The following is a 104,130-nucleotide window of genomic DNA, read 5'->3' as shown; positions in this document are numbered from 1 at the left end:
ACAAAAGGACGCTTTTAGTCCTTGAAGGCGGTTCTGAAGTTGTCGAGGAGCTGGCGTTCGCAGCTAGACATCAAGAAAAGCGGAGAACGCCCGTTAGCTCCGACAACAAGTAAACGTACGAAAAACTTCTTAATAAAGTTTTCCGTACGTTTGTTTTTTATTGTATTATATCATCATCGTTCTCATCTAAAAGGTGGGAATATTTTGGATTACGTCCTGCGAATTCATGGATCTTATCCCCGTAACTTGCAATCCACTGGCGGATAATTTTTTCTGTATATTCTCCGCCACGATAATCATATCCTGCCTTTGCATAAGTTGATTCAAAGTCGGACCAGAGTAGTTCAATCCAAGTTCGTGCCTTATTCACAGAAAGATATGGGTTTTTTTCACTTAATTCTTGTGTTAGTTTATCAATAAATGTATTTGTATTCATGTTATTTCCCTACTTTCATTGGGGAAAGCATTGAAATTGGCAATGCTTCTTCATGCTGTTCTCCGCCTAATCGATAGCCCCAAGCAAAACGGCCTTTTAAGTAATCTACTTTGAAAAATTCACCTGGTGCTCCTTCAATTCGGTACATTTCTCCCGGAATAATTGACTCTGGATCAACTAAATATGCAGAAGCCATAATAACTTTTCGTTCATAGACAGCAAATTCATTTACGATTCCAAGCTGTTCTGCTTTTCTTGCTTTTTCTTTTAATTTGCCAATTTCTTCTCTAAGCTCGTGTTCTGTCATTTGTGCATATGATTTTTCATTCATAATTCGTCATGCTCCCTTTCATCCATAAAGCGATTAATGATTTCTATCGGAAAACCTTTTTGATATAAGGCTTGTTTTACTCTCATTTTCAAATCGCTGCCTGTGTATTTACTAGCATATTTATTCCAGATTTTCATTCCTTGAAGTTCAATCATTCCTTGCCATTCATCATCTTCTCGCTCCAAATTAATTTGGTCAAGTATATCATTTATAATGGCAAAGGAGTAACCCTTCCGTGCTAGGAGATCTTGGATTTTCTGTTTAACCTGTGATGGTGTTTTATTTGCATTGGAACGTACCGCTTTTTCGGCAAGCCCCATAGCAACTTTTAATTGTTCATCATATGTAAACGTTTCAAGCACTTTTTCTTGGGTGCTTTTATCGATTCCCTTTTTTATTAAATCTTGCCTAATGGCACGAGGGCCTTTTTTGGCTGTCTTCTTCCTAGTTTCAAGCAGTGCCTTGGAGTAAGTTTCATCATTTAAAAAACCAAGCTTTTCAAGTTTTCGAATAGCTTCAAGAGAAACCGCCTCGCCGAAACCACTATCTAACAGTTTCTTCTTCACCTCATACTCGCTACGCATTTGGAAGCTTAAGTAGTTCAGTGCCCGATTAAATGCTTTAGCTATCTCATCCTCATAGGTAATTTCATCAATCTCAAATTGATCTAGTACCTTGCCTTTTGTCAAACCGAACTTGATTAAAGTCGATTCATCTACAGCAAAGGCGTACTCCTCGTTTATATATATATTATAGCGTTCAGCATTATTTTTTTGACGACTTATTTTTGAAATGACTTGCATACGGAACACTCCTTCGCTATTAGTATACATGTTTTTTTAACTTCATTCAGCAAATCCCTTCTGCGACGAGTAACCACAGAGCATATAAAAAAGCGCCAAACCCCATTTGGTGAAAAGGGTTTGACTGCCTTCTTAGTTACTAGTTCTCGGATATAACCTTTTTTCCCTCCGTTGTTGTTGCAAAATTTTTAATAATAGCTGTTGGACAATCTTGGAATTAGCTGTCGCATATTTTGGATGGGCAAGGTTATTCTGTTCCAATGGATCTTTACTAAGATTATACAATTCAAATTGTTCCGATACGGGTTCTGTTTTGGTAGTGGAAACAGATAAGGTTGCATTTAACTGATCAGATAAAGAAGTAGTTAATTTTCGAATGGCTTCAGAATCTTCATTATTAGGATTACTCCAGAATTGGGGATTATCAAAATATCTTGTGAATTTCCAAGTTTCCATCGCTTTATCTTCGCCTGTTGCTAACTTAACAATAACACTTTCAAGATGATTTGGTTGAATAACTGAAGTATAGGGCTCCCCTTGGAAAGTAAACTGGTTTAATCCCTTTGTTACTTCGTCATCTGTCATAAAGTAGAGTGGTTCATTTGCTCGTGGGAAATCATTTTTACCCTGAAGTAAAGGGGTAAGATCTTTACCAACAAACGGGTGAACCTCTGAATGTGTTTTACGAAGTTTTTCCTGCAAGTTTTTAGCATCAATATTCGCGAGGCTAAGCAAAGTAGGAATAATATCTAAATGGCTCGTTAACATATCGGTTATCTTTGGTTCGTGGAATAATTTAGGACTATGGATAATTAGTGGAACATGAAGGGCTTCTTCATAGGCATTATGCCACTTTTGAAACAGTCCACCGTGGGCACCTAATAGAGAGCCGTGATCTGATGTAAAAACAATGATTGTATTTTCATAGAACTTAGACTTTAAAAGAGCACTATATATTTTATATAATTCTTGATCGACTTTTTTGTGTAAGGAATAGTAGAGTTGTCTGTAATGCGTTGTATTAAAAGTTGGTTGAAAAGCGTGTTGATAAGCTTTACGATAACTATCTTGAGCAAGTGGTTTTGTTTCTAAGTTCTCATTTGCTGTAGGTGCAGAGGGGATATCTGGAACAGAAGGGTCAATATCAAAATTATAATTCGGACTCATTTGAGATAATTGGCCAAAAAGTGTAATATCGTGTGGATTCACTAACGATGAAACGATTAGCCACGGCTGCTGATTAGACTCCTTTTCAAGAGATTGAATTAATTCCACTGCTTGAGCAGCATAAATTTCATCACGACCACTTAAGCCTACTGCAGCAGAAGAGCCGGAATTACGCGGATCCGCTCCATGGGGTTCTGGTCCAATCCAACCATCAAAACCATAGGCATTTAAACGATTAGCATCCTCATAGAGTTTCTCATATTTTCGTTCAGGTACACCGTTTTTTGTATTATAACTCGGCAATGCTTCATGAGTTCCCGGAATTAGAATATCTTCATCAGATAGATGCCATTTCCCTTTCCAAAATGTACGATAACCTGCAGCTCGAAAGTAATTTCCTAAAGTAGGGACCGTATTGTGATCCAGCCAATATACATTTGCATCGAAAGCACCTTTTGCAGCGCCTGTCGTTTGAGTAACCCCATGAAGCGAAGGATATTGCCCTGTGAATAAGGTAGTTCGACTAGGAGAGCATGCAGTACTACCTATATAATGATTTAAAAATGTCATACCTTGTTCTTTTAATGCTTCTTGAGTAATTAGATTTTCTTTACGCCATCGTTTTAATGCTTCCGTTTCATAGACAGTAGGGAAACGCTGTTCATCCACAATGATAAAAAGGATATTTGGACGTTGTGGCGATGATTTTTTTCCGCCTGGAACAGTCACTTTTTAGCTCCTTTCAAAAAGAATGTACAGTTTATCTTATGTATTTTTATTAAGGATAATAGTTCAAACAGTTAATATTTACTGTTAAATAAGTTTAGAAGTTAATTCCTTTTTCCTCCAGAAATTACTTACTAGTGCATAGTTAATTATTTAGTTTCCATTATTATCCCCTTTTGATATTAAATATTCCGCATAATGCCTATTAATTCGAACAACATAAGTCTTAAAGGAGGATTATTCTATGTGGAAACATCACATTTTAGGATTCATGCTATGTACCATCGTCATGATCGTAGCGATTCTAACTCTTCAACCTAATTATGCAGCTGCAGAGCAACATAGCTGGGGCTTTACTCGGTCAAAAGATGGTCTAGGTGCGGATGCAGGTGCAAAATTTGAATCAATTTTAGAACGATATGGTGCATTTTATAAAGGAAATCCAAATGAAAAAGTTGTCTATCTTACGTTTGATAATGGCTTTGAAGCTGGATATACAGAAGGGATTCTAGATACTTTACGAAAAGAAAATGTACCAGCCACTTTCTTCTTAGTCGGTCATTATATCGATAGTGCACCTGAGTTAGTAAAGCAAATGGTGAAAGATGGTCATATTATCGGCAATCATTCTTACAAACATCCCAATATGGCAAAATTATCGGATGAAGAAATGGTAGAAGAATGGCGCAAATTCGATGAAGCTCTAAAAGAACTAACTGGAATCGAACGTACTTATTATGCCCGACCACCAGAAGGAGTATTTAGTGAACGAATGTTGGAATTAGGTAATAAAAATGGTTATACACATATGTTCTGGTCTATTGCTTTTAAAGACTGGGATACTGATAAAACACATGGTAAAGAATACGCTTATAATCACTTGATGAATCAGCTTCATCCAGGTGCACTTATTCTGATGCACACTGTATCGAAGCATAACGCAGATGCGTTACCAGATTTTATTAGAGAAGCCAAAAAACAAGGCTATCGCTTTGAATCATTAGATAATTTAGTTATGGATTACCATTTAAATAATTGGAAATGGGATAAATGGAGTTAGTTTTTATTTACATCATGAAAAAAACAGGGCATCTCACATTGAGATGCCCTTCACTATTATTTAAACATTTTTGTAAGATTCGCCATTTCGATTGCAGAAACTGCAGAATCGTAACCTTTATTCCCCGCTTTTGTTCCAGCACGTTCAATTGCTTGTTCAATATTTTCTGTTGTTACAATACCGAAGATGACTGGAACGTTTGAATCTAGAGAAACTTTCGCAATTCCTTTTGCAGCTTCATTATTTACATAGTCATAGTGAGAAGTAGCCCCACGGATTACAGTTCCTAATCCAATAACCGCATCGTAGTTTCCTGTTTCTACCATTTGTTTCGCTAAAAACGGCACTTCAAATGCACCTGGAACCCAAGCGATATCAATATTATCTTCATCCACTCCATGTCTTTTAAGTCCATCAAGTGCACCATCAACTAATTTCGCTGTGATAAACTCATTAAAACGACCTACAACGATTCCAATTTTCAAATCCGTACCTATTAGTTGTGCTTCAAATAATCTTCCCATTCTAATTCTCCTCATTTTTTATATTTATGGCAGTGCCATTGATTAAACTAATTTCTCTTTTTGTGTTCGATAACTAACTAACTCTTCAATAGAAACAATTTTTAATTCGTGTTCTTGTGCAAAATCCAATAACCCATCTAAACGTAACATTGTTCCGTCATTTGCCATAATTTCGCAAATAACCCCTGCAGGAATGCTCCCGCATGCTACAGCCAAATCTACAGCAGCTTCAGTATGTCCTTGTCTTTCAAGGACTCCACCTGGTTTAGCAACTAGCGGAAATACGTGTCCTGGCCGTCTGAAGTCATCAGGTTTTGCATTTTCATCCAACACTTTTTGCATCGTAAATGAACGTTCAAATGCACTAATACCAGTTGTAGTTTCTACATGATCGATACTTACAGTGAAGGCTGTTTGATGATTGTCTGTATTATTTAATACCATCGGATGGAAATTTAATTTTCCAGCTAGCTCCTCCGAAATCGGCGTACATATTAGGCCTCGACCGTATGTTGCCATAAAATTAATATTTTCAGGAGTTGCAAATTCTGCTAGACAAACTAAATCCCCTTCATTTTCTCGATCCTCATCATCTACAACAATAATACACTTACCACTTTTCAAATCCTGTAGAGCTTCTTCAATTGTGTTTAACATGAATACCACTACTTTCTTTTAATCAAATACATTTTCTAAACATCGTTAAAATCCATTTTGTCTTAAAAAATCTAACGTAATGTTAGAACCTTTATCGGCACGTTTTAAATGCTGCAACACATATTTACCTAGTAAATCTGTTTCAATATTGACTTTCTCGCCAACTTTTTTCTGTCCAATAATTGTTTCAGCATAAGTATGTGGGATTAATGAAACCGTAACACTTTGCTCGCTAACATTAAATAAAGTAAGGCTTGTCCCATCAATCGTGATAGACCCTTTTGGGATACAGTTTTCTGTGAGCTCTTTTGGAATGTCAATTTCGATGTAAACCGCATTTGAAACTGGCTTTTTACTTCGAATTGTTCCAACCCCGTCAACATGCCCCGATACTATATGGCCACCAAAACGTCCATTTGCAGACATCGCACGTTCTAAGTTTACATAGTCACCCATTTTTAAAGAATGAATTGTTGTCGCTTTTACCGTCTCAGGCATCACATCAACCGTCATTTCCTCTTGAGTTAAATGTGTAACCGTTAAACAAACACCATTTACCGCTATGCTGTCACCTAAATGTGCGTCTGAAATAATTTTCGGTGAATAAATTGTAATCTCCATACTTTTTTCATCTTTTTGGATCGCGGTTACTTTTCCCTTATCTTCAATAATCCCTGTAAACATACAATCACCTCTTTTTCCACCAACTATTTTGACCAAGTATTTACTGTTTTACTACGAGAATTAGAACTATATAGCTATAGTTTTGCTTTGTCTCACGGCATTGCAGAATTCCTTAATTTGTTTGTACACTTACTAAGTGAAATCACTCGCAGAAAATACTTGCCGAAAAATAAAAAACTCCATAAGCAATTCACCTAAGGAGTTTGGGAGTATGATTAAAAATGACATAGTAAAAAAGAGTATCAAAAATACACCTTTTGGATAAAGTTATCCAAAAATGCCATTACAAATATCCTTCTCCCATCCAGACTATACTGTCGGCTTTGGATTCGCACCAAATCCTGCTCATTACAAGCTCACGGGCTTAGAATTACTTCATCACCGTCGATTGGGAATTTCACCCGACCCCGAAGGACTGACGAAAAGCGAAGAACGCCCGCTTAGCTCTGACAACAACTGGAGGAACCGACAAAAGGGCGCTTTTTGCCCTTGAAGGCGGTTCTGAAGTTGTCGAAGAGCTGGCGTTCGCAGCTAGACATCACGAAAAGCGGAGGAGGCTCGTTCAGGCTCGACACGCACTGGCCGACAAAATCGCCACATCGTGTGGCATTGTCGGCACTCGTACATCCTTGTACTTCGCTTCTTCTGACAAGAGGGCGCTTTTTGCCCTCGCCAGAAGAAGCGAAGTGTCGCGAGAGCCTAGCCTCTGCAGCTAGACATCCCGAAAGCGGAGAACGTTCTTCATGCTTTTCATTAAATATTAAATTGTTACCTAAATAAAAAATCCCGGTCACAATTGAACGGGATGAGAATTGTAAATATGTAAAAAGCATAAAGAAACAAGCCATTAAAAATAACAATTTTAATAGCATTTCACATTTACATCCTTCTCCCATCCAGACTATACTGTCGGCTTTGGATTCGCACCAAATCCTGCTCATTACAAGCTCACGGGCTTAGAATTACTTCATCACCGTCGATTGGGAATTTCACCCGACCCCGAAGGATAGATATATAACAACTTTATCTCCGTTGCTATACATCATTATTATTTAGTTAATAATAAAGATATCACAAACTTAATAATAAATCTATTTGTTTTAAATTACTTTTATAATATTCACAATTATTTAGACAAAACCTTTCTTCCTTTCCATTACATATACCCTTCGTTATAATGATTTAATGAATGAAATAAAGGACGTGAAAATACTCATGCCAGAAAAAGTACAAATGGAAATTGGTCAAAAATTTCCATTAACTATAAAAAGACTTGGAATTAACGGTGAAGGTGTTGGATTTTATAAACGAAATGTTGTATTCGTTAAAGGAGCCCTACCTGGTGAAGAAGTAACCGTTAAAGTTTCAAAATTACAACGTAACTTTGCAGAAGCAGAAATATTAAATGTCCGAAAAAATTCACCTGATCGCCAAGATCCAATTTGTCCAATCTACACTGAATGTGGTGGTTGTCAGTTACAACACTTAACATACTCGGGTCAATTAAAGGAAAAACGGGATATGGTTGTCCAAGCGCTTGAAAAATACGTTAAGTCAATTGCCGAAACTGTAGATGTTTTCCCTACAATTGGAATGGATAACCCGTGGCATTATCGCAATAAAAGTTCATTCCAAGTTCGTAAGGAAGGAAAACGCGTTTATGCTGGGCTTTATGCAGAAGGAACAAATAAATTATTAAATATTAACGATTGCGCAGTACAGCACCCTTTAACATCAAAAATTACGGTTGGTACTCGCAAAATTTTGCAGAAATTAAATATTTCGATTTATGACGGGAAAAATTTAAATGGACTTATACGTACGATTGTTGTTCGAACTGGGATTCAAACTGGAGAAACTCAAGTTTGTCTCGTTACAACTCGAAAAGAAATTCCACATAAAGATGAATTAATCGAAAGAATAAAAAAGATTGATCCAAGTATTGTTTCGATTACACAGAACATCAACAAAGAAAAAACTTCGCTCATTTTCGGTGATGAAACAATTGTTTTAGACGGGAAAGAAACAATTCATGAAAACTTAGGTGAATTAGCATTTGACTTATCATCTCGCGCATTCTTCCAATTGAATCCTGAACAAACTATTTCACTATATGATGAAATCAAAAAAGCTGCTGCCCTTACAGGAAAAGAAACAGTTGTAGATGCATATTGTGGTGTTGGAACAATCGGATTATGGTTAGCACGTGATGCAAAAGAAGTAAGAGGAATGGATGTTGTTCCCGAAAGTATAATCGATGCTAAGAAAAATGCTAAAAACCATAGCTTTAAGCATGTTAGGTATTACACTGGAACAGCAGAGGAATGGCTTGCAAAATGGCGTAAGGAAGGTTTCATCCCTGATGTCATAACTGTTGACCCACCGCGAACTGGTCTTGCACCAAGCTTTATAAAAACTGTTCTAAAAATTAAACCTAAGCGATTTGTTTACACATCTTGTAATCCATCGACCTTTGCTAAAGATCTACAAGAACTAACGAAATTTTATAAAATTGACTACATTCAACCTGTTGACATGTTCCCGCAAACTGCAAGAGTTGAAATCGTTGCAAAAATGACGTTAAAAGCAAAATAACCAAAGTGGCCATCAAGAAAGTTAGGTACTTTCTGATGGCTTTTAATTTTTACAATTAATTTTTTTACCTCTCGAATAAATATACATTTACTCTTTCTCAATAACTATATTTATAGTTTTTCTTCCTCAAAATTATATTACTCAACAATATTCTCTAAAAAAACGTTATCTTTTTCTTAATACCCCATTTTTCTTTTTTAAGTTCCCTGCTCATACTGTACTAATCTACATTAAAACGTTCATATACCCTTATTCAACAATAATTAACAGCACATCAAGATACCTGTTATAACACAGATAAATACTCATTTCTTTCTCTCTCAAGTATTAAAAATTCTATTTCAAGAAAATATTTTTTCAAAAAAACTATTGCAATTCTGTTTTACAAAATGCTATCTTGATATACAAGAAATGTTCACAAAAAATTTGGTTTTAGAAAATAAGGAGTTGAAAGAGAAATTATGAATAAAAACAGATGGTTAATTGCACTTTCTGCAATCGCTATTCATTTATCAATCGGTGGCGCTTATGCATATAGTGTTTATAAAAATCCAATCATGCAAGAAATGGGTTGGAATGCTACAAATGTAACCGTAGCATTTACTATTATGATGGGGCTTGCAGGTTTTGCCGCTGCACTCTTTGGAAGTCTAGTAGAAAAAATGGGACCAAGAAAATCAGCTATGGTTGCTGCATTGTTATTTGGCGCAGGACAAGCTGGTGCTGGACTAGCAATCCTTTCTGATTCAGTTGTACTTTATTGGCTTACATATGGTTTATTAAGCGGATTAGGTATGGGAATTGGTTATATTGCTCCAGTTTCAACACTAGTAAAATGGTTCCCTGATCGTCGTGGTCTTGCAACAGGAATGGCTGTATTAGGTTTCGGTTCAGGTGCTTTACTTACTGCGCCTGTAGCTGCAAAGTTAATGGAAGCTGTTGGAATTTCTAATACGTATTTTATTTTAGGGATTAGTTACTTTATTTTAATGATGCTTGGTGCTCTATACATCGCACCACCTGCAGGCAATGCTTCTGGTGACAAATACGCTACTTCATCAGGCATAAAAGCTCTTGCTCAACTTTCAGCAAAAGAAGCTGTACGCACAAAACATTTCTGGATGCTTTGGTCGATGCACTTAGTTAACGTTACAGCTGGAATTATGATGATTTCGGTTGCATCTCCTATGGCTCAAGAGATTGTTGGACTATCTGTAGCCGGAGCTGCTGCAATGGTTGGATTAATGGGCTTATTTAATGGCGGTGGTCGACTTCTATGGGCTGCTGCATCCGATTACATTGGACGACATAATGTATTTGTTATTTTCTTTATCATCCAATTAATCACTTTCGTTACATTACCATTTACAACAAACCTTATTATTTTCCAACTATTAATCTTCTTAGTAGTTAGTTGTTATGGTGGTGGGTTCTCTAACTTACCAGCATTCGCAAGTGATCTATTCGGAACTAAACAGCTTGGCGTTATTCACGGATATTTACTAACAACATGGTCTTTAGGTGGAGTTTTTGGACCAATTATTGTAACAACTATCCGCAACGCAACAAACAGTTATATTCCAGTATTCTACTTATTCTCATTCTTAATCGGACTTTCATTATGTATCTCATTATGGATTCGATACGATGTGAAGAAATTAAAGAAACAACAAAAAGAAGAAGCCTTAAAGGTTGGAGATGTTTCTACAATTTCATAAACAATAAAAAACTGCCAAGATTGCTCAACAGTCTTGGCAGTTTTCCATTTAGTAAAAAAGTGGAATCATAATTAATTGAAGCGAAATATGTGCAAACATGTGTGATAAGATGGCGTATTCAATTCCCTTTTTCCAAAAGAGATACCCACAGAAGATACCGGCAATTCCATTTAATATAAGACTACGTATCATTAGATCGGTTGTTACCCCACCAAATATTGCGTCAGTTGCAGGTAGGTGTCCAATCGCAAATAATAATGCTGCAATTATAATAGCCATCCAATAAAATAAACTAGGTAACTCAGACTTCCCTCTATAAAATAGAATCTTAACGAGCCAAATTAGTAGTGACATAACAAATAATCTCATCAATAGCTCTTCGAATACACCACCATAAAATACTCCTGCTATTAAACCTATTAGAGAAAACTCGGGTTCAATATCGCTAATACCAGAAATTTTGTTCTGATAATAAAAGCGATCTGCCCCTACAATCACAAATGCGGAAATAGCCCCAAAAATAAAAGCGCGCACTACCCACCTCGTTTCAAACGATACTTTCGTTTTAGTAAAGAGGGCGTCTAGTATATCTAAGGAAAAACCAACTTTTCGTGCAATTTTAATACCTAGAAATGCCACAATAAATGCCATAACAGTTAATTGAATCGCTGTAATTAGTTGAAGCAAAATCATAGGAACCGGCATTGTTTCGATTAGTTGTTCATATTGGTGAGGAAGCGTCTGCTGCATGGCGTCTAATTGATATGGGAGAACTAAAAACCCTCCAATAAAACAAATCACCGCTAATAATATGGAAATCTTCAAATCGTTGCGTTTCATTTTTCCCATTCCTTTGCAGTTTTATTTTATAAAAACGATATTAACAAAATAATTACAAGCGGGATCAACACAATGAAATATCCAATTGGATTTGCCATATTCAACGTCCAACCTACTCCAAAGCGTTTTTCAACAAAAATAGAAGGATCATTTTTATTGAAATAAAACAAGCCGCCTTTCCAATACCGGTCTTCGTCGATATCAGTTATGTTCTCTTCAACTTGAACAGGATCTCCTTTATCGGTTCTCCCTACTTTTAATGCAAATACACTTGTTCCTATTAAGACGAGCACTAAAAATGCAAATGGTATCAAGAATTTCATTCCACTAAATAAATTCGAATGAATCATAGTGAGCTGGAAATAACTAAATAACATCGTTACTAATAAAACAACTACAAAGGTAAACCAGCTTGAATACTTACGTAAGCCTAATTGACGATTACGTGATGCTTGGATATTTGTGGCGCTAAGTTTTATGCCAGATTTCTTCGTGGCTATATGGATGGCTAAAAACATGATTTGCATAATTAGTAGGAATAAGGGCAACTGAATAGCTGTAAAAGGTGTTTTTTTCGTAAATGCGTCTGGTTCTCCACTAGGACCCCAATGTGTTGGAATCTGATTAGGTAAAATATCATATTGAAAGATTGTGTAACATATAACCCCCAATGTGACGATCATTGGTAAAAAGTACACATATGAAGAGAGCATTTCGTCTTGAGAGCGAATTGATAAATCTGTCAATCTTACTTCCTTTAAATTTTCTGTCCATTTGCTCTCTTTTTTCAACTGCTTTGTTTTTGCGTGGAAATATATATATAAAGATAAACTGATGAGAATAACTCCGAATTGCATCATTGTTCCTGCAATAACGATTTGTTCATCATTTCGATTGCTTTCTAACGCCCATACGAGAAAAGCAACCATAATGACGATTGAAATGGCTAGCATACTAATAAAATAACGTTTTTTAAACAATTTCAGATTATCATTATTAATAAATTGCTCTGGTACCGTTACACCAAAAATAACGGTTCTTTTTACTAAATAAGGTACGGCTATTTGTAAGCCTATAATAAAGACAAAGATTGTTAAAATAATTGAAAGTGACATTCATTTTCCCCCTCTTACTTTTTAGTACGATTATTTCGTTTTAATATCACTAATTAATGAAGAAACAAGCTCTAGTAATTTCTCTTTATCCACTCCTAAAACAAGGGCTTCTGCAATATAAGGTCTAAGTTGATCCGAAATTCTGTTCATTGTGCTGTCATCAATACTGTCATAATGTGAGATTACTGCCCCTGACTTTGGAACAATTTGGATAATCCCCTTTTTTTCTAACTCGTGATAACTCTTATTAACCGTGTGCATATTAACACCGAGATCGGCAGCAAAGGCTCTTACAGAAGGAAGGGCATCACCTGACTTTAAACTCCCCTTCGCAATACCTTCTATAATCTGATTGGTTAATTGTGTATAGATTGGGATTTCGGACTCTGTTTCAATTCGTATAAGCATTTCATCACTCCAATCTGTTCTACACTTATTATAACAAAAACTGTTCTATACTTTCTATAACAAAATATATTTCTCCATAAAAAAGCTCCTTATGCGAAAATACATAAGGAGTATGTTTTCTAGGCATTTACCTCAATGCCCCATTTTCAATTCCATTCATATTCTTAAGAATAATTGTTGATAGTAAAAGAGCAATTTCAGTAATGAGTATAATCAGTATAATCCAACCTAATACGTACATTACTTCAGTTTGAAATTTCAGTAAATCTTTACCCATCATGTTCACAAGATTGTAAGTGAAATAATAAAACATCCCAAACGTAAAGTTTCTTGCCCATTGTGAAATATTGTAAGTAAATATTCCCTTTTTCCATCCTAGCTTTTTAATTCTATTTACTCCCCGAATGATTTCTATCATTTCTACTATGACAAATATTGAAAACACTACCCACCAAAAAACAAACAGCACATCGGTCTCAAACTGTCTCGATTGAGTCATTGCAAGCCCTGTAATCGACAATGCACCATGAATAATACAATCAGTATTTTTCCATTCATGAATATCAAACCATTTTGAAGAAAATCGAATACCAATTAAAATAATAGAAAATAAGTAAAAACCTATCCCAATACTTATTAAGTAAAAAATTATGTTAGCTGATAAAGATTCTTGATAGTAATTAATTAAAAGACAAGCAATGGACTGTGTACTAACTGTGGATAATAAAACTAATCCATGCACATCTTTAATAGAACCTATTCCTATGATCTTTTTAAATTGCCAAATACAAAAAAGGATGTAGATGAACCAAAGGAAAACATTCATATATAAAAGAATTGTTAATCCTGTAGTTAATACAGGGAAGTAATGAATCATTATGATCCCTACTACTGATGTTCCAGCAATCCATGTCCCTGCAGCAAAACTTTTAATGGGCGAACTTACTAAGCTATTTTGGTATTCCCTGATAAATAATGAAAAGCAAAATGAAAACAGAAGTAACAACCAAACAATCACTAAGATTGCTGAAAGATAACGTCCAAAATGTTCATCTAGTAATGGAAATTGATGAATTGCACCCAATAAGAAAATGCCAATCGCCATAATAATCGAACCAGCAGCTATGTCAATCGTTTTATATGTAGATACAATTTTTGTTTTAATATTCATAATTGGATTGGTCACCTCTAATTTTCCCTCCATTAAATATTTCCATTATATATGTTTTTATCGTTATATTTTTACAATTTTTATAAGGCTAAAGTATTATCTTCTAAAGATTTATTGATAAAAACGAAGATTTAAAGCTAGATTCTTTATTAGAAAAAAAATAATGATAATAATTTTATTATTTTGGTTTAATCTATTTAACGAGAGCAAAAGGTTAAATGGGATTTTGTAGGATTTTTTTACTTTTTCAACAAATTTTTTGTCGAAAAGTGATTGATAGCTTAAAATTTATTCTGTATAATCTGTTTTATTGTGTAAAAATATTAAAGAAAATATTTTTGCGTTCATCTCAATTATGCTATGGTGTAATTGAATATTAATACTACTATTCCTTTAAGGGGGTTATAAAGAATTGGGTAAAGCATTGATTATTGGAGCTGGCGGAGTTGCTAGTGTAGTGGTACACAAATGTGTACAAAATTCGCAAACGTTCGAAGAGATTATGATCGCTAGTCGAACGAAGTCAAAATGTGACGCTTTAAAAGAAAAATTAGACGGCGGTAAAACAATTATTCATACGGCTCAAGTAGACGCGGATAATGTGGACGAACTTGTTGAATTAATCAATGGATTTAAACCAGATGTGGTAATTAACGTAGCTTTACCATATCAAGATTTAACTATTATGGATGCATGTTTAGCTACAGGTGTACACTACGTTGATACTGCAAACTATGAGCCACCTGAAACAGCTAAGTTTGAATATAAATGGCAATGGGCTTACAAAGAAAAGTTCGAAAAAGCTGGCCTTACAGCTTTATTAGGTAGTGGATTTGACCCAGGTGTAACAGGCGTATTCTCTGCATATGCATTAAAACATTACTTCGATGAAATTCACTATATCGATATTTTAGATGCAAACGCTGGGGACCATGGATATCCATTCGCTACAAACTTCAACCCTGAAATTAACATCCGTGAAATTACAGCAAACGGACGCTACTGGAAACAAGGTGAATGGGTAGAAACAGACCCATTAGAATTCAAAGAAGTTTATAACTTCCCAGAAATCGGACCTAAAGATATGTACCTTCTATATCATGAAGAATTAGAATCTTTAGCGAAAAACATTACAGGAATTAAACAAATTCGTTTCTGGATGACATTCTCTCAAAAATATATCACTCACTTAAATGTTCTTGAAAACGTTGGTATGACATCAATTGAACCGATTGAATTTGAAGGTAAAATGATTCAACCACTTCAATTCTTAAAAGCAGTTTTACCAGATCCAGCTTCACTTGGGCCACGTACTAAAGGTAAAACAAATATCGGTATTATCGCTCGTGGTATTAAAGATGGCGAAGAGAAAACTTACTACGTTTATAACGTATGTGATCATGAAGAATGTTACCGTGAAGTTGGTTCACAAGCGATTTCTTATACAACAGGAGTACCAGCAATGATTGGTGCTATGCTTGTTATGAACGGTACATGGCAAAAACCAGGCGTTTACAACGTAGAAGAATTCGATCCAGATCCATTCATGGAAGCTTTAAATAAATGGGGTCTTCCATGGCAAGAAAGCTTTAATCCTGAACTAATCGACCTTGACTTAAACGACAACAAAGTTGAGGCAAAGTAATATGAAGACAATTGATTGGACAAAAGCTCCATCTCCTAGTTACGTAGTAGATGAGCGTTTATTGCAAAGAAACTTTGAAATCTTAAAATCTGTACAAGACCGTACAGGTTGCGATATTTTACTTGCACTAAAAGGATTTTCGATGTTCTCGACTTTCCCAATGGCTCGTAATTATCTTAAAGGCATTACGGCGAGTTCTCTTTTCGAAGCTCGCTTAGGATACGAGGAATTCGGTAAAGAGGTACATGCCTATGCACCGGCCTACGCTGAACATGAAATTGATGAATATTTAACATATGTTGATCATATTGTGTTCAACTCATTTGACCAACTAAACAAGTACAAAGCGAAAGTACAAAGTTTAGACAAGCACGTTTCAATCGGATTACGTGTAAACCCTGGTTATTCTGAAGTTGAAACACCACTTTATGACCCATGTTATATCAATTCACGTTTAGGAATTCCTGTTGATTCATTCCGTCCTGACGAATTAGACGGAGTCGAAGGGATTCACTTCCATGCGATGTGTGAACAAGGTTCAGATGTATTAGAACGTATTTTAGTTCACTTTGAGGAAAAATATGGTCAATACTTACATCAAATGAAATGGGTTAACTTCGGTGGCGGTCACCATATTACACGTCCGGATTATGACATTGAAAAACTTGTTTCATTAATCAACCACGTGCAAGATACGTATGGTGTAAAAGTCATTTTAGAACCAGGTGAGGCAATTGCTTTAAATACTGGTTACCTAGTTACTACAGTACTTGATATTGTAAAAAATGGAATGGAAATTGCAATTTTAGATACTTCTGCAACATGTCACATGCCAGACGTTTTAGAAATGCCATACCGTCCACAAATTATCGGTGCAAGTACACCAAATGATAAAGCACACACTTACCGTTTAGGTGGAATGACTTGTCTTGCTGGTGACGTAATTGGTGATTATTCATTCGATCAACCATTAAAACCAGGCGATAAAATTGTTTTCACTGACATGGCTCACTATACAATGGTGAAAAACCATATGTTCAATGGTGTAAACTTACCAAGTATTTGCTTATATAATGAACAAGAAGGCGTTAAAGTTATTCGTAAGTTTGGTTATGAAGACTATCGTAATCGTTTATCATAAGCACTCAACAGTTCTAGAAATTCAAGCTGACTCGAACATGATTCGTTCGAGTCAGCTTTTTTTGATTTTGTTTATAAATCCTTTGAATGCGTGCTCAAATATGGGCATCTGGTGCTCATATTTCTTTCTTGGTGCTCATAATGCCTGATTCTACGCTCTTATCTCCAGGTAACCTGCTCATAAAGACTGATGTGCTCATAATGCTGTATTGGGGGCTCATATTTCTTGGTTTAATGCTCATATATGATCCAATAGTGCTCATAAAGCCTGATTCTACGCTCATACTCCCTTGAAACCTACTCATAAAAATAAAGCCCTCTTCAATTCTTAAAACCTTCATGGCAAATAGTAAACTCAAATATAAAAGGTAGGAAGCTATTACTTCCTACCTTACCTGAGCTCTTAACTTCTTTCCGAATAAAAGTACAATCATATATAAAACAAATAAGATCAATGCTATAAATAATAAAAAACTATATACCTCAACCAACTGTAAATATAGTCCGCCAATAAAAGGTCCAGTTAAGCTTCCTATACTAAAGAAGATTCCACACAATAAGTTTCCTGTAGGCAGTAACTCTTTTGGCGTAAGGTCTGCCATATACGTAATCCCTAAAGAGAATAATGAACCCATAAACATTCCTGCTATTAAAAAGACACAAGCAATGAAAATCTCCGAATTCTCGAACTGACTCCCTATTCCAAAAATAACTGCTCCACTAAATAACCCAACGAGTATTACTTTCCTTCTACCAATCTTATCACCTAATACACCGATTGGAATTTGTGTAATAATCCCCCCGACTGAAAAGGCGGCTAATATAATGGAGACTAGCGATACATCAAACTCTTTACGAAGTGCATAAACCGGAAAAAGCGCATTTAAAGATGTTTCTAAAAACCCATAAACAAATGGCGGCAAAAATGCAACCCATGCGTATTTAAATGATAATAAGTAACGACTAAAGCTATTCGTCTCTTGTGCATCACCTTTCAACAGATCCGGATGTTCATTTTTTACAAAAAATATGAGTGACCAAGCTATCAGACAAAGAATTGACGATATGACGAATGGGAACACCTCTGATACTTTAACGAGTGGCACAAATAACGGACCAACTGCAAACCCAACGCCAAAAGACAAGCCGTAGATGGACATACTCTTCCCTAATTTTCCGTGAGGTGTAGAACTAGTAATCCACGTTTGAGTTGCATAATGAAGACAATGATCTCCAATCCCAATTAATAATCGAAGAATAAACCAAAACATTACATGCTTCCAAAGCGGGAATAACATTAGGGCAATAAAGACGATAGCCCCTCCAAAAATGATAATTGGTTTATAGCCAAATTTCCTTAATGGCTGTTCGATAAATGGCGATATTAATAACGTACCTATGTATAAGCCAGTCGCGTTCAATCCATTTAACGTTGAAGAAACACCATCTGTTTCAAAAATAATCGAAATAAGAGGTAATAACATTCCTTGCGAAAAACCGGATATTGAAACAATGATGACTAAAATTAAAAATCTATATTGCTCAAATCTTTGAACTACCATGATGACCTCCGACGTCTTTAACCATAATAACACCGTAATATCTTACCACAGCTACATCTGAATGGCTGTACTTTATATTAAGAAGCGTTTAACTTGGTTTAGGCTACGCGACGCGATGGTGAATCCCATATTACCTATTATTTCCGCAGCATTGATTTCGACAAGAAACTCCCCTACTAGGACTACGTAACACACGTGCAATTTTACTTAAATTCCTGGACATTCATTGTTAAAACTTCGATAATCCAAACTTTCTAACTACAATATAAAAACCCTAGGCGCATCTTTTTTAGATGCACTCTAGGGTGGCTATGTTTCACTATTCTCCATTTTTATTGATTAAACCTTAGTCCGGCAAGATAGCCGAAAAATTGTTTAAACTCCCTCCTTTTCATATTTTGAGTGAGCATATACTTTTCGACCATCTCCTTTCGATTACTTAAATGTAATTTATCACACATTTTAAATATTGTAAATATTCTGAATAACGATTGTTTAAAATTAATCCTAAAGGCCTATCTTAAGAATGGTTAAACAGCCCATCGACAAATATTTGATGATTTCACCATAATTCGATATTATGTTGTTACGAAACGAGGTGTACATGTACAAGATGTCTAATTCAATTTCTGATAAAAATAAACAAGTATCTTATGTAAAAGAACGACTACAAATCTTCCTTGAAGTATTAGATGCTATCGATCCCGAAACTGCTGATGTTGAAGATATCGATAACCTTCTCAAAATCATCGATGATTTAGAAGATAAAATGGATCAATTCCATCATCGAGATAAACTAATTGAAGAATAATGATGCATTTCTGGCATAATCGCAAATAGATTATGTCTTTTTTATTTTTATTACAATAAAATCTACCACTCTCTTTTTTTCTAGAAAAAAGGTATAATAGTCTTCGAGTGAATAATTCATAATTTTCTGGGGGGAACATTATATGTCTCAAGTAGCTACTTCTTATTTACAGACTTTGGAGAAAAGTCTTTATGATTTAGTAAGTGAAACTTCTACGAACTTACCAAAGGATGTTCGTCGTGCTATTAAAAAAGCGAAAGATGCTGAAAATGCGGGAACTCGTGCTGCAATGAGCTTAGACACAATTTCAAACAATATCGTAATGGCAGAAGATAATGTGTCACCAATTTGCCAAGATACAGGTTTACCAACTTTCAAAGTAAAAACTCCGGTTGGTGTAAATCAACTTGAAATTAAAGCAGCGATTAAAAACGCAATTGTACAAGCAACAAAAGACGCTAAATTACGTCCAAATGCTGTTGATTCTTTAACTGGTAAAAACAGTGGAGATAATCTAGGTGACGGTCTACCTGTTATTAAGTTCGAACAATGGGAAAAAGACTACATAGAGGTAAAATTAATTCTTAAAGGTGGCGGTTGTGAAAACAAAAATATCCAATACAGCCTACCTTGTGAATTAGAAGGTCTTGGCCGCGCTGGACGTGACTTAGATGGTATCCGAAAATGTATTTTACACTCTGTATGGCAATCTCAAGGACAAGGCTGTTCTGCAGGTTTCATCGGAGTAGGTATCGGTGGTGACCGTTCTTCTGGTTACGATTTAGCAAAAGAACAATTATTCCGTCATGTTGAAGATACAAATCCAAATCCAGACCTAGCAAAACTTGAAGAGTATATTGTTGAAAAAGCAAATACATTCGGTATTGGAACAATGGGATTCGGCGGTGAAGCAACATTATTAGGTTGTAAAATTGGTGTAATGCACCGTATTCCAGCATCATTCTATGTTTCTGTAGCTTATAACTGCTGGGCATACCGTCGTATGGCGATTGACATCAATCCAACTACTGGCGAAATTACTAATTGGCACTACCAAGAAGGTGAAAAAATCACTTTCCGTGACGAACCAAAAACAGAACAAAAATCAGAAAATAAAGTAGTCGAACTTCAAGCTCCAATCACAGAAGAACAAATTCGTGAGCTAAAAGTTGGTGACGTTGTTAAAATTTCTGGTCGTATGTACACTGGTCGTGACGCAATTCACCATCATTTAATGAGCCATGATGCACCTGTAGATCTTAACGGACATATCATTTATCACTGCGGTCCTGTAATGGCCAAAGACGAAAATGATAATTGGACAGTAAAAGCTGCTGGTCCAACTACTTCAATTCGTGAAGAACCTTATCAAGGCGATATCATGAAAAAATTCGGTATCCGTGCTGTAATCGGTAAAGGTGGTATGGGGCCAAAAACTCTTGCTGCTTTAGAAGAACACGGTGGCGTTTACCTAAATGCAATCGGTGGAGCTGCTCAGTACTATGCTGACTGCATTAAGAGTGTAGACGGGGTTGATCTACAAGAATTCGGTATTCCTGAAGCAATGTGGCACTTAACAGTTGAAGACTTCACTGCAGTTGTTACAATGGACTCTCATGGTAATTCATTACACGCAGACGTTGAAAAATCATCATTAGAAAAACTTTCTCAATACGCTGAACGTGTATTCTAATTATTAAATAGTTTTTCATATTAAATTGAATTAAAGCTCGTAAAGGTACTTACCTTTACGAGCTTTTTTATTATGAGCAAATTTTTTTATCTATAATAAAATACATATTGTATTTGTTTTACAATTGTAGTAGTCTATATTATAATCATTTTAAATAAAGAAGAATTATAATCATTATTTAAGATAAATGAAAAACATTATCATTGACGTAAATTGAGCAACTTGATAGTGATATTCATTATCATAAGGAGGGATAATGTGGACTACTCTAATCGAGAAAACATTAATCTAAATGAGAAAGTAAAAGAACATGCCGAATTAATTGCTGCCCTAATTTCAGGTCTTATTATTTTACTTGCATGGCGTATGGATTCAAACGGTTTAGAAACTGCTTCAATTCTTGCCTATTTATCAGCCTTTATCATTGGAGGATATGCGAAGGCAAAAGAAGGCATTTTAGATACAATTGAAAATCGATCTTTAAATGTTGAAATTTTAATGATTTTAGCTGCCATTGGTTCTGCAATCATAGGTTACTGGACTGAAGGTGCAATTCTTATTTTCATCTTTGCTGTCAGTGGTGCCCTTGAAACATATGCAATGAATAAAAGTCATCGAGAAATTTCTGCATTAATGAATTTACAACCAGAAGAAGCTTGGCTAGTTCGGGGTGCATTTGAACCCATAAAGGTACCAGTCTCTTCCCTAACTGTTGGCGACCATTTACTTATTAAACCAGGTGAACGTATTCCTGTAGATGGGGTAATCTTCAAAGGGACTTCATCCATTGATGAGTCAGCTATTACTGGAGAATCGATGCCTGTAACGAAACAAGTTGAGGAAGAAGTTTTTGCAGGAACTGTGAACTTAAGTAGTACATTAACGATAAATATGACAAAGCCAAATACTGAATCTTTATTTCAAAAAATCATTACACTTGTTCAATCTGCTCAAAGTGAAAAATCACCATCGCAACAATTTATTGAGCGCTTTGAAGGAATATATGTAAAGTTCGTTCTGTTAGCTGTTGTTGTTATGATGTTTCTTCCCCATTACCTTTTAGGGTGGGACTGGACAACAACCTTTTACAGAGCAATGGTATTACTTGTCGTAGCTTCTCCCTGTGCACTTGTTGCTTCAATTATGCCTGCTACACTTGCCGCAATATCAAACGGCGCTCGAAATGGCGTACTTTTTAAAGGTGGGGTTCACTTAGAACATTTAAGTGTTCTAAAATTACTAGCAGTTGATAAAACAGGGACATTAACTGAAGGAGCACCTATTGTTACAGATATTATCGTTCGAGAAGATTTAAATAAGGAAAAAGTCATTTCTATTTTAGCTTCTATAGAATCACAATCTAACCATCCATTAGCACAAGCGATTACGAAATATGCAAAAGAGCATTCCATTGAAATCTTATCTGGCATTGAAATTGAGGACGTTCCAGGTTGGGGGCTAAACGCAACAATAGATGGGAATACCTTTAAAGTTGGAAAGCCTGAATTTGTTGGGCGTGAGGAATCACAAACTTTTGCAAATCAAAGTGCAGAAACACTAGCTGAGGAAGGGAAAACTGTCATCTTTATGAAAGATGGCTCAGGAATAGCTGCCCTTGTAGCATTAAAGGATACAGTTCGAGAAGAAGCAAAACAAGCCGTTACCCTTTTAAAGCAATTAGGCATAAATGTAGCCATGCTAACTGGCGACAATAAAAAAACTGCTCACATCATTGCAAAAGAAGCAGGAGTGCATGACTATATTGCTGAATGTTTACCAGAAACCAAAGTAAATCATATTAAAGGCTATATGGAAGATTATAAGTATGTAGGGATGGTTGGAGATGGAATAAATGATGCACCTGCCCTTGCCACATCAACAGTCGGTATCGCAATGGGTGGAGGTACAGATGTAGCACTCGAAACTGCAGATGTTGTCCTTATGAAAAACGACTTATCAAAAATAGCTTATGCAGTACGTCTATCGAAAAAAATGCAACGAATCGTAAAGCAAAATATCATCTTTTCCATTTCAGTAATTACACTACTTATTATTTCAAACTTTTTGCAAATTGTAGATTTACCTCTTGGTGTAATTGGACACGAAGGTAGTACAATTTTAGTAATTCTAAATGGGCTTAGAATGCTAAATAATAAGATCTAAAATGTCATTGTCGCATTGTTTCTTCAAGGTAAAGAAAGCTTTCGCAAAGTAACATCTGCGAAAGCTTTTTAACTATTAGATATAATGTGGTTGTTTGCTTCCATTTTTTCCAATTTCCTTCTTTGCATGGAGGCGTTAAGTAATCCTCCAAATATTAAAATCATCCCCGTAAAATATAACCACAACATTAAAACAATTACACCAGCAATACTCCCATACGTTGAAGAAAAGTTGCCAAAGTAATCTAAGTAAAACGAGAATCCATATATTAATATTAACCAAGCTAAAGTTGCGAATATGGACCCCGGGATAACACTTGTAACCCGTAAACGGGGATCCGTATTAGGTATCATCCAATACATAAGCATAAGTACTAAAAAAATTAGAATGGGCGGTAAGATAAATTGAGTAGTTGTCCAAAAAGTAGTAAAAGACTGTTGCTCCCCTAAATAAGTGAACAATGAATAACTTAGGTAATGTCCAAAAATAGGGATTACTAGTGCTAATAAAATAACGACAACTAAAGCAACTGTAAATACTAATGACCATAATCGATTAATAAGACTTGACCTTACTTCCGTATCATAAGTTTCATTCAACGCTTTGATGAGTGCATTGACACCTCTAGAAGCTGACCAAATTGTCCCGATAATACTGATGGACAAAAGCCCACCATTATGTTGATTTGTAAGAATTTCAACCAATGTCCCTTGTGTAAGAAGGAACACTTCAGTGGGTACTACTGTACTTAGGAAATCAAAAATATGTTTTTGATTTAAATTAAGAAAAGGTAAAAGTGCAACAATAAAAATTAATAACGGAAAAAAAGATAATAAAAAGAAGTAAGCTAATTGAGCCCCCAATCCTGAAATATCCACATCTCTCATTCTTAGGATCAGATCATGAAAAAATCCCTTAACAGTTGTTACATCAACACTAGAAGAATCTGCTTCTAAATATGTTTGTACAGATGCTAAAAATCCTTTCTGGGATGTTTTTTTCTCTTCAGTCAATTTGCTCACTTCCCTCCGATAAAGAGTCAATGCTCTTAATGAATGATATCTTCTTTTTGACTAAAGGCATTTCGAGTATCTTCAACTAAACTTTGAACAGTGCTTGGCATATCTTTTAATTCCTCAAGGCCACTTGCGATTAAGCTTACATTTTCTGATGTTTTTTCATAAAGCTCTTGTGCTTCCTCCAACTTTTCACTTAATACCTCACGTAGCTCATCGTAGTTTTGGGAATAATATATGATGGAATCTTTCATCTTCTTTGCAGACTCAATTGTATGTTCTCTTGTCTTACGATCTAACATACTTAGTGCAGCTCCTGTAAGTGCACCAATTATAACTGATTTTAATAATTTGCTTTCACTCATTTTCTTTACCTCCATAGACATTTTCTTTATTTTCTTACAACGAGAAACACATCTTGATATCAAACTCCCACGAGATGATGTTTCTTCTTATGCGGATATCTAAGAAATTAAATTCTAATCCGCTACTAAATTTTTCATACTTCCATTTTATAAAAAATTTATTAATTTTTGAAGTCAGCTCCAACTCAAATCATTTATGGTTGACATTGTGCCTTTGAGATGGAATGATTAAATCGTATACTTCGAAAGGCAGGGCAATGACATGGACTTATCAAAGCCATCGCAAGAAAATGTTGTTTATATTATTGAGCAAATGAAAGAAAAACTTCGTATGGTAAATGTGGATGCAATGAGATCTGAACATTTTACAGAAGAACATTATGAGGATCTTTTATACCTATACGAAATGGTAATGAAACGTGACACATTCAGTCCTAGTGAAATGCAAGCAATTGTTACAGAATTAGGTGCATTCAGAAAATAATCACGAATCATATGGTGCAATACATCTTAAAGAAATTATTAAGATGACTAAAAAGAAGTTCTCAAGTCTGTTTTTAATCCATTTTTAGCTTTCGCTAACATTATGGGTTATAAACATTTTGAGAACTTCTTTTTTCATGCATTTTATGAATAATTTTCAACTTCACTCAGTAGAAGTTTTCTACTTCTAGCGAATGAGTTATTACCTCCGTGGACATGCCATTTTCGGAAACATCGGCAATATTTGTTATATATGAGTAGGCTATGACGATAGCGCATCACATAATTACATTACGCCAAGTCGGCAAATTCGATTCGATTATTTATTATTATTTAAGGCAACAGCAATTCCTGCTCCGATTTTAGCATTGTTTTTAACTAGCGCGATATTCGCATCTAAAGATTTACCTTCAGTTAAGTCCTTAACTTTTGCTAATAAGAATGGTGTAACATCCTTTCCTTTAACGCCTTTTTCTTCCGCTTCATTCAATGCTGATCCAATAATCCCCGTGATAAAGTCCTTATCAAGTGCCTGTTCTTCTGGAATTGGGTTAGCAACAACCGCTCCTCCACGAAGTCCTAGGTCCCATTTAGCACGCATCATATCTGCTACTTCTTCTACTGAGTTTGCTTTGAAGTTTACATTGAAATCACTTTCTCTTGTGTAGAAGGCTGGTAAAATATCTGTTCCATATCCAATAACAGGTACACCTTTAGTTTCTAAATACTCAAGTGTTAAGCCAATGTCTAAAATAGATTTAGCTCCTGCACAGACAACAGCTACATTTGTTTGTGCTAATTCTTCTAAGTCTGCTGAAATATCCATCGTCGTTTCAGCACCACGGTGAACACCGCCAATACCACCAGTCACAAACAACTCAATTCCCGCAAGTTCTGCACAAATCATAGTCGCCGCAACAGTTGTCGCACCTAATTTTTTCGTTGCTACTAAGTAACCTAAATCTCTACGTGAAGCTTTTGCAACATCTTTTGCATTTCCAAACATTTCAAGCTCTTCATCAGTTAAACCGATTTTAATTTTCCCATCAATTAATGCAATTGTTGCAGGAACAGCGCCATTATCTCGAATAATTTGCTCTACTTCACGTGCTGTTTTAACATTTTGTGGATACGGCATACCATGTGAAATAATTGTCGATTCAAGCGCTACGACTGGTAGCCCCTTTTCTTTTGCGTCTAATACTTCTTGTGAGTATGATATATATTTTTCCATTAATAATTCCTCCAATTATGTAATTCTTCAGCTGTTAGATCTAATCGTACTGTTTTATCTGATTGCAATGTTTTTGCAGCATTATAAAGGCCGTAATGAACAGATTCCTCTATACTTTCACCATTTAGAGAGCCATGTAAGAAGGCACTGACAAAGGCATCACCTGCACCTGTTACATCTATTACATGATCAACTTTTACTGCTTCAAAGTGATTAATACCTTCATGGTTGCCAACGATGACACCCTCTTCTCCTAATGTTAAAACTACATTTTTTGCACCTTGATCAAGCATTTGTTTCACTGCATTTCTATAATCACTATTTTGATTTAGTGTCATGTTTAAATACGTTTCGGCTTCGTCTTGATTACAAATAAAATATGTAACCCCATCTAAACCTTCTGGCAGATTTTTTATTTTTGGAGATGAGACTGGAATGATTGCTAATGGTACGTTTTTTGTACTTGCAATATTTTTCAAGTATTTAACTGTATCTTTAGGACAGTTTAAATCCACAATGATACACCTTGCATTAAATAAAGTGGCTTCATGTTTCTGCAGTAAACTAGGAAGTAGCTGATCATAAATGTCCATATTTGCCATCGCAATGACGAGCTCACCATTATCTTTCAGGACGGCTGAATAAGAGCCAGAGCTAGAATTCTCTATCTTCTCCACTATGTCCAGGTTAATAAAAGCTTTACTTTCTTCTTTTATCATTTGAGCATCTTGATCTCTTCCGACAGCTGTAATTAGTTTTACTGTATTGCCAAGTCTCCCTAAATTTTCCGCAATGTTTCGAGCAACGCCCCCCACACTCTCACTCATGTGAACAGGGTTAGAGGTTCCTAATTGAACTGAACCTTGAATATAAAATTTACGATCCACATTGGCTCCACCTATTGCAACAATCGAATCCTTTTCTGGCAGAACATAAGCTCTTCCGATAATTTCTCCTTTTTTTATCAACCCAGAAATTATGTTTGCTAAAGCTGGACGAGACATTTGTAATTGCTCGGCCATTTCCTGTTGAGATAAAAAGGCATCTTGCATAATCAAATCAAGAACCATCTTTTCCTTTTCATTCAAGCAATCGTCACCTCCTTAAAACTCACCCATTCATCAATAAACATTTGTTTAAATTATAAACATATGTTTAGTTATAAGTCAAAAAAAAAAAAAAAAACGATGAGCAAACACTCATCGTCTATTTTTTATTCTATTTTTGAGCCGTCCTCATTAACTAACTGCTGTATAAGCACTTCAACACGTCGATTTTGTGCACGTCCTTCAGTCGTATCATTTGATGCTATAGGATTAAATTCTCCATATCCCTTAGCGCTAAAATATTTTGGATTTAAATTAGGATTCGTAGCTACAATAATTTTTAAAAGGTTAACTGCCCTCATTACAGACAATTCCCAGTTTGAGCTAAATTCCACACTGTTTTGAGGTACATTATCTGTATGACCTGTAATAACTACATGACGAGGTGGATCTAATGTTAAAATGGTTGCTAACTCAGCCGCAATCGAACGATAATCTCCTTTTACATCTGCACTACCGGGGTCAAAAAGAATGCTATCCCGTATAGTGATGAGTAATCCTTCATCAGTCATTTCAGTAACAAAGGTTTTTTCTAATTCATTGACCGCAATGAAATTATCTACATCACCCTGTATTTTCTTTAATTCTTTTTGGTCCTCTAAATATGCAGCTTCTTCCTTAGAAATTTGAGGACTTTCTACGACTGCATTATAATCCATAACACCACTACCACTATCAAAGATTCCAGAAAACACTCGGGACATTTTTTCTAACTTTTGTTGATCAACTGAACTTGAAGCAAATAGTACAATAAACAGTGCGAGTAAAAGTGTCAGGAGGTCAGAATAAGGCAAAAGCCACGATTCATTTGGATGCTCATCATGTTTTTTTCGTTTAGTTCTCTTTGCCAAGGCCACCCGCCCCGCTTTCACTCGTTATTCGCACACGGTCTTCTACTGATAAATAAGAAGCAAGCTTTTGCTCAATTACACGAGGGGCTTCACCTTCTAACACCGATAAAATCCCTTCTATCATCATATACTTTTGTTTCACTTCTTCTGCTGATTTTCTTTTTAATTTATTTGCAAATGGATTCCATAAAACATACCCTGTAAAAATCCCAAGTAAAGTTGCAACGAATGCTGCCGAAATTGCATGTCCAAGTTTTTCAATATCATTCATATCTTTTAGAGCTGCAATCAAACCTACTACTGCACCAAGTACCCCTAAAGTTGGTGCATATGTACCAGCTTGTGAAAAAATTTGAGCGCCACTCGTATGACGATCCTCAAGTGCTTCAACTTCCTCTGATAATACATCGCGGATATAATCTGCATTTTGTCCATCAATTGCAAGGGTAAGACCATTTTTTAAAAATGGATCCTCAATTTCTGCAGCTTTAGTTTCTAGTGCTAGTAATCCTTCACGGCGTGCTAAATCTGCCCATTGAGAAAACATTTTAATAATTTCTATATCACTTGTAAGCTTTGTTTCTGTAAATAGAATCTTAAATAACTTTGGGATTCTTTTTAATTCTTTTGTTGGGAACGCAATTGTAACAGATGCAATGGTTCCAACAATAATGATTAAAAAGGCTGCCGGATTAAAAAGCACACTTAAGCTAGCCCCTTTTAGAACCATCCCAACAAATACTGCTACGACCCCAAGTATAATTCCTATGATCGTTGATAAATCCATAAACGTACCTCCAAATTTTCAGCTACTATTTATTTCGACATGCTTTTGATTTTCTTAAGGGGAATCTGGTGAAGTATTATTGTCAATTCTCCAACATATATATTCATTTGATAATTTCAAGTGTTTATCGTTAATATATTATCAGAATTTGGAGTATGATTAAGTATATATAGGGGGAATTCTTATGAGCAATTCATTCGAGGAAAAATTACTAAACTATGCAGAATTAGCGGTAAAAGTTGGCGTAAACATTCAAAAAAATCAATTTCTATATATCGCAGCTTCGATTGATAGTGCACCGCTAGTAAGGTTAATTACGAAATTAGCTTATGAAAATGGAGCCAAACAAGTCTTTGTTGATTATGTAGATGATGAAGTAACACGTTTACGTTATGAGCTTGCCCCAGGAGATTCTTTTGATTTCTTCCCACCGTGGAAATCGCAAGAACGTGAATGGTTGGCTGAACAAGGTGCAGCATTTATAAGTATTATTTCGCAAAGTCCAGACTTGTTAAAAGGAATTGATGCAAAAAGGATTTCCACTTTCCAAAAGGCTTCTGGAAAAGCCTTATCAAAGTACCGTCAATACGTTCAATCCGATAAGATTTCATGGACAGTTATTGCTGCTGCATCACAACACTGGGCTGAAAAGGTATTTCCATCTTTACCAAAAGAACAGCAAGTACCTGCATTATGGGAAGCAATCTTTAAAGCAACCCGTGCTGATTTAGAAAATCCAATTGAAGCATGGAAAACCCATGACGACACCCTTCACGAGAAAGTAGATTATTTAAATAATAAAAAGTATGCGAAATTACATTATACAGCTCCAGGTACTGATTTGGTCATTGAACTTCCAAAAGGCCATTTATGGTGCGGTGCCGGTAGTATAAATGAACAAGGTTATGAATTTATGGCGAATATGCCAACAGAAGAGGTCTTCACTGTCCCATTAAAAACTGGTATTAATGGCTATGTGTCGAGCGCAAAACCATTAAGCTATGGTGGCAATATTATCGATCACTTCAAACTTACTTTTAAAAATGGAAAAATTGTTAATGTGGAAGCAGAACAAGGAGAAGAGGTATTAAGGGATTTAGTAGAAACAGATGAAGGCTCCCACTATTTAGGGGAAGTTGCATTGGTACCTCACCACTCACCAATTTCAGATTCTGGTCTGTTATTCTACAATACTTTATTTGATGAAAATGCATCGAATCATCTAGCAATCGGCAGTGCTTATGCTTTCTGTTTAGAAGGCGGTAAATCGATGTCTCAGCAAGAATTAAAAGAAAATGGCTTAAATCAAAGTATTACACACGTCGATTTTATGATTGGTTCAGAAGAAATGGATATCGATGGAATTCTAGAAGATGGTACAGTTGATGCAATATTCCGCAATGGAAATTGGGCATTTTAAATCAAATTCAGCTTGAAATTGGCAATAGTATTTTCGTTTATAGGCTTACTTCAAGTATTATTATATAGTATAATAGGTTTACAAAATACTTGTTAAATCGAAAGGAGCTTTTTAAATGGGCTTATTTATTTCTACAGTATTAGGTTTCTTCGCAGTTCTTATGCTTTCTATGTCTATGTTTATTCATTATTTACGTGTTGGCTTAGATTCTAAATCTTCAATTCAAATTGATCCAAAACCAACTCAAAAATTTTAATTATAACTGGTCGACAAAATTCTATTCAGAGTTTTGTCGACTTTTTTTATAAATATCGCTATATTATTTATAGTACATAAAGGGGGAAATGAAATGTCAGCATTAGATGATATTTTAAGTTTTAATGAATCATTTGTTAAGTTCAAACAGTACGAACCATACATTACGTCAAAGTTTCCTGATAAAAAAATAGTCATCTTAACATGTATGGATACACGATTAGTAGAGTTATTGCCTAAAGCAATGAATATGCGCAATGGGGATGCAAAAATTGTTAAAAGTGCAGGTGCAATCGTTAACCATCCGTTTGGGGCTGTTATGCGTAGTTTACTTGTAGCGGTATATGAATTACAAGCCGATGAAGTCTATGTAATTGGTCATTATGATTGTGGAATGAGTGCAATCGACCCTCATCAGATGGTAGATCATATGATTGAACGTGGCATAAGTGAAGAGATTATCAACACAATTAATTATTCAGGTGTTGATTTAATTGAATGGTTACGAGGGTTTGGCGATGTTGATGAAAGTATTCAAAAAAGTGTAGATTTAATTCGCAACCATCCGCTAATGCCAAAAGGAACTCCAGTACATGGGCTGGCGATTGAACCAAATACAGGAAAGTTAAATCTCCTTTCAGACGGAAATGTCTATTTAGCCGAGCAAGGCATTGCAATGTTTAAATCAACTGAAGAATAATTAATACTAGTAAAATACATCTTCAGCTTTTATATTTTCTTATTGTCAAGGATGACTTACTTACATCGTTTAGATGGTGAGTCACCCTTTATATTTTAATCATTTTCATTTTGTAGCATTGAATACATATAATGATCTTCCCATTTACCATTAATGTATAGTAGTTCTCTTAAAAGTCCTTCTCGAGTATAGTTGGCATTTTCTAACACTCTTATTGACCCCTCATTTTTTGGTGATACATATGCCTCAATACGATGCAGCTTAACACTCTCAAACCCAAATCTCGTAACGAGCTTTACAGATTCTGAAGTAATCCCTTTTCTTGTAAATCTTTCGTCCATTGAGTATCCAATAAACGCACTTGAATAAGGTAATCTTTTTATTGCATATAGCGAAATATGACCAATTAAATATTTTCGATCTTTTGTAAAGATACCAAAAGAATACTCTCGATTCGCTCGCATTAAATGAATGCTCTCTAGTATTTTTTTGAATTGAGCTTCTTCCGTATAATACTCTTCTTCATGAAGAGGTTCATATGTCGCCCAAAAATATTTATTGTACGTTAATAATTCTGCTAAACTTTTAGCGTCCGATTCAACTAAAGTTCGTAAATAGCATCGTTCCCCCTCAATCTTAACCATTTGATCACCCTTTTTCAGTAATTTAAATAATTTACGTACCATTTTCAATTAACCTAATACCTTTCCCAAATTCTGACCTAATCTTTGGAGCTGTATTAATTCAATTTAACTTCTTCTTTTCTATCATGTATTCTCCATTTACGTTCCGCTTTGAAATGTCTTCTTGTGATTACTAGAGCTCTACATATGTAATGTTTAGTCCTCTTCGACCCAACTCTTTTTCTACATGTTTAATTGTCTCTTTTAATACTATTATGCGTGCATGTTGTTTATTATTTCCGCCTATTAAAACCCATGGTGCATAATCCTGATCAGTTCTGTTAAACATTTCGTCGGCAGCTGCAGTATACTCATCAAATTTTTCACGGTTTCTCCAATCCTCATCCGTAAGCTTCCATACTTTGTAAGGATTAGTTTCACGCTCTTTAAAACGATTTAATTGTTCCTTTCGATCAACATGAAGCCAAAATTTTAACATAATATAATTTTCATCTGTTAAAGTTTTTTCAAAGAGATTAATCTCCTCATATGCACGCGTCCACTCCTCTTTTGATGCATACTTTTCAATTCGCTCCACTAACACTCTTCCATACCAGGAGCGATCAAAGATTCCTATTTGACCATGCATAGGTAACTTTGTCCAAAATCGGTGCATGTAATGAAACTTTAGTTCATGGGGTAGAGGTGCTGAAATTGGATGTACAATAAATCCCCTTGGGTCTAAACGTTCTGTCAAACGCTTGATTGTTCCACCTTTACCAGCCGCATCCATCCCTTCAAATGCAAGGATTAAACCAATGTTGTTATTAAATAAGATTTGCTGAATAGTTAACATTTTTAACTGCAATTTTTTTAATTGCTTTTTATAATCTTTTTTACTAATTGATGATGATAAGTCTATATCTTTAATTCGTTTCATTAGTAATCCACTCCTCTTTCTCTCTAACTTTATTTTACAAAAATTTATAACTTTTTGGAAAATGTTGTTGAATCTTATTTAAATGTATATAATTTTAGAGGGGGGAGTGAAGTATATGGGTCGATTAATCGCATTATTAGTCTCTATTATTGTGGTTACATCCATCACAATAAAAGCATTTTGGTTTGGATTGAATGGCCATACAACACCAGAAATTATTAATCGATTACCTATTTTATTCACACCTGCAACTTATGTATTTGCGTTATGGTTGGTTATAATTGTTTATTTATTGTTGTGGTGTATAAAATACTTCAAGAATCGCCATGATTCAATTTCAACTTTACAGCTAGTATTATTTATACTTACCGTAATATTCCAAATTACTTCCTTATACAATTTCCATAATGATCATTATTACACATCACTATTTTTAATCGGTTTACAAGTGATCACTCTGTTTGGTTTGTACTTCACTTATCCTTTAAACAAAGAATCAATTGCGTTACGTATCCCGATTGCTCTTTATTTAAGTAGAACTGTATTTTTATTCATTCTTCACCTTTGCTACATATTAGTCAAAATTCAGTGGCAAGCATTCGGCTTAAGTAATGCTTTATGGACTGTGATTGTATTGACATTTGGTACTGCCATCGCATTGCATTTACGTTATCATCATTATGATATTGCCTTTCCAATTGTTTTTATTTGGTTTTATATTGGAATTGCAGTTGCAAACGGTTTCGAAGAACTACTCGTAACAATCGCATCACTATTTTTAAGTGGCGTAATAATTGTAGGTATTTTCTTTATTAAAAAAGGTAATCTAAATTAATTTCGGAATAGAAAAAGTCCTGAACACATCTTTTATGCGTTCAGGACTTTTTGTTAGGGATATTTATCTATTTAGTCCAATTGTGTAATAATAATTGGTTTATCTTTTGTTACAACGACTGTATGTTCAATTTGCGCAACAAGGGATTTATCTGGTGTGATAAACGTCCATCCATCACCAGCTTCAACAATCTGTTCTGCTTTAGCAGAGATGAACGGTTCTACTGCTAACACCATTCCCTCTTTCATAATTGTTGTATCCCATGCATCATAGTAATTTAATACATGATCAGGTGCTTCATGTAACGCACGGCCAACACCATGACCAGTTAGATTTAGAATGACAGATAATTTATTATCCCTTGCTTCTCGTTCAACCGCTTTTCCAATTTGATTCAGTTTTGAACCAGCTTTAACTTTTGTCATTGCACGATCAAATGCAGCTTTTGCTACTGTACAAAGTTTTTCCTTGTCTTCGTAACCCTCACCAACAACAAATGAAATTCCAGTATCTGCAAAATATCCATCTAAAGAACCCGAAACATCGATGTTTACTAAATCTCCCTCTTGAATTACTTTATCTCCTGGGATTCCATGGGCAACTTCATGATTTACACTAATACACGTATATCCTGGAAAATCATATTCCCCTTTTGGACCTGAAATAGCTCCGGCTTCCTCAAACATACGACCTGCAATTTCATCTAACTCTTTTGTTGTAACTCCAGGTTTTGTCGCAGCTTTCATAGCATCTCTAATCTCAGCACAAATGCGACCGATTTTTTTTAGAGCCTCTAGCTCTTCATTAGTTTTTACAATCATCTTGACGTTCCTTCCTTGAATAAACAGATTCACATATATAATATAACACAATCACAAGTTCTTATTAGACATTCGTGTATGTATTTCCTTTTTTGATTATGAAATTTGATATTATTGGAAATAATAAAAAAAAGACGCCTTGAAAATTTTAGACGTCTCTTTACGATTGGAAACCGTAAAAGTTAATTTATTTATATAGTGGAAATACGTTTAACAAAAGTTATTTAATTTGTTTTTAAAAGACGTGGTGCAGCACTAAAGATCAGCGCACCTACTACTGCTGTAATAATAGTTGCAGGTAACATGTAAGAGGCATTATAGACAATGGAATATATCCAAACATTTTGATCTCCTGCATATTCTGCGAAGAATATAACGCCACCAATTGTATGAGCTAAGTAGCGTAAAAAACCACCGATTAAAGTACCAATGACAATATATACACTAATTTTCGTCTTATTTACTTCCCTTGCAGCTTCTAAAATTTGCTTACGAACGATTGCTGCAAAACCAACTACAGAAAATGCTACTACATAATCCAATAGTGCCTGTGCCCAATGTAAAATGTAGCCACCAAAAATCATTTGTAAAACACCGATGAGTAACCCTGTCATTAGACCAGACGATAGTCCCCAACGAAAGGCCATTAAAATGATTGGTAACATGACAAGGCTAATGGAACCACCTTGTGCCCATAGAGACAAAGTTAATTTGTCTAAAATCAGACCAATTGCAGCAAAAATGGCAATCTCAACTAGCATTAAAAGTCTTTTATTGTTGTTCATAACAACTCTCCTCTCTATTATTCTGATGTAGAACTTATGAGAAGGAATAGAAAATAACCGCTATACCTGATGATTGTTTTTGTACATTGGGATACTCTACACCCTATCTTGTCCAAAAACGTTTCATCCATATATTTTTTTTAGAAAAAAATAAATGGCACCAGGACAGAGCCTGACGCCATTTGGAGTCGGTTTCTATCCACAATCCCTACGCAAGTGTTAACTTACAGGTTCAAAGAGTTAGTGCAATTCGTGCACAATCTCAGCTGACTTCATCAGCTCCCCTTGTGGTTGATACATCATTATTTATTGTTAGAACGCTTTTATTTTATCAAACTTCTAATATTTTTCAACAAGATTAAAAATATTATCTTATGAACCACAAATATTCAAAATACCCATTCGTTAAAAAGGAGGGATTTTTTTGGAACAGCAATCTAAGGTCATTTCTGCTATCAGCTACCTAAGTATTTTTTTTGCGCCTTTCTTACTTCCTTTAATTTTGTATTTTGTCACGAAAGACCAAGAAGTAAAATTTCATGCAAAACGTGCCCTAATATCACATTCAATCCCTACCATACTAGGCCTCTTTTACGGTGTTCTAATTATTGTATTTTCCTTTACTGCCAGTATGGACAATGGTGACTTTATATTCATTAGTATAATCATTTCAACTCTAATATACTTTGCAATCACGATTATTATAACTGCCTGGAACATCTTTCAAGCAGTTCGAGTATTTCGACGGGAGTTAATTTCGTAAAAGTAGGGAATAGTAAACAAATGAATAGTTACTGTCAATTAAAGGAGTGAATCCACTATGAAATTTGGAAAGGTCGTTAAAACTTTAATTAAAATAGCCCCAATAGTTTACCCAATCGTAAAAGACGCTTTGAATAGTCGAAAGGCTGCTAAAAATAATACAAGTCATCATAATAAATATTACAACTAATTAAGAAGCCCCTAATATAGAATTTATTAAGGTATGCGAAAAGAATTCGCATACTTTTTTAATTGTTAACGTTTTAGTTGTTCAACTTACTAACAACTTTAGAATTGTGTAAAGCGATGAAGTGGAATTGAGGTTCAAGAGGGTTATGAAGTTCAAAATTGTCTTTGCCTTGTCTGAAATTGAACTTCATCAGGGCTTTGACCACCAAATCTTGTTTTACTTCTAAGTAAAATGCCGCTCATCCAAACGATGAACGGCAAAATCAGTATCATGATTTTACTTAACAAAAATAGAAGTTTTACTATATCCTTCTTTTGATTTTTCTACTTGAAGAATTGCAGGCATAGCCGCTTTTAACTCCGCAACATGCGAAATAACTCCAATCATTCGACCAGACTTTTGTAAATCAATTAATGTATCAATTGCTTTCATTAACGATTCTTCGTCAAGGGACCCAAATCCTTCATCGATAAACATCGTATCAATTCGTACACTTCCTTGGAAGCTTTGAATGACATCTGCCATCCCTAACGCTAAGCATAAGGATGCGTTAAATTTCTCCCCACCTGATAATGATTTGACGTCACGTGATTGGCCTGTATATGAATCATAGACATCTAAACTTAATCCACTTTGTCGACCATGTGATTCTTGTCTGTCTGAGCATTGTAAATAATATTGTCCATTAGATAAATTTCTCAACCGAATGTTTGCCGCTTCTGTAATTTGTTCTAAATAACCCATTTGAACATAGCGCTCGAATGACACCTTTTTCCCGTTTTGACCACGTAATAGATTATAAAGATCGACAATTTGATTAGATACTTCTTCCAGTTGGAAAATTTCTTCTGCAATACGATCGAGTTTTTCAGAAAAGTCGATACAGTTTCGTTCATAAGTCTCCGTTAAATTTAAAGTTTTTTGCGCTTCCTCATAAGCTACTTTTAATTCTTCTAATAATCTTTCTGCTTCGGTTAAATCTACTTTCTCTTTGCCTTTTAGATGTTCTGCTTCCTCTTTAATCTGACTTGTTAAGGAATGGAGCTCAGTTGTAAAATTCATATATTGTTGTTGGAGTTGCTGTTGTTCTTTTTCTGAACGAATAGCCTCCTTAAAATGCTGATAATTTTCAAAACCTGCTGCATTTAAAGCAGTTCTAAATTGTTCTTTCGCACTTTCTAAGTTAGCTTCAGATTGCTTAACTAAGTCTGTTTGATATCTGAGGGATTCTTCTGTTTTTGCAACTAAATTTTGTACATGTTGATATTGTTTTTGAACATGTTCCCAAGCCATTTGAAGTTGGTTTTTAAACGATTCCGCAGTAGCGAGTGCCTGCTGTAATTGCGATAAATGTTGAAATTCTTCTGGTATCGCATTTCGTTGTTGCTCTAATACTGTATTTTCCTTAAGGAATTGCTCTTTTATTTGGCGTTCATGTTCTTCTAAATGCTTTCTTTGTTGCTCAAGTTGATTACTGTCTTGTTGTAATTGTTTTATTTGATTTTTATTTTTTACAAGCTTTTCTTTCCCTACTTGCAATCGTTGTACAAGCTCATTGATTTCGTTAAATCGGTTAGTCAATTCTTCTTGTTGTTCAATTGTTGCTTCCAATTGGTTAAGTTCAATTAAACATTGATTGAGTTGATTTGTAATAGCAAGTAAATTTGCTTCTGCAGTAGATTTCCTTTGTTGTGCTTCTGAGTAAATGGTTTTCAATCTTTTTAACTCTTTTTCATCTATCATGTCATTTATTTCACCATGGGTAACATTGTGATCTGTACTACCACACACAGGACATGGACTACCTGGCAAAAGCTTTGTCGCAAGTATTGCCGCTTGATTATTGATCCATCTATTTTCCTCAAGTTCGTAATCTTCTTTGGCTACTTGATATTGTTTAGTAACAAACTCACATTCATTCTTTAAATTAAGCACTTGTCCATTTAAGTTATGATATTGTTTATACATATTCATAATTTCACGTAAATGAATTTGCTGCTCTTTCGCCTCATCAAGTTGGTCAACTTCTTTTTCAAGTTGCTCAATAACGAACGCAATTTTCTCAATTTCATCTTTTTTAGTTGATAGTAATTTTACCACCTGCTCAAGTGATGAAGACGCTTGCTCTGTTTCTTTATATAAATTTTGCACAAGAATTGTTTGGTGATTCATTTTTTCATAAACTGGGAGTAATTGCTGTAGATTCATTACACGTTTAAAGGCTTCATCTCGTTCAGTTTGCTTTTGCTCTTCAAGGATAAACTCCTTGTAAATCTTTTGAAGGGAATCCTTAGTAGCCTCAAATTGACGTGTTACCTCTTGCAGTTTTTCTTGTTCTTTTATTTTCGTTTGAGATAGCGAGATACATTGGTCATTTAAAGGTTTTATTTGACTTGCCCGGATGGCCTCATCATATTGTGTTTTCAAGTTCTCAAAATACGTTTTTTGTTGCTCTAATTGTTGTAACTTCTCAATCTTCTTTTCATGTGCCTCGATACGTTCATTAAACGTCTTATCCGCTACATATAATTTTTGTCTCTCCTGAAACTGATCGAAGGACTCTTGATATTTCTTTTGATCATCCTTTACTTTTTGCTGATAATACACAAACTCTTCTTGTAGGGCATCTTGAATTTGAAAAATATTACCGTTTTGCTCTAGTAATGTAAACAGATATGAATCGTCACGCTTAGGAAGGACACCTGATAATTGACCGATATAAGTATTTTTTAATATTTTTGCTTCATTGAGTTTTTCCTCAGCCTGACGTTTTTTTTCCTCTAATTTCTTCGTCATTTCTCCGTAGCGATTCGTTTTAAAGATTTTTCGTAAGATTTCTTCTTTGTTATCAGATTGAGAAGTTAATAGTTTTCGAAACTCACCTTGTGGTAACATAACGATTTGACTGAATTGGTCGTATGTTAAACCAATGATTTCCTCAAGCTTTTGATTGATATCTGTTACTTTTTGACGTTCCACAACAGGTACTTCTTGATTATCAGAGACTATTTCAAAGAACTCATATTTTTCCCCTGTTGCTGATTTTCTACCTTCTTTTACATGTGGTAATTGTCGTAATACTCGGTAATGTCGACCGTGAATCTCAAAAATCAGCTCCACTGCTGTATGAACTTGATCATCGGCAAAATCACTTCTGAGCATTTTGGTATCTTTACGATCTTGTCCACTTCCATAGCCATATAAGGCAAAACAAATCCCATCAAAGATGGTTGTCTTTCCGGCACCAGTTGAACCAGAAATAACAAAAAGTCGATGGTCTTGTAACTTTGTAAAATCTATAACCTCTTCGTTTTTATATGGACCAAACGCTCTCATTGTTAATTTGATTGGTTTCATCGATTCATCACCGTCACTTTACTTTCACGTTCTTCGTTTAACATTTCTTGTAAAATTTCTTCAAATAATTGAACCGAAATTTCATTAGGCTCAGCACCTAGAATTTCATTATGGAATGCTTTGAATAGACTCATATCATCCATTTGTTCTCTTCGAACTGCATGCCCCTCTACAGTTTCCTCAAGTCGTGGTAATGATTTACGTTCAACATGCATGGCATTCGGATAAACTGTACGAATTTGCTCCATCGCACCCACTACTGGCGTTAAGTCAGTCAGTTGCACAAAAACATAGTCCTCACTTTGAGGATGTCTCAAAATTTCTTGAATTGTTCCTTCCACAATTCTTATGTCTCTTCTCGGGATGAATGCACGCTTTGTAATGGTTGCTTGTCCGTCTTTATCTAAGTCAACAATTAAAAATCCTTTTTCATGAGTCGCTTCAGAAGAAGAGTATTTTAATGGAGATCCTGAATAGCGAATCGTTTCATTTAATACATAATGGGCTTTATGTAAGTGCCCTAATGCTGTGTAATGAAATGGGTGAAAATATTCCGCACTTACACATTCTGTCCCACCAATTGCAAGTGGACGTTCAGAATCACTTGTATTTTCTTCTATTTCTCCATGAGGTGTAACAAATGCGTGTGAAATCATGACATGTCTTTTTAACTTGTCCATATTCTCTTCAATTACATCGATTATTTTTTTCATTGCTTCATCGTACGTAGAGATGGATGGATCTTCAAAGATGTGTTTCACAGTTGATGGTTCAGCAAAGGGTACCAGATAAAAATTCACTTCTCCAAACTCGTCTTGTAATACAACGGTTTTAATGTCCTTATTTAAATCCCCTGCAATGTGCAAGCCACTTTCCCTCATCAACTTACTACCGAACTGAAGTCGTGTTGGACTATCGTGGTTTCCTGCAATACTTAATACCGGTACTTTGCGTTTTATAACGATTTCCGCAAGTAAATCATCTAGTAAATCAACAGCTTCGACAGGAGGCAGTGCGCGGTCATATAAGTCACCCGCAATAATTACAACATCTGGCTTTTCTTCATCAATTGCATCTAAAAATTGCTGTAACACAATTCGTTGGTCCTCCGTCATGTAGACCCCTTGTACAAGCTTTCCTAAATGCCAATCTGCAGTATGAAAAATCTTCATCTAAGTTCGACCTCCATCTTAATAGATAGATATATTGTAACATGATTAAATAAAAAAAGACCATTTTCTACGAACAAACATTCGTTAAAAATAGTCTTTTGTGGTATATATTCTCTTATGTTATCGATCTTGGCTTAGAAAGCCCAACTACCCTTACGGAAGATTGGAACTTCTGTGCCATCAGGTAAAATCCCGTCAATATCCATTTCAGGCCCGCCGATCATGAAATCTTCGTGGGTAATGGATGTGTTAATTCCTAGTGATTCTAGTTGTCCTTCTGATAATTCACGGCCACCTTCGAAACAAGTAGGATATGCTTCCCCAATGGCTAAATGGTTTGAAGCATTCTCATCAAACAATGTGTTGTAATAAAGAATTCCAGAAGATGAAATTGGAGATTCGTGTGGGACTAATGCAACCTCTCCTAAAAATGCTGAGCCTTCATCTGCGGTAATGAGTTCTTGTAATAAATCATTTCCTACTTCAGCTTCTGCTTTAACAATTTTCCCTTTTTCAAACGTAAGTGTAAACTGATCAATAATGTTTCCTTGATAAGCTAAAGGTTTCGTATTGCTAACATAGCCATTTACTCCATATTTTAATGGAAGTGTATAGACTTCCTCTGTTGGCATATTGGCAATGAATGTTGTTCCATCTGGAGCCTTGCTACCACCTGTTAACCAAATATGCTTTTCAGGTAACTCAATTGTTAAATCAGTACCTGGTGCCTTATAATGTAATTTCGCGAATTTTTTACTATTTAATTGAGCTGCACGGTCTTCTAGATTTGCCACATGTTTACGCCAGTTTTCAACTGCATCTCCCTCACCAATGCGAACTGTTTTAAAGATTGCATCCCATAAAGCATCCATTTGTTCATTTTGAGGTAGATTTGGAAATACCTTTGCTGCCCACTTTGGTGATGGAACCGCTATAATAGACCATGCTATATCATCATTCATGACCGCTTTACGATAATTAACTAACGCACTTCCTGCTGCCTTTTGCTGTGCAGATAAACGGCTAACTGGAATACCAGCAAGTAGATCCGGATCCTCTGCATCAATCCATAAAAGGGCGCCTTTACGTTCAATCAATTCATCACGCTGTGCAACAATCCACTTTGGGTACTTACTAAATTCTTCTTCTGCACCGTGTTCATAAAATGCACGGGAAATCGTTGGATCAGTTAAATTTACGTGAACTTTTCCAGCACCTGCTTCATACGCTTTTTTTACTACGATACGAGCAAAATCTAATGCATCTGTTGAAGTGTTTATTAATAAGTATTGACCTTGTTGAATATTAACGCCAACTTTAACGGCAAGCTCAGCGTATTGTTCTAACTTTTCTTCAAAAGTCATTATTTATTTCCTCCTTTACTAGCTACAGTTTTGGAATTCCCTTCAACAATTTCTCCTTTAAACCAAATCTTTTGAACAGGTTTTTTCTCTAGTTCACGGAGTAACTTTTTATACGTTTTCTCATCTTTATATGCAAGTAATGTCAATACTTCACCATCTGCGCCCGCACGACCTGTACGACCAGAGCGGTGTGTATATTGTTCAATTGTGTGAGGAACATCCACATGAATAACATGCGTAAGACCTTCAATATCCAAACCACGAGCTGCAATATCCGTAGCAATTAATATACGAGCTTCACCTTTTCTAAAGTCATCAAGTGATTTTTTTCGTTCCTCTTTTTTCATATCTGAATGTAAGGTTACAACTTTTGCATCTTTATATTTAAGTTTTGTTTCTTTCATTAATACTTGGTCAATATTATTGACGAATGCTAGACCGCGCACGCCTTCAATACTTGCAAGTCGTCTTAGCATATCTGTTTTATCTCGTTCGTCTACTTTAATGAAGGAATGAACGACCTTACCTACCTCTACCATATCTTCTGGTTTAATTTCAATATGAACCGGTTCAAACATCATTCGACTCGCCACCAGTTTTATTTCATCTGTAATTGTTGCAGAAACAACAACCACTTGACGACCGTATGCAGCACCTTCAATAAAGGACTTAATAACAACTCGATATTCACGACTTAGTAATTGATCGCATTCATCTAATACAACAATATCGATTTCTTTAAGCTTTAATTTATTTGAACGAGCAAGTTCGTTTAATCGCCCGGGTGTCCCTACGACAATCGTTGGCTTTTTCTTTAATTTTTCAATTTGGCGAGCTGAATTGGCACCACCAATTAATTGTTGTACCGTAATATCCGTTCCAACAATCCATTCACGGATAACTTCAACAATCTGCATTGCAAGTTCTTGAGAAGGGGCAACAATTAGCGCTTGTGTTTTCTTTTTACTACCATCCACTTTATTTAAAATTGGTAGAACATATGCTAATGTTTTTCCTGATCCAGTTGGAGATTCTGCCACAATATCTTTCCCTTCAAGCATTGCAGGAATCATCTCATCTTGGATTTTCATTGTTCTTTCAAAATTCCATTTACTCTGTAACGTTTCATTCAATAAATCAATTACTGACATTCTTTTAACCACCTTTATCTACTTGCGTTTAGTGTACCATAATGTAGTTAAATTACACGATTGTTACACATAAAAGGCAAACTAAATTACAATGGTATGCCCTTATTTTCAAAAAAAATGAGCCTTCTCCCTAAAGAGAGCAGCTCATTAATTTCATTTATTCGTTTAGTTGATAACCGCAAGTTACAATGGCCGTCTCAGCTAACACAATCAATGAATCAATATAAAATTCTGATAATCGTAAATCTTTATTCACGATAGAAAGCTCTGTGCAGCCTAATATGACTTGGTCACATTCTAATTCAACCATTGCTTGCTCAATTTTAATCCATTGTTGTTCGCTTACGTCTTTTCCCGCTTTAACAAAATCATAAATGATGGACATTACTTCTTTTTGAGTTTCTTCATCTGGGATTACAGGTTCAATGCCTACTTCTAACAAAGCATTTTGATATACTTTGGAAGCAAGTGTGCCGTCAGTGGCTAATACACCGACTCGTTTAGCCCCACGCTTTGCAGCATGTTTGGCAGTCTCCCGAATCATATGAAGAACCGGTACCGATGATGCACTCTGCATTTCATTATAAAATGTATGTGCTGTATTACAAGGAATACAAATAACGTCTGCACCTACTGAAATTAACTTTTTCACATCTCGAGTTAAGAAAGGAACTGGGTTTTCTTTTGTTTGGTCTAAAATATATGCCGTACGGTCTGGGATTGTCGTGTCATTATCGATAATTGTGTGAAGATGGTCTTGGTCTTTTACTGCATTTGTACGGCGAACAATCATTTCTCCTAGAAACATTGTTGCTAAAGGACCGACACCACCGATAATTCCTAATATTTTTTTCATGTTGTTACAAACCTTTTTGTTTAAAGTTTTTATGTCTTAATAAATATTATACTGCTTCTAGAATAATGGCAATTCCTTGACCTCCACCAATACAAAGGCTAGCTAACGCATACTTTCCTCCGCGTCGCTTTAGCTCATACATACTTGATAGAGTGATTCTTGTTCCACTTGCACCTACAGGATGACCTAATGCAATTGCACCTCCATTTACGTTCGTCTTATCACGCTGGAGATGAAGCTCTTTTTCAACTGCTAAGTATTGAGCTGCAAAAGCCTCATTCACTTCAATTAAATCCATCTCTTCTATTGTTAAGTTGGCACGATGTAGTGCTTGTTTAATTGCAGGGACTGGTCCAATTCCCATAATTGTTGGGTCAACACCCGCGACTCCCCATGAAACAATCTTCGCTATAGGTTTTAAATGATTTTCGGAAATGGCTTTTTCACTTGCCACAATAATTGATGCAGCTCCGTCATTAATTCCTGACGAATTTCCTGCTGTTACAGTTCCATCCTTTTTAAATGCTGGGCGAAGATTAGATAATTTTTCTAGTGTAGAATCTTCTTTTATGTGTTCATCTTGGTCTATTTTCAGTTCAGTTTTTCTTGTTTTTATTGTAACTGGTACGATTTCTTCCTGAAAGTATCCAGCGTTGCGCGCAGCTAATGCTCTTTTATGAGATAGGAGGGAATATTCATCTTGCACTTCTCTTGATATGTCGTACTGTTCAGCTAGTTTTTCAGCTGTCATTCCCATACCTGAACCTGTATATTGATCTGTTAACGTAGCTAGAAGCATATCAACAAATTGAAGATTTCCTAACTTTGAACTACTAAAGCGCTGCTCAAAATTTGCGTATGGGGATTGGGACATATTTTCTGTACCACCTGCTAATATAATCTCACCTTCCCCTAGTAAAATATGTTGTGCTGCCGTTACAATTGATTGCAAACCAGATCCACATAATCGATTTAAGGTTAGTGCCGGTACTTCTTTTGGAATGCCTGTCTTTAAACCAATATGCCTTGCTAAATAAGCAGCATTGTCACTCGTTGGAATGACCCCACCATAAATAACATGATCAATTTGTTCTGGCTCAACATTCGACCTTTTTAAGGCTTCAACTGCAGTGGCCGTTGCCAGATCCACCGCACTTACCCCTGCAAATGAGTCTCCAAAAGAAGTAAATGCCGTCCTCGCCCCATCAACTAAATATACGTCTCCCAAAGGTAATCCCCCTCTTAATTTTAGATTTAGGAAAATCTTGAATTGTTTGTGTACCTGGTACTCTAAAAGTACTTAGGATAATATGTGCTTTGCGATGATCCCTTTCATTATTTCTGTTGTCCCTGCGTAAATGGCAGCTACTGGGATATCTCGATATCGTCTAGCAATCTCGAATTCTTCCATATAGCCGTAGCCACCATGGAGCTGAAGGCACTGTGATGCTACGCGCTTCGCCATTTCACTGATCCACCATTTTGCCATCGAAACTTCCTTTACAATATTGTCTCCAGCATTGTGTCTTGAGACTAGAGAATTTACATATGTTCGTCCAATATCAATTTCTGTAGCCATTTCAGCAAGTTTGAATTGTGTATGTTGAAATTCCGCTATTTGACGACTGAAGGCTTTTCTTTCTTTTACATACTTAGTCGTAATACGAAGCATTTCTTCCGCTTCTATCTGTACTTCAATTGCTACTAATAAGCGTTCCTGTTGTAAATTCTCCATCAAGTAATAAAAACCTTTCCCCTCTTCACCTAATAAATTACTTACTGGAACTTTTGCATCCTCAAAGATCAATTCCCCAGTATCTGAAGAATGCATGCCTATTTTATTTAACTTTTTACCGCGCTTAAAACCAGCTGTTCCATCTTCAACCACTATTAAACTAATGCCTCGATAGGCTGGAGATGCGTGTGGATCAGTTTTACAAACCACAACAACGTAATTAGCGTTCATTGCGTTAGTGATAAATGTTTTTTCTCCATTTAGTATGTAAAATTCACCTTTGCGGACAGCAGTAGTTTGAATACCAGCTAAATCTGACCCTGCACCTGGCTCTGTCATTGCAATCGCTGAAATATATTCCCCCGAAACACTTTTGGGAAGCCATTTTTCTTTCTGTTCTTTTGTCCCGTATTGCTCAATATACGGAGTAACGATATCAGAATGTAGAACAATACCACTCGCTAAGCCTGCCCCTACTCTCTCCAATTCTTCTGCTAAAATCATAGAAAAACTAAAATCTAGTCCGAGACCTCCATGCTCTTCTTTTACCATCGGACATAAAAAACCATTCTCACCTAGCTTGGACCAAAAGGATTTTGGAATTTCTCGTTTGTCTTCCCACTCTTCAAAAAACGGATAAGCCTCTTTCTCCAACATTTTAAGAAGTGATTTTCGATACATATCATGCTCTTCCGTAAAAAATCTATAAGACATTTCCATCTCCTCCATGACTCGACCTAAAATCTGGCTTGACCAAGTATTCCTTTCTTGAAAACCATACTCCCAGACTCGATTTTCCCCAGATACTTATTGTTATGCCAAAACAGTCAATCATTTCACCTCATATCACTTGATTAAATAAAAAAGTGTATCTATACACAATAATGGTATAGATACACCCTTAAATCAGGCATTATCAAAATGTTGTTTTTCATCAGGTGATTCTTTTCTCCAAACTTCCTCGAGAAGTTCATCGCCTTCTGTTTTTACTCTCTTGTTCAGCTCTGCTACAGGAATTGCATCAACCGTTTGCATATCTTCGTGTAAATCAAATAGACTGATATTGTCAGAATCCACCATGTCTGGCTTTTCATGAGGCGCTAAGTCGGTAAACATTTGTTTTGACTCTGGTACTGAATCTTTATTCACACTATCACACTCCTTAATGATAGTGTGCGTAAAAAAAATTTTATTATTCTTTTTATCTAATACGTCTTTAGCTTCAAATATCAAATTTCTCTTTAACCCACTGACTAAACAGTTCGAAGTCTTTATTTACTTGTTCTTTATAGACCATCGACGCGAAAACAATTTGGGAACAGAATGCATCAAAATCCTTCCCTATTGCTCTTAAGATTTCTTCTTCACTTTCATGGGTGAATAATTCTTTTTCTGTGTCCACATCTGCTCTAGAGTGAATTTTAGCTGTTACTTTCCCCATAATCTCTAGTGTTAAATCAAAGTCCTCTACCGTTAAGAGCCGTGTTGCCTTTACTTTCTTTTTATACGGGGAGCGTTCACGAACATAATATTCACGGTCATCTATCGTTAAATAACCTAAATGGGGATCTTCTAAATGGTGCATTACCTTTTGAGTTGCTACTACACGTTTTCCTTGGTGTTCGTATTTATCCCAAAAATGATTTCGATAGGGTAAGAAATATGCGGGAATTGGTGTACGTACCTCTTTCACTTCCAAGACTAAATCATCAACACCAGACGCTTCTTTTCCACCTTCTATTAATAAATAAAATCGATCTAGACCGATTGAAGCTGTTCCAGTACCATGTTTTCTCGCAACATCTTTAATCGTGTAATATGATACATCCTGTTGATCATCCACATCGATTGAATGAAAATAGGCTTCAGAAATAGATTGTAATTTATTTTTCTCTTCTTCAGTAACAGGGTGGATTTCATCTGACCATGCAAAGACTCGTTTTTTCTCTTCATTGATATAGGTAATATCTTTTAACAGATGATCTTTTTGACGTTTTGCTAATTTCTTTAAAACTTTCTTTACTGGTCCTTTTGTATTGTCTTCCGTAAATTTGAAGGTGAACGGATCATCTTTTTCTTTTTTAAATCGATTTAATTGCTCGTAGTAAGATTGAAGATAGACTTTTATTCTATTCTTTTGCTCCTTTTGCGTAAGCCCCTGTGCCTCTCCATACAATGCAATACTTACCGACATTCTTAGTACATCATATAAATAAGAACCAATATATCCTTCATCAAAATCATTTACATCATAAACAATCTCACCTAACTCATTTTGAAATGCCCCAAAGTTCTCCATATGTAGATCCCCTTGAATCCAAGTAGGTTTGTCTACTGGTGTATGAAATGAAAAGGGAATTTTGGTCATGTCATAATAAAACAAATAAGCACTACCTCTAAAAAAGCGGAAAGGGCTTTCTACCATCTTTGAATATTTTACTTTACGCTTTTCTAAATCTAACTTCATACATTCTTCATCGAATTCATTTAAGATGGTTTCAATGTTATGTTTTCGCAGCAAATTTCTTGTATCCTTAACACGGTTTAGTAAAGCTTCCATCCGTAATCCCCTCTCGTGTTTATTGTTACAATTAAAATATTAGAGTTTCATATGATAAATGCATAACCTATCCCTAGTATACTATTTAAATCGAAATTACCAAATTGCGGAAGATAATTAGATCAAATCCTACTGTTCAAAGGACAAATAAAAAAGTAGTCTTTCGATTGTAAGACTACTTTTCTTTATAATAGATCACCTATTTATTAATTAATAACCCATTTAACGCATGATTTCTCACAAGAATTTTCAGTAATACATAGCCAATAAGGGCTCCTCCAAATGAACTCATCACAAAAGCAGGAACTAAAGCAAATAGTGTTGTTTCTTGTCCTAATAGTAATACACCAATTGGGTATGTTGCTATTGCCCCTAATATTCCTGTTCCAATAACTTCACCTAAAGCAGTCAGTTCCATATTTTTTGTTTTCGAATATAGGATTCCTGCTAAAAGAGCACCAATCATACTACCAGGATAAGCAAAGAGACTTCCTGTACCTAGCATATTTCTTAAAGTTGATGTAAGAAACGCTTGTAGAACTGCATACCAAGGACCTAGGAAAACAGCAGATAATACATTCGCTAAATGCTGTATAGGAAAAATCTTTGCAAATCCTAATGGAATAAAAATAAGATTACTTGAAATCGTTGTAATTGCAGAAATAATAGCTGTATACGTAATCGCTCTTGTTTTATTCAATTGAAACACTCCTTAAAAATAGTATTCTATTATTTTGAAACGATATTTTTCACAAATTCATTTGGGTCAACTTGCTTTTCAATCATTCCTGTTTCTAATAACCAATTAGCAGCTGTATTCCAGCGCTCCATTTCTTGATAACCAAAAGGAATTCCCTCTTCCTCCATTAAAGGTAGTAGAATTTCTAAGCTTTCTTTTTCAACAGCTTCGTTTAAGGCAGAGTCTTCATTTTCATGATCCAGTAAAATTTGAAGTCCTTCTTCAGGATGATCCTTCACAAATTGTTGTCCCTTCGTTACCGCATTCCAGAATTTCGTAATCTGTTTTTGTTTTTCCTCAAATGTATCTTCACCAGTAACAATTACTAATTCATAATTGTCAGGCACTCCATAGTCACTTGGTTTCAATAGTTCCATTTCGTATCCTTCTTTATTTAATAACACATATTCATGATTGATATATCCGCCAACAATTGCATCTACCTTATCTGTTGCAACTGCTGGAATCAAATCCCAACTGACATCTGTCATTGTTACGTTGTCAAAATCACCACCATCTTTTTTAACCATAGCTTTTACAACCTGTTCACTAATAATTGAAGATGGATACCCAACACTTTTTCCTTCTAGATCTTTAGGCGATTTTATACCTACTTCTTTTTTCATCATAATACTGTCTAAAGAATGTCTAACAAATGCTGCTACTGATACAACCGGGATCCCTTCTGCTCTTGCAAGGACTGTTTGATTTTGATAGCTAATAGCTAAGTCTACTTTTCCTGTAGCGGCTAATTTTAATGGGTCATTTGTATCTGCTGGCATTTCAATGTTAACGTCTAACCCCTCTTCTTCAAAAAACCCCTTTTCTTGTGCCACATAAAAAGCAGAATGTACTGCGTTTGGATACCAATCTAGCATTATACTTAAGCTTTCCAACTCCTCACTTTGCTCTGTATTATTTGTTTGTGATTCAGTATTACAACTAGCAAGTACCAAAGTTAGTAAGCTAATCATAGAAATTGTTAACCACTTCTTCATTTTAAATCCATCTCCTAGTTTTCTATTTTCCACTTATTGATTAGTCGTTTTTCTAACCATGAAGCTAATGCAAACAGCAGAATTCCAACAATTGTTAAGATTGTAATTGCTGCAAATACACCTTCCGCATTTAAGTTGCCCGACATTCTTCTGCTGTAGTAACCCAACCCTTGACTAGCTCCTAGCCATTCACCAATCGTTGCTCCTACCAATGCATAAACAATGGCCATTTTAAATCCTGTAAAAAATGATGGTAAGCACATCGGGATATGTAACTTCTTAAAGATTTGTAGTTTTGTTGCGCCCATCGAACGTAGTAAATCGATATATTCTCTGTCACAAGATTTGAATCCATCATATGTACTTACGACAATTGAGAAAAAGCAAATTAAAACTGTAACTGCTACTTTGCTCCAGATACTATAACCAAACCATAGGATAAAAATAGGCGACAGCACGATAATTGGGATCATTTGAGAAACCACAATTGCCGGGTATAGCACTTGTTCAATTGTTTTTGAAAAAAACATGCTAATTGAAAGAGCAACACCACCAACTACTGCAATAGAAAAACCAATAATAAATTCAAGCATTGTTGCACTTAAATGTTTTACTAATAGGGAGTCCCAGTTTTCAACTATTGTTTGGATGACACCTGTTGGGGCAGGAATAATAAAATTAGGGACAACCTCTTTTCTTACTAGCCCCTCAATACCAATGAGTAGAGCGAGCGAGAAGAAAAGAAATAAATAATACTGCTTAAACCAGTTTTTTATTTGCTTCATTTGAAATCTTCTTCTCCAATTCTTGCCTTAACGACACCATTTCTTTTGAATGAATCATGCCAAGTTTACGAGGCCTTGGTAATTCTACTTTTATTTCTTCTAAAGTTTTATTTTGATGTAGCAAAAGAATACGATCGCTCAAGTATGCGGCTTCTTCTAAATCATGAGTAATAAAGATTATTGTTTTATTAAGATCCTGCCAAATAGAGAGTAGCCATGTTTGCATCTCTCTTTTTGTTAGCGCATCAAGAGCTCCAAATGGCTCATCAAGTAACAACACATCTTTACCAGTAAATAATGCTCTTAAAAAGGATGCTCTCTGCCTCATCCCACCCGATAATTGCTTCGGTAATGCATTTTCATATTTCAGTAGGCCAACTCGATCTAACCATTTCCTTGCGTCTTCCTTTGAAATGTGTAAGTCCTTTTGAAATTCAGAAGCAATCATAATATTGTCGATAATGGTACGCCACGGAAGGAGTAAATCTTTTTGAGGCATATACCCCACATCTCCTAGTGAAACTTCTTGATTATTAATTAAAATTTGCCCATGATTTTCCTTGAGAAGCCCTGTGATTAATTTTAAGACTGTACTTTTACCTGTTCCGCTTTTTCCAATTAACGAGACAAACTCTCCCGTTTGGACTTCCATATTTAAATTGGAAATAACATGATTCTTTTGATCATTTTCATTTGTAAAAGAGTAAGAAACGTTTTTTAAAATAAGTGACATATTGATCACCTCCTTTATTTGGCCTTTCTTAACATTTTCCATATGTAAAGATGCCTTTTGAAAAGAAAAAAAACCACTTTCTACAACGTAGAAAGTGGTTTCGTCTAAATAACACATTAAGACTCGAAACTACTTCCCTACGCTAGAATGACCTAGATCAGGTTCAAAGGGTACTTCTCAGCCAACAATCGGACGCCCCTAGTAGATAAAAAACAATATTAAATTAACACGTGCCATTTAGATCAGTGATATCTACAAAAAAATCCCACTCGGCATAATACGAGTGGGATATGAATAACAAATTGTCATGTCATAGCTCACTTCCCTACGCCAGTTCTAACTAGTTCAGGTTCAGAGGGTTTAGAACTTTCGTTCAATCTCAGTCAATTTGACTCCCCTAGTGAATGAATCAATTACGCCTCGGCGTAATTGCGTCCGGATTTTGATTGTGCTTAGGCCAACAGGATGTTGGTCAGTTAGCCGTTGTCGCACGGATGCGACGTTCTTAGGCTAACATCCTATAACTCCTCTCAAAATCCGTGACATCCGCCGGTGGCTCGATTTTCATTCAATTGGGGTTTGTACTCAAATTGAATGAAGATCAATATACTTTTCTCTTACACTAACACTTTTCAAATAATTTGCAATGTTTTTTTGTTAATTACTTTGTTATTTCCCAAAATTCTCTTGATTTAACACATTAATGGCTAAAGATGAAAAGTAGTTTGCAGCCACGATTAAAGCATCTTCATTTAATGTAAATTGTGGATGATGCCATTCTTTTGGTCCATCTACGCCCATCCATACAAAGAAGCCTGGAATTTTCGTTTGGTAATAAGCGAAATCTTCACCCGCTGGACTTTTCTCCGCCACTACAACATCATACCCTAGTTCCAGTGCTGTTTCTTTTGTAATGGTTTCAAGAGCCGCATCATTATCTACCACCGGTAAATATGGATACCATTTTAGTTCCGCTTTGGCTCCTAAGCCACTTGCAATCCCTTCAACTGTTCGTTTCATTAACTCTGGAACCTTTTCTCTAGCTGCTGTTTGGAAAGTACGGACTGTTCCTTCTAGTACCGCTCTTTCTGGGATTACATTCCAAGTTGTTCCAGAATGAATTTGTGTAATACTCACTACTACATTATCAAATGCGTTTAAATTTCGACTTACAATTGTTTGTAACGCTGTAATGATTTGACCAGCTACAATAATTGGGTCAATCGTATTATTTGGAATACCTGCATGCCCACCTATTCCTTCAATTTCAATTTCAAAGCGGTCCACACTGGCCATTAATGAACCTTCTTTAATTCCAATTGTACCAACAGGGAGATCTGGTTTATTATGCATGCCGAAAATTGCTTCGACACCCTCTAATACCCCTGCGTTTACAACATAAAGAGCACCTTGTGCAATTTCTTCAGCTGGTTGAAAAATAAAGCGTACTGTTCCTTTCAGTTCCGCGCGACGTTGTTTTAACAAAATAGCAGCGCCAATGATTGAAGTTGTATGGAAATCATGGCCACACGCATGCATCACACCATCATTTTTCGAACTAAAAGGTACGCCAGACTCTTCTTTAATTGGTAATGCATCAATGTCAGCTCTGATTGCAATTGTTGGGCCGCTTTTCTCCCCTACTACCTCAGCTACCACGCCAACCTCTAGCGGATATTCTAGAATTGTAACGCCAGCCTCAGTTAACCACTGACGAATTCTCTTTGATGTTTCAACCTCGTGCATAGAGAGTTCAGGGTATTCATGTAATTCTCTACGATAAGCAACTAATTTTTCTGCTAAAGAATCCACTACAGTTTGTACTACCATTTCTTATTCCTTCTTTCTATTATCACTGGTGATGCTACAATGCGTTAAAACGTAATACGAAAAGCCTTTACAACAATGCCATCCTCCAACGGGATAAAGTCATTTTCAGGTAATCTTTTAAACCCAAGATTATTATATAATTTCACTGCATTTTCCATGAAATCGGCTGTATGCAACCCCATTGCCGTATAGCCTTTCGTCTTAGATCGTAATATACATTCTTCAATCAGTGCTTTAGCGACACCTTTTCCTCTTGCCTTTGGAGAAACTGCAAGCATACGTAATTCTGGATGTTCTAATTGATCGTTTACCAATCCTTTGTAAGCTTCTACTTCAGGTGAAAACAGCGCCACAGTTCCCACGATTTCCCCATCAATCTCTGCCACCATTCGTTCAATACCAGGCTGTTCATCTGAATCCGACAGTATAGATTGTTTTAATGCATTCCAATGCGGTTCTGGAATTTTCTTTGAATGTTCCTCGTAAGCTTCTAATCTAATTTCACGAATATAAGGCAATTCCTCTTTAAGTGTATCCCGAATAATCATGTCTTCCCCCTAATATCTTTCTTTTATTTTTGTGGGATTAAAAACTTCTCTTCTTTTCCACTTAAGGCTTCGCGGCCATGTGGCGTATTTAAAGTCGATGTGTCTGGACCTTTTGGCAAAATATTTTTACTCTTTTGATCGTCACTCGCTATATGATTCGATAAATGATAGTGAACTTTTATTGCTTCAAAGTCTGTTGTATCTCCAAAACCTGGCGTTTGATATAAATCCCTTAAATATCCCCATAGATTAGGGAAGTCAACAATCATATTTCGATTCGCTTTAAATGCAGAATAATAAGCAACATCAAATCTAGCTAACGTTGCATATAAGCGAACGTCTGTATCTGTTATATAGTCTCCAAATAAAAATCTTTTCGTCGATAAGCGTTCTTCCAATTGGTCAAGATAGTTAAATAATGAGTCATATGCCTCTTCATAGGCTTCTTGTGAACGTGCAAATCCGCACTTATACACACCGTTATTAACGTTATGAAAAATGCCATCACTCAATTCATCAATTTCTGCACGTAAATGTTCTGGATACAAATCAGGTGCATTTTCTTTATGGAATGGAGCCCAAGCCGTTTCTAAGTAATTTGTTAATCGGAAATAGTCATTGTTCACTACTTTCTTCTCTTGAATATCCACAATTGCTGGAACAGTAGGACGACCTGTATACTCTGGATCTGCATTAACATAAACTTCACTAATGTACTGAACTCCTAATACTGGGTCCAGACCACCTTCATCAAGTGAAAATTCCCAGTCAACACGTGGAATATTAGGACGCATTGGACTTGCAGTTCCTAGACTAATTACATCTTCTAAGCCAAGAATTCTTCTAACAATCACTGTACGATGTGCCCAAGGACAAACTGGTGACCATAACAAACGATATCTTCCAACTTCTACCGGTAAGTCTCCCACATTACTACCGAAAGGAGTGGTAAAACTATTTTTTTGACGATTAAATTTACCCTTTTGGTCTACCTCTAATGGTTTTTCCTTTTGTAAATTCCCCATAGCCAATTCTCCCTTTCTAATTCTTCTTACTTACTAAAATAGTATTATTTATTGTTAAGTTTTCACGGCCATGTGGTGTATTCCATCCAGAAACATCAGGGCCTTTAGGAACTATTTTTAATGGATTATCTTCTCCGTTTGAAGAGGCATAATATCCTTTTTTAATTGCTTCAAAATCAGTTGTATCGCCAAAACCAGGAGTTTGATATAAATCTCTTGCATAAGCCCATAGATTTGGAAAATCAATTAAGCGATTACGGTTTGCTTTAAACAATGAATGGTAAACTACATCAAAGCGAACAAGCGTTACAAAAAGGCGTATATCCGAATCTGTAATAAAGTCACCGAATAAATATCGTTGAGTGGATAACCGACTTTCTAGTTCATCTAATCTATTAAATAAAGTTTCATAAGCTAATTCATACTCTTCTTGTGAATGAGCAGATCGACATTTATAAACACCATTATTAATATCGTTGTGAAAAATTTTATTTAATTCATCTATCTCTTTTCTTAAATGTTCAGGATATATATCTGGTGCATTTTCTTTGTGGAATGGTTTCCAAACTGTTTCAAGATCATTTGTTAAGTTCAAATAGTCATTGTGTACAACCTTTTTCGTAGTAACATCCACAACCGCTGGGACTGTTGATCTTCCATTAAACTCAGGATCTGCATTCACGTATACTTCGCTTAAGAAACGGATTCCAAGAATAGGATCAATTCCACCATCATCTAACGAAAATTCCCATCCATTTTCTGTACGAACCGAATTAACTGTACCTAGACTTATGACATTCTCTAAACCCAGAAGGTTTCGTACGATAACCGAACGATGTGCCCACGGGCAAATTGCTGCCCATATAAGACGATATCTCCCAGCTTCTACTGGTAGTTCTTCTTTGTTTCCGATAGAAGAAGTAAAAAAGTCATTACTAGTATTTTTTCTTGCTACCTCATTGCTTACCTTTGCCATCCCATACACCTCTTTTTTATAATTAATTTAACGATATGCTTAAAATATAAGTTAACTAGTTAACTATTAAAAAATAAAAACATAGTTAATTTATGGGTTTAATAAATTTTAATACGAAATCCCCTCGAACTCAAGATATTAGTTTAAGAAAAATTTGAACAATTCTTCTCATGAATCGCCAAAATATATTATCTAAGCAAAAAAGAAAGGACATTCCAAGTTTGGAATGCCTCATAATTATTGGAGTTTTTGCTTTACTTCTTCCGTATCTGTATCACTGTAAATCTTTGTATTATGTCCACCAGTTTTAGCTAGTAATTCATATACTTCTTTATAAGATAAACCAGACTCTGCATTTTTTCTTTTTACTTCTTCAATATCTGTTCCCGCTTCTGTAAGGCGATGCTGATTCATTTATAATCCTCCATTTTTATGAATTGAATTTTTTTATTTAATGTATAAATCAGAACTAACGGTACATTTTATATATAACCATTATTTCCAAATTTAATTTATAATTAAATAAACGCCCCTTATAAGAGGCGTTTATTTAAATTATTTATTAAATTTACCACGTTCAGCTTGAGCATTTTGTTGTCTTACTTCTTGAATATCTGTTCCTGCCATTGTTTTACCTGCTGATGGTTGGCTTGAGAACGATTGCCCTTGGCTAAATGGTGCACTTTCTTGCGCGATTTCTTCTCTTACTTTTTGGATATCAGTTCCTGCCATTGTTTTACCTGCTGATGGTTGACTTAATGGACTTTGGTTTGAGAATGATTGCCCTTGTCCAAATGGTGCACTTTCTTGCGCGATTTCTTCTCGCACTTGTTGGATGTTAGTTCCAGCCATCGTTTTACCTGCTGATGGTTGGCTTAATGGACTTTGGTTTGAGAATGATTGTCCTTGAGCAAATGGTGCACTCTCTTGGGCAATTTCTTCTCTCACTTGTTGGATATTTGTTCCAGCCATCGTTTTACCTGCTGATGGTTGACTTAATGGACTTTGGTTTGAGAATGACTGCCCTTGTCCAAATGGTGCACTTTCTTGCGCAATTTCTTCTCTTACTTTCTGGATATTAGTTCCAGATGCTGTAGTTCCACCAAATGATTGGCTTCCTAATCCTTGACCATTACCTGCTTGTGCATTACGACGTTTTACTTCCTCAATATCAGTTCCTGCTTCTGTGAAACGTTTACCATTATTATTTTGCATATCAAAAACACCTCCAAATTGTTATGAGTTTATAATGCCTTTTAACTCGAAAATTATGTGCGATTATTATTTTTTATTTTTTCAACTCGGTGATATTCTGAAATTTGAATTACCCGTGCGTTGCGAGTATTCAATTCATGATATATTCCTCTACTATCCGTAAAGGAAATGTATTGATCACGTTCACTTTGAATAAGTGCTTCTGCTTGCTGTTGTGAATCAAGATGAATAAATCTTCTTACATAATGATTTTCATCAAAGAAGTATGTGACTTTGAATTCCTTCATTCCTTTCCCTCCATCCTTTTTAGTGTGAATATAAGAACGTTCAAATTATCAAAATAAAAAGTCGATGATAAAGAAGTTGCAAACTCACTATTATTGTTAACTTCCAAAAAAATCACACAATAAACTTCAGGAAAATACTCGAAACAAAACAAGCTCAAAAGATAAGTTGAAAATCCATACTATATTTTTCACGAAATTGCGGTTACACATTTTCGTACTTCTTCAATCATAAAATATGTGCATGTCCAATTGTTGGAGGGAATGCATGTATATCATAAAGAAAGGCTTATCAATTATCCTTGGCAGTTTCTTTGTCGCTATTGGTGTAAATGTATTTATAACACCTTATCAAATTCTTGATGGTGGTGTAATTGGACTAGCATTAATCTTACATTACATTTATCACTGGCAAATTGGACTCATGCTTATTCTGCTTAGTATCCCTATTTTTATGATTGCTTGGTATAAATATAGGAGTTACTTCTTTAACAGTTTACACGGATTACTCATTTCATCTTTTATTATCGATTTACTGAAGCCACTTGAGACTTCACTTCGAATGTTTCAAATAGATGGTGTGGTAAGTGCGATATTAGGTGGCTTTTTTGTTGGTTTAGGGATTGGAATAATGCTTCGACACGATACAAGTACCGGTGGGACCGATTTGTTAGCCCAATTTATTTCTGATAAAACGAAAGTAAATGTTGGGATCATCATTTTTTTCATCGATTCTGCTGTAGTCCTTTTAGGGGGAATTTTCCTTTCAACTAGCACATTATTACTGTCAATTATTACTATATTGGTAGTTGGTTTTACGACGAGTGTTGTCACCATTAAGAAGGGAATTACATAATAAAAAGAACCTGTACTCCCAACAAGTAGGAGTGACAGGTTCTTATAATACATTGTGTTCTTCTTTCGTTTCCTTCTTTCTAATAAAGGAAAGCTTTGTTTCTGATATGATAATGGCGCCTAAAATAACTATTGCTCCGATTGCCATTCTTGGTGTTAAAAGTTCACCTAAGAAGAGTACAGAGAAAACCATACCCCAGAAGGCCTCAGTCGATAAAATAATAGCTGTTTTTGTTTCATTCGTAAACTTTTGAGCGATGGTTTGTAAACAATAAGCCAAAGTTGTTGAGAAGACCCCTAAGTATAAAGTAGACAATACACCTTCCATTTCAAAAGAAAAATTTGTATCTCCTTTTAATACGACAACTGCCCAACCTAAAATTGCTGCAACAGCCATTTGAACAACAGTAAGCAAAATAGGATCTTCATCTTTTACATATTTTGCAGTATAAAAAATTTGATATGCAAACCCGAAGGCACACGCTAAAGTTAATAAATCCCCTATGTTTACTCCTGATGAAAACTGAAGTGATAAACAGGCAATCCCAATAATCGCTAAAAATGCGCCAGTTAGTTCATATATATCAATCCTTCTTTTATACATAAAAAATGCAATAAATGGGACAATGACTACGTTTACTGCAGTGATAAATGCATTCTTAGACGCAGTAGTGTATTGTAGGCCAACTGTTTGTAGAGCAAACGCTAAATATAAAAAAAGTCCTAATACAGTGCCCTTTAATATTGTCGACTTTTTTATTTTTCTAAGTCTTTTATGAAAAACAATACTAAGAATAATGACACCAATTAAAAATCTTGCCGCCAAAAGCTGGTAAGGGGACAGATAATCAAGGGAAAGTGCGGACATAACAAAACCACTACCCCAAATAATTGCTGTCGTGATCAGCATTATTTCACCTATATATTTCCTCATACCCATCCTCCATAATTTTCTATTTCATCTAGTATTATAACATCATTTATTTTAACTAATAGATTGTTATTGAATATTCCAATTTTTCATCTCTACTAAATTTAAAATAATATTGAATAATATGTGAAAATCATTATATAAATAGAAATTTATGGTAATATTTAATTACTATCTATTTAAACAATCTATAATAACATTTATCTATTTTTATATTCCCGAAAGGTTGAATAAGATGCTACAGTCCATCCTGTCTAATTTAGCGATTATTTTACTATTCCATTTATCCATGTCTATGGTAATGAATCATAAAAAGAAAATTCCTACTTCATTGTTTCAAATAACAATGATTATTGTAGGGTCTGTAGCTGTTATTTCGATGTTTTATTTACCAATCCGTTTCAACCATTATTGGGTGGATATGAGAATGATCCCATTAATATTTATTGCTTATATACATGGTTGGAAAAAAGCACTCCCTACTTTACTTATTGCATCTGTATGGCGGTTCTTTATGGGAGGAGCAGGAATGGTTCCTGGTATACTATTTGGGATGATTGGACCAACACTCATCGCCCTGGCATTCCACCACCGTTCTAAATTTAATAAAAATTATATAGAGGGCATTGTAATTATTATTGCATGTTGGCTCTTTTCCGACTTTCCAATTATCTATATCATTCCAAATGGATGGGAGATTTTTAAAAGCACTGCATTTATTCGAGGGTCATCTTTTGTTATTACTGCAACTATTCTTTACATGTTTATTACACAAGATCGTCAACGCCGCACGTTAAATGAAGAACTTGAAAAATTAGCAACAGAAGATCCGCTTACAAACCTCTTTAATAAACGAAAGTTTTATGAGGTTGTTCATAGAAAAATAACCACTCTCCAACCTAAACACTTTTTAGCAATGTTAGACATTGATCACTTCAAACAAATTAACGATACACATGGACATCTAGTTGGAGATAAAATTTTAGTATTATTAAGTAATATTTTAATTAAGTATAGAAATGAGAGAGTAACAATAGGGCGATATGGAGGAGAAGAATTTATCATTTACATTGGTAATTCCACTAATGACGAAGCAAAAGAAATGATAGAAGAAATTATTCAAGAAATTCGCTCCGCCTCTTTTCCAATTGGCAATTCAAAAACAATCCAAATTACTGTTTCCATTGGACTAACCGAAATGAATGATCATCTATCTTTACTAAGTAATGTAAATCAGGCAGACCAAAACTTATATATGGCAAAAAGGAAAGGTAGAGATTGTCTTATATGTCGATAACACTAAAGACCCTCCCACAATAATATGGGAGGGTCTTTTAGATATGTTTTAAACTTGTTATTCTAGACAATATCAAACCGATAGCACATTACTAAATTACCTCGATTACCAAATTCCTTTTCAAAATCTCTTTGGAATCCGAATCGTTCATACAAGCGGATTGCATCTTTCATGATATCACCCGTGTGTAGATACAAACTCTTTGCACCTTTCTGTTTTGCATACTCAATACTCTCTTGAAGTAATTTTCTTGCAATCCCTTTACCTCTAGCTGAAGGGTGTACACCTAATAACCGAACGATTGGGGTATGAATATTTAATTCAGGTCTCCCATAAGCTTCTTCACTATTTGCGTATATTTGTAGAGTTCCCAACACTGCCTGAGTATCATCTTTTGCAACTAAGACTTTTTCAATCTTTGGGTTATCTAATGATTTTTTAATATCTAATAGATAATTATTAAACGCTTCTTGACTTTTAAAGCTATCTCGATATTGTTCATAGCTAGTAATTAACACATCACGAGCAGCCTCTTTATCTTCTTCTGATAAAGTACTGATGAAAATTAAATTTCCCATTCAATCCCCTTCTCAAACGTATTTACCTAATTATACATCTAGTATTAAAAATCAACGCTATAATCTGCTCCCAGCCATTTCAAGCTTAGTTCACTAACGACTCCTTCTTCTTTCAATTCAACAAGTGCCTCATCGATTCGATCAGCAAGTGCTGTTTCATCTTTATTGAATAAGAAGAATACCTTTGAACTTGATAAAGCTTCTCCCACAACCTTTTGTTGGGCATCAGATTGTTCGTTGACAAAATCTACAGCAAATGGAGTTGATACAATAGCATCAATACGACCAGTCTTTAATTGTTGGTTCGAGTCAACAGAGCTTTGCGAATATACAATTTCTGCCCCCAAATCATGTTCACTATTATATTTTTCCAGAAGTACAGCAGAACTACTTGTAGGTGTTGCTCCAACTTTTTTCCCTTTCAAGTCGTCAATTGATTGAATTTCATCATTGTCTTGATGAACAGTTACTTTCAATGGAAATACATTATAAGGCTCTTTGTTAAACAAATATTTCTCTTCTCTCTCTTCAGTAACTTCCATTTGATGTGCAACAAAATCAATTTTATCTGTTTCTAAACTTACTAATAAATTAGGAAAATCCATTGTTTGAAACTCAAATTCATACTCTGGTAATTTTTCATCTATTGCTTTAACCATCTCAATATCGTAACCAGTTAAATTTCCATCTTCATCAAGAAAACAAATATTTGGGAATTGCGTACCTGTTCCTACTACAATTTTTTGTACTTCTTCTGTATTAGCGTTAGTTGCAACTTTTTCCTTTTTTTCTTCTGTCGCAGTATTTGATGAGCAAGCTGATAGTAATAAAATCGCAGAACTTATTGACCATAACCATGTTTTCTTCATTGATAATACCCCTTTTCTATTCCTTTAGTTTTAATCATTACAATACCAACAAGAATACTTAGTTTTGTGGCTAAAAAATTGACCTATCCCCTTTTTATCCGCATTAAACAAATAGGTATTGTAAACTTTTTAATTTCGTTTATCCTACCATGTAAATTTTAAAATTTGAATACTTTTACTGATAGAAAAAATTTTATAGTAGATAGAAAAATTCTATTAGTACGCGTCTTTTTTCACCTATTTTCTTTTTAATGTTAAAAAACAAAAAGACAATCCCCCTTCAATTTTCAAAAGGAATTGTCTTTACAAATTGTGCTGTTTAGCTTCCTAATTGATTTAAATAAGAAATAAATCCAGCTATTAACACTTGAAAGCTTTCTTCAGGCTCAACTGCTAAATTAAAAGCCTGTTTTTGCTCTAAGGATGAGAACCCATGAAGGATACTTCTTAGTGCTCTAATAGCATGGATTGTATTTTCATTTGTTAAATGATAGTCACTTAAAATGTTTGATAGTAGTTGAATGATTTTTCTACTTGCTGTCTGCATTTCTTCGTCATTTGGCTCAGGAGCACTTAGTGTAAGATCATATAATCCGTTATGTTCCCTTGAAAACTCTAGATACCCATATGCCATTGAAATTAGTGCCTCATCTTTCATTTTCCCCTTTGCTGCCTCGGTTAATTTTTCATTTAGTAATGTTAATCCGCGAAGGGAAAGATGCCTTTTAAGTTCTGGTAACCCTTGAATATGATTAAAAAGTGAGGGTGAACGAACATTTAACTTCCTCGCAATAGCCGCAAGGGTTACATTGTCTACGCCATCTGTATCTGCAATTTCCGCTGCTGTATTGATAATAGTCAATAGATCTAATCCAACTCTTGGTGACATCTATGCTCCAACCTTCTTCAATTTCTTCTCAGCTTCAAAAATAGCTTGTTGAATATTTTGTACTGGATTCTCAATTACTTGCCCATGACCTACTGCAAGTAATGAAGGATTTAACTTTAGAATCTTTTTGGCGCTTTCAAGGGATAAGTCTTTGTTCCAGGTACCAAAAGCCGGAAACGGAAAAAGAGGAACAAATTGACCACAAATCGCAATCTTCCCTTGCGTCTGTAAAGCATCTCCAGCCATCAATATTCCGTTCGTTTTATCAAAAAGAGAAATAGATCCTGGTGTATGGCCCGGTGTTTCAATCACTACTAAAGAGCCAATTAGATCATTTTCCTTTAATAATCGATCAGGCACTGTTTTTAGGTTTTTAGGGATATCACCTTTTATCGGGGTTTGTGGCTCATCTTGATCTAATGATTTATCGCCCTTCATTAAACGACTGTCACGGACTGAGATAGATACACATACTTCTGGGAATTCTTGTTTTAAAAAATCTAGTGCACCAAGATGATCACCATGGGCGTGTGTCAAAATGATATTCGTAAGAGGTTTACCTAAACTTTGAATCTCTTCAACAATTCCCTTAAAACTTGCCTGCATACCTGTATCAATTAATGTCAATTCATTTTGTTCCTCATATAGGTAACAATTTATTGGAAATAATTTTGGCCATAGCGTTAATTGAACTATTCGATTAAACTTTTGTACTTTCAAAATAATCAACTTCCCTTCTAGAAATTTTATACAACCCAAAACAAATACGAATCCCAACAATAAAAGTATAAAATTGCTTCATCATTTTTCCATACTCCAAAAGATCCCTAGCTCTTAACTCCTCCTCTAGAAACTAATGCCGTTAGTTTTATTATAACTAATACTATTAGTTTGTAATGTTAAGATTTTGTAAATTTATTCCTTATGGATTTTAAGTATGTACGAATGAAGAAATGAACTTCATTGGCAGATTAAATGACTAAGTAAAAGGAACTGACTCATCCACTTCTTCATAGATTAGAGAGAATAACAAAATGAACGGAGATGTTGAAATGCTTCATACAGTTATACCGGGTGAAACATTACTGCAAATCTCAAGAAATTATCGTACTCCACTGCAAATTATCATCGGTGCTAATCCAACGATTAATCCAGATATGATTTATGTAGGTCAACAAATTGAGATTCCAGGCTTGCCTGATCCTGATACTATTCCCTATCGTATTGAAGTTTCGATTAATGATCGTACACTTAAGCTTTATCGGAATAATGAATTACAAAAGATGTATCCAATAGCGGTTGGTAGAATGCTTTATGAAACACCAGTCGGAGATTTTGTTATTGTCAATAGGCATCCTTATCCAGGTGGACCTTTTGGTACAATGTGGCTAACGTTATCGAAAGAACATTATGGTATCCACGGTACAAATGATCCAAGTTCAATCGGAAATGCAGTATCAAAAGGCTGTGTCCGAATGTACAATCAAGATGTTGAAGAATTAGCAAGTATTGTCCCAAACGGTACTGCTGTTACAATTCGCCCATAAAAGGAACATGCATTTTTGTCATAAAAAAGGTGTGCAATGAATTCAGCCTTCATTACACACCTTACTTATCAATTTAACTCCATCTTGTAACAGGTACTCTCTCTTTCTCGTACCGTTTAATAATAATACTTAGTTTTTGATGCCATTCCGTACATTCTTTTAAAAGATCTTTATACTCTTCGCTATCTTTTAAAATTGGTTCGTCACTTTCTAAGAAGGAAAATTCAACAATTGGCTTTTTCAAGTCATCGATGACTATTTTTATGCTTAGCTTGAATACTCCATCCTCTACATCTCTGTCTCCTAATCCATCATTTTCCTCCTCATCTTTTTCATTCTGCTCTTCTGTTTCTGATAAATGAATAACTGAAGTACCGCCTTCTTCTAGGAGAGAACCTGCTAAAAATCCACCTTTCGAGAATAATGTTAGAATTTTACCATCCTCTACAATGGCTGCTTCATAAAGTTGATGAAAATCAACTTCTATTTCCCTGAATTTTTCATCATAGTCTTCTTTCTTCAAAATACAAACTTTATTATTTTGTTCATCTAATAATAGTGCTGTTAAATAATCTTCTGATACAATCCTTTGTGTATGGGGAAATTGTAAAATTTCTTTTTCCGTTTCCTCTATTAATTCATCCTCCCTTCTGAAATTTTCCTTTCGATATTCAAAATAACCCCAAATAAACAGAGCAATAGCTAAGAATAAAAAGATTCTAGCTGGTACAATATGATCCACTGAAAAAGCTAAGAATAAATAAATGATACTAAGTATAACGATTAAGATAATCTTCAAGACTGCCCACCTCTTTAAAATTTTTAGTTAGTCCTATTAAAAACAACAGTTATAGTTTTCTTTTATAGCAATCTATTCATTTCATAAAAGTTTCATTCTATTTCTAAGAAAAAAAAAAAGAATCCAACAAGTGGATTCTAAATTTTAACGGTTTCTTCTTCGTTATATTGTTTAATTGTTCTAGTAATATACTCAAAATTGGCAGGTTTACTAATGTAATAGCCTTGGATCAACTCACAATTGTAGCTATTAAGCATATCAAATTGTTCTTCATATTCGACGCCTTCTGCAACAACATGTAGGCCTATATTGTGAGCAAGGTTAATGATTGTTTCAACTATTTTTCTTTCCTTTTCAGATTGTAGCATGGCATCAATAAAGCTCTTGTCAATTTTCAAATGATCGATTGGTAGGCTGTTAAGATAACTTAATGATGAATATCCTGTTCCAAAATCATCCAGATGAATAGATATTCCAAGTCTTTTTAATTCTTCTAATTTCCTTTTATTCACTTCAAAGGATTTCATAATAGAAGTTTCCGTAATTTCAAGCTCAATCCAATCTGGAAAAACCCCTGTATCTATAATGATATCTCGAATATTTCTTACAAAATCTTGCTGCATAATGTGAAGAGGTGAAATATTGATTGAGATGTTTATAGGCTCGTCCAAGTAATGATTTATCCGTTGAATAGATTCACAAGCTGAACGAATTACCCATTTATCAATATCAATAATTTGCCCTGTTACTTCAGCTGTTTGAATAATTTGCATGATATTAAATGCTGAAAGTGCGGATGACTTTACTCTTAATAATGCTTCTACCTGAGTAATTCTTTTCGCCTGTGTATTATAAAGCGGTTGGAAGAAAAGTTCAAAACCATTATTCTTTAAGCATTCACGGATCCCAAGCTCAATTTTCAATTTTTCTTCGACTTCATGTTTCATACCTTCATCAAAGATTTGGAATCCATTTTTTCCTGTTTCTTTTGCACGATACATTGCCATATCTGCAATTTTTAATAGCTCTTCTGTAGTTGTTGCATGAATAGGATAAATCGCAACCCCAATACTTGCACTAATATTTAAGCTTTTTCCATTAACAACCACTGGACTATCAAAAACACTAATAATTTCGCTAGAAATCCATTCTACTTGCTCAATCGATTTTAAATCATGAAATAATAAAATGAATTCATCTCCGCTAATTCTTGCAACATCTTTCTTTTTTATGGAAATAGAGTTTAACAATTTTGCTACTTCAATAATCAACTTATCACCGAATGAATGTCCCAATGAATCATTAATCACTTTGAAGTTATCTAAATCAAGGAAAATAATTGCCTTTAACATTTGGTTAGTATTATTTTCTACTTCTTTATAGAGAACTTCGAGTAAACTTCTTCTATTAAGTAAACCCGTTAACGAATCGTAAGAGGCAAGTTGTTTTACCTTTTCCTCACTTGCTTTTAAAATTCTCTGTGATTCTTTTAGTTCCTCATATTTAGAGCGTAAACGTTCTTCTGTAGATTTAAGCTCCTCATTTGAAATGATCAAATCCCGATCCCGTTTTTTAATGGCTTGGATCATACTATTAAATCCTTTTGCTAAACGAGCTACTTCCTTATAATCTCTTTCTCTTGCAAACACATGATAATTTCCACTTTCAACAGTAGCCATAAGTGTACCTAATTTTTTTAGTGGTTTAACTCCCCTTAACGTACCGATATATGCGATAAAACTAAATAATACAAGACACAATACACCCGCTACTAAAATAGGCAGGAGACTTTTAATTACATTACTTCGAATCTCTTTTTCATTAATAGCAGTAACAATAGTCATCCCGTTTTGCTTAATTGTGTTCGAATGAAGCAGATATTTTTCATTGTTAATTTCGTATGGGACATGTCTCTCCTTTGTTGCTTTTATCATTTCAAAATGCTGGTTTCCAAATAAAGAGTTGCTGATAACATTATCGCCATTTGCTAACATAGTTCCACTACTACTCAGTAGTATGACTAAGCCATCTTCCCCAACTTTTGATTTACTAATTGTATGACTTATTTCTGCAAGACTAAAATCTAATGAAATTACACCTAAAATTCCTTCTGGCCCCTCTACTGCTTTCGCAGCAGAAATAATGACTTTCGGTGAAACAAAATCTAAATATGGCTCAGTCCAAATTACTTCCCCTTTATTGCTAATCGCATCTTTATACCAGTTATATTCTTTTGGATTATAACTAAACGGAAAATTCCCTGCATTTGCTTGGTAATATCCGCCGTTCTCTAAACCAAAAATTAACCTTCCACCAGATGGAGACATGTCCTGATATTGCTTAAGCAGCAAAGTAATATCATTACTATTTCCTTCATGCTTATTTAGCAATAGAAGAGATTGATTAAGTTGCTCTAAAAACGTTTCAATGTTCGAAAATTCATATTGAAAATTAAGCAATGTTTGACTTAAGACATATTCAGATTCATTTTTATATTGGTTTACCAAGTTTCGATTTAAACTTTGATAGGTTAGAGCACTAAATAATAATGTAGTAGTAAAACATACTATTATTATTAAAATAATTGCCCAAAACTTAATACTTTTCGATTTCAAAAGGTCCACTCACCTTCATTCATACCTTATTTCCTTTTAATTGTTTCTAATATCATACTATAGATATGTAAACGCACTGTTAATTTAATTACATAATTAGACAATTTACCGACAAATTATTATCTCTTTTAAAAGCTCCTTCAAATATAACTTTCGTATAAGAAAATAAGCAAAAAGCTATACTATTGTTGGAAGAAACAAAAAAAGAAGTCTTTTTCAAAAACATCCATTTCAACTTAGAGAATCAATCTTCAAAGAATTTGTTATTGAAAAGAGGTAATTATTTTGTCTGTTAGAGAAAACGCACTTTCAATTTTTGCCCTAGGTGGCATAAATGAGATTGGTAAAAATATGTACGTAGTAGAATATGGTGATGATCTTGTCATTATTGATTGTGGTGGGAAGTTTGCAGATGAAAGCTTATTAGGTGTTGATTTAATCATCCCCGATTTTACTTATTTGCAAGAAAATCGAAACAAAATTCGAGGACTAGTTGTAACACATGGGCACGAGGATCATATTGGAGGTATTCCCTACTTTTTAAAGAAATTAAATGTCCCAGTTTATGCTACCCGCTTTACTCTTGGATTAATCGAATTGAAATTAAAAGAACATAAAATTCTCCGTGAATCAACACTGGTTCAAATTGATTCGAATTCCGAATTGGATTTTGGTGAAATTAAAGTAAACTTCTTCAAAACAAGCCATAGTATACCTGATTGTTTAGGAATCGTCTTTAATACACCAGAAGGAAAGGTGGTCCATACTGGAGACTTTAAGTTTGATTTGACACCAGTTAACGACCAACACTCTGACATTCACAAAATGGCTGAAATTGGAAACGAAGGCGTAGTGATGTTAATTTCAGAGAGTACAAATGCAGAGCGTCCTGGATTTACTCCTTCTGAACAGGAAGTTGGAGGACATATTGAGAAAGCATTTATGGGGGCAAAAGGAAAGATAATTATTTCAACTTTCGCTTCAAATGTTAATCGTGTGCAACAAATTGTTCATGCTGCCTTAAAGACAAATCGTAGAATTGCCCTCTTAGGTCGAAGTATGGTTAACGTCGTTGCTGTTGCGAGAGAACGTGGATATTTAGATATCCCAGACTGGATGCTTATAGATACAAAGGAAATAAACAATATCCCTAATGAAAGAATCGTCATATTATGTACAGGTAGTCAAGGGGAGCCATTAGCCGCGCTTTCCCGATTATCACGGAATAGCTATCGCGATGTGAAGGTATACCCTGGTGATACAGTTATTTTTGCAGCCTCACCTATTCCCGGGAATGAGAAAGATGTATCAAAAATTGTTGATAACCTCTTCCAATTAGGGGCCCATGTAATCTATGGTTCTTCAACTATTACAGGTATGCATGTTTCAGGGCATGGCTATCAAGAAGACTTAAAATTAATGTTAACTTTGATGAAACCGAAATATTTCATTCCGATCCATGGTGAATATCGTATGCTCCATCTACACCGCCAATTAGCTGAAGCGGTAGGAGTAGAAAAAGGGAACACGTTTATTATCAAAAATGGGGACGTTGTAGATATTAAAAATTCAGAAGCCCGTCAAACACGAAATATTCCGTCCGGGGATGTTTATGTGGATGGTCTTGGCGATGATGAAATTGGAGACATCGTTTTACGAGATCGTAAACAATTATCTGAAGAAGGAATGCTAGTCATCGTTATTACTATTAATAAGTCTGACGGTAAGCTCGTATCTCCCCCAGATTCCATTTCCCGTGGATTTGTATATGCAAAAAATGCCGAGGAATTAATCAACAACGTAAATCAAGTTGTCGTGTCGACAATTGGAAATTTCAAAGAAGCCAATGTTCATGGTATGCGTAAAGCAGTTCGAAAAGAAGTTGGCAAATACCTAGATCAACAAACAAAGAAAAAACCAATGATTTTACCAATTATTATCGCAATTTAATTTATTATTTCCCCTACCTTTGAATAAGCAGCTGAAGTGTCAACAAGTAAGTAGATTCTTCATCTGCTTTTTTCTATGTGAAAACAATCCCTACCTATTAATAATAGAATAAATTTAAAATTTAATGGAAAGTATAGTAGTGAATTTTGGTAGTAAAATTCTAAAATTTCCATGTTTACTATGAATCATGAGGGGATGAAAAAAATGGATAAAGACCAATCTAATCAAGAAAAAAATCAAACCAACTTTGAAGACGATCAAACACTAACAAATAGACAAGGGCATCCCGTAACAAATAACCAAAACATTCGTACTGTTGGAAATCGAGGCCCAGCAACACTCGAAAATTACGATTTTATAGAAAAAATCAGCCATTTTGACCGCGAAAAGGTACCTGAGCGCATAGTCCACGCACGTGGTGCAGGTGCCCATGGGTATTTTGAAGCTTATGGGACTGTAGGCGATGAACCAGTTTCTAAATATACTCGTGCAAAATTGTTTCAAGAAAAAGGGAAACAAACACCTGTTTTTGTTCGTTTTTCAACAGTTGTTCATGGTCTACACTCTCCCGAAACAGTACGTGATCCACGAGGATTTGCTGTTAAGTTCTATACTGAAGATGGAAACTGGGATTTAGTTGGTAACAACTTAAAGATTTTCTTTATTCGAGACGCAATGAAATTTCCGGATATGATTCATGCATTCAGACCAGACCCAGTAACAAATATCCAAGATGCTCGAAGATTCTTTGACTTCTGTGCAAATTCACCAGAGTCTTTTCATATGGTAACACTTGTTTACTCACCATGGGGTATTCCAGCAAATTATCGAATGATGCAAGGTTCTGGAGTAAACACATATAAATGGGTGAATCAAGAAGGAAAAGCTGTTCTTGTTAAATACCACTGGGAACCAAAACAAGGTATTAAAAATTTAACGGTAAAAGAAGCTGAAGAGATTCAAGGGAAAAACTTTAACCATGCAACCCAAGACTTATATGAAGCCATTGAACGTGGTGATTATCCTGAATGGGAATTGTTTGTCCAAATTATGGAGGACGGCCCACATCCTGAATTAGATTTTGATCCACTTGATGACACAAAACTTTGGCCAAATGATCAATTCCCTTGGCTTCCAGTTGGAAAAATGGTACTAAATAAAAACCCTGAAAACTTCCATAACGAAGTGGAACAAGTTGCCTTTGGAACTGGTGTCCTTGTAGATGGACTAGATTTCTCCGATGATAAAATGTTACAAGGCAGAACATTCTCCTATTCTGATACACAGCGTTATCGCGTAGGCGCAAACTATTTACAATTACCAATTAACGCGGCCAAAAAACGTGTAGCAACAAATCAAGAAGGTGGTCAACTTCGATATTATAACGATAAAGCCCCAGGTCAGAACCTTCATGTAAATTACGAACCATCAAGTATGGGCGGTTTAAAAGAAGCTGAACAATCTGGAAAAGAATATACGCCACATATTGAAGGTGACTTAGTCCGCGATTCAATTGATCGAGAAAATAATACAAAACAAGCCGGAGAAACTTATCGCAATTTTGAGCAATGGGAAAAAGACGAACTAATTAACAACCTAGTAAACGACCTTGCTATTTGTCCAAAAGTTCTTCAAGACAAAATGATCGCATTAGCCGAAGAAGCTGATGAAGAATATGGCCGTCGTTTAAGAGAAGGTATTGCGTATAAAATGAAAACAAAAAACACCGAAGAAATTGCAGAGGAATTCCATCCGCTTGGGGCAAAAGATGCTGCACAAGCGGTGAATGATGCCATCAAAAAAGCGCGCAACTCAAAACCTTATTAATCAAAGTTATTTTACCCGCACCTATTCCTTTAAGCTATTTCCATTATAGAAAAAATACTTCAAATATAACTCGAGCCCTTGGTGAAGGGCTCGAGATTTTTTGTGTAGTATTGTCTTTACCTAATTTTTAACACTTCTTTTACGTATTGAACTTCCGTATTGAACTTCCTTTTATAAAAGCTTTCTGATATTCCCCAGTATCCCCTATATCTTTCCAACAAAAGAAATCATGTATTATTAATACTTTTCTAGCCATAATAATGTAACTTCTATATAAAAAGGTGAAATTAAATGAAGCTGAATAAAGTACTTCTTATAACTATTACAATAATGATTGTCGTCTTAATACTTGTCTTTTCATTTTCATTATCACCAACAAGAGAGATAGCTCCAACTGGTGATGTACCTACTGATAAACCAATAATATTTATCACAGTAGACTCACTAATGTCAGAACCTCTCCAAAAAGCAATTGACCAGGAGAAAGCTCCCGCACTATCTTTTTTAATCAATCATGGACAATTTCATAGAGATATGATTAGCTCCTACCCTACTATGTCGGTAGCAATTGATAGTACCGTACTAACAGGCACATACCCCGACCAACATAAAATCCCTGGACTCATTTGGTTTAACAAAAACGAAAGTCGAATCATTAGCTATGGAAGTGGTTTTAGGGAAATATGGAATAACGGAGTAAAAAATGTTACCCACGATAGTATTATTCGCTTAAACAAGGAACATTTGAGCCAAAATGTTGAAACCATTCATGAGGCGCTTTCAAAAAAAAATCTCGCTTCCGCATCAATTAATGGATTAATATTTCGTGGAAATACAGAACAAGACTTAAATGTTCCTAAGCTAGTTTCATTCACTGGCCTTTTACCTAAAAGTTTACAGATGAATGGACCAACTATTCTTTCTTTAGGGGCGCTATCTCAGTATAATCCGAAGAATGATTTTCATAAATTTATTTGGAAACGAATGGGTGTGAACAACCAATTTACAGTAAATGAGTTAAAGTATCTAATCGAAAAAAATAACCTCCCCTCATTTACCTTTGCCTATTTACCTGACGAAGATGCTGAACTACATAAAAACGGACCGGGTGATATAAAGGCTATTGAAAGAACGGATCAGTCTATTCAACAATTATTAAATAGTTATCCATCATGGGAAGATGCGATAGATCAAGCAATTTGGATCATTTTTGGTGACAGTGCTCAATCTTCAGTAAAAGATAATAAAAAGACGGCATTAATTAATTTAAATAAATTATTAGAAGACTATTCATTTTGGGATACTGACAAGCCAAATGGACAAATTGCAATAGCTATCAATGAACGCATGGCATATATTAATTTAATAGACGAAAACATTGACCCACTTAACATTGTAAAAAATTTACAAACTGACAATCGTATTGGATTCATTGCTTGGAAAAATGATGGTATTAATTATGTGCTTTCACCAGAATCTAATGAACCATTTACCTTTTCAGTTAATGGACCTATTACAGATCAATATCAACAAACTTGGACGATAGATGGCGATCCTTCTATTTTGGACTTAACCATTCAAGAAGGAACGATTAGTTATGGAGACTACCCTGATGCACTTGCACGATTGCATGGGGCGCTCAACTCACATGAAGGCCCATTTATTATTGTAGACGCTAAGCCACAATATGAATTTATAGAAGAACATAGCCATGATCATGCTGGTGGCGGAGCACATGGTTCACTTCATAGGATTGATTCACTTGTTCCCCTCATTATTACTGGTACAAATCAGAAACCAAAATACAATCGACTTGTCGATTTTAAACAGTGGATTATTGACCTTACTGAATAGATTTTCTCTTACAAATAATCTAGCCCATGAATAGTGGATATTCATGGGCTCTTTCCTTTATAAAAAACGTCGATGACTCTTTCTTCCATCATAAGAATATACAACAGGTTTTCCCTCAATATACGTTTCGACATGAACTGAACGACCCCATAACTGATAAATATAAGGCAGAACATGTTCCAAATAATGTGGGTCAAGTTCTGTCCCTTCATAGCGATGTGCCAAATACAATTCACCATTTCTTAAATAGTCGCCATTTTCAACTTCGATATATGGGAAGCCGCCATTCACGCGCATTGAAACTAGTTGATCACGAATATTTTCATAATCTTTATCCGTAATAACATAATCATTTCCTTTTTTTGCAAATAAGAATAAGTCCTCTTTCTTTACTAAATCCTTCGTTAAATAATTTCGGATAAAGGAAATGTCTGATTCAATTTCTCTTACTTCAAAGATCTTTTCTCGACCAGAATTTGGTTTTACGCCAATACGTTTCATTTCTTCGGTTGGATTATTATAGCGGGATTCAATATCTTCAAATATCTTCAATCCAAGATAGTATGGGTTGATGCTAGTTTTAGACGGCTGAACAACACCTGCATTTAGCTTTGCATACTCAATTGTTTCATCCGTAGTTAAATCTAACTCTCTCATAATGCGTTGATGCCAGTAAGAAGCCCATCCTTCATTCATAATTTTCGTTTCCAATTGCGGCCAGAAGTAAAGCATTTCTTCACGCATCATCGTTAAAATATCTCTTTGCCAATCTTCTAATTCACGACTGTAATGTTCGATGAATAATAATATATCCTTTTCAGGTTTTGGAGGGAATTGTCTTTTCTTTTGTACTGGTTGCTTTTGTACAATTTCCTTTGAATCTAACCCCCATAAATCATCGTATGGTGATTTGGATAATATGATCTCCTCTTCTTCCTCGTCATAGTCGTATCCGAATTTTGAGCGTAATAATAATGGATCAATATGTTCTTGAATCGCTAACACGGCATCTAAAAACTTCTCAACTTCCTCTTTACCATAATCCTTTTCATAACCTGCAATTCGTTCTGCAGTTGCTGTCATACTTTCAACCATATCTCTTCTTGTATTGGAGAATCGCACATTATTTTTAAAGAAATCACAATGAGCTAAAACGTGAGCAATAATTAACTTATTTTGAGTTAACGTGTTGGTATCGAGCAAAAAAGCGTAACAAGGATCCGAGTTGATGACAAGTTCGTAAATTTGACTTAGCCCTAAATCGTACTGCAGCTTCATTTTGTGAAATTGTTTCCCAAAACTCCAATGGGCAAAACGAGTAGGCATTCCATATGCACCAATTGTGTAAATGATTTCTGCTGGACAAATCTCATAACGCATTGGGAAAAAATCAAGTCCAAAACCTGTTGCAATTTCCGTAATCTCTTCAATCGCTCGTTGAATTTCTTTTTCCACAGCTTCTTACCCCCTCCGCGCTTTTTATAAGAATACGGGCAAAAATTCTTTCAATTATGCCTCTACTTTTTGGAAAAAGCTTTTTAACGCATCATAAACATCTTTCTTTTGTTTTAGAACATGATATCTAAATTTTGGATTATCAATTTTTTTATAAGCAGACATTAAAGTTGAATAGCGGTTAAGAGCATTCACTTCTCCATAACCAAACATGCTAGAAATCTCCATTAGTTCACGCACTAATTTTAAACATTTTTCGTTATCCGATACCATGTTCTCTCCATCCGAGAAATGAACAGGATAAATATTATAACGAGATGGACTATACTTACCATGTACAAGGTCGAGTGCTTTTACATAAGCAGATGAACAAATTGTTCCTCCACTTTCACCTTTTGTAAAGAACTCTTCTTCTGTTACAATTTTTGCCTCCGTACTATGGGCAATAAATTCAATTTCGACTGACTGATATTTTGTTCGCAAAAATCTAGTCATCCAGAAGAAAAACGTTCTTGCACAATACTTTTCAAAATTCCCCATTGAACCACTTGTATCCATCATTGCTAACACAACCGCTTTTGATTCAGGTTTATTAATGTCATCCCATGTCTTAAATCGTAAATCATCATTATGAATAGGAGTAATTTGTGCTTTCCCTTTCATCGCATTACGTCTAATTGCCGTTAATATTGTTCGCTTCTTATCAATATTGCCCATCAGACCTTTTTTCCGAATATCATTAAATTCGATTTTTTCCTTTGTTATTTCTGCCATCTCTTTTTGTTGTAAATTCGGAAGCTCTAGCTCTTTAAATAACATATTTTGCACATCTTCAATATTTACTTCTGCTTCATAATAATCTTCACCCGCAACGTCCCCAACTTTTTTCCCTTTGCCGGGTGCCTTTCCACTTCCCGAATTTCCATCACGAGCTACAACATCTCCAACTTTACTGTCGCCCTGCCCTTGGCCAACATGCTTAGATTTATCGTAGTTATAACGAATTTTATATTCATCTAAAGATCGGATAGGGATTTTAATAACTTCACGGCCATTTGACATGATAATGCTTTCTTCACTAATCAAATCTGGCAAGTTATTTTTAATTGCTTCTTTAACTTTCTCCATATGTCGCTGCTGATCTTGATATCCTTTGCGATGGAGTGACCAATTTTCCTGAGAAACAACAAAACTCTTATTATTATTTTCACTCATTTTATCCTCACCCATCTATCCGTAAAAATTTTATTGTGATTATATCCCTAAAACATTAACTTACTTAAAAGCAAAAAAAGTTGCTTTTCTTATAATATGCGAATTTTCTGACATATTGAACTTATTTTGAAAAACAATTACAAATCAATATTGAAAATTAAAGATAAAAAAAGAGTGTCCTTAAAAAATATGGGACACTCTCTGGAGTTACTATCGATTTAGCAAACTACCTACGTAACGCAGTAATTCATTTGCCGAAGTTGTTGTATATCCATGTTCATCTACAAGTCTTGCAACTACTTCATTAACCTTCTTAAGTTGTGATTCATCAGGCGTACTTGATGACGTTGTAATTTTCACAACATCTTTTAAGTCCGCAAATAGTTTCTTTTGGATAGCCTCTCTTAATCTTTCATGAGAGTTATAATCAAATCTTTTTCCTTTTCTTGCAAAGGCAGAAAGACGAATTAATATTTCTTCACGGAACGCCTTCTTCGCATTTTCAGAAATTCCAATTTGTTCTTCAATAGAACGCATTAGTTTTTCATCAGGATTCATTTCTTCACCTGTTAATGGGTCGCGAAGTTTATTTTTATTGCAGTACGCTTCAACATTATCCAGGTAATTATTCATTAACGTTTTAGCAGACTCTTCATAAGAGTATACAAACGCCTTTTGAACCTCATTTTTCGCAATTTCATCGTATTCTTTTCTTGCAATAGCAATGTAATTCATATATTTCTCTTTATCTTCTTGTGAAATGGATGCGTGTTGATCTAATCCATCTTTTAATGCACGTAATACATCAAGTGCGTTAATTGAAGGTACTTCTTTACGAATAATTGCAGAAGAAATACGGTTAATAATATAACGAGGGTCAATCCCGTTCATACCTTCATTTGGATATTCTTTCTTTAATTCAGCAATATCAACTGAGTTAAATCCTTCAACACTTTCTCCATCATACAGACGCATTTTCTTCAAAATATCAACATTTTGCTTTTTCGGTGGCTCTAACCTTGATAATACCGAGAAAATAGCCGCTGCACGTAAAGCATGCGGTGCAATATGAACATGTGCCATATCACTTTCTCGTATCATTTTTTGATAGATTCTTTCTTCTTCACTTACTTTCAAATTGTAAGGAATTGGCATGACAATGATCCTTGAATGAAGGGCTTCATTCTTCTTGTTCGCAATAAATGAACGATATTCCGTTTCATTCGTATGTGCAACGATTAATTCATCTGCACTGATTAATGCAAAGCGACCCGCTTTAAAGTTTCCTTCTTGCGTTAACGATAATAAATGCCATAGGAACTTTTCATCTAACTTTAACATTTCCTGGAATTCCATCATACCGCGGTTAGCTTTATTTAATTCACCGTCAAAGCGATATGCACGTGGATCAGACTCAGATCCAAATTCCGCAATAGTTGAAAAGTCGATACTACCAGTTAAATCTGCAATATCTTGTGATTTTGGATCGGAAGGTGTAAATGTCCCAATTCCAACGCGTTTATCTTCAGAGAAGAAAATACGCTCAATCATTACATCTTCAACTCGCCCGCCATATTCTTCTTCAAGTCTCATCGTATTCAAAGGCGATAAACTACCTTCTATACGAATGCCATACTCTTCATAAAATTCTTCACGTAAATGATGAGGAATCAGATGTAATGGATCTTCATGCATTGGACAACCCTTAATTGCATAAACTGCGCCCTCATCTGTTCTTGCATATTGCTCAAGACCTCGTTTAAGCATTGTCACAATCGTTGATTTACCACCACTTACTGGTCCCATCAATAATAAAATACGCTTTCGAACGTCTAGTCTTCTTGCTGCTGGATGGAAATACTCTTCAACTAATCTTTCAAGTGATTCTTCAAGTCCAAATATTTCTCTACCAAAAAATCGATACCACTTTTGTCCATTTTTCCCCTCTACACCAGCGCTTTTAATCATGTTGTATACACGTGAGTGTGCTGTTTGTGCAACTTCAGGTCTTTCTCTTACAATCTCTAAATACTCAGCAAAAGTACCTTCCCACTTCAACCTATCTTCTTCTTCTCGGTAATTTCTTACCTTTCGTAAAATATCGATGTTCTTCCCTCCTATCAGGGCGAGTTTTATAACATATTATGAAGTTGGGCAAATTATGATAACCAATACTTTTCAGAATGTTTAGCTTAAATGTCGTGAAAAGTCCATTTAGCTTGCTTTCCAATGCTCAAAAATTTTTTGCACAAGCATAAAGAAAAGCGGAGAACGACTGTTTAGCTCCGAACACAACTGGCCGACAAAAACGCCACGTCCGTGTGGCATTGTCGGCACTAGCACATCCTGTGCGTCGGAGAAACCGACAAGAGGGCGCTTTTTGCCCTTGAAGGCGGTTTTAATGTTTCCCTTAGAGATTAGCTCCTCCAGTTAGACGCTATTCAAGCTCTGAATGAAATAAAAAAACCACCGATTTTTCTGGTGGTTTTGGATCGGAATTACTTTTTTATTCTGTCGAGTAGTAGCCCATCTGTTTGATTATTTTCCCCAGTTACAAATTCGGTCATATAGTGTTTTAGATAATCACCAAAACCGTTATTTGTCTTCAATAAAAGCTCATCCACATAATAGGCACCCTTAGGAATTGGATCTAATAGTAACACCGCCAAGGATGCATAAAGTCCACATGCTACTTGAAAATACGTTGCGTTTACTTTATATTTAGAAAACACTTCATCGTTTTTCATAACATTGTACACATATGTTTCTCGATCTTTATAAACCATTAGCACTCCACATAAATCTTCTCCCTCTAATTCCGCATTAAGAGGATTTAGAACTTCCATTTCAAAGTCCCATAACTTATTAACGTCATCAATATTTGAACGAATGATCTCTGTTGTATGATCGTTAATCTTATAAAGAAAACCACTCTCCAAATTAAGGAACTTTGCTAAACTAAAAACTTCTTCATGTTGCATTAAACAGCCGTAAAATTGTTTGTCCCCCAACGTCACTTTAAATTCAATATCATAAACTTGTTCATATAAGAAAAGTGGTGTTTTGTATTTCACAAACATTGGATAGCTTAAAATGGCTTCATCTAGAAACAATTCTGGTGTCCATGTAGTATAGATAACATCTTTCTTTGCTTTCTTTTTGTCTTTAAAAAAGGAATTATCGTGTTCAACGATATAGCATGCAAGAGGCGAATCATTTAAGGTATTTTTCTTGAGAAGCTCTATTGCCATCCATTGAACTACACCAGGATTCATTCCTGAACAAAGTATAGCGACCGAATTATTAATGCTATCCTTATGTTTCTCTAAATGCATAACTCTTTCGGTTAAGCCAAAACCTTCAAATAATTCTTCATTGTCATCGATAAATTTATTTTCTAATGCCGTATTGACATAATTAATACCAAGCTTATTACAACATTGGATCATTTCTACTGTATCTGCCCATGACACATCAACTACTACAGAAGTATTTGTAGTTTTAAGGTGCTCAATTAAGCGGCTTTGATCATTTAATTCAAATTGGTGAAAAACCAATTGATTTATTAAATTGGGATAGAATTGTCGATATGTTTCTTGGGACATTACTTTTTTATCTACTAGATGAATTAATCTATTTTTAAGAATAGAATGGACGGGATCCTTAACATCTTGAACACTTTCATTGAGTATTGACAGAATGGCTCTTGCTACACCACCTGAACCACCTAATATTGTAATTGATTTATGATTTCCCTTCATTTTACCACCTCGCTTTCTCACTTCTAACATATGAAAATTTAAGCTAACGAGGTAGGTAATAATCTATTAAATACATAATTAATAGATTATTACTTTTTGTTAAAAGCTTGATCGATAAAAATATCAACCTATGCCAAAGAAATAATAGTCTAATAAACTTTAAGTTTTTTATTTTATGTATTGTTCATTACAAAATCAAGAAAGTGGAATTTCTTTTGAATATAACTAGAATGCAGGTCATATACATGAGTGATGCAAATATCGGAAAGGAGGATTACATGCATTCTCAATTTAAGTATTGGAAGCCTTATGTAAGTCCGTTTGACCCTTGTAAACCGATTTTAGTAAAGAGCTATTCAACACCACCACAACTTTACATGAATTTTCAACCAATTGGATTAGCACAATTCCAATCCCCAATACAAGCACTAAAGCACGGAACGCTTTGGCCACAGTTATATAGCCCTTACCCGGATCCACATAAAGGGGTGAAACCAAAATGAGTAAACAAATGCCACCTGAGTATTATCAATGTCTTGAAGAGCTTCAAGCAATTGACTTTGTTTTGGTTGAGTTAAACCTTTATTTAAATACACATCCCACTGATCTCGAAGCCATTAAGCAATTTAATGAAACTGCTCAAAAAAGCATGCAACTTAAGCATAATTTTGAACAGCAATTTGGCCCCCTAATGAATTTTGGTAGAAGTTATTCAAGTTATCCTTGGGATTGGGATGACACACCTTGGCCATGGCAAGTATAGAGCTTTCTTGTGCACAAATCTTCACTTCTAAAGTAAGCAATTACGTGAATACCAACTGGTAATGAACTAGTACACCACTGTTCTAACTCTTACAAATTAGCTTTTTTTGCTTATATTTCGATGAAAGACATATGATTTCTCAAAAATTACCCTCATAAGAGAGGGTAATTTTCTGTACACAACTACGCATAGCTCATTCAATATGAGGGAGGTTAAGAAGGAGTGTATTATTACGAAAAGAAGCTCCAATATCCAGTAAGAGTAAGTACATGTAACCCCATGTTAGCTAAGTTCTTAATTGAACAATATGGTGGTGCAGATGGTGAATTAGCTGCTGCACTTCGGTATATGAATCAACGCTATACAATTCCAGATAAGGTTATAGGCGTTTTAAACGATATTGCAACTGAGGAATTTTCTCATCTTGAAATGATTGCCACAATGGTCTATAAACTCACAAAAGATGCATCACCAGAGCAAATGAAAGCGGCAGGTTTAGGAGATCATTATGCGAATCATGATAGGGCTCTATTTTATCATGATGCTTCAGGTGTCCCATGGACGGCAGCATATATCCAGGCCAAAGGTGACCCAATTGCAGACTTGTATGAGGATATTGCAGCGGAAGAAAAAGCCCGTGCCACTTATCAATGGCTGATTGACATGTCCGATGACCCCGATCTAAATGATGCCTTGAAGTTTTTACGGGAAAGAGAAATTGTACACTCTCTTCGATTCAGAGAAGCTGTTGAAATTATTAAAGATGACCGTAACACGAAAAAGATATTTAAATTAGGCTAATCTCTAAATAATAAAAGTCCAACCATTAGTTTTGGTTGGACTCTTTTTATTAAATCGTACTTGGTTGTAAATCACTCGGAAGCGGACATTTATAACCTGATTTCACTTGTTTCTTTAATTCAGCTTTAGCTTGTTCAATTAACTCTTGGTTATTGAAAACTTCAACAGCTGAAGAGGCTAAAACCTGAGCTGCATAGATTAGCCCTTTATGGGCAATTGATGTTTTCCCTTGTGAGACTAATTGCCATGTATGAAGTGGTGTCCCAGCAACAAAACATGTTGTGAAAAACTGAGCAGTAGGGATTACCCAACTTACATCACCAACATCCGACGAACCTGGCATTACTTCATGACCATTTACATAAGGAATAATTTCCTCAAAGAATGGGTTTTCTGGATTATAAAAAGTTTCTTGTAGAGTATAGTCTGACAGCTTTTTAGCATCTGAAATAGCAGTATCAATTTCTTCAGGAGTTATTGTATTAGACATTTTTTTAGCATACTCTAATTCTTCATTAGTGTAAGTTGGTAAACCATATTCTTTTAACTTTTCGTAAAGCACCTTATTCAATGAGTCATTAGGGATATAATTTGAACAAGCTTTATTAAATTTAATGCTCATTTTAGTACCCGTCATTAGTGCCGCACCTTTAGCGATATCTATAACTCTTTGATAAATCGATTCTACTTCATCAATATGGGGTGCTCGAATTAAATACAATACTTCAGCATTTGATTGCACTACATTAGGTGAAAGACCACCTGTATTTGTAATTGCATAATGAACTTTTGCTTCAGGAATAATGTGTTCACGTAAATAGTTTACACCAACATTCATTAATTCAACTGCATCTAGAGCACTACGGCCTAAATGTGGTGAATTAGCAGCATGAGCCGCTTTTCCTTCAAAAGAAAAATACACTTGGTAGTTAGCAAGTGAAGAGAAAGACCAAACACCTGTGTATGAGTTTGGATGCCATGTTAAGGCGATATCTACTCCATTAAATACTCCTTCGCGAACCATGAAAGTTTTCCCAGAGCCGCCTTCTTCACCAGGGCAACCAAAATACTTAATTGTTCCTTTAATTTTACCTTGTTCAATTAAATCTTTGATGGCAAGTACTGCTGAAATTCCTGCTGTGCCAAGTAAATTGTGGCCACAACCATGTCCGTTGCCGTTTTCAATGATTGGTTGGCGAATATCAGATGCTGCCGTTTGACTTAAACCTGAAAGAGCATCGTATTCACCTAGGATTCCAATAACAGGTGCACCCGTTCCAAATGTAGCTGTGAAAGCAGTTGGGATATTCCCGACTCCTCGCTCCACAACAAAACCTTTTTCTTCAAGGAAATTGCTTAATATTTCAGCAGACTTGAATTCTTGAAAACGCGTTTCAGGATTTTCCCAAATTTTATCACTTAATTTTAGGATTTCCTCACTATTTAATTCAATTAACGATGAAATCATATCTGTTACTTCTAACATTATTCATTACTTCTTTCTTCTAAGTAGATTTGTTGGATTGTTGAAAGCCATGTATCTAAAGCTATTTTCATTACCTTCTCATCAATATCAAATTGCTCATGATGATGACCGGCCGCTAGGGTTGTTCCAAATACAGAATAAGTGGAAAGTCCGCCTTGTTCTTGAACTGCACTCATCATAAAAGTAGCGTCTTCTGATCCGGCTGCAAATGAGGTTAACCGATGAACTGTATTAACGTTTTCTATATCAAGAGCCGCTTTCTCTATGATTTCATTTAATTGATCAGATGATGAGCATGTTTTCGCAGCCCCCATGATGTCATAGCTTAATTCCACATCATACATAGCCGCAGCACCATTTAAAATATTGATTGCTTGTTGATACATATAATCGTGTGTCTCGTCATTTTCACCACGTACTTCTAACTTTAATAAAGCAGAGGATGGGACAATATTTCTTCCTTCACCTGCAATGCATTGTCCTACATTCACTCTAGATGCGCCCGCACTATGTCGAGCAATAGAGTGTAAACCTAAAATAGCTTGAGCAGCTGCAAGTAAAGCATTTTTACCTTGTTCAGGTTCTGCTCCTGCATGAGCAGCTTTACCTGTAAACTGTGCATCAATTTTAGTTGTTGCTAAAAACCCGTTTGTCCCAGCTATAACCGTACCAAGAGGAACCCCTGTCCCAACGTGTAGGGCTAAGAAATAATCCACTCCTTGAAGAACTCCTGCATCGACCATTGATTTCGCCCCTCGAACCCCTTCTTCAGCGGGTTGGAAGATAATCTTAATAGTTCCTCTAATATGTTCGCGGTTTTGACTCAGTACGGTTGCAAGAGCTAAACCAATTGATGCATGGCCATCATGTCCACAAGCATGCATTTCTCCATCTTTTATGGAACGGAATGCTAACTGTTGTGGAATATGTTCATCCTTTGTTGATTCCATAATAGGTAGGGCATCGATGTCTACGCGGAATGCGATTGTAGGACCTTCTTCTTGTCCTACAATCTTTGCTACAACACCAGTAAAACCACCTTTCATCGATTCCATATAAGTTTCGATTCCACCATTTTCAAGTGCATATTGATATGCATTTTCTAAATCTAGTTCTGATGGAAGACCCATTCGATTTGATGAAACTACTTCTTTTCCGACCGATATTTCAAAACCTAGTTTTACTAATGTATCAGCGATGATGGAAGCCGTACGAAACTCTGTCCATCCGACTTCTGGATGACGGTGGAAATCTCTACGCCATTCAATCATTTTTTCTTCAATATTCGTAGGAATCGTAAATTGTTTCATTTTCATTCAGCATCCTTTCACATTACATGTTTACATATACGCCCGGGCCAATTGGTATACCAAGCCAAGCGAATAACATGAGTAATCCACTCCAAAGAATGAAGAAGACAATCGTGTAAGGGATCATTAATGACATTAACGTACCAATACCCGCTTTTTTATCGTAAACAAGCATAAAGGATAAAATGATGGCGAAGTATGTGTTTAATGGCGTCACCATGTTTGTCGATGATTCACCTACTCGGTAAGCTGCTTGAATAAATGCTGGATTGTAACCAAGTGCCATAAATGTTGGGATAAACACAGGCGCTACTAACGACCAAAGTGACGAACCACTAATAATAAATAAACTTAGGATTGCTACTAAAATCATAAATAGGAAAACTGCAAATAGATTTGTTAATTTAATAGTCTCTAAAATTTCTGAAAAATGAACGGCTAACCAAGTTGCAATATTTGTCCAGTTAAAATAGGCAACAAATTGAGCAATCATAAAGATTAAAACGATATAGCTTGATAATCCAGTAATGGCTTCTGTCATAATTTTCGGAACATCAGCTGTAGATTTAATTTGTTTCGTTGTCACTCCATAAACAATACCGTTTACTAAGAAGAACAAGAACAGAATCGGCACAATACCTGACAAGAATGGAGATCTCAAAATCGTACCATCTTCGTTTAATAATGGAGAACCTGGAATCATTAAAGCAATCACAATAATAGCGATAAAAATACCCGTTGCAATTCCTGAATTACGAAGACCACGTAATTGCATAGCTGATAACGTGTTTCCTACTGATTTTTTCTCTCCTTTATATTGACCTAAACGTGGCTCAACATATTTTTCTGTTAAGATTGTCCCTGCAATTGCTAATAAGAAAGTTGAAGCACTCATGAAATACCAGTTATCAAGAGGAGATACTACTGTACCTTCCATAAATCCACTTGCAACCTCAGTCGCAATTCCGGATAATAAAACATCTGTACCAGCAACCATAATATTTGCTGAGAATCCAATACCTGTAGAAGCTAAACCAACAGCTAAACCAGCTAATGGGTGTCTGCCAACTGATAAAAAGACTAATGCTGCTAATGGCGGAACGACTACAAATGCCGCATCAGATGCAACATTCCCTAAAATCCCTATAAAGAATACAGTAAATGTAATGATCTTCTTTGGTGTTTTTGTAATGGCACGGATCATCAATGACTCAAGTAAACCTGATTTCTCAGCAACACCGATACCTAGCATCATTGTTAGAACAAGGCCTAGTGGCGCAAATCCTGTAAAGTTTGTCAGTGTATTGGCTAAGATATATTGAATACCTTCCCCTGAAATAATGCTTTTTACTGCTACGGTTTCACCTGTGTTTGGATGAACGACTTTCGCATCGAATAAATTTAAAGCCCAAGATAATAGAACTAATATAACTGTAAGATAGAAAAATAGCATAAATGGATGAGGTAGTTTATTACCGAAACGTTCAATAAAATTTAAAAACCCATCAAACTTTGACTTTTTTTGAATTTCCGTAGTGCTATTTTTGATTTCTCCTAAATTCTCCAATTTGATCACCCCTATGTTTAATTAAGGACACCTTTATGACATGTCTTTAAATGTATGATATATTAAAAATAATAACTTAACAATCATTATTTTCAGAAAAAGGAGAAATTTCTCGTAATGAGTCGAATTGTGGTGTTCTCAAGAGTCTATTCATTGGCTTGGGTAAAGCAAGTAACATCGCTAGATTTTAAGCATGTCGATTTTGCTTTCGTTTCCTATGATTCTTTAGTCGAATTAAAGGATTTATTCATTGAAAAAATACAGCAGGTAGATGGAATAATTTTTAGTGGTCAAATTCCCTACTTCTATATACAAAATCACTTTCCTGACATTCAAGTGCCAATGCTTCATTTTGATATTTCAGCCGAGGATTTCTATCGTGTATTATCGGAAGAGCTCTATCGAAATAAAGAATTTCAGATGCAACGTTGTTCAATGGATTTTATCTATGAGGAAAATGATTATCTAGGTTTAAAAGAGTGGGTTCGCCCGGAGGAATTCCCTCAATTGTTTACAAATACAATACAGATTTATGATTCAGATGATATTTATGATGAAATCCTTGATTATCATCTTAAGGTTTGGAATACGGGGAAAATAGATGTTTGTATGACGCGATTGACGAATTTACCGCAACTTTTGGAACCATATGGTATTAAGCCAATTGTCATTCACCCTTCACAAAAAAGTATGAAGGAAAAAATCGAATCACTGTTAAAGATCATCAAATTAAATAAATTAATTGAAAACCAAGTCGTAATCGGTCATTTAGAGTTGAACAAAAATAGTGATAATGTAGTGGACTTAGACTATCGACAAATGTCTCTCCATAAAGCAATTCTAGACTTTGGACGTATTAATAAAATCAAATTTATTATTCACCGAAACGCTCTTTATTTTGAAATCATTACAAGCTATAGCGATTTTAAAGAAATTACGAATGATATGACAAAGTGTAATCTGGCATTGTATTTAACTAATGAATTAAGATTCCCAGTTCAAATCGGTTGGGGAATTGGCCATTCTATACAGGATGCACAATTAAGTGCACAAAAAGCCGCCGCCAACAATAAATCACCGGTTACGGAGGCATATGTTTTTACAAAGGAGGGGCAATTAGTTGGACCCCTTGGGCAACTGGCCCAACTTGAAATATCAACTCAAACAGACCCTACTTTAGACGAACTGAGTAGTAAACTCCATACCTCTTCCTTACAACTGCAAAAAGTGAAAGCGATAATGGATAAGTTACAAACAAACTTATTAAGCGCAGAAGATTTAAGTAGCCATTTAGGAATTACAGACCGTGCAGCAAGTAGAATATTGAAAAAGCTAGAGGAACAAGGAGCAGCCACAGCTTCCTTAAAACAGCAAAAGAAATTACGGGGGCGTCCAAAAAAGGTGTATACTATTCATTTTGATGATTTGATCTAGGTCAAATTTCAACACCAAAACTTTTAACTATTGCCTTTACTTTTACAATGAATATGGGCTGAATCTAATCTATTAAAAATCATCTTGCTAATCTAGTCATTAACATGAGAAGATTGTTTTCGTTAAATAAATACCCTTGAGGTAAAATACTAGAAATTGGTGAGACTTGATGAATAAAAAAGCATTAATCTTGGCGCTTATTACTGTTTTTATTTGGGGTTCGAGCTTCGCATCAAATAGTGTAAGTTTACAAAATGGCTACTCTGCAGGTCATTTACTTTTAATACGCTTTATTGTTGCTTCAATCATTTTTGGCGTGATTGCTTTGTTGCCAAAAATGAAGATTAGAGTGCCAGATAAAAAGGATATTTTTAGAATAGTAATTCTTGGATTTATTGGAATAAGTGGTTACCATATATGTGCTACTTTTGGGCAGTTAACTGTAAGTGCAGGTACTGCAGGTATGTTAGTTGGTTCCGGTCCTATTTTCACAACTATTTTTGCTATTTTAATATTAAAAGAAAAACTAGGAAAAGTAGGTTGGATCGGTCTAGCATTCGGTTTTGTTGGAATTACGTTAATTGCTTTAGGGACTAGCAAAGCATCCCTAGGTATATCACCTGGCGTTTTTTTAATAATAACTGCGGCAATTGCAACATCTATCTTTTTTGTCTATCAAAAGCCGTTATTTAAAAAATATACAGCTATTGAACTAACTGCTTACTTTACGTGGGCGGGTACGATTCCATTTCTAATTTTTTCGCCAGGACTAATTGAGGGCATACAGTCGGCTAGCCTTGAAGCAAACATAAGTGCCATCTATATTGGGATTTTCCCAACAGCAATTGCCTACTTAACATGGGCCATTGCATTATCCTTATCTGATGCAAGTGCGATTTCAAGTACACTTTATCTTGAACCGGTGATTGCAATTATCCTTGCATGGATCTTACTAAATGAACTACCTACCTCCCTTTCACTTGTAGGAGGGCTCATCGCCATTTCAGGTGTTTTAATAGTGAATTTCTTAGGAAAAAAACAGAGTTTAACTTCATTCAGTAGGGCTGAATCCCCTACTAAATGAAGTTCAAGCCCATCAAAAAGAGGACTTTCCAGTTGTTAAAAACTTTTGGAAAGTCCTCTTTTCATGTTACCGAGCTATCGTTCACGAGTAACGAAATAATTCATTAAATGTTTTAGAAAGCTATTATTTTTAGGTAAACTTTGAAGCGATTCAATCGCAAGACAATAATGATCCCACATTTGTTTTTTAGCACTATTTACTCCTAAAAGGGAAACAAAGTTTGAAACCATGTTCTCATTATCTTGATGCGTTGGTTTTCCTAACACGTCAACATTCCCTTCTACATCGAGTATGTCGTCTTTAATTTGAAATGCGATCCCAGCATGATAGGCAAATTTTTTTAATCCCTCAATTTCTTTATCTTCAGCATAGGCAAGGATGGCTGGGATGACGAGTGAAGCTTCAAAACTTAATCCGGTTTTATAAAAACATAGTATATTCAACTGCTGAATCGTCATTTGCTGTCCTTTACTTGCTAAGTCCATTGCCTGACCTTTACATAATTCTGCTGTTACGTGTGCGGAATATTGAATCATTTTCAGTACTTGCCCGGCATCAAACTGTTCTAAGGAACTTTGTTCTTCCGTGGCCTTCATTGTCAAAAATATTCCTGTTAACTCGGCTACCGCAACATTATATAATTCATGTACGGTTTTACGCCCTCTACGAAAATGCGCATCATCTTGTGAAGGCAAATCATCGAAAATTAATGAGGCTGTGTGTAAATACTCGATTGATTTTAGTACTGGCAAGAAAGCAACCTCGTTCAATCCATAAACCCTTACCCCCATAAACCAAGCGATAATTGGCCTTAACCGTTTTCCATTTCCCTCTAAGCTATAATTTGCTGCGTCTGTAATCGCATCTTCTACTAACCATTCCTTTTTACTTTTCGCAATCCTTAATGCTTGATTTATCTCGTTTCTTACTGTTTTTATTGTTTGGAAAAATTCTTCTTGTTCCTCATTTTCTTTCTTCAATTCTGTTATTAATTGATCTCGAATGAGCTTATCCAGGAAATCAACGTCTTCTGCCTTCTCTACAATAGTTTGAATAGAAGAGAAAATCTCAGAGGGATCAAATGCGAATAACTGCATAACTTCCTTATACTTTTGAACACCGTGTTTTTCTTTATACCTCTTTAAACCGTTGATCGCTCGGGTTAAAATCACTTCTTTTGTCGATTCATCTGAATGGTACACGTTATGAATTAAATTTGAGATAACAGTCCAATACAATTCAAAAGGATTAATTAGATCAGACCGTTCTTGATGGTATTTAAAATAATAGGTATAAGGAGTTACAGCACCCGCCTCCAAATCTTCAAACAAATCTGCAAAATCATCAGCCAATTGATTGTAAATTCCATACAAAAATGTTCGATTATTAAAGCCGTCATCATCATGGGTATTTAATATAGATCTGGCGATTAAACGTGAGGAAGAGGATTTCAAAATGATAGGTATATAAAGTTCTTCATTTGTGTATTGAGGATTGGACAAGTCCTTTAAACGATCTAGTTCCTGGGATTGGAAAAATACATAAGACTGCTCAGTAAATATTTTACGTTTTTCATTCGTCTGGTGAGAGTGAATATATTCAAATGCTTCTTTTAGTTCCCCGTGAATATAGCTCATCATTTTCATTTTTTCTTCTGGCCATTGACCTAAGGGAGCTACAATACTAGTAGTAATTGAAGTTCTTATTAACTCCGCATACTGTTTCTTTTCATCATTCGTAAAGATATTAGAATCTAATAAATCATCGATGAAGGGATACGTCAATCCATAGGAATACCCTAGTCTAATTGCTTCATCAAGTTTTTTAGTACGGATCTCAGGTAAGGTTTGGTCTGATATTTCTTCCATTTGGTGCATTAATACACCCATAATAATTTTAATTAACTTACGCTGTGCATGGGGGGAATCTATTTCTTTTGGAATTTGCTTTGAAACAGAAGTAAGTTTTTGGAATAGCCATATAATTGTTTCCTCAATTCCTTCCCTTTGCCCCCATCGATACATACCTAGAGAGCTAAATGTACCTGACAACACTTCTGATTTATTTGGAGTAGTCGTCAAATTACTTTTTAGCTCATTCACAACTTTTTGTATTCTATTCTGAATGTCAGTAGAATCTAGTGTCTTTCCTAAATCACGTAAGAAAATATATGAAATACTCCGTTCTAAAAAAGCATCAAGTTTGCCTGTATATTCTAGCCACTTAATTTGACGACGGAAATTATGGGATGTTTTTTTCTTCTCCATGAATGTAAAAAATGAAAAAGGTTTTGCCTGGAGCTTAAAACTCGATGCAAGATCATGTTTTAGCATACCTATATATGCCTTCTCTTTAACTTGTTTTGAAAGCAGCTTAAAATAATGTGATGCACGGCGTTCCGCTTGCCAATAACAGCGATCACAATCAATGATTAATTCCCTATTCATTAGAAACTCCTTCACTCTTTAGGAAATACTTGTACTAAATATTCTATTCTTCGACAAATCCCTAAATACCTAAATATTCTTATAGCCACTATTCATACTTACAATTTACATTTTAAACAATTGAAAAGTGCATGAGATATCAATTAGGTAAGTAATGTTAATAATTGTGGAGGTGCATTTTTATGGCAATGGATGTCTTATGTGAGGTAAACGTTGTTCATTTTGGGCTTCTGGCAATAAATATGATGTGATTCAAATCTATGTAGTAGCCAACAAAAAGGAGACGTCAAACAGAGAAGAAACAGATTGTAAAACATTTGAGAAAAAAGAAGAATTTGAAAATTAATAGTCCCAATTAGATGTTGCTCATCTATTATTGCATAAGCATCCTTTAATTTCCAAATAATAACCAAATGATATATGTAACATAAAAGCGGTGAAGATTATTTCTCACACCGCTTTTTTCTTTATTTAATTTAGGTTGAGGTAATCTATGACGAGTCTCTCATACATAGAATTACTTGCCAATCATTTAGCACTTCAATTTAGAATATACCCCACCACTACGATCTTACGTCATCAATTGATTTTGCAACAGTATGCGTAATTGGTTTCCATTCTACTTCTTTAAATAGTGCTACGATTGCAATTGGAATATACGTAAACATAAAAAATGGGAAGGTAAATGTATAGAGTATCTTTTTCCAACCGGGAGAGTAAATTTTACGCCACTCCGTTAATGTTGTAACGAAGCCTAAGACAAACAATAGACCATAGTACCAACAAAACGACCTCACTAATGCTATGGTTGTTACCTCAATAACCTCTTTACCGTCTAAAAACCCTAAAATTCCTGCTAAAAAAAAGAGTCCATTTATAATTAGACTAGTACAAGAAATCAACATTGCTGGCATAATTGTCATTGTCATATCAAAACAAGAAAAGCGATTTTGTTTTCCTTTAATAATGGTGTCAATTAGAGTTTTCCCATATTTTGAAAAGACTTGATAAAAGCCTTTTGCCCAACGTAACCTTTGATTCCACGATTGTTTAAACTTAACTGGTTGCTCATCGTAAAAAATAGCGTGCCTATTATATCCGATTTTTTCCCCTTTAATGATCAGTGAAACTGAGAATTCAATATCTTCTGTTAACAGATGGTGCACCCATCCTCCGTTATTCTTTATTAATTCAGCTTCGACTAAAAATCCGGTACCTGAAACTGCACAACTTGAGTTTATCGTCATTCTAGGAAGATTTAAATATTCTGCTTCATGTAGGAACCATAATGCGTATCCTGCAGAAATCCAATTTTGATCATAATTTTTTGAATTTCTATAGCTTGTAATAACCCGATATCCTTGGCTAAACGTATTATTCATCTCATTTATATAGTTTTGATCAAGTAGATTATCAGCATCAAAAATGAAATAACCATCATATTTTTTGTAAGCAAACTCGGTTTGGATAATCTTTATCATATAGTCAAGGGCATACCCTTTCCCTACCTGGTCTTTATTAATACGCTTTCGGACAATTGCCCCGCTTTGCTCCGCTACAAGAGCTGTTTGGTCTGTACAATTGTCAGCAATAACAAAAATGTCGATTAATTCTTTAGGATAATTCTGTTTTTTAATGCTATTAATTAGTTGACCAATTACAAGCTCTTCGTTTCTTGCAGCGATAATCACCGCATATTTATGAAAATTGCTATTTGATATATGTTTCTTTTTGCTCTTCTTAGCCTTTAATGCAATAAACATGTATATGATTTGATAGAAATACAGTATTGCAAAGAAAAGGAACATGATAAAATTAAAGTTTGTAACAAATTTTGAGATCATTGATTCCAAGTAGATCCCTCCAAGTAGTCATTGTTATGAATCATTTTTTTCCTAACTTCTCACCTTAATTAGAAATTCACAAAAATTGTAAGAGCAGTTATATTCTTCCTCTTCCCATTTATTTTAATCAGCGGCCGGGATTTACTCCCTGAAGTGTAATCTTAATACTGTATTGCTAATTATCAATTAACTACATGTAAAATTTAGGTAAATTATTTAGAAGTGCGCTTTTCCTAAATTAAGTAAGTTAGTTCAGTAATTTCATTCCATTTAGTGTTTTTTTTGTTAAGATAAATTTAAGAGACTCTTCATGATGAACATCCACTTACATACATAGATTGACTTAACTATTATTTATTTAAGGAAGGGAAGCTAAAATGGGAATTCAGACAGTATCAATAATTGGGTTAGGTGCATTAGGGATTATGTATGGACAGCATTTCTCAAAAAGACTACCAAAGGGGAATGTTAGAATTATTGCGGATACCGAACGTATCAAAAAATATAAAAAAGATTCCATCTATTGTAACGGCGAACAATGCGACTTCCACTATGTCACACCAGATGAACAAGTTACACCTGCGGATTTACTCCTTTTCACTGTAAAATTCGATGGATTAGATGGGGCACTTGAGTCAGTGAAGCATCATGTGGGAGAAAATACAATCATCCTCTCCGCTTTAAATGGCATTATTAGTGAAGAATTAATTGGCGAAGTATATGGACATGACAAGTTGCTTTATTGTGTTGCTCAAGGTATGGATGCCGTTAAAGTAGGGAATAAACTGACATATGAGCATAAGGGAAAGCTCGTTTTTGGAGACAAAGTGCCGGGGATCATCTCTGATAAAACAAAGAGTGTTAGTGAATTTTTTAATAAGGTTGAACTTCCACATGAAGTTGACACCAATATGTCAAAACGTCTATGGGGTAAGTTTATGCTCAATGTTGGTGTAAATCAAACCGTTGCAGTCTATAAAAGTAATTACGGTACAATTCAAAATGAAGGCGAAGCAAGAAATACGATGATTGCCGCGATGCGAGAAGTTATAGCGTTATCTGAAAAGGAAGAGATTTTCTTAAGCGAAAAGGATTTAAATTATTGGCTAAATGTATTAAGTACGCTAAGTCCAGAAGGCAAACCTTCAATGGCTCAAGATGTTGAAGCAAAACGCAAAAGTGAACTTGAACTTTTTGCTGGAACGGTGTTAAAGTTTGGTATAAAATACGGCATTCCAACTCCAGTTAATCGAATGCTTTATGATCAAATTAACGCTATTGAAAGCAAATATTAAAATTAATTTTCTCATAATTATCTAAATTTTAAAAATACATTGCTTTCTCATAAAAAAAGGAGTATTATCATATTAATAATTATATACAACTTATTTCAAACTATTGAAGTAAGGATAGAGGCGCAAAGACCATCAGTACACAATCCGAGGATGATGAGATCCTATGACTATTGTGGAAAGGGGAATTTGCCGAAGTTGATAGAATCTCATTATTCTTGAGGCTGGTCCCGTGTTGAATAAACACTGGATTGTCATATAGGAAACTATATGGAGGGCTATCTTACGCAAAGAAATGATTTTTATTTCAATGCAACAACGAGCCCTCGTTGTTGCTTTTTTGCGTTTACTTTTCTAACGCCCTTCTCCCTCTACCTTTCAAAAAAATTTAAAGGATGTGGAGAAGTAATGAATTTTGGAAAAATTTTAACTGCTATGGTGACTCCATTTGATGCAAATGGTGAGATCGATTATATCGCTACAGGAAATTTAGTTAATTATTTAATCGCCAATGGTACTGAAGGTTTAGTAGTAGCAGGGACAACTGGAGAATCTCCAACATTATCAAATGAGGAGAAAATTGAATTATTTAAATTTGTTGTAAAAGTAGTTGACGGTCGAGTTCCTGTTATCGCCGGTACTGGCTCAAATAACACGAGAGCTTCAATTCAATTAACTCAACAAGCAGAAAATGCTGGGGTTGATGGTGTAATGTTAGTTGTTCCTTACTACAATAAGCCATCACAAGAAGGTTTATATTTACACTTTAAAGCAATTGCTGACTCTACTACTTTACCAGTAATGCTTTATAATGTACCAGGTCGTACTAGCGTGAATATGACTCCTGAAACTGTTATTCGCCTTTCTAATATTAAAAATATTGTGGCGATCAAAGAAGCTAGTGGAAGTTTAGACGCAATGGCTGAAATTGTAGATAAAACGCCTGAAGGCTTTTCATTGTATAGTGGAGATGATGCTTTAACAATACCAGCTCTATCTGTTGGTGCTATTGGGGTCATTTCTGTTGCGTCTCATATTATCGGAAATGAAATGCAAGCAATGATTGAAAAATACCAAAGCGGTCAATACGAAGCTGCTGCTTCAGATCATCGCAACTTATTACCAATAATGAAAGCATTATTCGCTGCTCCAAATCCGACTCCGGTTAAAGCAGCTCTAAATTTAAACGGAATCCCTGTTGGAGGCGTTCGCTTACCAATGATTCCTTTAAATGATGCAGAATTAAGCTCGTTACAAGAAGTTTTAAATATGTATTTAGAAGTAAATTCATAATTCTTATATATGCAAAAGGGATGTCTAGAAAATATTTCTAGACATCCCTTAATTATTATTACTTCTCAGAGCCTTCTTGGGCTTCCCAACGAGCAATTTCTTCCCTTACCATTGGTGCTACTTCTTTTCCAAGTAATTCAATTGCCATCATGACATCTTCATGTGGCATGGAACCAACCGGTGTATGTAGCATAAAACGGGTAATACCAACATTTTTACGTAAGAAAATAATTTTCTCAGCAACAGTCTTTGGATCTCCAACATATAATGCACCCTCTAAACTACGTGCATAATCAAAAGTTTCACGCGTATAAGAACCCCAGCCGCGCTCCTTCCCAAGAACATTCATCGCATTTTGTGTTGATGGGAAGAACTTCTCCACCGCAAGTTCTGTCGTTTTTGCAACAAAACCATGAGAATGGGACGCTACCTGTAATTTTGAAATATCATGTCCAGCTTGTTTTGCTGCTTTATAGTAAAGTTTTACTAGGGCTGCAAACTGTAATGGGCTTCCTCCAATTATGGCTAACGTTAGCGGTAATCCAAGGAATCCTGCACGTGCAACTGATTGCGGTGTTCCTCCACTTGCAATCCATACTGGTAATAGATCTTGAACAGGACGAGGATACACACCTCTATTTGGAATAGATGGTCGATGTTTACCCGAAGAGTTTACTATTTCATTTTCTCTAATCTTTAATAATAGATCCAATTTCTCCTCAAATAATTCATCATAATCTTTTAGATCATACCCAAACAGAGGGAAAGATTCGATAAAAGAACCACGACCTGCCATTATTTCTGCACGACCATTTGAAATGGCATCAACTGTTGAAAACTCCTGAAAGACTCGAACTGGGTCATCAGACGATAATACGGTTACTGCACTTGATAATCGAATTTGCTTTGTTCTCGATGCTGCCGCAGCAAGTAACACTGCTGGTGCTGAGCATGCATAATCTTTTCTATGATGCTCACCAACACCATAGACGTCTAACCCAACCTCATCAGCTAACACAATTTCCTCTACCACTTCACGTATTCGTTCTGCATGACTAATCACTTTACCTGTATTTACATCTGGTGTCGTCTCAACAAATGTAGTTAAACCAATTTCCATCATATTTCCCTCTCTTCCTACACGTCTAACCTTCTATTATCAATCCATTCTAGCAAAATATAGTAATGAATTCACATACTTAAAATGTGGAAGAGCTTAGGTCAACACGTACTATTATTCTCTTTTCGATGCTTTTCTTACTTCATTCATTAAATACTGAACAAATACTTCATCTCGTACTAACCATGCTTCATGGTTTCTTTTTAAGTACCGCTCACCATCAGCAAAGTTTGAAAAGGTTTGTTTTATTTTTTCATTGTTTTGTATAATAATCCATTCTTCCTTTTTAGGAACAATTAGAAACGTTTCATCTCTTCGATTTTGATATAATGCCCCAAATGTAGATTCTTTTAAATTGTATCGATTTCTATTGGCATCCTCTTGTATTGGTTCCAAAGGAAATGTTTCCAACACGAATTGTTTATAAGCTTCATCCGATAAGGTGCATCCTGAGGCTTTTTGATGTCCCCCACCGCCGTAGCTTCCTGCTATTTCTGAAACATCAACGTGATCATGAATTGTTCGAAGGGATATCCTTTTCCCACCCATATTTAATATTGCAATATAATCTAGATGTGGATGTTCTTTTCCTAATTCATTACCTAGTTCTGAGTGATAAGATTCCGCATAAACGACTCCAGCAATATAGTCCCCAACTTTTGCTTGGACAATTTCCCTTTTCTTTCGGCGAATATAGCGCTCAATTTTATCCTCTTCCATACTTAACAATTTCTTTTCAAATTCATCGAAATCAAAATGTTCATTTGCTTGAAGACGTTCAATCATCTTCTCTTCAAATTCATCAATGGATACTAAGTAAAAGAGTGAGTTTAGAGAGTGTGCTGCTTGGTTTTCATTTTTCTCCCATTCCCACGTATCATATTGTCTAACGAGTTCTACAAATTCAGAAAGCGCTTCTGTTGGTGCAAGTAATTCATTTGCCACTAGAAACTGATAAAATAAAGAAGTGGCTGATGTTAATTTTCCTTCTTCATCTTCTACTAACACAGTTCCCCACTCAAAATCGTTCAAATGAGATGCAGTTTTGTGATGGTCAATTAATTGGACATTACTAAATTCTTTAAAATGCTCTTGGAGTCTTTTTTCATTTACTTCATTTGGAGATAAATCTGTAATAAATAGAAACGTGTCAGGGTCATCATTTTCTAAAAAGAATTCAATTTCTCTGTTAAGCGAAGAAACTGAATTATAACGAACTGTTACTTCTTGGCCGAAAGCAAGCTTTGCTAAAATACCACAGCCAACTCCATCTAAATCATTATGCGACAATAGTTTATACATCTATTTCACCTCGTAAGTAGTATGGTTTCTTATTTTAAAATTTATTGATGCTTGTATAACATAGTGCATTGAGAACAAAAAAAGCTACATTTACTTCAATGTAGCGTTAAGAAATTGGACTACTTTACAAGTCCACCTCTTATTTTGTTTACACCAAATTCTAGATACCCTTTTAAACAAGTTAACATGAATACCCAGCCCTCTTTATTATCAATAATTTGTTCAAGGAAATCATCAGCAGCTTCATTAAATCCTTCTTCAGTAATCTCAACAATTGTACTTGCACTTTCTTCAATCAAAAGAATTGTTACAATGTGGCCCTCACCGTTCGAACCCCATTCAAAAACGATTTTTTTATCCACTTCAATATCAATTATTTTTATATCTCCCACTGCATTGTACTCTTTATATTCAAGTGTTATCGTCTTCCCTTTTTCCCATCTCTTGGAACTCGTTGAAAACCAAAAGTTCCCGATCTTTTCAGGATCAACAAAAGCTTCAAAGACTTCATTGGCGGATTTTTCAATTCTCATTTTAGTGAGATTGTTCATATAATTCCACTCCTCATTGTATCAACTTATTTTAACTTTTCACCCAAATATTAGCTAAGGAAAATTCCTTATATGAAGAAGATAAGATTCATGTTTGTACAAAAATTGAACAACCTATTAACAGTTCTTTATGTTCCCCATTTATATATCATTTAATTTTACACTTTTCCACGAAGGGAGTACTAACCATTGAAATTATTTCAAGTACGCAAAGGACAATTTGTTTACTATAAAAACGAATTACACAGGGTCTATACAGTGAAACCTGTTTATAAAAAATCAGTCCACCTCATTCGGTTACGTGACTTAACACAGCATTTGTGCAGTGCGGCTGAAGTTGATAGGTATCAACCAAAAGAGGGTGACAGCTTTATTTTCAATCACAATGTTTTTACGCTTAATAAAGACCGAAAAGCTCAAAAAGGGGATTATATTTTAATAACCAATCCAGATCCAGATTATTTAGACCATTATTCATTAAATGAAATTGAAGTTGTAGATACAGTCGAAAATAAAGGGGTTATTACAAATAATTCAAATGGTATCCGTCATCATGAATATTTGTTAATGGTCCCTGGTAGATCAGAAAATAGTAACCCAATTGAATTCCGTGATATAAATCATTCAGAAGAAAATGATGTGAACGAAAGTGTTCCAACATTTGATATTTTCCTTCCATCCATTGGAGATGTGTATAAAAAAAAGGACCCAAACTCTTCCCTTGAATCAATGGTTATCGCTATTAAAGGAAACATTATTTATCTTGGCGGTAGCATTGAAATAAATGAGGAAGAATTACTGGATAGTACTAAATGGGAGTTTTTATATAACATTTTAGATCAATAATCTTCAATATAACCAGTGATTCAAGTTGTCTTTAACCCTATGATTATTGGAGGTTTTCAATGGAAAAGTTCAAAGAAAAAAGTGTTTTTATTATCTCTCTGGCACTTACCCTTATTTTTATATTGTGGGGTATATTTTTTACAGACAATTTGGCAAAAGTAACGAATATTATTTATACCGGGTCGATTGATTATTTAGGTTGGGTATATATCGGAACAACCTTTTTCTTTGTTATTTTTTCAATCTACTTATTATTTTCTAAGTATGGGCACATTCGATTAGGAAAACCAACTGACAAGCCAGACTTTAACACTGCTTCATGGCTTGCTATGTTGTTCGGAGCAGGTATGGGTATCGGGATTGTATATTGGGGCGTTGCCGAACCTGTTACGCATTATACTAAACCTCCATATGGTGAAGGTTATACGATTGATGCTGCTAATACAGCAATGACATATACTTTTTTCCATTGGGGATTACACCCATGGGCGATTTATACAGTGATTGGACTAGCCCTTGCCTTCTTTCAATATAACAAGAGATTGCCCGCATCCATTAGTTCTGTATTTTACCCGGTTTTGAAAGATCGTATTAACGGACCAATTGGGAAAACAATTGATATTCTTTCTGTATTTGCTACAGTTTTCGGTATTGCAACATCACTTGGACTCGGAGCATTACAGGTTACGGCTGGTATGCATACTATCTTTAATGCACCTGATACGCTTTTGGTTCAAATAATTGTAATTATTGTTGCAACAGTCATTTTCCTTATTTCGGTAAATACAGGCTTAGAAAGAGGGATTCAATATTTATCGAATAGCGCCATGATTATTTCATTTGCAATACTGTTGTTAATATTGATTCTCGGTCCAACATTAACAATTGTAAAAGTGTTTTTTAATACAACTGGACTTTATCTTAATAATTTTATTCAAATGAGTTTACGATTAAGACCCTTTGGTGAAGGTGAATGGATTGCAGCATGGACACTTTTTTATTGGGCATGGTGGATTGCATGGGCACCATTTGTAGGAATGTTTATTGCTCGTATTTCAAGGGGACGCACAGTTAAGGAGTTTGTCATTGGCGTGTTAATAGTACCCACTATTGGTACTTGTCTCTGGATGTCCATTTTTGGTGGAGCTGCTCTAGATTTGGTTGTACATAACAACAATCATGATTTAGCCACTTATATTTCAGAAAATGTATCCTTAGCTATATTTACCTTCTTTGACCAACTACCACTTAGCACTTTTCTTGGTATTCTTGGTTTTGCATTGGTCGCTATTTATTACATTACTGTAGCAGACACAGCAACATTTGTTTTAGGCATGTTAAGTGAAGGTGGCACATTAAACCCTTCGAATAAGATTAAGATGACTTGGGGAGTTATTCAAAGTGCTGTTGCAGCTGTCTTACTAATATCTGGGGGGTTAGAGGTATTACAAACTGCATCTATAGCCGCAGCCCTTCCTTTTGCTTTTATCATGTTAGTCATGAGTTACTCTTTATTAAAAGGATTTAATGGAGAACTTGAGATTCAAAGGAGAAAAAAACGCGTTAAAGAAACTTGAAAAATTATAGCCGCAATCGTCATAGGCTATGCGATTTTTGAAAAGTAAAAACTTGGATGAAATTTTACACAATTTGGAATAAATATGTATCATAATGGTTAAACTTCAAATAAGTTAAGGACAACCATTGCGTATGCTTAGATATCAATAAGATAAAAATGATAGTAGTAAAATCATTTCAAAAGGATGATATCAATGAATAGACAAAAAGCTAAATTCAGCAATAATAAATCAAAAAAAATTGAAAATAAAATTGCAGAACTAACCATCTTAAGTATTTTTGCGTTCGCAATCATTATGGCATTCTTAAGTTCCATTTCAATCCAACCCAATTTGACGAGCATAGAGTTTTATTTCCTTTTATTTGCGGTAGTCGTTTTCCTTTATAAACCCTCAAGATTATTTATACTTAGAAGTATTGTTTATTTGTTCAGAATCACATTGAGTTCGGTTAAAACTATTTTTTCAACAGCCTTTTCATTTATATTAAAACATTAACGCGTATCATCTTAATAATTTCTTTTACAACGTAAAATGGCTGAACAGAAAATATCATCTTCTGTCAGCCTTTTTTTATGATTTTTGAAATAAAAATTGAGCTTCAAATTCTTCAATCGAACAAGGTTTACCGAAATAATAACCTTGTATATGGTAACAATTTTGTTCAAGTAAATACATTAGCTCTTCTTTTGTTTCAACACCTTCAGCAATAACATCCATCTTCAAATGTTGAGCCATTTTAATCATTGCTGTTGTAATGCTGGCATTTTCAGATTTTGAAGAAATATTTTGAATAAAAGATCGGTCAATCTTGATTCCATCGATATTAAAGGTTTTTAAATAGTTGAACGAAGAATAACCTGTACCAAAATCATCAATATAAATCTTTACTCCTAATTCTTTTAAATCACGTAAGGTTTGGAGAATATACTCTTCATTCTTCATAATTGAGTTTTCCGTAATCTCAATCTCTAACCATTTTCCCTCTAATTGAAATTCATCTAATAGATTTTGCAAGTCTTTTGCAAATCCTTTTTGCAAAAATCGTTGGGAACTGATATTTACACTGATTGGTATTAATGGGATTCCCGCTTTTCTCCATGCAACTAATTGCTCACAAACTTTCCGTTTCATCCATTTCCCCAAAGGAATAATCAAACCTGTTTCTTCTGCAAGTGGAATAAAATCTCCAGGTGAAATAAGCCCCATAACTGGATGCTCCCAACGTATCAGTGCCTCAGCACTTATTGTTTCTCCTGTCAGTGCATTCACACGCGGTTGAAAATGAGCAATAAATTCACTTTTAAGAATAGCCTTTCTTAAATCTCTTTCTAAGAAGAATAATTGCTCACTCTTTCTTCTCATGGACTCATCATAGATCTGGTAAGTATTGCGCCCAAGTTCTTTTGATTGATATAACGCTATATCTGCCCGCTTCATTAATTCAATTACCGTTGTTCCACTAGGGGGATAAATACTAATTCCTATACTAGCTGTAATAAATAGTTCATGTTCTTCGATATAATAAGGTTTTGCAAGGTTTCTGCCAATTGTTTCTGCTAATAAAACTAATTCGCTATTGGATTCTAATTTTGGACAAAGAACCATAAATTCATCGCCACCCATACGAGCAGCAAAGAAATTAGTCCCATCAATCGTTTCCAATAAACGGCTAGCAATTTGTGCTAAGAGTTGGTCGCCAATTAAATGTCCTAAAGAATCATTAATAAATTTAAAACGGTCTAAATCAATCATTAAAATTGCAAGTTGTGAATTAGTTTCCTCCGCTCCTATTAAAGACTCACAAAGGATTTGATCCATCCCTCTTCTATTTAGAAGTTTAGTTAACTCATCATGATGTGCTAAATAGGCATTCGTTTCTTGCACCCGTTTATTTTCAGTTATATCTTTTCCAATAAAATAAATACCTTTTATATTTCCATCAATGACTATAGGGAGTAGGGTCATGTTCAAGCATAATTTTTCTTCATTTTGAATTATTTCAAGTTCAAAATATTGCATTTCGCCTTGGGTTGCGTTTTTTAAATAACTCTTAATATAGCCCAAATTTTCATATTGGAGTATATCTTCTATTGTGAGATTTTGCTTTAGCTCATTGCTTATTCCAAAAAGCTCTTTTGTCTTTGGATTTATATCGATAATATTGCCATTTACATCAAAGACAACAATGTAATCGTGACTATATTTAAATAATGACTGGTATTGTTCTTGATTTACTTGAAGCTCCCTTTGTGTTGTACGTAATTCAGAAACATCTAACACAGAGCCAACTATTTCTGTAACTACACCTTTATGTTTAATTGGAGTTACGTCTACATAAATAAGCTTTCCTTGAAGTTCAATTTCATAATTCACTCGTTTCCCTTCTTTAAAAGCCTTTTCATAATGGTAGTGTTTCATTTTAGCCATTTCTTCTGGAAAAACATCAAAAGGAGTTTGGTTTTGGAGCCTTTCTTTTGTAGTGCCAATTTTATTCATTAGTTTTCCTGCAGCCATTGTGTATACTAACTTTCCATTAGCATCTTTTTTCATTTTGAATATGCCATTTTGTAAGTTTTCTATCGTATCCATAAAGTTGATTTGCAACGCTTGTTCCATCTTTACCCGTTTCGTTATATCGTTACGAAAACTTACATACTTATAGGCTTTTCCTTCGTCATCCAAAAAGGGAACAATGGTTGTATCATGCCAATATAAGGCTCCGTCTTTAGATTTGTTTTGAATTTCTCCTCGCCAAACCTTTCCACTTTTAATGGTATCCCACATTTCGTGGAAAAACTCATTAGGATGAAACCCTGAATTTAAAATACGATGGGTTTTCCCTATCACTTCTTCCTCTGAATATTTCGTCATATTACAAAAGTTTTTATTAACCATTGTTATTACACCATTTCCATCCGTAACAGAAACATTAGAAGATTCATTTATAGCTAATTCAATATCCTCAATCTCTTTAATTAGTCTCGTTAAGTGCTCATCATCCATTTTTTTATCTTCCACTGCTTTTTTTATCAGTATGACATCATATACTTCCTGTCCAAACGGTAAAGAGTGAATTCGAAGGTTGATTGATAGTTGTTGATTGTTGTTATTTTTTATCACAATGAGATGATCTGCTTTTACATTGTCAAAACGATTTATAAGCAAGTTAATATTGCGCCCTACGAAATCAATTGCCGAAATACTGAAAAACCTTTCAG

General features: G+C 35.1%; 93 protein-coding genes, 1 pseudogene and 6 riboswitches (1 of these 100 running past the window's edge). Of the genes and pseudogenes, 31 read left to right on the top strand and 63 right to left on the bottom strand.

Going from position 1 to position 104,130, the window contains the following annotated elements; genetic code table 11:
* Positions 1-157 precede the first annotated feature (157 nt).
* The 4 genes from JOD29_RS07260 to JOD29_RS07245 form a co-directional block, all read right to left on the bottom strand.
* Entirely contained in the window at positions 158-436 is a 279-nt protein-coding gene (locus JOD29_RS07260; RefSeq protein ID WP_124763940.1) for a YfhJ family protein, read from the bottom strand.
* Between the two features lies 1 nt (position 437).
* A complete protein-coding gene (locus tag JOD29_RS07255) occupies positions 438-767 on the bottom strand; it encodes a YfhH family protein (protein WP_192894203.1) in 330 nt (109 codons plus the stop codon).
* Positions 764-1,570: a recombination regulator RecX gene (recX, locus tag JOD29_RS07250; protein WP_124763938.1), complete on the bottom strand. Its 807-nt coding sequence runs from the start codon at positions 1,568-1,570 to the stop codon at positions 764-766. Before recX ends, JOD29_RS07255 begins: the two co-directional genes overlap by 4 nt.
* A gap of 132 nt (positions 1,571-1,702) precedes the next feature.
* A complete protein-coding gene (locus JOD29_RS07245; RefSeq protein WP_124763937.1) occupies positions 1,703-3,466 on the bottom strand; it encodes a sulfatase family protein in 1,764 nt (587 codons plus the stop codon).
* A gap of 241 nt (positions 3,467-3,707) precedes the next feature.
* Here JOD29_RS07245 and JOD29_RS07240 point away from each other — a divergent pair, with 241 nt between their 5' ends.
* Positions 3,708-4,523, top strand: coding sequence for a delta-lactam-biosynthetic de-N-acetylase (locus JOD29_RS07240; RefSeq protein ID WP_124763936.1), 816 nt, complete (start codon positions 3,708-3,710; stop codon positions 4,521-4,523).
* Positions 4,524-4,579: 56 nt separating this feature from the next.
* Here JOD29_RS07240 and ribH read toward each other — a convergent pair whose 3' ends face one another.
* From ribH to JOD29_RS07220, 4 genes and pseudogenes are all read right to left on the bottom strand, one after another.
* The gene (ribH, locus tag JOD29_RS07235; protein ID WP_124763935.1) at positions 4,580-5,047 is read right to left on the bottom strand and encodes a 6,7-dimethyl-8-ribityllumazine synthase; all 468 of its coding nucleotides are present in this window, start codon (positions 5,045-5,047) and stop codon (positions 4,580-4,582) included.
* A 45-nt stretch (positions 5,048-5,092) separates the two neighbouring features.
* Positions 5,093-5,704 (bottom strand): annotated as a pseudogene (ribB, locus tag JOD29_RS07230) (3,4-dihydroxy-2-butanone-4-phosphate synthase); the annotation flags it as partial.
* 45 nt (positions 5,705-5,749) lie between these two features.
* The gene (ribE, locus tag JOD29_RS07225; RefSeq protein WP_124763933.1) at positions 5,750-6,388 is read right to left on the bottom strand and encodes a riboflavin synthase; all 639 of its coding nucleotides are present in this window, start codon (positions 6,386-6,388) and stop codon (positions 5,750-5,752) included.
* 288 nt (positions 6,389-6,676) lie between these two features.
* A riboswitch (FMN riboswitch) is annotated at positions 6,677-6,807 on the bottom strand.
* 21 nt (positions 6,808-6,828) lie between these two features.
* The gene (locus JOD29_RS07220; protein WP_124763932.1) at positions 6,829-7,260 is read right to left on the bottom strand and encodes a hypothetical protein; all 432 of its coding nucleotides are present in this window, start codon (positions 7,258-7,260) and stop codon (positions 6,829-6,831) included.
* Positions 7,261-7,268: 8 nt separating this feature from the next.
* Positions 7,269-7,399, bottom strand: a riboswitch (FMN riboswitch).
* 204 nt (positions 7,400-7,603) lie between these two features.
* On the opposite strand from JOD29_RS07220, the gene rlmD reads away from it, so the two are divergent.
* The gene (gene rlmD, locus JOD29_RS07215; protein WP_124763931.1) at positions 7,604-8,983 is read left to right on the top strand and encodes a 23S rRNA (uracil(1939)-C(5))-methyltransferase RlmD; all 1,380 of its coding nucleotides are present in this window, start codon (positions 7,604-7,606) and stop codon (positions 8,981-8,983) included.
* Positions 8,984-9,444: 461 nt separating this feature from the next.
* Entirely contained in the window at positions 9,445-10,701 is a 1,257-nt protein-coding gene (locus tag JOD29_RS07210; protein ID WP_124763930.1) for an L-lactate MFS transporter, read from the top strand.
* A 48-nt stretch (positions 10,702-10,749) separates the two neighbouring features.
* Here JOD29_RS07210 and JOD29_RS07205 read toward each other — a convergent pair whose 3' ends face one another.
* The 4 genes from JOD29_RS07205 to JOD29_RS07190 all read right to left on the bottom strand — a co-directional run bounded on the left by JOD29_RS07205 (position 10,750) and on the right by JOD29_RS07190 (position 14,250).
* The gene (locus tag JOD29_RS07205) at positions 10,750-11,541 is read right to left on the bottom strand and encodes a CPBP family intramembrane glutamic endopeptidase (RefSeq protein ID WP_158610536.1); all 792 of its coding nucleotides are present in this window, start codon (positions 11,539-11,541) and stop codon (positions 10,750-10,752) included.
* Between the two features lie 26 nt (positions 11,542-11,567).
* Positions 11,568-12,656, bottom strand: a complete 1,089-nt coding sequence (locus tag JOD29_RS07200; protein WP_124763928.1) for a DUF1648 domain-containing protein — start codon at positions 12,654-12,656, stop codon at positions 11,568-11,570.
* Positions 12,657-12,686: 30 nt separating this feature from the next.
* Positions 12,687-13,064, bottom strand: coding sequence for a GntR family transcriptional regulator (locus JOD29_RS07195; protein ID WP_124763927.1), 378 nt, complete (start codon positions 13,062-13,064; stop codon positions 12,687-12,689).
* A 127-nt stretch (positions 13,065-13,191) separates the two neighbouring features.
* Positions 13,192-14,250, bottom strand: a complete 1,059-nt coding sequence (locus JOD29_RS07190; protein WP_158610535.1) for a TDT family transporter — start codon at positions 14,248-14,250, stop codon at positions 13,192-13,194.
* 397 nt (positions 14,251-14,647) lie between these two features.
* Here JOD29_RS07190 and JOD29_RS07185 point away from each other — a divergent pair, with 397 nt between their 5' ends.
* Positions 14,648-15,880, top strand: coding sequence for a saccharopine dehydrogenase family protein (locus JOD29_RS07185; RefSeq protein ID WP_124763925.1), 1,233 nt, complete (start codon positions 14,648-14,650; stop codon positions 15,878-15,880).
* Between the two features lies 1 nt (position 15,881).
* On the top strand, positions 15,882-17,021 hold the full coding sequence (gene nspC, locus JOD29_RS07180) for a carboxynorspermidine decarboxylase (RefSeq protein ID WP_124763924.1): 1,140 nt from the start codon (positions 15,882-15,884) through the stop codon (positions 17,019-17,021).
* Between the two features lie 385 nt (positions 17,022-17,406).
* On the opposite strand, the gene JOD29_RS07175 is transcribed toward nspC, so the two are convergent.
* The gene (locus JOD29_RS07175) at positions 17,407-18,582 is read right to left on the bottom strand and encodes an MFS transporter (protein WP_124763923.1); all 1,176 of its coding nucleotides are present in this window, start codon (positions 18,580-18,582) and stop codon (positions 17,407-17,409) included.
* A 613-nt stretch (positions 18,583-19,195) separates the two neighbouring features.
* Here JOD29_RS07175 and JOD29_RS07170 point away from each other — a divergent pair.
* From JOD29_RS07170 to JOD29_RS07160, 3 genes are all read left to right on the top strand, one after another.
* Entirely contained in the window at positions 19,196-19,393 is a 198-nt protein-coding gene (locus JOD29_RS07170; protein ID WP_124763922.1) for an SE1561 family protein, read from the top strand.
* A gap of 142 nt (positions 19,394-19,535) precedes the next feature.
* Entirely contained in the window at positions 19,536-21,086 is a 1,551-nt protein-coding gene (locus tag JOD29_RS07165; RefSeq protein ID WP_124763921.1) for a fumarate hydratase, read from the top strand.
* 258 nt (positions 21,087-21,344) lie between these two features.
* Positions 21,345-23,249 carry a heavy metal translocating P-type ATPase gene (locus tag JOD29_RS07160; RefSeq protein WP_124763920.1) on the top strand — a complete coding sequence of 635 codons (1,905 nt, stop codon included), beginning with the start codon at positions 21,345-21,347 and terminating at the stop codon, positions 23,247-23,249.
* A gap of 68 nt (positions 23,250-23,317) precedes the next feature.
* Here the strand turns inward: JOD29_RS07160 and JOD29_RS07155 are convergent, their stop codons facing one another.
* Both JOD29_RS07155 and JOD29_RS07150 read right to left on the bottom strand, forming a co-directional pair.
* Positions 23,318-24,262: a YihY/virulence factor BrkB family protein gene (locus JOD29_RS07155; RefSeq protein WP_239585609.1), complete on the bottom strand. Its 945-nt coding sequence runs from the start codon at positions 24,260-24,262 to the stop codon at positions 23,318-23,320.
* Between the two features lie 35 nt (positions 24,263-24,297).
* Complete coding sequence (locus JOD29_RS07150; RefSeq protein ID WP_124763919.1) at positions 24,298-24,630, bottom strand: YtxH domain-containing protein; 333 nt, start codon at positions 24,628-24,630, stop codon at positions 24,298-24,300.
* A gap of 262 nt (positions 24,631-24,892) precedes the next feature.
* Here JOD29_RS07150 and JOD29_RS07145 point away from each other — a divergent pair, with 262 nt between their 5' ends.
* A complete protein-coding gene (locus JOD29_RS07145; RefSeq protein ID WP_124763918.1) occupies positions 24,893-25,114 on the top strand; it encodes a DUF1128 domain-containing protein in 222 nt (73 codons plus the stop codon).
* Between the two features lie 318 nt (positions 25,115-25,432).
* Here the strand turns inward: JOD29_RS07145 and JOD29_RS07140 are convergent, their stop codons facing one another.
* The 4 genes from JOD29_RS07140 to motA form a co-directional block, all read right to left on the bottom strand.
* Entirely contained in the window at positions 25,433-26,347 is a 915-nt protein-coding gene (locus tag JOD29_RS07140; RefSeq protein ID WP_124763917.1) for a pseudouridine-5'-phosphate glycosidase, read from the bottom strand.
* Positions 26,347-27,435, bottom strand: a complete 1,089-nt coding sequence (locus JOD29_RS07135) for a PfkB family carbohydrate kinase (RefSeq protein WP_124763916.1) — start codon at positions 27,433-27,435, stop codon at positions 26,347-26,349. Before JOD29_RS07135 ends, JOD29_RS07140 begins: the two co-directional genes overlap by 1 nt.
* A 125-nt stretch (positions 27,436-27,560) precedes the next feature.
* Entirely contained in the window at positions 27,561-28,304 is a 744-nt protein-coding gene (gene motB / locus JOD29_RS07130) for a flagellar motor protein MotB (protein ID WP_124763915.1), read from the bottom strand.
* The gene (motA, locus tag JOD29_RS07125) at positions 28,288-29,091 is read right to left on the bottom strand and encodes a flagellar motor stator protein MotA (RefSeq protein ID WP_124763914.1); all 804 of its coding nucleotides are present in this window, start codon (positions 29,089-29,091) and stop codon (positions 28,288-28,290) included. Before motA ends, motB begins: the two co-directional genes overlap by 17 nt.
* A gap of 184 nt (positions 29,092-29,275) precedes the next feature.
* Between motA and JOD29_RS07120 the strand changes: the two genes are divergently transcribed.
* The 3 genes from JOD29_RS07120 to JOD29_RS07110 all read left to right on the top strand — a co-directional run bounded on the left by JOD29_RS07120 (position 29,276) and on the right by JOD29_RS07110 (position 31,466).
* Positions 29,276-30,511: an aminopeptidase gene (locus JOD29_RS07120; RefSeq protein ID WP_124763913.1), complete on the top strand. Its 1,236-nt coding sequence runs from the start codon at positions 29,276-29,278 to the stop codon at positions 30,509-30,511.
* Between the two features lie 115 nt (positions 30,512-30,626).
* A complete protein-coding gene (locus tag JOD29_RS07115) occupies positions 30,627-30,767 on the top strand; it encodes a hypothetical protein (RefSeq protein ID WP_192894202.1) in 141 nt (46 codons plus the stop codon).
* A 93-nt stretch (positions 30,768-30,860) separates the two neighbouring features.
* Positions 30,861-31,466, top strand: coding sequence for a beta-class carbonic anhydrase (locus JOD29_RS07110; RefSeq protein ID WP_124763912.1), 606 nt, complete (start codon positions 30,861-30,863; stop codon positions 31,464-31,466).
* 95 nt (positions 31,467-31,561) lie between these two features.
* Here the strand turns inward: JOD29_RS07110 and JOD29_RS07105 are convergent, their stop codons facing one another.
* A complete protein-coding gene (locus tag JOD29_RS07105; RefSeq protein ID WP_239585608.1) occupies positions 31,562-32,152 on the bottom strand; it encodes a GNAT family N-acetyltransferase in 591 nt (196 codons plus the stop codon).
* Between the two features lie 130 nt (positions 32,153-32,282).
* A complete protein-coding gene (locus JOD29_RS07100; protein ID WP_124763911.1) occupies positions 32,283-33,029 on the bottom strand; it encodes a polyphosphate kinase 2 family protein in 747 nt (248 codons plus the stop codon).
* A gap of 115 nt (positions 33,030-33,144) precedes the next feature.
* On the opposite strand from JOD29_RS07100, the gene JOD29_RS07095 reads away from it, so the two are divergent.
* A complete protein-coding gene (locus JOD29_RS07095; RefSeq protein WP_124763910.1) occupies positions 33,145-33,864 on the top strand; it encodes a tryptophan-rich sensory protein in 720 nt (239 codons plus the stop codon).
* Positions 33,865-33,935: 71 nt separating this feature from the next.
* On the opposite strand, the gene map is transcribed toward JOD29_RS07095, so the two are convergent.
* On the bottom strand, positions 33,936-34,685 hold the full coding sequence (gene map / locus JOD29_RS07090) for a type I methionyl aminopeptidase (RefSeq protein WP_124763909.1): 750 nt from the start codon (positions 34,683-34,685) through the stop codon (positions 33,936-33,938).
* A 224-nt stretch (positions 34,686-34,909) separates the two neighbouring features.
* Positions 34,910-35,470 (bottom strand): energy-coupled thiamine transporter ThiT, encoded by a 561-nt coding sequence (gene thiT / locus JOD29_RS07085; RefSeq protein ID WP_124763908.1) that lies wholly within the window; start codon positions 35,468-35,470, stop codon positions 34,910-34,912.
* 187 nt (positions 35,471-35,657) lie between these two features.
* Positions 35,658-35,766, bottom strand: a riboswitch (TPP riboswitch).
* Between the two features lie 128 nt (positions 35,767-35,894).
* On the opposite strand from thiT, the gene JOD29_RS07080 reads away from it, so the two are divergent.
* A complete protein-coding gene (locus JOD29_RS07080) occupies positions 35,895-36,233 on the top strand; it encodes a magnetosome magnetite crystal formation protein family (protein ID WP_124763907.1) in 339 nt (112 codons plus the stop codon).
* A gap of 465 nt (positions 36,234-36,698) precedes the next feature.
* Here JOD29_RS07080 and JOD29_RS07075 read toward each other — a convergent pair whose 3' ends face one another.
* The 20 genes from JOD29_RS07075 to JOD29_RS06980 all read right to left on the bottom strand — a co-directional run bounded on the left by JOD29_RS07075 (position 36,699) and on the right by JOD29_RS06980 (position 57,753).
* The gene (locus JOD29_RS07075) at positions 36,699-39,779 is read right to left on the bottom strand and encodes an AAA family ATPase (RefSeq protein ID WP_124763906.1); all 3,081 of its coding nucleotides are present in this window, start codon (positions 39,777-39,779) and stop codon (positions 36,699-36,701) included.
* Positions 39,776-40,951 carry an exonuclease SbcCD subunit D gene (locus tag JOD29_RS07070; protein ID WP_124763905.1) on the bottom strand — a complete coding sequence of 392 codons (1,176 nt, stop codon included), beginning with the start codon at positions 40,949-40,951 and terminating at the stop codon, positions 39,776-39,778. Before JOD29_RS07070 ends, JOD29_RS07075 begins: the two co-directional genes overlap by 4 nt.
* A gap of 134 nt (positions 40,952-41,085) precedes the next feature.
* Positions 41,086-42,315 (bottom strand): aminopeptidase, encoded by a 1,230-nt coding sequence (locus JOD29_RS07065; RefSeq protein WP_124763904.1) that lies wholly within the window; start codon positions 42,313-42,315, stop codon positions 41,086-41,088.
* Complete coding sequence (locus JOD29_RS07060; RefSeq protein ID WP_124763903.1) at positions 42,315-43,466, bottom strand: DEAD/DEAH box helicase; 1,152 nt, start codon at positions 43,464-43,466, stop codon at positions 42,315-42,317. Before JOD29_RS07060 ends, JOD29_RS07065 begins: the two co-directional genes overlap by 1 nt.
* Positions 43,467-43,623: 157 nt before the next feature.
* Positions 43,624-44,322: a cysteate racemase gene (gene cuyB / locus JOD29_RS07055; protein WP_124763902.1), complete on the bottom strand. Its 699-nt coding sequence runs from the start codon at positions 44,320-44,322 to the stop codon at positions 43,624-43,626.
* Positions 44,323-44,368: 46 nt separating this feature from the next.
* Positions 44,369-45,550 (bottom strand): acetyl-CoA C-acetyltransferase, encoded by a 1,182-nt coding sequence (locus JOD29_RS07050; protein WP_124763901.1) that lies wholly within the window; start codon positions 45,548-45,550, stop codon positions 44,369-44,371.
* 72 nt (positions 45,551-45,622) lie between these two features.
* Complete coding sequence (locus tag JOD29_RS07045; RefSeq protein ID WP_124763900.1) at positions 45,623-46,771, bottom strand: acyl-CoA dehydrogenase family protein; 1,149 nt, start codon at positions 46,769-46,771, stop codon at positions 45,623-45,625.
* 192 nt (positions 46,772-46,963) lie between these two features.
* Complete coding sequence (locus tag JOD29_RS07040) at positions 46,964-47,206, bottom strand: hypothetical protein (RefSeq protein WP_124763899.1); 243 nt, start codon at positions 47,204-47,206, stop codon at positions 46,964-46,966.
* A gap of 73 nt (positions 47,207-47,279) precedes the next feature.
* Positions 47,280-48,617 (bottom strand): DUF2252 domain-containing protein, encoded by a 1,338-nt coding sequence (locus tag JOD29_RS07035; protein WP_124763898.1) that lies wholly within the window; start codon positions 48,615-48,617, stop codon positions 47,280-47,282.
* A 199-nt stretch (positions 48,618-48,816) separates the two neighbouring features.
* Positions 48,817-49,317, bottom strand: a complete 501-nt coding sequence (gene thiW / locus JOD29_RS07030; RefSeq protein WP_124763897.1) for an energy coupling factor transporter S component ThiW — start codon at positions 49,315-49,317, stop codon at positions 48,817-48,819.
* A 29-nt stretch (positions 49,318-49,346) separates the two neighbouring features.
* On the bottom strand, positions 49,347-50,354 hold the full coding sequence (locus JOD29_RS07025; protein ID WP_124763896.1) for an ABC transporter substrate-binding protein: 1,008 nt from the start codon (positions 50,352-50,354) through the stop codon (positions 49,347-49,349).
* A gap of 14 nt (positions 50,355-50,368) precedes the next feature.
* Positions 50,369-51,139, bottom strand: a complete 771-nt coding sequence (locus tag JOD29_RS07020) for an ABC transporter permease (protein WP_124763895.1) — start codon at positions 51,137-51,139, stop codon at positions 50,369-50,371.
* Positions 51,114-51,872, bottom strand: a complete 759-nt coding sequence (locus JOD29_RS07015) for an ABC transporter ATP-binding protein (RefSeq protein ID WP_124763894.1) — start codon at positions 51,870-51,872, stop codon at positions 51,114-51,116. Before JOD29_RS07015 ends, JOD29_RS07020 begins: the two co-directional genes overlap by 26 nt.
* A 117-nt stretch (positions 51,873-51,989) precedes the next feature.
* A riboswitch (TPP riboswitch) is annotated at positions 51,990-52,082 on the bottom strand.
* Positions 52,083-52,177: 95 nt separating this feature from the next.
* Positions 52,178-52,281, bottom strand: a riboswitch (TPP riboswitch).
* 260 nt (positions 52,282-52,541) lie between these two features.
* A complete protein-coding gene (locus JOD29_RS07010) occupies positions 52,542-53,702 on the bottom strand; it encodes an amidohydrolase (protein WP_124763893.1) in 1,161 nt (386 codons plus the stop codon).
* Positions 53,703-53,746: 44 nt separating this feature from the next.
* Positions 53,747-54,250, bottom strand: coding sequence for a GNAT family N-acetyltransferase (locus tag JOD29_RS07005; protein ID WP_124763892.1), 504 nt, complete (start codon positions 54,248-54,250; stop codon positions 53,747-53,749).
* Positions 54,251-54,273: 23 nt separating this feature from the next.
* Positions 54,274-55,275: a glutathione S-transferase family protein gene (locus JOD29_RS07000; protein ID WP_124763891.1), complete on the bottom strand. Its 1,002-nt coding sequence runs from the start codon at positions 55,273-55,275 to the stop codon at positions 54,274-54,276.
* Positions 55,276-55,291: 16 nt separating this feature from the next.
* On the bottom strand, positions 55,292-56,251 hold the full coding sequence (locus JOD29_RS06995; RefSeq protein WP_124763890.1) for a glutathione S-transferase family protein: 960 nt from the start codon (positions 56,249-56,251) through the stop codon (positions 55,292-55,294).
* A 237-nt stretch (positions 56,252-56,488) separates the two neighbouring features.
* The gene (locus JOD29_RS06990) at positions 56,489-56,665 is read right to left on the bottom strand and encodes a gamma-type small acid-soluble spore protein (RefSeq protein ID WP_124763889.1); all 177 of its coding nucleotides are present in this window, start codon (positions 56,663-56,665) and stop codon (positions 56,489-56,491) included.
* 141 nt (positions 56,666-56,806) lie between these two features.
* Positions 56,807-57,466, bottom strand: a complete 660-nt coding sequence (locus JOD29_RS20410; RefSeq protein ID WP_239585607.1) for a hypothetical protein — start codon at positions 57,464-57,466, stop codon at positions 56,807-56,809.
* A 53-nt stretch (positions 57,467-57,519) separates the two neighbouring features.
* Positions 57,520-57,753 (bottom strand): hypothetical protein, encoded by a 234-nt coding sequence (locus JOD29_RS06980; RefSeq protein WP_124763888.1) that lies wholly within the window; start codon positions 57,751-57,753, stop codon positions 57,520-57,522.
* 265 nt (positions 57,754-58,018) lie between these two features.
* Between JOD29_RS06980 and JOD29_RS06975 the strand changes: the two genes are divergently transcribed.
* Complete coding sequence (locus tag JOD29_RS06975) at positions 58,019-58,606, top strand: YitT family protein (protein ID WP_124763887.1); 588 nt, start codon at positions 58,019-58,021, stop codon at positions 58,604-58,606.
* Positions 58,607-58,648: 42 nt separating this feature from the next.
* Here the strand turns inward: JOD29_RS06975 and JOD29_RS06970 are convergent, their stop codons facing one another.
* Positions 58,649-59,539, bottom strand: coding sequence for a DMT family transporter (locus tag JOD29_RS06970; RefSeq protein WP_124763886.1), 891 nt, complete (start codon positions 59,537-59,539; stop codon positions 58,649-58,651).
* A 232-nt stretch (positions 59,540-59,771) separates the two neighbouring features.
* Between JOD29_RS06970 and JOD29_RS06965 the strand changes: the two genes are divergently transcribed.
* Entirely contained in the window at positions 59,772-60,833 is a 1,062-nt protein-coding gene (locus tag JOD29_RS06965) for a GGDEF domain-containing protein (RefSeq protein ID WP_158610534.1), read from the top strand.
* 62 nt (positions 60,834-60,895) lie between these two features.
* Here JOD29_RS06965 and JOD29_RS06960 read toward each other — a convergent pair whose 3' ends face one another.
* From JOD29_RS06960 to JOD29_RS06945, 4 genes are all read right to left on the bottom strand, one after another.
* Positions 60,896-61,411, bottom strand: a complete 516-nt coding sequence (locus tag JOD29_RS06960) for a GNAT family N-acetyltransferase (protein ID WP_124763884.1) — start codon at positions 61,409-61,411, stop codon at positions 60,896-60,898.
* Positions 61,412-61,455: 44 nt separating this feature from the next.
* Entirely contained in the window at positions 61,456-62,280 is an 825-nt protein-coding gene (locus JOD29_RS06955; RefSeq protein ID WP_124763883.1) for a transporter substrate-binding domain-containing protein, read from the bottom strand.
* A gap of 319 nt (positions 62,281-62,599) precedes the next feature.
* Positions 62,600-63,169 carry a TetR-like C-terminal domain-containing protein gene (locus tag JOD29_RS06950; protein ID WP_124763882.1) on the bottom strand — a complete coding sequence of 190 codons (570 nt, stop codon included), beginning with the start codon at positions 63,167-63,169 and terminating at the stop codon, positions 62,600-62,602.
* The gene (locus JOD29_RS06945) at positions 63,170-63,889 is read right to left on the bottom strand and encodes an MBL fold metallo-hydrolase (RefSeq protein ID WP_124763881.1); all 720 of its coding nucleotides are present in this window, start codon (positions 63,887-63,889) and stop codon (positions 63,170-63,172) included. It lies immediately after the preceding gene.
* Positions 63,890-64,221: 332 nt separating this feature from the next.
* Here JOD29_RS06945 and JOD29_RS06940 point away from each other — a divergent pair, with 332 nt between their 5' ends.
* Positions 64,222-64,716, top strand: a complete 495-nt coding sequence (locus JOD29_RS06940) for a L,D-transpeptidase family protein (RefSeq protein WP_124763948.1) — start codon at positions 64,222-64,224, stop codon at positions 64,714-64,716.
* Between the two features lie 73 nt (positions 64,717-64,789).
* On the opposite strand, the gene JOD29_RS06935 is transcribed toward JOD29_RS06940, so the two are convergent.
* Together JOD29_RS06935 and JOD29_RS06930 are read right to left on the bottom strand one after the other, a co-directional pair.
* The gene (locus JOD29_RS06935; protein WP_124763880.1) at positions 64,790-65,515 is read right to left on the bottom strand and encodes a hypothetical protein; all 726 of its coding nucleotides are present in this window, start codon (positions 65,513-65,515) and stop codon (positions 64,790-64,792) included.
* 137 nt (positions 65,516-65,652) lie between these two features.
* Complete coding sequence (locus JOD29_RS06930; protein ID WP_158610533.1) at positions 65,653-68,130, bottom strand: bifunctional diguanylate cyclase/phosphodiesterase; 2,478 nt, start codon at positions 68,128-68,130, stop codon at positions 65,653-65,655.
* Between the two features lie 285 nt (positions 68,131-68,415).
* On the opposite strand from JOD29_RS06930, the gene JOD29_RS06925 reads away from it, so the two are divergent.
* From JOD29_RS06925 to JOD29_RS06915, 3 genes are all read left to right on the top strand, one after another.
* Positions 68,416-70,080: a ribonuclease J gene (locus JOD29_RS06925; protein ID WP_124763878.1), complete on the top strand. Its 1,665-nt coding sequence runs from the start codon at positions 68,416-68,418 to the stop codon at positions 70,078-70,080.
* A 204-nt stretch (positions 70,081-70,284) separates the two neighbouring features.
* The gene (locus tag JOD29_RS06920; RefSeq protein WP_124763877.1) at positions 70,285-71,907 is read left to right on the top strand and encodes a catalase; all 1,623 of its coding nucleotides are present in this window, start codon (positions 70,285-70,287) and stop codon (positions 71,905-71,907) included.
* 291 nt (positions 71,908-72,198) lie between these two features.
* Positions 72,199-73,761, top strand: a complete 1,563-nt coding sequence (locus tag JOD29_RS06915) for an alkaline phosphatase family protein (protein WP_124763876.1) — start codon at positions 72,199-72,201, stop codon at positions 73,759-73,761.
* A gap of 57 nt (positions 73,762-73,818) precedes the next feature.
* Here the strand turns inward: JOD29_RS06915 and JOD29_RS06910 are convergent, their stop codons facing one another.
* From JOD29_RS06910 to JOD29_RS06895, 4 genes are all read right to left on the bottom strand, one after another.
* Positions 73,819-75,216, bottom strand: a complete 1,398-nt coding sequence (locus tag JOD29_RS06910) for a SpoVR family protein (protein ID WP_124763875.1) — start codon at positions 75,214-75,216, stop codon at positions 73,819-73,821.
* Between the two features lie 54 nt (positions 75,217-75,270).
* Positions 75,271-76,431, bottom strand: coding sequence for a sporulation protein YhbH (yhbH, locus tag JOD29_RS06905; RefSeq protein ID WP_124763874.1), 1,161 nt, complete (start codon positions 76,429-76,431; stop codon positions 75,271-75,273).
* Between the two features lie 210 nt (positions 76,432-76,641).
* Positions 76,642-78,537: a PrkA family serine protein kinase gene (locus JOD29_RS06900; RefSeq protein ID WP_124763873.1), complete on the bottom strand. Its 1,896-nt coding sequence runs from the start codon at positions 78,535-78,537 to the stop codon at positions 76,642-76,644.
* A gap of 392 nt (positions 78,538-78,929) precedes the next feature.
* Positions 78,930-80,192 (bottom strand): S-adenosylmethionine decarboxylase related protein, encoded by a 1,263-nt coding sequence (locus tag JOD29_RS06895; RefSeq protein WP_124763872.1) that lies wholly within the window; start codon positions 80,190-80,192, stop codon positions 78,930-78,932.
* A 278-nt stretch (positions 80,193-80,470) separates the two neighbouring features.
* Here JOD29_RS06895 and JOD29_RS06890 point away from each other — a divergent pair, with 278 nt between their 5' ends.
* The 3 genes from JOD29_RS06890 to JOD29_RS06880 all read left to right on the top strand — a co-directional run bounded on the left by JOD29_RS06890 (position 80,471) and on the right by JOD29_RS06880 (position 81,756).
* Positions 80,471-80,695, top strand: a complete 225-nt coding sequence (locus tag JOD29_RS06890; protein ID WP_124763871.1) for a spore coat associated protein CotJA — start codon at positions 80,471-80,473, stop codon at positions 80,693-80,695.
* Positions 80,692-80,955, top strand: a complete 264-nt coding sequence (locus tag JOD29_RS06885) for a spore coat protein CotJB (RefSeq protein WP_124763870.1) — start codon at positions 80,692-80,694, stop codon at positions 80,953-80,955. Before JOD29_RS06890 ends, JOD29_RS06885 begins: the two co-directional genes overlap by 4 nt.
* A 222-nt stretch (positions 80,956-81,177) precedes the next feature.
* Positions 81,178-81,756 (top strand): manganese catalase family protein, encoded by a 579-nt coding sequence (locus JOD29_RS06880; protein WP_124763869.1) that lies wholly within the window; start codon positions 81,178-81,180, stop codon positions 81,754-81,756.
* 49 nt (positions 81,757-81,805) lie between these two features.
* On the opposite strand, the gene JOD29_RS06875 is transcribed toward JOD29_RS06880, so the two are convergent.
* The 3 genes from JOD29_RS06875 to JOD29_RS06865 are packed head-to-tail and all read right to left on the bottom strand — an operon-like array spanning position 81,806 to position 86,125.
* Positions 81,806-83,242 carry a M20 family metallopeptidase gene (locus JOD29_RS06875; protein WP_205101641.1) on the bottom strand — a complete coding sequence of 479 codons (1,437 nt, stop codon included), beginning with the start codon at positions 83,240-83,242 and terminating at the stop codon, positions 81,806-81,808.
* Complete coding sequence (locus tag JOD29_RS06870) at positions 83,242-84,552, bottom strand: amidohydrolase (protein WP_275579637.1); 1,311 nt, start codon at positions 84,550-84,552, stop codon at positions 83,242-83,244. Before JOD29_RS06870 ends, JOD29_RS06875 begins: the two co-directional genes overlap by 1 nt.
* 22 nt (positions 84,553-84,574) lie before the next feature.
* Positions 84,575-86,125, bottom strand: a complete 1,551-nt coding sequence (locus JOD29_RS06865) for an AbgT family transporter (RefSeq protein ID WP_124763946.1) — start codon at positions 86,123-86,125, stop codon at positions 84,575-84,577.
* Positions 86,126-86,236: 111 nt separating this feature from the next.
* On the opposite strand from JOD29_RS06865, the gene JOD29_RS06860 reads away from it, so the two are divergent.
* On the top strand, positions 86,237-87,553 hold the full coding sequence (locus tag JOD29_RS06860; RefSeq protein ID WP_124763867.1) for a helix-turn-helix domain-containing protein: 1,317 nt from the start codon (positions 86,237-86,239) through the stop codon (positions 87,551-87,553).
* A 169-nt stretch (positions 87,554-87,722) separates the two neighbouring features.
* Complete coding sequence (locus tag JOD29_RS06855; RefSeq protein WP_124763866.1) at positions 87,723-88,637, top strand: DMT family transporter; 915 nt, start codon at positions 87,723-87,725, stop codon at positions 88,635-88,637.
* Between the two features lie 74 nt (positions 88,638-88,711).
* Here the strand turns inward: JOD29_RS06855 and JOD29_RS06850 are convergent, their stop codons facing one another.
* Positions 88,712-91,084 (bottom strand): polyprenyl synthetase family protein, encoded by a 2,373-nt coding sequence (locus JOD29_RS06850; protein ID WP_124763865.1) that lies wholly within the window; start codon positions 91,082-91,084, stop codon positions 88,712-88,714.
* 247 nt (positions 91,085-91,331) lie between these two features.
* On the opposite strand from JOD29_RS06850, the gene JOD29_RS20800 reads away from it, so the two are divergent.
* Positions 91,332-91,430, top strand: a complete 99-nt coding sequence (locus tag JOD29_RS20800; protein WP_420844547.1) for a hypothetical protein — start codon at positions 91,332-91,334, stop codon at positions 91,428-91,430.
* Between the two features lie 217 nt (positions 91,431-91,647).
* On the opposite strand, the gene JOD29_RS06840 is transcribed toward JOD29_RS20800, so the two are convergent.
* Positions 91,648-92,928, bottom strand: a complete 1,281-nt coding sequence (locus JOD29_RS06840; protein ID WP_124763945.1) for a glycosyltransferase family 2 protein — start codon at positions 92,926-92,928, stop codon at positions 91,648-91,650.
* Positions 92,929-93,305: 377 nt separating this feature from the next.
* Between JOD29_RS06840 and JOD29_RS06835 the strand changes: the two genes are divergently transcribed.
* Positions 93,306-94,223 (top strand): ketopantoate reductase family protein, encoded by a 918-nt coding sequence (locus JOD29_RS06835; RefSeq protein ID WP_124763864.1) that lies wholly within the window; start codon positions 93,306-93,308, stop codon positions 94,221-94,223.
* 107 nt (positions 94,224-94,330) lie between these two features.
* Positions 94,331-94,509: riboswitch (Lysine riboswitch) on the top strand.
* Between the two features lie 119 nt (positions 94,510-94,628).
* Positions 94,629-95,513, top strand: a complete 885-nt coding sequence (gene dapA, locus JOD29_RS06830; protein ID WP_124763863.1) for a 4-hydroxy-tetrahydrodipicolinate synthase — start codon at positions 94,629-94,631, stop codon at positions 95,511-95,513.
* A gap of 58 nt (positions 95,514-95,571) precedes the next feature.
* Here the strand turns inward: dapA and JOD29_RS06825 are convergent, their stop codons facing one another.
* From JOD29_RS06825 to JOD29_RS06815, 3 genes are all read right to left on the bottom strand, one after another.
* Positions 95,572-96,633, bottom strand: coding sequence for an LLM class flavin-dependent oxidoreductase (locus JOD29_RS06825; RefSeq protein ID WP_124763944.1), 1,062 nt, complete (start codon positions 96,631-96,633; stop codon positions 95,572-95,574).
* A 114-nt stretch (positions 96,634-96,747) separates the two neighbouring features.
* Positions 96,748-97,935: a DHH family phosphoesterase gene (locus JOD29_RS06820; protein ID WP_124763862.1), complete on the bottom strand. Its 1,188-nt coding sequence runs from the start codon at positions 97,933-97,935 to the stop codon at positions 96,748-96,750.
* Positions 97,936-98,054: 119 nt separating this feature from the next.
* Positions 98,055-98,486, bottom strand: coding sequence for an SRPBCC family protein (locus JOD29_RS06815; RefSeq protein ID WP_124763861.1), 432 nt, complete (start codon positions 98,484-98,486; stop codon positions 98,055-98,057).
* 189 nt (positions 98,487-98,675) lie between these two features.
* On the opposite strand from JOD29_RS06815, the gene JOD29_RS06810 reads away from it, so the two are divergent.
* The 3 genes from JOD29_RS06810 (at position 98,676) to JOD29_RS06800 (ending at position 101,407) form a co-directional block, all read left to right on the top strand.
* A complete protein-coding gene (locus JOD29_RS06810; protein ID WP_124763860.1) occupies positions 98,676-99,332 on the top strand; it encodes a hypothetical protein in 657 nt (218 codons plus the stop codon).
* A gap of 59 nt (positions 99,333-99,391) precedes the next feature.
* Positions 99,392-100,909 (top strand): glycine betaine uptake BCCT transporter, encoded by a 1,518-nt coding sequence (locus tag JOD29_RS06805; RefSeq protein ID WP_124763859.1) that lies wholly within the window; start codon positions 99,392-99,394, stop codon positions 100,907-100,909.
* A 195-nt stretch (positions 100,910-101,104) separates the two neighbouring features.
* Positions 101,105-101,407 carry a hypothetical protein gene (locus JOD29_RS06800; RefSeq protein WP_124763858.1) on the top strand — a complete coding sequence of 101 codons (303 nt, stop codon included), beginning with the start codon at positions 101,105-101,107 and terminating at the stop codon, positions 101,405-101,407.
* 75 nt (positions 101,408-101,482) lie between these two features.
* On the opposite strand, the gene JOD29_RS06795 is transcribed toward JOD29_RS06800, so the two are convergent.
* Positions 101,483-104,130: the 3' portion of an EAL domain-containing protein gene (locus tag JOD29_RS06795; protein WP_124763857.1), read on the bottom strand. 118 nt of this gene lie beyond the right edge of the window; 2,648 of the gene's 2,766 nt are visible here — the last part of the coding sequence; its start codon lies off the right edge, out of view — the gene reads right to left on this strand; the stop codon is at positions 101,483-101,485.

It is taken from the genome of Lysinibacillus composti (assembly GCF_016908465.1).
GTDB lineage: Bacteria > Bacillota > Bacilli > Bacillales_A > Planococcaceae > Ureibacillus > Ureibacillus composti_A.
This window is presented reverse-complemented; position numbering and strand designations above follow the sequence as displayed.

Excerpts from the sequence above, each read along its gene's own strand:
- JOD29_RS07260 (WP_124763940.1), bottom strand. The coding sequence starts at position 436 with ATGAATACAAATACATTTATTGATAAACTAACACAAGAATTAAGTGAA.
- JOD29_RS07255 (WP_192894203.1), bottom strand. The coding sequence starts at position 767 with ATGAATGAAAAATCATATGCACAAATGACAGAACACGAGCTTAGAGAA.
- recX (WP_124763938.1), bottom strand. The coding sequence starts at position 1,570 with ATGCAAGTCATTTCAAAAATAAGTCGTCAAAAAAATAATGCTGAACGC.
- JOD29_RS07240 (WP_124763936.1), top strand. The coding sequence starts at position 3,708 with ATGTGGAAACATCACATTTTAGGATTCATGCTATGTACCATCGTCATG.
- ribH (WP_124763935.1), bottom strand. The coding sequence starts at position 5,047 with ATGGGAAGATTATTTGAAGCACAACTAATAGGTACGGATTTGAAAATT.
- ribE (WP_124763933.1), bottom strand. The coding sequence starts at position 6,388 with ATGTTTACAGGGATTATTGAAGATAAGGGAAAAGTAACCGCGATCCAA.
- JOD29_RS07220 (WP_124763932.1), bottom strand. The coding sequence starts at position 7,260 with ATGCTATTAAAATTGTTATTTTTAATGGCTTGTTTCTTTATGCTTTTT.
- rlmD (WP_124763931.1), top strand. The coding sequence starts at position 7,604 with ATGCCAGAAAAAGTACAAATGGAAATTGGTCAAAAATTTCCATTAACT.
- JOD29_RS07210 (WP_124763930.1), top strand. The coding sequence starts at position 9,445 with ATGAATAAAAACAGATGGTTAATTGCACTTTCTGCAATCGCTATTCAT.
- JOD29_RS07205 (WP_158610536.1), bottom strand. The coding sequence starts at position 11,541 with ATGAAACGCAACGATTTGAAGATTTCCATATTATTAGCGGTGATTTGT.
- JOD29_RS07200 (WP_124763928.1), bottom strand. The coding sequence starts at position 12,656 with ATGTCACTTTCAATTATTTTAACAATCTTTGTCTTTATTATAGGCTTA.
- JOD29_RS07195 (WP_124763927.1), bottom strand. The coding sequence starts at position 13,064 with ATGCTTATACGAATTGAAACAGAGTCCGAAATCCCAATCTATACACAA.
- nspC (WP_124763924.1), top strand. The coding sequence starts at position 15,882 with ATGAAGACAATTGATTGGACAAAAGCTCCATCTCCTAGTTACGTAGTA.
- JOD29_RS07175 (WP_124763923.1), bottom strand. The coding sequence starts at position 18,582 with ATGGTAGTTCAAAGATTTGAGCAATATAGATTTTTAATTTTAGTCATC.
- JOD29_RS07170 (WP_124763922.1), top strand. The coding sequence starts at position 19,196 with ATGTCTAATTCAATTTCTGATAAAAATAAACAAGTATCTTATGTAAAA.
- JOD29_RS07165 (WP_124763921.1), top strand. The coding sequence starts at position 19,536 with ATGTCTCAAGTAGCTACTTCTTATTTACAGACTTTGGAGAAAAGTCTT.
- JOD29_RS07150 (WP_124763919.1), bottom strand. The coding sequence starts at position 24,630 with ATGAGTGAAAGCAAATTATTAAAATCAGTTATAATTGGTGCACTTACA.
- JOD29_RS07145 (WP_124763918.1), top strand. The coding sequence starts at position 24,893 with ATGGACTTATCAAAGCCATCGCAAGAAAATGTTGTTTATATTATTGAG.
- JOD29_RS07140 (WP_124763917.1), bottom strand. The coding sequence starts at position 26,347 with ATGGAAAAATATATATCATACTCACAAGAAGTATTAGACGCAAAAGAA.
- motA (WP_124763914.1), bottom strand. The coding sequence starts at position 29,091 with ATGGATTTATCAACGATCATAGGAATTATACTTGGGGTCGTAGCAGTA.
- JOD29_RS07120 (WP_124763913.1), top strand. The coding sequence starts at position 29,276 with ATGAGCAATTCATTCGAGGAAAAATTACTAAACTATGCAGAATTAGCG.
- JOD29_RS07115 (WP_192894202.1), top strand. The coding sequence starts at position 30,627 with ATGGGCTTATTTATTTCTACAGTATTAGGTTTCTTCGCAGTTCTTATG.
- JOD29_RS07110 (WP_124763912.1), top strand. The coding sequence starts at position 30,861 with ATGTCAGCATTAGATGATATTTTAAGTTTTAATGAATCATTTGTTAAG.
- JOD29_RS07105 (WP_239585608.1), bottom strand. The coding sequence starts at position 32,152 with ATGGTACGTAAATTATTTAAATTACTGAAAAAGGGTGATCAAATGGTT.
- JOD29_RS07100 (WP_124763911.1), bottom strand. The coding sequence starts at position 33,029 with ATGAAACGAATTAAAGATATAGACTTATCATCATCAATTAGTAAAAAA.
- JOD29_RS07095 (WP_124763910.1), top strand. The coding sequence starts at position 33,145 with ATGGGTCGATTAATCGCATTATTAGTCTCTATTATTGTGGTTACATCC.
- map (WP_124763909.1), bottom strand. The coding sequence starts at position 34,685 with ATGATTGTAAAAACTAATGAAGAGCTAGAGGCTCTAAAAAAAATCGGT.
- thiT (WP_124763908.1), bottom strand. The coding sequence starts at position 35,470 with ATGAACAACAATAAAAGACTTTTAATGCTAGTTGAGATTGCCATTTTT.
- JOD29_RS07075 (WP_124763906.1), bottom strand. The coding sequence starts at position 39,779 with ATGAAACCAATCAAATTAACAATGAGAGCGTTTGGTCCATATAAAAAC.
- JOD29_RS07070 (WP_124763905.1), bottom strand. The coding sequence starts at position 40,951 with ATGAAGATTTTTCATACTGCAGATTGGCATTTAGGAAAGCTTGTACAA.
- JOD29_RS07065 (WP_124763904.1), bottom strand. The coding sequence starts at position 42,315 with ATGACTTTTGAAGAAAAGTTAGAACAATACGCTGAGCTTGCCGTTAAA.
- JOD29_RS07060 (WP_124763903.1), bottom strand. The coding sequence starts at position 43,466 with ATGTCAGTAATTGATTTATTGAATGAAACGTTACAGAGTAAATGGAAT.
- cuyB (WP_124763902.1), bottom strand. The coding sequence starts at position 44,322 with ATGAAAAAAATATTAGGAATTATCGGTGGTGTCGGTCCTTTAGCAACA.
- JOD29_RS07045 (WP_124763900.1), bottom strand. The coding sequence starts at position 46,771 with ATGTCTTATAGATTTTTTACGGAAGAGCATGATATGTATCGAAAATCA.
- JOD29_RS07035 (WP_124763898.1), bottom strand. The coding sequence starts at position 48,617 with ATGGAAGCTTTACTAAACCGTGTTAAGGATACAAGAAATTTGCTGCGA.
- JOD29_RS07025 (WP_124763896.1), bottom strand. The coding sequence starts at position 50,354 with ATGAAGAAGTGGTTAACAATTTCTATGATTAGCTTACTAACTTTGGTA.
- JOD29_RS07020 (WP_124763895.1), bottom strand. The coding sequence starts at position 51,139 with ATGAAGCAAATAAAAAACTGGTTTAAGCAGTATTATTTATTTCTTTTC.
- JOD29_RS07015 (WP_124763894.1), bottom strand. The coding sequence starts at position 51,872 with ATGTCACTTATTTTAAAAAACGTTTCTTACTCTTTTACAAATGAAAAT.
- JOD29_RS07010 (WP_124763893.1), bottom strand. The coding sequence starts at position 53,702 with ATGGTAGTACAAACTGTAGTGGATTCTTTAGCAGAAAAATTAGTTGCT.
- JOD29_RS07005 (WP_124763892.1), bottom strand. The coding sequence starts at position 54,250 with ATGATTATTCGGGATACACTTAAAGAGGAATTGCCTTATATTCGTGAA.
- JOD29_RS07000 (WP_124763891.1), bottom strand. The coding sequence starts at position 55,275 with ATGGGGAATTTACAAAAGGAAAAACCATTAGAGGTAGACCAAAAGGGT.
- JOD29_RS06995 (WP_124763890.1), bottom strand. The coding sequence starts at position 56,251 with ATGGCAAAGGTAAGCAATGAGGTAGCAAGAAAAAATACTAGTAATGAC.
- JOD29_RS06990 (WP_124763889.1), bottom strand. The coding sequence starts at position 56,665 with ATGAATCAGCATCGCCTTACAGAAGCGGGAACAGATATTGAAGAAGTA.
- JOD29_RS20410 (WP_239585607.1), bottom strand. The coding sequence starts at position 57,466 with ATGCAAAATAATAATGGTAAACGTTTCACAGAAGCAGGAACTGATATT.
- JOD29_RS06980 (WP_124763888.1), bottom strand. The coding sequence starts at position 57,753 with ATGAAGGAATTCAAAGTCACATACTTCTTTGATGAAAATCATTATGTA.
- JOD29_RS06975 (WP_124763887.1), top strand. The coding sequence starts at position 58,019 with ATGTATATCATAAAGAAAGGCTTATCAATTATCCTTGGCAGTTTCTTT.
- JOD29_RS06970 (WP_124763886.1), bottom strand. The coding sequence starts at position 59,539 with ATGAGGAAATATATAGGTGAAATAATGCTGATCACGACAGCAATTATT.
- JOD29_RS06965 (WP_158610534.1), top strand. The coding sequence starts at position 59,772 with ATGCTACAGTCCATCCTGTCTAATTTAGCGATTATTTTACTATTCCAT.
- JOD29_RS06960 (WP_124763884.1), bottom strand. The coding sequence starts at position 61,411 with ATGGGAAATTTAATTTTCATCAGTACTTTATCAGAAGAAGATAAAGAG.
- JOD29_RS06955 (WP_124763883.1), bottom strand. The coding sequence starts at position 62,280 with ATGAAGAAAACATGGTTATGGTCAATAAGTTCTGCGATTTTATTACTA.
- JOD29_RS06950 (WP_124763882.1), bottom strand. The coding sequence starts at position 63,169 with ATGTCACCAAGAGTTGGATTAGATCTATTGACTATTATCAATACAGCA.
- JOD29_RS06940 (WP_124763948.1), top strand. The coding sequence starts at position 64,222 with ATGCTTCATACAGTTATACCGGGTGAAACATTACTGCAAATCTCAAGA.
- JOD29_RS06920 (WP_124763877.1), top strand. The coding sequence starts at position 70,285 with ATGGATAAAGACCAATCTAATCAAGAAAAAAATCAAACCAACTTTGAA.
- JOD29_RS06915 (WP_124763876.1), top strand. The coding sequence starts at position 72,199 with ATGAAGCTGAATAAAGTACTTCTTATAACTATTACAATAATGATTGTC.
- yhbH (WP_124763874.1), bottom strand. The coding sequence starts at position 76,431 with ATGAGTGAAAATAATAATAAGAGTTTTGTTGTTTCTCAGGAAAATTGG.
- JOD29_RS06895 (WP_124763872.1), bottom strand. The coding sequence starts at position 80,192 with ATGAAGGGAAATCATAAATCAATTACAATATTAGGTGGTTCAGGTGGT.
- JOD29_RS06890 (WP_124763871.1), top strand. The coding sequence starts at position 80,471 with ATGCATTCTCAATTTAAGTATTGGAAGCCTTATGTAAGTCCGTTTGAC.
- JOD29_RS06885 (WP_124763870.1), top strand. The coding sequence starts at position 80,692 with ATGAGTAAACAAATGCCACCTGAGTATTATCAATGTCTTGAAGAGCTT.
- JOD29_RS06875 (WP_205101641.1), bottom strand. The coding sequence starts at position 83,242 with ATGTTAGAAGTAACAGATATGATTTCATCGTTAATTGAATTAAATAGT.
- JOD29_RS06870 (WP_275579637.1), bottom strand. The coding sequence starts at position 84,552 with ATGAAACAATTTACGATTCCTACGAATATTGAAGAAAAAATGATTGAA.
- JOD29_RS06860 (WP_124763867.1), top strand. The coding sequence starts at position 86,237 with ATGAGTCGAATTGTGGTGTTCTCAAGAGTCTATTCATTGGCTTGGGTA.
- JOD29_RS06855 (WP_124763866.1), top strand. The coding sequence starts at position 87,723 with ATGAATAAAAAAGCATTAATCTTGGCGCTTATTACTGTTTTTATTTGG.
- JOD29_RS06850 (WP_124763865.1), bottom strand. The coding sequence starts at position 91,084 with ATGAATAGGGAATTAATCATTGATTGTGATCGCTGTTATTGGCAAGCG.
- JOD29_RS06840 (WP_124763945.1), bottom strand. The coding sequence starts at position 92,928 with ATGATCTCAAAATTTGTTACAAACTTTAATTTTATCATGTTCCTTTTC.
- JOD29_RS06835 (WP_124763864.1), top strand. The coding sequence starts at position 93,306 with ATGGGAATTCAGACAGTATCAATAATTGGGTTAGGTGCATTAGGGATT.
- dapA (WP_124763863.1), top strand. The coding sequence starts at position 94,629 with ATGAATTTTGGAAAAATTTTAACTGCTATGGTGACTCCATTTGATGCA.
- JOD29_RS06825 (WP_124763944.1), bottom strand. The coding sequence starts at position 96,633 with ATGGAAATTGGTTTAACTACATTTGTTGAGACGACACCAGATGTAAAT.
- JOD29_RS06820 (WP_124763862.1), bottom strand. The coding sequence starts at position 97,935 with ATGTATAAACTATTGTCGCATAATGATTTAGATGGAGTTGGCTGTGGT.
- JOD29_RS06815 (WP_124763861.1), bottom strand. The coding sequence starts at position 98,486 with ATGAACAATCTCACTAAAATGAGAATTGAAAAATCCGCCAATGAAGTC.
- JOD29_RS06805 (WP_124763859.1), top strand. The coding sequence starts at position 99,392 with ATGGAAAAGTTCAAAGAAAAAAGTGTTTTTATTATCTCTCTGGCACTT.
- JOD29_RS06800 (WP_124763858.1), top strand. The coding sequence starts at position 101,105 with ATGAATAGACAAAAAGCTAAATTCAGCAATAATAAATCAAAAAAAATT.